This is a genomic window from Paracidovorax oryzae ATCC 19882, assembly GCF_000687165.1.
Classification (GTDB): Bacteria; Pseudomonadota; Gammaproteobacteria; order Burkholderiales; family Burkholderiaceae_C; genus Paracidovorax; species Paracidovorax oryzae.
This window is the reverse complement of record NZ_JMKU01000002.1, coordinates 283,678-399,020: the sequence shown is the minus strand read 5'-3', so window position 1 is coordinate 399,020 and position 115,343 is coordinate 283,678. Positions and strand designations below refer to the sequence as shown.

The 115,343-nt window shown below is 66.8% G+C and carries 98 protein-coding genes (2 of these 98 only partly in view); 30 read left to right on the top strand and 68 right to left on the bottom strand.

All coding sequences use genetic code 11. The annotated features are described in order from the left end of the window. The 6 genes from T336_RS0103510 to T336_RS0103485 form a co-directional block, all read right to left on the bottom strand. Window positions 1-922, bottom strand: the 5' portion of a protein-coding gene (locus T336_RS0103510; RefSeq protein WP_051647038.1) for a peptidoglycan-binding protein. 149 nt of this gene lie to the left of the window's left edge; the window shows 922 of its 1,071 coding nt (coding positions 1-922); the start codon lies at window positions 920-922; the stop codon falls past the left edge of the window. 139 nt (window positions 923-1,061) lie between these two features. Further along, on the bottom strand, window positions 1,062-2,324 hold the full coding sequence (locus T336_RS0103505) for a Zn-dependent hydrolase (RefSeq protein ID WP_019702586.1): 1,263 nt from the start codon (window positions 2,322-2,324) through the stop codon (window positions 1,062-1,064). 19 nt (window positions 2,325-2,343) lie between these two features. After that, a complete protein-coding gene (hydA, locus tag T336_RS0103500; protein WP_026431510.1) occupies window positions 2,344-3,807 on the bottom strand; it encodes a dihydropyrimidinase in 1,464 nt (487 codons plus the stop codon). Between the two features lie 35 nt (window positions 3,808-3,842). Then, complete coding sequence (locus T336_RS0103495; protein ID WP_035225243.1) at window positions 3,843-5,345, bottom strand: NCS1 family nucleobase:cation symporter-1; 1,503 nt, start codon at window positions 5,343-5,345, stop codon at window positions 3,843-3,845. Window positions 5,346-5,362: 17 nt separating this feature from the next. Continuing rightward, window positions 5,363-6,712 carry an NAD-dependent dihydropyrimidine dehydrogenase subunit PreA gene (gene preA, locus T336_RS0103490; RefSeq protein WP_026431508.1) on the bottom strand — a complete coding sequence of 450 codons (1,350 nt, stop codon included), beginning with the start codon at window positions 6,710-6,712 and terminating at the stop codon, window positions 5,363-5,365. Between the two features lie 48 nt (window positions 6,713-6,760). Continuing rightward, window positions 6,761-8,116: an NAD(P)-dependent oxidoreductase gene (locus T336_RS0103485; protein ID WP_026431507.1), complete on the bottom strand. Its 1,356-nt coding sequence runs from the start codon at window positions 8,114-8,116 to the stop codon at window positions 6,761-6,763. 360 nt (window positions 8,117-8,476) lie between these two features. Here T336_RS0103485 and T336_RS0103480 point away from each other — a divergent pair, with 360 nt between their 5' ends. The 3 genes from T336_RS0103480 to T336_RS0103470 all read left to right on the top strand — a co-directional run bounded on the left by T336_RS0103480 (window position 8,477) and on the right by T336_RS0103470 (window position 13,150). Next, window positions 8,477-9,181 (top strand): TetR/AcrR family transcriptional regulator, encoded by a 705-nt coding sequence (locus T336_RS0103480; RefSeq protein ID WP_050858896.1) that lies wholly within the window; start codon window positions 8,477-8,479, stop codon window positions 9,179-9,181. 77 nt (window positions 9,182-9,258) lie between these two features. Further along, window positions 9,259-11,262 (top strand): tetratricopeptide repeat protein, encoded by a 2,004-nt coding sequence (locus T336_RS0103475; protein WP_026431506.1) that lies wholly within the window; start codon window positions 9,259-9,261, stop codon window positions 11,260-11,262. A gap of 34 nt (window positions 11,263-11,296) precedes the next feature. After that, entirely contained in the window at window positions 11,297-13,150 is a 1,854-nt protein-coding gene (locus T336_RS0103470; protein ID WP_035225219.1) for a glycosyltransferase, read from the top strand. A 43-nt stretch (window positions 13,151-13,193) separates the two neighbouring features. On the opposite strand, the gene T336_RS0103465 is transcribed toward T336_RS0103470, so the two are convergent. The 17 genes from T336_RS0103465 to T336_RS0103395 form a co-directional block, all read right to left on the bottom strand. Then, window positions 13,194-14,318: a glycosyltransferase gene (locus tag T336_RS0103465; protein WP_026431504.1), complete on the bottom strand. Its 1,125-nt coding sequence runs from the start codon at window positions 14,316-14,318 to the stop codon at window positions 13,194-13,196. Further along, on the bottom strand, window positions 14,315-15,454 hold the full coding sequence (locus tag T336_RS0103460) for a glycosyltransferase family protein (protein ID WP_026431503.1): 1,140 nt from the start codon (window positions 15,452-15,454) through the stop codon (window positions 14,315-14,317). Before T336_RS0103460 ends, T336_RS0103465 begins: the two co-directional genes overlap by 4 nt. Window positions 15,455-15,634: 180 nt before the next feature. Continuing rightward, window positions 15,635-17,521, bottom strand: coding sequence for an asparagine synthase (glutamine-hydrolyzing) (gene asnB / locus T336_RS0103455; RefSeq protein WP_026431502.1), 1,887 nt, complete (start codon window positions 17,519-17,521; stop codon window positions 15,635-15,637). Between the two features lie 41 nt (window positions 17,522-17,562). After that, entirely contained in the window at window positions 17,563-18,858 is a 1,296-nt protein-coding gene (locus T336_RS0103450; RefSeq protein ID WP_084151361.1) for a glycosyltransferase, read from the bottom strand. Then, complete coding sequence (gene asnB, locus T336_RS0103445; protein ID WP_026431500.1) at window positions 18,839-20,746, bottom strand: asparagine synthase (glutamine-hydrolyzing); 1,908 nt, start codon at window positions 20,744-20,746, stop codon at window positions 18,839-18,841. Before asnB (T336_RS0103445) ends, T336_RS0103450 begins: the two co-directional genes overlap by 20 nt. 16 nt (window positions 20,747-20,762) lie before the next feature. Continuing rightward, entirely contained in the window at window positions 20,763-21,956 is a 1,194-nt protein-coding gene (locus tag T336_RS25905; protein ID WP_167333634.1) for a glycosyltransferase, read from the bottom strand. Between the two features lie 55 nt (window positions 21,957-22,011). Beyond that, window positions 22,012-23,277: a glycosyltransferase gene (locus T336_RS25900; protein ID WP_156957782.1), complete on the bottom strand. Its 1,266-nt coding sequence runs from the start codon at window positions 23,275-23,277 to the stop codon at window positions 22,012-22,014. Further along, on the bottom strand, window positions 23,228-24,700 hold the full coding sequence (locus tag T336_RS25895) for a class I SAM-dependent methyltransferase (protein ID WP_156957781.1): 1,473 nt from the start codon (window positions 24,698-24,700) through the stop codon (window positions 23,228-23,230). The genes T336_RS25900 and T336_RS25895 overlap by 50 nt, the downstream gene beginning before the upstream one ends. An 8-nt stretch (window positions 24,701-24,708) precedes the next feature. Beyond that, on the bottom strand, window positions 24,709-26,454 hold the full coding sequence (locus tag T336_RS25890; protein ID WP_209435936.1) for an ABC transporter ATP-binding protein: 1,746 nt from the start codon (window positions 26,452-26,454) through the stop codon (window positions 24,709-24,711). A gap of 31 nt (window positions 26,455-26,485) precedes the next feature. Next, window positions 26,486-27,268, bottom strand: coding sequence for an ABC transporter permease (locus tag T336_RS0103430; protein WP_026431497.1), 783 nt, complete (start codon window positions 27,266-27,268; stop codon window positions 26,486-26,488). Beyond that, entirely contained in the window at window positions 27,268-28,347 is a 1,080-nt protein-coding gene (wecB, locus tag T336_RS0103425; RefSeq protein WP_026431496.1) for a non-hydrolyzing UDP-N-acetylglucosamine 2-epimerase, read from the bottom strand. Before wecB ends, T336_RS0103430 begins: the two co-directional genes overlap by 1 nt. Then, complete coding sequence (locus T336_RS0103420; protein ID WP_026431495.1) at window positions 28,344-29,444, bottom strand: DegT/DnrJ/EryC1/StrS family aminotransferase; 1,101 nt, start codon at window positions 29,442-29,444, stop codon at window positions 28,344-28,346. Before T336_RS0103420 ends, wecB begins: the two co-directional genes overlap by 4 nt. 21 nt (window positions 29,445-29,465) lie before the next feature. Next, window positions 29,466-30,035: an acyltransferase gene (locus tag T336_RS0103415; protein ID WP_011794107.1), complete on the bottom strand. Its 570-nt coding sequence runs from the start codon at window positions 30,033-30,035 to the stop codon at window positions 29,466-29,468. 84 nt (window positions 30,036-30,119) lie between these two features. Then, a complete protein-coding gene (locus tag T336_RS0103410) occupies window positions 30,120-31,058 on the bottom strand; it encodes a Gfo/Idh/MocA family oxidoreductase (RefSeq protein WP_026431494.1) in 939 nt (312 codons plus the stop codon). Between the two features lie 22 nt (window positions 31,059-31,080). Continuing rightward, a complete protein-coding gene (locus T336_RS0103405) occupies window positions 31,081-32,376 on the bottom strand; it encodes a nucleotide sugar dehydrogenase (RefSeq protein WP_026431493.1) in 1,296 nt (431 codons plus the stop codon). 39 nt (window positions 32,377-32,415) lie between these two features. Further along, entirely contained in the window at window positions 32,416-33,930 is a 1,515-nt protein-coding gene (locus T336_RS0103400) for a mannose-1-phosphate guanylyltransferase/mannose-6-phosphate isomerase (RefSeq protein WP_026431492.1), read from the bottom strand. Next, window positions 33,927-34,298 carry a DUF2304 domain-containing protein gene (locus T336_RS0103395; RefSeq protein WP_026431491.1) on the bottom strand — a complete coding sequence of 124 codons (372 nt, stop codon included), beginning with the start codon at window positions 34,296-34,298 and terminating at the stop codon, window positions 33,927-33,929. The genes T336_RS0103400 and T336_RS0103395 overlap by 4 nt, the downstream gene beginning before the upstream one ends. A gap of 698 nt (window positions 34,299-34,996) precedes the next feature. Between T336_RS0103395 and T336_RS0103390 the strand changes: the two genes are divergently transcribed. Together T336_RS0103390 and groL are read left to right on the top strand one after the other, a co-directional pair. After that, window positions 34,997-35,287, top strand: coding sequence for a co-chaperone GroES (locus T336_RS0103390; RefSeq protein WP_013593381.1), 291 nt, complete (start codon window positions 34,997-34,999; stop codon window positions 35,285-35,287). A gap of 58 nt (window positions 35,288-35,345) precedes the next feature. Further along, window positions 35,346-36,983, top strand: a complete 1,638-nt coding sequence (groL, locus tag T336_RS0103385; protein WP_013593380.1) for a chaperonin GroEL — start codon at window positions 35,346-35,348, stop codon at window positions 36,981-36,983. A 114-nt stretch (window positions 36,984-37,097) separates the two neighbouring features. On the opposite strand, the gene xylB is transcribed toward groL, so the two are convergent. From xylB to tal, 13 genes are all read right to left on the bottom strand, one after another. Then, window positions 37,098-38,555 carry a xylulokinase gene (gene xylB, locus T336_RS0103380; protein ID WP_026431490.1) on the bottom strand — a complete coding sequence of 486 codons (1,458 nt, stop codon included), beginning with the start codon at window positions 38,553-38,555 and terminating at the stop codon, window positions 37,098-37,100. A gap of 27 nt (window positions 38,556-38,582) precedes the next feature. Further along, window positions 38,583-39,536: an AraC family transcriptional regulator gene (locus tag T336_RS0103375; protein ID WP_026431489.1), complete on the bottom strand. Its 954-nt coding sequence runs from the start codon at window positions 39,534-39,536 to the stop codon at window positions 38,583-38,585. Continuing rightward, entirely contained in the window at window positions 39,533-40,531 is a 999-nt protein-coding gene (locus tag T336_RS0103370; protein ID WP_026431488.1) for a carbohydrate kinase family protein, read from the bottom strand. The genes T336_RS0103375 and T336_RS0103370 overlap by 4 nt, the downstream gene beginning before the upstream one ends. Before the next feature lie 37 nt (window positions 40,532-40,568). Beyond that, window positions 40,569-41,252 carry a transaldolase family protein gene (locus T336_RS0103365; protein WP_019702564.1) on the bottom strand — a complete coding sequence of 228 codons (684 nt, stop codon included), beginning with the start codon at window positions 41,250-41,252 and terminating at the stop codon, window positions 40,569-40,571. A 5-nt stretch (window positions 41,253-41,257) separates the two neighbouring features. Then, window positions 41,258-42,052 (bottom strand): L-iditol 2-dehydrogenase, encoded by a 795-nt coding sequence (locus T336_RS0103360; RefSeq protein WP_026431487.1) that lies wholly within the window; start codon window positions 42,050-42,052, stop codon window positions 41,258-41,260. Window positions 42,053-42,058: 6 nt separating this feature from the next. Then, on the bottom strand, window positions 42,059-43,453 hold the full coding sequence (dalD, locus tag T336_RS0103355; protein WP_026431486.1) for a D-arabinitol 4-dehydrogenase: 1,395 nt from the start codon (window positions 43,451-43,453) through the stop codon (window positions 42,059-42,061). A 102-nt stretch (window positions 43,454-43,555) separates the two neighbouring features. Further along, on the bottom strand, window positions 43,556-44,593 hold the full coding sequence (locus T336_RS0103350; RefSeq protein ID WP_026431485.1) for an ABC transporter ATP-binding protein: 1,038 nt from the start codon (window positions 44,591-44,593) through the stop codon (window positions 43,556-43,558). Between the two features lie 51 nt (window positions 44,594-44,644). Then, window positions 44,645-45,481 carry a carbohydrate ABC transporter permease gene (locus tag T336_RS0103345; protein ID WP_051647037.1) on the bottom strand — a complete coding sequence of 279 codons (837 nt, stop codon included), beginning with the start codon at window positions 45,479-45,481 and terminating at the stop codon, window positions 44,645-44,647. 18 nt (window positions 45,482-45,499) lie between these two features. Then, the gene (locus T336_RS0103340) at window positions 45,500-46,357 is read right to left on the bottom strand and encodes a carbohydrate ABC transporter permease (RefSeq protein ID WP_026431483.1); all 858 of its coding nucleotides are present in this window, start codon (window positions 46,355-46,357) and stop codon (window positions 45,500-45,502) included. A 69-nt stretch (window positions 46,358-46,426) separates the two neighbouring features. Then, a complete protein-coding gene (locus T336_RS0103335) occupies window positions 46,427-47,737 on the bottom strand; it encodes an ABC transporter substrate-binding protein (RefSeq protein ID WP_026431482.1) in 1,311 nt (436 codons plus the stop codon). 237 nt (window positions 47,738-47,974) lie between these two features. Further along, window positions 47,975-49,885, bottom strand: coding sequence for a methyl-accepting chemotaxis protein (locus T336_RS0103330; protein ID WP_026431481.1), 1,911 nt, complete (start codon window positions 49,883-49,885; stop codon window positions 47,975-47,977). A 279-nt stretch (window positions 49,886-50,164) separates the two neighbouring features. Then, the gene (gene pgi, locus T336_RS0103325; protein WP_026431480.1) at window positions 50,165-51,751 is read right to left on the bottom strand and encodes a glucose-6-phosphate isomerase; all 1,587 of its coding nucleotides are present in this window, start codon (window positions 51,749-51,751) and stop codon (window positions 50,165-50,167) included. Between the two features lie 13 nt (window positions 51,752-51,764). Next, the gene (tal, locus tag T336_RS0103320) at window positions 51,765-52,712 is read right to left on the bottom strand and encodes a transaldolase (RefSeq protein ID WP_019702555.1); all 948 of its coding nucleotides are present in this window, start codon (window positions 52,710-52,712) and stop codon (window positions 51,765-51,767) included. A 201-nt stretch (window positions 52,713-52,913) separates the two neighbouring features. Here tal and zwf point away from each other — a divergent pair, with 201 nt between their 5' ends. From zwf to T336_RS0103300, 4 genes are all read left to right on the top strand, one after another. After that, window positions 52,914-54,380 (top strand): glucose-6-phosphate dehydrogenase, encoded by a 1,467-nt coding sequence (gene zwf, locus T336_RS0103315; protein ID WP_019702554.1) that lies wholly within the window; start codon window positions 52,914-52,916, stop codon window positions 54,378-54,380. 324 nt (window positions 54,381-54,704) lie between these two features. Next, complete coding sequence (locus T336_RS0103310) at window positions 54,705-55,550, top strand: MurR/RpiR family transcriptional regulator (RefSeq protein WP_026431479.1); 846 nt, start codon at window positions 54,705-54,707, stop codon at window positions 55,548-55,550. Window positions 55,551-55,779: 229 nt separating this feature from the next. Then, a complete protein-coding gene (locus tag T336_RS0103305; protein ID WP_026431478.1) occupies window positions 55,780-57,435 on the top strand; it encodes a methyl-accepting chemotaxis protein in 1,656 nt (551 codons plus the stop codon). Between the two features lie 229 nt (window positions 57,436-57,664). Continuing rightward, on the top strand, window positions 57,665-58,111 hold the full coding sequence (locus T336_RS0103300) for a DoxX family protein (RefSeq protein ID WP_209435938.1): 447 nt from the start codon (window positions 57,665-57,667) through the stop codon (window positions 58,109-58,111). Between the two features lie 39 nt (window positions 58,112-58,150). Here T336_RS0103300 and T336_RS0103295 read toward each other — a convergent pair whose 3' ends face one another. From T336_RS0103295 to T336_RS0103260, 8 genes are all read right to left on the bottom strand, one after another. Then, complete coding sequence (locus T336_RS0103295) at window positions 58,151-59,206, bottom strand: ABC transporter ATP-binding protein (RefSeq protein ID WP_026431476.1); 1,056 nt, start codon at window positions 59,204-59,206, stop codon at window positions 58,151-58,153. Further along, the gene (locus T336_RS0103290) at window positions 59,203-60,201 is read right to left on the bottom strand and encodes an ABC transporter ATP-binding protein (RefSeq protein ID WP_026431475.1); all 999 of its coding nucleotides are present in this window, start codon (window positions 60,199-60,201) and stop codon (window positions 59,203-59,205) included. The genes T336_RS0103295 and T336_RS0103290 overlap by 4 nt, the downstream gene beginning before the upstream one ends. Before the next feature lie 66 nt (window positions 60,202-60,267). Then, window positions 60,268-61,179, bottom strand: coding sequence for an ABC transporter permease (locus tag T336_RS0103285; protein WP_026431474.1), 912 nt, complete (start codon window positions 61,177-61,179; stop codon window positions 60,268-60,270). Window positions 61,180-61,243: 64 nt separating this feature from the next. After that, on the bottom strand, window positions 61,244-62,824 hold the full coding sequence (locus T336_RS0103280) for an ABC transporter substrate-binding protein (RefSeq protein WP_026431473.1): 1,581 nt from the start codon (window positions 62,822-62,824) through the stop codon (window positions 61,244-61,246). Window positions 62,825-62,835: 11 nt separating this feature from the next. Continuing rightward, window positions 62,836-64,083, bottom strand: coding sequence for a M20 aminoacylase family protein (locus T336_RS0103275; RefSeq protein WP_026431472.1), 1,248 nt, complete (start codon window positions 64,081-64,083; stop codon window positions 62,836-62,838). 1 nt (window position 64,084) lies between these two features. Further along, window positions 64,085-65,065, bottom strand: coding sequence for an ABC transporter permease (locus T336_RS0103270; protein WP_013593353.1), 981 nt, complete (start codon window positions 65,063-65,065; stop codon window positions 64,085-64,087). Window positions 65,066-65,386: 321 nt separating this feature from the next. Continuing rightward, the gene (locus T336_RS0103265) at window positions 65,387-66,511 is read right to left on the bottom strand and encodes a porin (protein ID WP_026431471.1); all 1,125 of its coding nucleotides are present in this window, start codon (window positions 66,509-66,511) and stop codon (window positions 65,387-65,389) included. Window positions 66,512-66,704: 193 nt separating this feature from the next. Next, the gene (locus T336_RS0103260) at window positions 66,705-67,778 is read right to left on the bottom strand and encodes a porin (protein WP_019702540.1); all 1,074 of its coding nucleotides are present in this window, start codon (window positions 67,776-67,778) and stop codon (window positions 66,705-66,707) included. A gap of 294 nt (window positions 67,779-68,072) precedes the next feature. On the opposite strand from T336_RS0103260, the gene coq7 reads away from it, so the two are divergent. Beyond that, window positions 68,073-68,690 (top strand): 2-polyprenyl-3-methyl-6-methoxy-1,4-benzoquinone monooxygenase, encoded by a 618-nt coding sequence (coq7, locus tag T336_RS0103255; RefSeq protein WP_026431470.1) that lies wholly within the window; start codon window positions 68,073-68,075, stop codon window positions 68,688-68,690. Window positions 68,691-68,706: 16 nt separating this feature from the next. Here coq7 and T336_RS0103250 read toward each other — a convergent pair whose 3' ends face one another. After that, the gene (locus tag T336_RS0103250) at window positions 68,707-69,156 is read right to left on the bottom strand and encodes an OsmC family protein (RefSeq protein ID WP_026431469.1); all 450 of its coding nucleotides are present in this window, start codon (window positions 69,154-69,156) and stop codon (window positions 68,707-68,709) included. A gap of 289 nt (window positions 69,157-69,445) precedes the next feature. On the opposite strand from T336_RS0103250, the gene ilvA reads away from it, so the two are divergent. Genes ilvA through T336_RS0103235 form a run of 3 tightly spaced genes read left to right on the top strand, consistent with a single transcriptional unit; the run spans window position 69,446 to window position 72,458 of the window. Next, window positions 69,446-71,029, top strand: a complete 1,584-nt coding sequence (gene ilvA / locus T336_RS0103245) for a threonine ammonia-lyase, biosynthetic (protein ID WP_026431468.1) — start codon at window positions 69,446-69,448, stop codon at window positions 71,027-71,029. A 35-nt stretch (window positions 71,030-71,064) separates the two neighbouring features. After that, a complete protein-coding gene (locus T336_RS0103240) occupies window positions 71,065-71,877 on the top strand; it encodes an adenosylcobinamide-GDP ribazoletransferase (RefSeq protein ID WP_026431467.1) in 813 nt (270 codons plus the stop codon). Continuing rightward, the gene (locus tag T336_RS0103235) at window positions 71,874-72,458 is read left to right on the top strand and encodes a histidine phosphatase family protein (protein WP_026431466.1); all 585 of its coding nucleotides are present in this window, start codon (window positions 71,874-71,876) and stop codon (window positions 72,456-72,458) included. Before T336_RS0103240 ends, T336_RS0103235 begins: the two co-directional genes overlap by 4 nt. A 25-nt stretch (window positions 72,459-72,483) precedes the next feature. Here T336_RS0103235 and T336_RS0103230 read toward each other — a convergent pair whose 3' ends face one another. After that, complete coding sequence (locus tag T336_RS0103230) at window positions 72,484-72,960, bottom strand: hypothetical protein (protein WP_019702534.1); 477 nt, start codon at window positions 72,958-72,960, stop codon at window positions 72,484-72,486. A 23-nt stretch (window positions 72,961-72,983) separates the two neighbouring features. Between T336_RS0103230 and gspG the strand changes: the two genes are divergently transcribed. The 10 genes from gspG to T336_RS0103180 all read left to right on the top strand — a co-directional run bounded on the left by gspG (window position 72,984) and on the right by T336_RS0103180 (window position 82,922). Next, a complete protein-coding gene (gene gspG / locus T336_RS0103225; RefSeq protein ID WP_011794081.1) occupies window positions 72,984-73,472 on the top strand; it encodes a type II secretion system major pseudopilin GspG in 489 nt (162 codons plus the stop codon). Further along, the gene (locus tag T336_RS0103220; RefSeq protein WP_026431465.1) at window positions 73,447-73,947 is read left to right on the top strand and encodes a pilus assembly FimT family protein; all 501 of its coding nucleotides are present in this window, start codon (window positions 73,447-73,449) and stop codon (window positions 73,945-73,947) included. Before gspG ends, T336_RS0103220 begins: the two co-directional genes overlap by 26 nt. Then, window positions 73,944-74,339, top strand: a complete 396-nt coding sequence (gene gspI, locus T336_RS0103215) for a type II secretion system minor pseudopilin GspI (RefSeq protein WP_019702532.1) — start codon at window positions 73,944-73,946, stop codon at window positions 74,337-74,339. Before T336_RS0103220 ends, gspI begins: the two co-directional genes overlap by 4 nt. Before the next feature lie 191 nt (window positions 74,340-74,530). Next, window positions 74,531-75,187 (top strand): PulJ/GspJ family protein, encoded by a 657-nt coding sequence (locus tag T336_RS0103210; RefSeq protein WP_026431464.1) that lies wholly within the window; start codon window positions 74,531-74,533, stop codon window positions 75,185-75,187. Between the two features lie 29 nt (window positions 75,188-75,216). Continuing rightward, a complete protein-coding gene (gene gspK / locus T336_RS0103205) occupies window positions 75,217-76,251 on the top strand; it encodes a type II secretion system minor pseudopilin GspK (RefSeq protein ID WP_035225241.1) in 1,035 nt (344 codons plus the stop codon). Window positions 76,252-76,313: 62 nt separating this feature from the next. After that, on the top strand, window positions 76,314-77,564 hold the full coding sequence (gene gspL / locus T336_RS0103200) for a type II secretion system protein GspL (protein ID WP_026431462.1): 1,251 nt from the start codon (window positions 76,314-76,316) through the stop codon (window positions 77,562-77,564). Further along, window positions 77,561-78,217, top strand: a complete 657-nt coding sequence (locus T336_RS0103195) for a type II secretion system protein M (protein ID WP_026431461.1) — start codon at window positions 77,561-77,563, stop codon at window positions 78,215-78,217. The genes gspL and T336_RS0103195 overlap by 4 nt, the downstream gene beginning before the upstream one ends. A gap of 65 nt (window positions 78,218-78,282) precedes the next feature. Next, window positions 78,283-79,095: a type II secretion system protein N gene (gene gspN, locus T336_RS0103190; protein WP_244883862.1), complete on the top strand. Its 813-nt coding sequence runs from the start codon at window positions 78,283-78,285 to the stop codon at window positions 79,093-79,095. 5 nt (window positions 79,096-79,100) lie between these two features. Then, the gene (gspD, locus tag T336_RS0103185; protein WP_026431459.1) at window positions 79,101-81,527 is read left to right on the top strand and encodes a type II secretion system secretin GspD; all 2,427 of its coding nucleotides are present in this window, start codon (window positions 79,101-79,103) and stop codon (window positions 81,525-81,527) included. A 33-nt stretch (window positions 81,528-81,560) separates the two neighbouring features. Continuing rightward, a complete protein-coding gene (locus tag T336_RS0103180) occupies window positions 81,561-82,922 on the top strand; it encodes a GspE/PulE family protein (protein ID WP_026431458.1) in 1,362 nt (453 codons plus the stop codon). Window positions 82,923-82,952: 30 nt separating this feature from the next. Here T336_RS0103180 and arsC read toward each other — a convergent pair whose 3' ends face one another. Both arsC and T336_RS0103170 read right to left on the bottom strand, forming a co-directional pair. Beyond that, window positions 82,953-83,333 carry an arsenate reductase (glutaredoxin) gene (gene arsC / locus T336_RS0103175; protein ID WP_026431457.1) on the bottom strand — a complete coding sequence of 127 codons (381 nt, stop codon included), beginning with the start codon at window positions 83,331-83,333 and terminating at the stop codon, window positions 82,953-82,955. Window positions 83,334-83,373: 40 nt separating this feature from the next. After that, window positions 83,374-85,005, bottom strand: coding sequence for an ABC transporter permease (locus T336_RS0103170; RefSeq protein WP_026431456.1), 1,632 nt, complete (start codon window positions 85,003-85,005; stop codon window positions 83,374-83,376). Between the two features lie 142 nt (window positions 85,006-85,147). Between T336_RS0103170 and T336_RS0103165 the strand changes: the two genes are divergently transcribed. Continuing rightward, on the top strand, window positions 85,148-86,212 hold the full coding sequence (locus tag T336_RS0103165) for an ABC transporter ATP-binding protein (protein ID WP_026431455.1): 1,065 nt from the start codon (window positions 85,148-85,150) through the stop codon (window positions 86,210-86,212). Between the two features lie 28 nt (window positions 86,213-86,240). Here the strand turns inward: T336_RS0103165 and T336_RS0103160 are convergent, their stop codons facing one another. After that, window positions 86,241-87,155 (bottom strand): LysO family transporter, encoded by a 915-nt coding sequence (locus tag T336_RS0103160; protein WP_019702520.1) that lies wholly within the window; start codon window positions 87,153-87,155, stop codon window positions 86,241-86,243. Window positions 87,156-87,158: 3 nt separating this feature from the next. Then, window positions 87,159-88,022 carry a 2OG-Fe dioxygenase family protein gene (locus T336_RS0103155; protein ID WP_244883861.1) on the bottom strand — a complete coding sequence of 288 codons (864 nt, stop codon included), beginning with the start codon at window positions 88,020-88,022 and terminating at the stop codon, window positions 87,159-87,161. A 157-nt stretch (window positions 88,023-88,179) separates the two neighbouring features. On the opposite strand from T336_RS0103155, the gene T336_RS0103145 reads away from it, so the two are divergent. Beyond that, window positions 88,180-88,653, top strand: coding sequence for an Lrp/AsnC family transcriptional regulator (locus T336_RS0103145; protein ID WP_019702518.1), 474 nt, complete (start codon window positions 88,180-88,182; stop codon window positions 88,651-88,653). An 18-nt stretch (window positions 88,654-88,671) separates the two neighbouring features. On the opposite strand, the gene T336_RS0103140 is transcribed toward T336_RS0103145, so the two are convergent. The 6 genes from T336_RS0103140 to T336_RS0103115 are packed head-to-tail and all read right to left on the bottom strand — an operon-like array spanning window position 88,672 to window position 93,292. After that, window positions 88,672-89,409 (bottom strand): lysophospholipid acyltransferase family protein, encoded by a 738-nt coding sequence (locus T336_RS0103140; protein WP_026431454.1) that lies wholly within the window; start codon window positions 89,407-89,409, stop codon window positions 88,672-88,674. After that, window positions 89,409-90,704 carry a dihydroorotase gene (locus T336_RS0103135; protein ID WP_026431453.1) on the bottom strand — a complete coding sequence of 432 codons (1,296 nt, stop codon included), beginning with the start codon at window positions 90,702-90,704 and terminating at the stop codon, window positions 89,409-89,411. Before T336_RS0103135 ends, T336_RS0103140 begins: the two co-directional genes overlap by 1 nt. 3 nt (window positions 90,705-90,707) lie before the next feature. Next, window positions 90,708-91,670 carry an aspartate carbamoyltransferase catalytic subunit gene (locus tag T336_RS0103130; protein WP_026431452.1) on the bottom strand — a complete coding sequence of 321 codons (963 nt, stop codon included), beginning with the start codon at window positions 91,668-91,670 and terminating at the stop codon, window positions 90,708-90,710. A gap of 4 nt (window positions 91,671-91,674) precedes the next feature. After that, the gene (pyrR, locus tag T336_RS0103125; RefSeq protein WP_013593326.1) at window positions 91,675-92,199 is read right to left on the bottom strand and encodes a bifunctional pyr operon transcriptional regulator/uracil phosphoribosyltransferase PyrR; all 525 of its coding nucleotides are present in this window, start codon (window positions 92,197-92,199) and stop codon (window positions 91,675-91,677) included. Beyond that, window positions 92,196-92,648: a Holliday junction resolvase RuvX gene (ruvX, locus tag T336_RS0103120; protein ID WP_026431451.1), complete on the bottom strand. Its 453-nt coding sequence runs from the start codon at window positions 92,646-92,648 to the stop codon at window positions 92,196-92,198. The genes pyrR and ruvX overlap by 4 nt, the downstream gene beginning before the upstream one ends. Beyond that, window positions 92,645-93,292, bottom strand: a complete 648-nt coding sequence (locus T336_RS0103115; RefSeq protein ID WP_026431450.1) for a YqgE/AlgH family protein — start codon at window positions 93,290-93,292, stop codon at window positions 92,645-92,647. The genes ruvX and T336_RS0103115 overlap by 4 nt, the downstream gene beginning before the upstream one ends. Window positions 93,293-93,313: 21 nt before the next feature. On the opposite strand from T336_RS0103115, the gene T336_RS0103110 reads away from it, so the two are divergent. After that, window positions 93,314-94,795: a cryptochrome/photolyase family protein gene (locus T336_RS0103110; protein ID WP_035225239.1), complete on the top strand. Its 1,482-nt coding sequence runs from the start codon at window positions 93,314-93,316 to the stop codon at window positions 94,793-94,795. A gap of 33 nt (window positions 94,796-94,828) precedes the next feature. On the opposite strand, the gene T336_RS0103105 is transcribed toward T336_RS0103110, so the two are convergent. From T336_RS0103105 to T336_RS25885, 6 genes are read right to left on the bottom strand one after another with little or no spacing between them, the layout of a single operon-like run. After that, window positions 94,829-101,362: a hybrid sensor histidine kinase/response regulator gene (locus tag T336_RS0103105; protein WP_026431448.1), complete on the bottom strand. Its 6,534-nt coding sequence runs from the start codon at window positions 101,360-101,362 to the stop codon at window positions 94,829-94,831. A gap of 60 nt (window positions 101,363-101,422) precedes the next feature. Further along, on the bottom strand, window positions 101,423-103,660 hold the full coding sequence (locus T336_RS0103100; RefSeq protein WP_026431447.1) for a methyl-accepting chemotaxis protein: 2,238 nt from the start codon (window positions 103,658-103,660) through the stop codon (window positions 101,423-101,425). 30 nt (window positions 103,661-103,690) lie between these two features. Next, on the bottom strand, window positions 103,691-104,218 hold the full coding sequence (locus T336_RS0103095) for a chemotaxis protein CheW (RefSeq protein ID WP_026431446.1): 528 nt from the start codon (window positions 104,216-104,218) through the stop codon (window positions 103,691-103,693). A gap of 16 nt (window positions 104,219-104,234) precedes the next feature. Continuing rightward, window positions 104,235-104,600 (bottom strand): response regulator, encoded by a 366-nt coding sequence (locus tag T336_RS0103090; protein WP_011794058.1) that lies wholly within the window; start codon window positions 104,598-104,600, stop codon window positions 104,235-104,237. Next, window positions 104,600-105,010: a response regulator gene (locus T336_RS0103085; protein ID WP_011794057.1), complete on the bottom strand. Its 411-nt coding sequence runs from the start codon at window positions 105,008-105,010 to the stop codon at window positions 104,600-104,602. Before T336_RS0103085 ends, T336_RS0103090 begins: the two co-directional genes overlap by 1 nt. A gap of 43 nt (window positions 105,011-105,053) precedes the next feature. Continuing rightward, on the bottom strand, window positions 105,054-105,227 hold the full coding sequence (locus tag T336_RS25885) for a rubredoxin (protein WP_011794056.1): 174 nt from the start codon (window positions 105,225-105,227) through the stop codon (window positions 105,054-105,056). 94 nt (window positions 105,228-105,321) lie between these two features. Between T336_RS25885 and thiD the strand changes: the two genes are divergently transcribed. The 3 genes from thiD (at window position 105,322) to T336_RS0103070 (ending at window position 108,763) form a co-directional block, all read left to right on the top strand. After that, complete coding sequence (thiD, locus tag T336_RS0103080; RefSeq protein WP_026431445.1) at window positions 105,322-106,275, top strand: bifunctional hydroxymethylpyrimidine kinase/phosphomethylpyrimidine kinase; 954 nt, start codon at window positions 105,322-105,324, stop codon at window positions 106,273-106,275. Then, complete coding sequence (gene hemL, locus T336_RS0103075) at window positions 106,259-107,572, top strand: glutamate-1-semialdehyde 2,1-aminomutase (RefSeq protein ID WP_019703113.1); 1,314 nt, start codon at window positions 106,259-106,261, stop codon at window positions 107,570-107,572. Before thiD ends, hemL begins: the two co-directional genes overlap by 17 nt. A 159-nt stretch (window positions 107,573-107,731) precedes the next feature. Continuing rightward, on the top strand, window positions 107,732-108,763 hold the full coding sequence (locus T336_RS0103070) for a pectate lyase (RefSeq protein WP_035225214.1): 1,032 nt from the start codon (window positions 107,732-107,734) through the stop codon (window positions 108,761-108,763). A 34-nt stretch (window positions 108,764-108,797) separates the two neighbouring features. Here T336_RS0103070 and purH read toward each other — a convergent pair whose 3' ends face one another. The 4 genes from purH to T336_RS0103050 form a co-directional block, all read right to left on the bottom strand. Then, complete coding sequence (purH, locus tag T336_RS0103065) at window positions 108,798-110,399, bottom strand: bifunctional phosphoribosylaminoimidazolecarboxamide formyltransferase/IMP cyclohydrolase (protein WP_026431443.1); 1,602 nt, start codon at window positions 110,397-110,399, stop codon at window positions 108,798-108,800. Window positions 110,400-110,428: 29 nt separating this feature from the next. Beyond that, window positions 110,429-110,662 carry a Fis family transcriptional regulator gene (locus tag T336_RS0103060; protein ID WP_011794051.1) on the bottom strand — a complete coding sequence of 78 codons (234 nt, stop codon included), beginning with the start codon at window positions 110,660-110,662 and terminating at the stop codon, window positions 110,429-110,431. Beyond that, a complete protein-coding gene (gene dusB, locus T336_RS0103055; protein WP_019699914.1) occupies window positions 110,659-111,720 on the bottom strand; it encodes a tRNA dihydrouridine synthase DusB in 1,062 nt (353 codons plus the stop codon). The genes T336_RS0103060 and dusB overlap by 4 nt, the downstream gene beginning before the upstream one ends. Window positions 111,721-111,835: 115 nt before the next feature. Continuing rightward, window positions 111,836-113,110 carry a GGDEF domain-containing protein gene (locus T336_RS0103050; RefSeq protein WP_019699913.1) on the bottom strand — a complete coding sequence of 425 codons (1,275 nt, stop codon included), beginning with the start codon at window positions 113,108-113,110 and terminating at the stop codon, window positions 111,836-111,838. Between the two features lie 281 nt (window positions 113,111-113,391). On the opposite strand from T336_RS0103050, the gene T336_RS0103045 reads away from it, so the two are divergent. Continuing rightward, on the top strand, window positions 113,392-113,874 hold the full coding sequence (locus T336_RS0103045) for a YqaA family protein (protein ID WP_013593313.1): 483 nt from the start codon (window positions 113,392-113,394) through the stop codon (window positions 113,872-113,874). A gap of 26 nt (window positions 113,875-113,900) precedes the next feature. Here T336_RS0103045 and rarD read toward each other — a convergent pair whose 3' ends face one another. Both rarD and T336_RS0103035 read right to left on the bottom strand, forming a co-directional pair. Further along, window positions 113,901-114,779, bottom strand: a complete 879-nt coding sequence (gene rarD, locus T336_RS0103040; protein WP_026431442.1) for an EamA family transporter RarD — start codon at window positions 114,777-114,779, stop codon at window positions 113,901-113,903. Window positions 114,780-114,788: 9 nt separating this feature from the next. Next, a protein-coding gene (locus tag T336_RS0103035) for an HPP family protein (RefSeq protein WP_026431441.1) crosses the window boundary here: on the bottom strand, window positions 114,789-115,343 show its end. It continues 597 nt past the right edge of the window; the window shows 555 of its 1,152 coding nt (coding positions 598-1,152); its start codon lies off the right edge, out of view; the stop codon is at window positions 114,789-114,791.

Below are 115,343 nucleotides of genomic sequence, written 5' to 3'. Positions count from 1 at the left end.
GTGCCTGTGCCTCGCGCACCGACATCGATGCGCCCGCCTTCGTCTGCGACGGCGCAGCGCCGCCGTCCACGCCCAGCCGGCCGCCGCCGCCCAGGCCCTGGCCCTGGACCTTCTGCGCCTTGTAGTTGCGCAGCGCCATGACCATCTGGTTGTATGCGTCCATGAACGCAGCCGTCAGCACCTTGCCCTGCGAGGTGTTCTGGTAGCCGCCCAGCCGCCCGCCTGCGGAACTGCCGAACAGGCTGCCGAAGCCTGCGAAGTCGCTCTTGGAGGCGCTGCCCTCCGATACCGACACCTGCACGCCCGAGCGGTTGTCCACCAGCGTCAGCATCGCGCTGGCCTCGCGCGTCTTCAGCGATCCGCCCAGCTGGCCCAGCACCTGTCCGCCCCCGCCGCCGATGAGCGCACCCAGCGCACCGCCGATGCCGCCCGCGTCGCTGTTGGAGAACACGATCTCCGGCGACATGCCGTAATCCGACGCCACCATCTGGCCCTGCCCGAAGCTGCTGCCGCCGCGCATCTCGCCCGACTGCATGATCGCGCGCTCACGGTTCATCGCGCCCATGCCGGTCACGCTGCGCTCGACCACCACGAAACAGTTCGATTGCTGGATCAGCAGGCGCAGCAGGTTGGACGTCGGCGGCAGGCGGTATTCGTTGCGCAGGATGGTGTACCAGCCCGCGTCCTGGTTCTCCACCAGCGACACCGTGCCCAGGGGCGAAGAGCAATGCTCCAGCTGGGTGTTCGCGTTCGCCGACGACTCCCCGGCGGCCGCGCCCGTGGCTACCGTCTTGGATTCCGCGCTGCCCATGCGCATGCCCGTGGTTTCGCAGCCGGCCAGCAGGGCGGCGGACAGGGTGGCGGCCAGCAGGGTGCCGGCGCGCAGGAAAGAGAAGGACGACGGGGTCGAGGACGGATTCATGATGGACAAGGAAAAAGGAGATGGCAAAGGGTCGGACGTTATGGGAGCCCGCGCCCCTCGCCAACCCGACCACCGAAGGAAATATGCAACAAAGTGCATATTCCACGGACCACCCGGCACGGCGGTTCCGCGCGAGACGCTAGGTGCCGGCTCTCTCCAGCATCGCGTGCAGCAGCACATTGCAGCCAGCGGTGATGTGCTCGGGCTGGGCATCCTCGATCTCGTTGTGGCTGATGCCGTCCTTGCAGGGAATGAAGACCATGCCCGCCGGCGCCAGGCGCGCCATGTACACGGCGTCGTGGCCCGCGCCGGACACGGCGGGCATGTGGGAATAGCCCAGTTGCTCCGCCGCGCGGCCCACGGCTTCCACGCACTCGGCATGGAACGGCTGGGCCGGGTAATTGGAGACCAGATCGATCTGGATGGGCAGCCCCGTTTCCTGCGAGAGCCGGGCGGCCACGGCACGGATGTCCTGGTCCATGCTGTCGCACTCGGCGTCGGTCGCGTTGCGCAGGTCGATGCTGAACTTCACCTGCCCCGGGATCACGTTGCGGCTGTTGGGATGCACGTGCACCATGCCCACCGTGCCGCGGCCGTGCGGCGGATGGCGGTGCGCGCAGGCCACCACCTCCTGCATCAATCGCGTGGCCACCTGCAGGGCATCGCGGCGCAGGGCCATGGGCGTCGGGCCGGCATGCGCCTCCATGCCCGTCACGGTGCAGTCGTACCAGCGGATGCCCAGCACGCCCGTCACCACGCCGATGGTCTTGCCGTGGTCTTCCAGCACCGGGCCCTGCTCGATGTGGGTCTCGAAATAAGCGCCTATGGGATGGTCGCCGGGTTCCTGGTCGCCGATGTAGCCGATGCGTTCCAGCTCGCCCTTCACGGTCTTGCCCTCGGTGTCGGTGGCGGCGTAGGCATGCTCCAGCGTGAAGGCCTTGGCGAACACACCCGAGCCCATCATCACGGGCACGAAGCGGCTGCCCTCCTCGTTGGTCCAGAAGGCGACCTCGATGGGTGCTTCGGTTTCGATGCCATGGTCGTTGAGCGTGCGCACCACCTCGATGCCGGCCAGCACGCCGTAGTTGCCGTCGAACTTGCCGCCCGTGGGCTGGGTGTCGATGTGGCTGCCGGTCATGATGGGCGGCAGGCTGTCGTCGCGGCCCGCGCGGCGCATGAAGACGTTGCCGATCTTGTCGATCGTGACGGACATGCCCGCCTCGCGCGCCCATCGGGTGACGAGGTCGCGGCCCTGCTTGTCCAGGTCGGTGAGCGTGAGGCGGCAGACGCCGCCCTTGGGCGTGGCGCCGATCTGCGCCAGTTCCATGAGCGAATCCCAGAGGCGCTCGCCGTTCACGCGCAACTGGCGGATGTCGGTCTTCTCGGTGGTCGTCGTGTCCATGGGTTGTCCTTGTCCGTTCTCAGGCGCGCGCGACGGCGCTGGGGGCCAGGTCCTGCGCACGCTTGTGCACAGCCTGGAAGTTGGCACCGAAGGCCGGGCGGTGCATGTAGCGGCCCGCGCCCTGCTCGGCGCGCAGGTCGCCCTGCGCGAACACCACGCGGCCCTGGCTGATGGTGTGGCTGGGAATGCCGCGCACGGTGCGGCCCTCGAAGATGTTGAAGTCGCCCTTGCTGTGCTGCGTTTTTGCCGAGAAGGTCTTGGTGCCCTCCGGGTCCCACAGCACCAGGTCGGCGTCCGCGCCCGGGCCCACGAAGCCCTTGCGCGGATAGATGTTGAACAGCTTCGCGGCATTGGCGGAGGTGATCGCCACGAACTCGCTCGGCGTGAGGCGGCCGGTGTTCACGCCGCCGTCCCAGATCGCGGCCATGCGCTCTTCCACGCCGCCCGTTCCGTTGGGGATCTTGGCGAAGTTGTCGCGCCCCATGGCCTTCTGCGCAGCGCAGAAGGTGCAATGGTCGGTGGCCGTGGTGTGCAGCTGGCCCGACTGCAGGCCGCGCCACAGAGCCTCCTGGTGGCCGCCCGAGCGCGGCCGGAAGGGCGGGCTCATCACGTGGGCCGCGGCCGTGGCGAAGTCCGGATCGCGGTACACGCTGTCATCCACCAGCAGGTGGCCGGCCAGCACCTCGCCGAACACGCGCTGGCCGCGCGCGCGGGCCCGGGCGATCGCCTCGGCCGCCTCGGCACAGCTCACGTGCACCACGTAGATCGGCACGCCCAGCACGTCGGCGATGGCGATGGCGCGGTTGGCGGCCTCGGCCTCCACCATGGGCGGACGGGCCAGCGGATGGCCCTCGGGGCCGGTGATGCCCATCTTGGCCACCTCCTGCTGCAGCAGGTAGACCAGTTCGCCGTTCTCCGCATGCACGGTGGGCATGGCGCCAAGTTCCAGCGCGCGCTTGAAGCTGTTCACCAGCGTCTCGTCGTCGCACATGATCGCGTTCTTGTAGGCCATGAAGTGCTTGAAGCTGTTCACGCCCTCCTCGCGCACCAGGGTGCCCATGTCCGCATGCACCTGCTCGCTCCACCAGGTCACGGCGACGTGGAAGGAATAGTCCGCGGCGGACTTCTCGGCCCAGCCGCGCCATTTGCGGTAGGCGTCCATCAGCGGCTCCTTCGGATCGGGGATCACGAAGTCGATGATGGTGGTCGTGCCGCCAGCCAGCCCCGCGGCCGTGCCGGTGTAGAAGTCATCCATCGTCACGGTGCCCATGAAGGGCAGCTGCATGTGCGTGTGCGGATCGATGCCGCCCGGCAGCACATACTGGCCGCTGGCGTCCAGGGTCTGGGTGCCCGCCGGCGCCTGGCCGGCGGCATCGCCGCCCACTGCCGTGATGCGGCCGTCCACGCAGAGCACGTCGGCGCGCTCCTCGCGGTCGGCGTTCACCACGGTGCCGCCGCGGATCAGAAGGGGTGCACTGCTCATCGTCGGTCTCCTTGCAAGATGGGTTGTGGCCGGGCTCAGGCGCGGCGCAGCGGCGCAGCGGCCGACGCGGCGGCGGCATGGCCGGACATGCCGATGCGGTACACCACCGCGGCAATGGCCAGGCCGATGAACCACGCATAGTCGTAGATGTGCCGGAACACCGCGCCCACGTCCGGGAAGCTCGTGGGAAAGGCGGCATGCAGGAAGCCGGGGATGTTGGGCGCCACGCCGAGCGCGAAGGCCGCCACGGCCACCCAGTTCCAGCCCCGGGTATAGGCATAGGGGCCGGTGTCGGCATAGAGCGCCGGTACGTCCAGCCGCGTGCGCCGCACCAGGTAGTAATCCACCATCAGGATGCCCGCCACCGGTCCGAGCAACGCGGAGTAGCCGATGAGCCAGGTGAAGATGTAGCCCTGGGTGGACTCGAGGATCTTCCACGGCATCATCGCGATGGCGATGCCCACGGTGATGTAGCCGCCCACGCGGTAGCTGATGCGCGCGGGGTTCAGCGCCGAGAAGTCGTAGGCCGGCCCGACCAGGTTCGCGGCCAGGTTCACGCTCACGGTGTCGATCAGCAGGATGATGAGCGCGATCAGCACGGCCGCGCCGGTCATGCGGCTCGCCAGGTCCACCGGGTCCCACAATGCCTTGCCATAGATCACCACCGTGGCGGACGTGACGAACACCGCCAGCGCCGCCAGCAGGCCCATGGGCACCGGCAGGCCGATGGCCTGGCCCACCACCTGGTCGCGCTGCGATTTCGCGAAGCGCGTGAAGTCGGGGATATTGAGCGCCAGCGTGGCCCAGAAACCCACCATGGCCGTGAGCGACGGCCAGAACACGGCATGGAACTGCCCGGCCTTCGGCCCGCCCGGCGCGAACTGCGAAGGCTGGTGCAGGATCGGTCCGAAGCCGCCGGCCTTCTCGTAGGCCCACCAGAGCAGCACGAAGCAGATCACGATCTTGATGGGCGCGGTCCAGGTTTCCAGCTTGCGGATCGATTCGATGCCGTGCACCACGAAGTAGAACTGGATCGCCCAGAAAACCAGGAAGCACACCAGCTGGCCGAGGTTGATCCCCAGGCCCGCGATCTTCTCGCCCTCCAGCGGATGGCCGATGAGCACGCCGGCCAGCGTGTAGATCATCATGCCGCCGAACCAGGTCTGGATGCCATACCAGCCGCAGGCCACCAGGGCCCGCAGCAGCGCAGGCAGCTTGGCGCCGCGCGTGCCGAACGAGGCCCGCGCCAGCACGGCGTAGGGAATGCCGTATTTCGCGCCCGCATGCCCGATGAGCAGCATGGGCACCAGCACGATCAGGTTGCCGAGGAACACCGTGCCCACCGCCTGGCTCCACGACATGCCGCCTTCGATCAGGCTCGCCGCCAGCGTATAGGCGGGAATGCACATCACCATCCCGATCCACAGGGCGGCGAAGTGGTGCCAGCGCCAGGTGCGCTGGTGCGCCTGCGTGGGCGCGAGGTCGTCGTTCCAGAGGTCCTGTGCGGCCCCGGAGGCGGGAGAGGATGATGGCGTCATGGCGGCCTCCCCTGCGGTCATGCGGTGACAGCCGCGCCGGCGGGCGCCTGCGCCGTGGCCGAGGGAGCCACCCGGTTCGGATTGTTCGGGTGCGTGGTCCAGTTGGCATATTCGCCGGTCACCGTGCGGCCCGTGCGCGCGTCCACTTCGCCGGGTGCGAGGCTGCGCAGGGTGATGCACTCGGGCACCGGGCAGATCGAGACGCACAGGTTGCAGCCCACGCACTCGGATTCATCCACCTCGAACCTGCGCGCCCCACCCTCCTGGGTGAAGGTGATCGCCTGGTGGGAAGTGTCCTCGCACACCACGTGGCAGCGGCCGCACTGGATGCACGCATCCTGGTTGATCACGGCCTTGTCCACGTGGTTGAGGTCCAGTTCCTTCCAGTCCTTCACTGTGGGCACGGCGCCGCCGCGGAAGTCCTCGATCGTCCTGTAGCCATGCGCATCCATGAAGTTGGACAGCCCGTCGCACATGTCCTGCACGATCTTGAAGCCATAGACCATCGCCGCCGTGCAGACCTGCACGGTGCCGCAGCCCAGGGCGATGAACTCGGCCGCGTCGCGCCAGGTGCTCACGCCGCCGATGCCGCTGATGGGCAGGCCCGCCGTCTGCGCATCGCGCGCGATCTCGGCCACCATGTTGAGCGCGATGGGCTTGACCGCCGGCCCGCAGTAGCCGCCGTGCGACCCCTGCCCGCCGGTGTTCGGGCTCATCGCCATGCGCTCCAGGTCCACGCCCATGATGGAGTTGATGGTGTTGATGAGCGACACCGCGTCCGCGCCGCCGGCCCGCGCTGCACGGGCCGGCTGCCGCACGTCGGTGATGTTGGGCGTGAGCTTCACGATCACCGGCAGGTGCGTGTAGTGCTTGCACCATTGCGTGACCATCTGGATGTACTCGGGCACCTGCCCCACGGCCGCGCCCATGCCGCGCTCGCTCATGCCGTGGGGGCAGCCGAAGTTCAGCTCGATGCCGTCCGCGCCCGTGTCCTCCACCAGCGGCAGGATGCGCTTCCAGCTCTCCTCCACGCACGGCACCATGATCGAGACAATCATCGCGCGGTCCGGCCAGGCACGCTTCACGCGACGGATCTCCTCCAGGTTCACGGCCAGGGGCCGGTCGGTGATCAGCTCGATGTTGTTGAGACCGATCACGCGCCGGTCCTGCGACATGAGGGTGGAATAGCGCGGGCCGTTCACGTTGACCACGTGCGGGTCCTCGCCCAGGGTCTTCCAGACCACGCCGCCCCAGCCCGCCTCGAAGGCGCGGGTGACGTTCACTTCCTTGTCCGTCGGGGGCGCGGAGGCCAGCCAGAAGGGGTTCGGGCTGCGGATGCCGAGGAAATCGCTGCGGATGTCTGCCATGTGCTTCTCCGTTGTCTTTCTCTGGGATCGTGGGGGCGGTGGCGGTTTTCAGCCAGCCAGCAGTGCTTCGTGGATGGACACCGCGGCCACCTTGCCGTGCTCCACGGCCTCCACGGTGAGATCGCGCCCGCCGGCACGGCAGTCGCCGCCCGCCCAGACGCGCGGTACGCTGGTGCGGCCCTCGGCATCGGTGGCGATGCGCCCCTGGCTCAGCGCCACCTCGGCGCCCGCGTATTCGGAGAGATAGCTTTGCCCGATGGCCTTGAGCACCATGTCCGCCTCGAGCGTGAAGAGCTCGCCGGTTTCCACCAGGCGCCCGCCCTGCACCGCCGTGGCCGCGAACCGCATGCCGCGCACCGCGCCGCCTTCGCACAGCAGCTCCTTCGGCGCGGCCCAGTACCGCACGGTGACGCCATTCGTCTGCGCCCACTGCTGCTCCACGAGCGAGGCGGACATGCTCTCCTGCCCGCGGCGATAGACCATGGTCACTTCCTCCGCGCCGAGCTTGGCGGCCTGCACCGCGGCATCCACCGCCGTCATGCCGCCGCCCACCACCACCACGCGGCGGCCCACGGGCAGCGCGGAGAGGTCCTGCGCCTGCCGCAGGTCGGCGATGAAGTCCACCGCGTTGCGCAGCCCTTCCGCCTGCGGCTCGGCGATGCCCAGCGCGTTCACGCCCGCCAGGCCCAGGCCCAGGAACACCGCGTCATAGGCCTGCAGCAGCCCCGCGAGCGTGATGTCGCGTCCCAGCACCTGCCCGCAGCGCGGTTCGATGCCACCGATGGAGAGCAGCCACTCGATCTCCTTCTGCGCGAAGCCGCCCGTGGTCTTGTAGCTCGCGAGGCCGTATTCGTTCAACCCGCCGAGTTTGGGGCGTGCGTCGAACAGCACCACATCGTGGCCCCGCCGCGCCAGTCCGTGCGCGCAGGCCAGGCCCGCAGGGCCGGCGCCCACCACGGCCACGCGCCGGCCCGTGGGTGCGGAGCGCGTGAAAAGCGGCGCGCCCGGCTGCGCGAAATGCGCGTCCGTCGCGTAGCGCTGCAGTGCACCGATCTCCACCGGCTTGTCCTCGTTCACGTTGCGCACGCAGGCCTGCTCGCACAGCACCTCCGTCGGGCAGACCCGGGCGCACATGCCGCCCAACGGGTTGGCCTCCAGGATCGCGCGCGCCGCGCCACGCTCGTTGCCCTGCGCGATGCGGTGGATGAAGGACGGCACGTCGATGCCCGTCGGGCAGGCCGTGGCGCATGGCGCCTCGTAGCAGTAATAGCAGCGCTCGGCCTCGATCAGCGCCTGGGCGCGCGTGAGCGGCGGGTGGGCATCGCCGAAATTCCTGGCGTACTGGGCCAGCTCGAGGCGTGCACCATGCACGCCGCAGCCGGTGCCGGCGGTCGTCGTTTCCATCGGAGGCTCCTGTGGTGTATGAATCCCTGGGAATCGGGATCAGGAAGGCAGGGAGAAGGCAGCCACGCGCACAGGCAGCGCGCGGGGGTCCAGGGCACCCGGACGGAATCCGGGCCGCGATGCCGGTGCGGCGGCGCACCCGGCGCTCCGGGTCGGCAGGAAAGGCGAAGGGGTCATCGTGGTCCTCGCTCGTGGTGGCGGATGCATGTCGCGCCGTTGTGGCTTGCAATTTACCAACCGGTAAAAACTTACCTATTGGTAAAATCCCGGACAGCAAACGCCATGCCAGAAGCGCCCCCTTGGGGAAAGACCGTTTCCGGCCCCCTGCTTCGGCCCACAATGGTGCATATGAGCTCCCGCATGCCGCCGTCCCGCCCAGCCCCCGTGCGTCCACGCACCACCAGCGCACCGTCCGCCGCGCGCCTGCGCAAGGAGCAGGCCATCCTGGTGGAGGCGGAAAGCCAGTTCGCCCAGTTCGGCTTCGAAGGAGCATCGCTGGAGGGCATCGCGGCCTCGGCCGGCATCAGCCGGCACAACCTGCTCTACTATTTCCCGAACAAGGAAGCGCTCTACCGCCGGGTACTGGACGACGTGCTCACCCAGTGGCTGGACGGCATGGAGGAGATGTCGCACGGCGAAGACCCCTCCGAAGCCCTGCGCCGCTATATCCGGGCCAAGCTCCGGTCGTCGCTGGAGCGCCCGAATGCCGCCAAGGTGTTCGCCAAGGAGGTCATCGCCGGCGCGCCGCGGTACGGCGACGTGATCGCAGAACGCGTGGGCCCGGTGCTGCGCAACGACGTGCGCACCTTCGAGCGCTGGGCGCGGGAAGGCCGCATCGCCCGCGTGAACTTCACGCACCTGATGTTCATCATCTGGTCGGTCACCCAGGCCTATGCCGACCAGCAGGCGCAGTTCGCCCTGCTGCTGGACAAGCCGGCCCTGACCGAGCGGGACTACGCGCATGCCGAGGCGCTGATCTGCCACATGGTGCTCGCGGGCCTTGCGCCGGACAGCGCCCCGCCAGGCGGAGCGCCCCACGGCAGCGCTCCCTGCCCCATCGCTTAGACTTCCGCGTCCCGCGGTCGCACGGTGCGCCCGCACGCCCTGCGCCGCCCGCCCGCCGCCGTCACGCACTCACCGCCATGGCCACCAAACCATCCGTCTCCCTCATCGTCTTCGGTATCGCCGTCGTGGCGGCCGTCCTGGCCATCTACCTGCCCGGCTGGGACCACGCGCTGCTGTTCGACGACCTGGCCCTGACCGACGGCACCATCTTCGGCAGCTACGGGAACCTGCTCGCCTTCAAGCAGCGCCTGCTGTCCTACGGCAGCTTCGTCTGGGTGGATGGACTGGCCGGCGCCGGATGGTGGAAGCAGCGCCTCGTGAACATCGCCCTGCACCTGGGCACCGTGGCGGCGCTCTATGCCCTCGTGCGCGACCTGCTCACGCACACACGCTTCCCCGAGGAATTCGAGGCCCAGACGCATTTCGATGCATCCCGGCTCGCCGCAGTGCGCGTGGGCGTGGCGCTCTTCGCCGTCAACCCCATGGCGGTCTATGCGGTGGCCTACCTCGTGCAGCGCTCCATCGTCATGGCCACGTTCTTCGCGGTGCTGGCATGCTGGTGCTTCGTGCGCGGCCTGTCGGGCCGCGGCGCCGCCTGGTATGCAGGCGCCGTGGTGGCCTATGCGGCTGCGGTGCTGTCGAAGGAGCATGCGGTGATGGTGGCAGCCATGGCGGTGCCGCTGTACATCCACGTCAGGCGCCCGGCCTGGCGCACCGTGGCTGCCGTCGCAGGTGTTTCCACCTTGCTGGTCGCGGTGGCGGCGGCTGTTCTGTTCAGCTTTTACGGCGATCTCGTCGGCAAGGTGTTCGACCAGCGCTCGATCGATCTCACGCAGCAGCTGGAGCTGCTCAGCCCCGGCATCACCCAGCGCATGTACCCGCTCAGCATCCTGAACGAGGCCGCCCTGTTCTTCGCCTACGGCCTGCTGTGGCTCTTGCCCAACGTGACGTGGATGTCGGTGGACCTGCACCCCGCCTTCCCTCTCTCGTTCACCGCATTCCCGCAGGTGCTGGGCCTGCTGGGCTATGTGGCCCTCTGGGTCGCGGCGGTATGGGCCGTGCTGCGCCGCCGCGGCGCGCTCAGCCTCGCGGGCGTTGCCCTGCTGTTTCCCCTGCTGCTGTACTTCACCGAATTCGCCACGGTCTGGGTGCAGGATCCGTTCGTTCTCTACCGGAGCTACCTCTGGGCTGTCGCAATCCCCATCCTGATCGCCATCGTGCTCACCGGCTTCAAGCCCCGCGCCATCTACATGCTGGGTGCCATCGTGGGCCTGCTGTTCGCCCTGCTGGCCTTCGAGCGCTCCGCCTCTCTGCGTGACGATTACACCGCCTGGAGCGATGCTGCCGAGAAAACCGACCTCAAGGCTCCCGCAAGCGCGGTAGGCCGCTGGCGCCCCTTCCTCAACCTGGGGTCCTACCACCTGGAACGCGGCTCCATGGCCGAAGCGCAGAGGGCATTCGCCACAGCCGAGGCGCTGGGTGCCCTGCGCGGTACCGCGCGCTTCAACCTGGGCGCGGCACTGCAGCGCCAGAACAAGCATGCAGAAGCCATCGCGGCATTCGATGAGGCGGAAAAACAGGGCTACAAGGACGCCCAGCTCTACTACCAGCGTGGCGAATCCCAGTTCGCGCTGGGGCAGTTCGCTGCAGCGTATGACAGTTTCACCACCGGCATGGCCCAGGCAGGCGAAGGCATGAGCGGCAAGGACGTGGACCGCCTCCGCGAGGCGATGCTGCTGCGCCGGGCCGAATCCGCCATCGGGGCGAACCGGTTCGACGATGCGCTACGCGATTTCTCGACCCTGCAGAAGATGAGCCCGCAAAGCCAGCGCATCGCGCTGGGCACGGGCATGGCGCAGGTCGGCAAGGGAGACGTCCAGGCAGCCATCGCCACCTTCAACCAGATCCTGGCACGGACACCGAATGCCGCAGTGGCCTACTACGGCCGCGCCATGGCCTACCGCGCCGCCGGCAAGCTGGACGACAGCCTGAAAGACCTGGACCGGGCCATTGCGCTGGACCCGCGCAATCCGCAGTACCCGCAGGTGCGCGCGCAGATCGCCGCAGCCCGCAAGAAGTAGGCTGCCACGGGCAATCTGGCAAGAAGACCCCTGCATGGCTCTGCGTGTACTGCACATCGGCAAGTTCTTTCCACCGCACCTCGGCGGTATGGAAACTTTCCTTGCCGAACTGATCGACGCGCAACGGGCCCAGGGGATCGACGCCTTCGCACTGGTGCACGGCACTCCCCTGCCCGGCGATCCCCCGTGGCTCGTGCGGGTTCCGGTGCAGTTCAACCTCGTGTACGCACCGATCGCCCTCGGCTTCCGCAAGGCGCTGGCACGAGCCATCCGCGAGTTCCGCCCTGACATACTCCACTTGCACCTGCCGAACAATTCGGCCCTCTGGGCGCTTACCCTGCCTGCCGCCCGGAAGGTGCCTTACGTCGTGCACTGGCATTCCGACGTGGTGGTATCGGACATCAAGCTCTCCGTGGCCCTTGCCTACATGCTCTACAAGCCGTTCGAGCATGCCGTTCTGGACCGCGCGCACCTCATCTTTGCCACTTCACCTCCCTATCTTGAAGCGTCGTCGGCCCTGCGGCCCTGGCGTGGCAAGTGCTCCATCATCCCGCTGGGCACGAAGCTCCAGCATGCACCGCCGGCGAACGAACTTGCGCCGGCAATGCGCTGGAAAGATGGCACGTCACTACGCCTGCTCTCCATCGGGAGGCTGACCTACTACAAGGGCTTCGAGACACTGGTCCAGGCGGTGCAGGCCCTGCCGGACGTCGAATTGCTGATCGTGGGTGACGGGGAACTGCGCGTGCCCCTGGAAACATTGATACGCGACACGACACCTGAGGGACAGGAGTCCCGGGTAAGGTTGCTGGGGGCCGTACAGGAGTCGGAAAAGCACGCACTGCTGCGCGACTGCGATGTCTTCTGCCTTGCCTCCAGGGAGCGGACCGAAGCGTTCGGCATCGTGCTGCTGGAGGCCATGATGCATCGCAAGCCTTGCATCGTGACCGACCTCCCCGGTTCGGGCATGCCCTGGGTGGTGTCTTACGCGCATGCGGGTCTGCACGTGCCCATCGAGGATGTGGGCAGTTGGCGCAGCACCATTGCACGGCTGCACCATGACCTCCGCCTCAGGCGCCAGTTGGGAGAAGCGGGCCATCAGGCGCTGCTCCAGTCGTTCGACATACGCCGGTGCGAAAGGGCCCTGGCCAGGCAGTACCGGCACGTGGCACCAGAGGAAGCCCGCACGTCGGTCCAAGGCCATCCGCTGGTGGTGATTTCCACACGCAACCACGCGTCCACCATCGGCGCGCTGGTTGCACGGATCCGCTCCCTGGTCTCTGCCGACGTACTCGTGGTGGACAACCGCAGCACCGACGGAACCTGCCACCTGGCCGAGAAGGCCGGCGCCCAGGTACTGCGACCGCTGCTCGCCATGACCACCTGGGGCAGCCTGCAGACCGGGTTGCGCTGCGGGCTGGCGCGCGGATACGAGACGGTTATCACCATCGATGCGGAGGGCCGCTACGAGGTAGAGGAAATTCCGGCATTGCTGGCGCACCGTGTTGCGGCGGATGTCGTCGTCAGCTATTTCCCGGCCCGCAACAGCTGGGTGCGCAACCTGGCCTGGCAGTGGTTCCGCAGGCTCACCGGTTTTGGCTTGAGGGATTTCGTATCCGGCTTCAGGCTCTACAACCGAGCAGCGCTGCAGGTGGCGACTTCCACCGAAGCCACATTGCTGGACTACCAGGACATCGGTACCCTGCTGCTGCTGAGGCGCCGCGGCATGCAAGTGTCCGAGCTGGCGCTGTCGCTGCGTGCCGCGCAGACGGACCGGTCGAACATCTTCCAGTCCTGGCGCAACGCGCTGCGGTACATGGCGGTGTCCACCCTCCTGTGCATCGCGCATGCGCGGTCGGGTGGCAAGGCGCCGGATCGAGCAGCCTGATCGCCGCGGCGGAGCGCCAGCGCTTGCAGCACGCAGTGCCCTGCTATTGCACGCCCGAAGTCCCTATTATTTGCCGCATGCGTTCGATGAACCGCGCCTCGGTGAAACCCTGCGCGCGGGCCATGCATGCCGCCTGCAGACGCGTCCCCTGCGTTGCGCACAAGGCCTCCGTCGCGGTGACAGCTTGCACGAGAGCCCGGGAGTCAGGGGGGCTGTCGATCAACACGCCCGTTTCGCCAGACACCACCGTTTCCAGCAGGCCGCCTTCCGCCACGCCGATGACCGGCTTGCCGGCCGCCATGGCCTCCACCGGTGACATGCCGAAGTCCTCGTCCACGGGCAGATAGATCACGGCACGCGCTCCACCGACCCAGCGGCGCAACGCTTCATCCGATTGCCAGCCCGTGAAGACGATGTGGGGCGCGCCAGCCGCCATGGCCTGCAACCGGTCCGCCTCGGGCCCGCCGGAAAGCACGACAAGCCGGCGCTCGGGCATGGCCATGAATGCCTGCACGATGACGTCCACCCGCTTGTTCGCCACCAGCCGCGCAGTGGAGAGATAGTAGCCAGCGTCCTCCAGCGCATGGAAATGCTGCGTGGCAACGGGCGGATACACCACTTCTGCGTCTCGTCCCGTGTAGCGCTGCAGACGCTGGCGCACATTCTCGGAATTCACGAGGATGAGGTCCATCCGCCCGATGGCCGCTTCGTATTGCCGCCGGAACCAGCGCACGAACAACGCATAGAGGGGACGCAGCGGCAACGGGAACCCTTCCAGCGTGCTGTCGTACAAATCGTAGGCAAAGCGGGGAATGGTGTGGCAATAGTAGATGCGCCGGCCCCGCTGCTGGTGATGCACGGCCAGCGGTGCATAGAAGCCGCTATAGATGACCGTCTCGGCATCGTGCAGGCATCGGGCACGCACGCGGAAACACCACATGCTCTCCAGGATCCGCGGTAGCCAGGCCGACCAGCCCCCGCGCAGTTCGTGCACCTGGGCGGACGATGCCTGCAGTACAGGAGCGGCCTGGGGATAGCAACGGCTCACGACCGTACGAAACTCCGGGAACGCTTCGGCCAGGGTCAGCGTCACGCGTTCTGCGCCACCGGCCACCTGCATGAAGTCATAGAGCAGGTAATGCCGGGAAATTGCACCGCCATCCATCATCGGGCCAAAAGCGCCGAGAGGCGCTCCTGCATGTCACGGGCGCGTGCATCCCAGCTGTTTTCAGCGATGAACGTCTTCTGGAACCCAGCCGGCCGTACGGATGCCTGAAAACGGGCCTGCTCAATGGCTTGCACGAAACCATCCACGCCGTTTCCGTAGCACGCCAGGTCCCCCATGCCCTGGCGCAACGCGCCGAGATCCGTGCTCGCTACACCCAGGCCCGCGGCAATGTATTCATAGAACTTCATGGGACGCTCCACGTATCGCATTCGTCCGTCGGCATCCTGAAAAGGAATGAGTCCGACCTCATACTGCGCGAGGGTGTCCGCCAGCAGGTCCCGGCTCAGGCTGCCCCGCCATTGCAGGTTGGGAGGATCTTCTGGTCCAGGAGCGCCTCCCGGGCCATAGACATCGAATGTCCACCCAGGCATCCGCCTCGCCACCGCCGCAAGAAGCCCTCTGTCGAACCAGGCGGCTATCGCACCCACGTACACGGCACTCCGCGGCCTCATAGCGCCGCCCCTGGAGCCACCTCGGTCAGGCAGCAATCCGGGCTCGACACCATTCGGCATGAGGACGACCTGGGCAGGCGAATGCAGCGACTGGGCATAACCCAACAGTGGCTGCGATACAGCCCAGACTTCCGAGAACCTGCCACTGCCTAGCGTGGCTTCGATCTGGCGCGGGACTATCGGATGCAGGTCCGTGGCAAATCCCCAGGGCCAGTCATTCAGCCGGCAGATGTTCACGCGCGACCGGACGTGCGGCAACAGCAGGAGGTTCGGGGCCACGTCGGTCAGGCACAGGTCATAGCTCGTCTCCCGCAGCCGTTGCGGCAACCACTTGCCATAGGCTGTCAATTGCCATCCATACCGCAGAAACCAGCGATGGGCGGGAAAAGGAGCACGTACGCTCCACTCGACCAGTCCCGGGGCCAGCCGGCTGGCATGCCTCCACCTCCATGCGCGGCCCAGCCGGGCGTGGCGCTGCCGCCCAATGAGGTCCAAAGGCGATGACAACGTCGGCACGTAGTCCACTTGCCAGCCGTTTGCGGCAAGTGCATGCGCCAAGTACTGCGAGCCGACCTTGGTGCCGCCATCAATGAATGATTGGGTGCTGAGAATGAGCGCGCGCATGTCAGTAAGCCCTATCCATAGGCAACATTCCGCAGTGCCAGGCGAGGCACCTTCCCGCACCGCAGCGATAGTGCGTCGCACCGAGGCCTGTACAGGCGCGGAAGCCCAGGACAGCGGCACGGCCGGCCGATGCTGCAGCAGGGCAGGAAGCCACATGGGGAAAAGCGCTCCACGGGACCACTACGAAGGGAAGTGCTTCGCGTGCCATCGCGCGAAATTGATCCAGCGCCATACCTGCCAGCTGTATGGGCGCCGCCCGGCAACCACGGAATCAAACGCCTCCAGCAACGCTTGCTGGCGTAGAAATGGCACTCCCAGCGGCGCGCGCAACCATTCACGGATTTGTGGGGCCATGTTCAGCAGCCAGGCATGCTCGGGAGTGGCAAATCCAATCTTGTCCCGCCGTTCCAATATCGCCTGCGGAACCAGCCCGCGCATGGCCTTCCGCAACAAATGCTTGGTTTCCCCGTCATTTGCGACCAGGTACTCCTCAGGCAACGCCAGAAGGAAGTCCGCCAGCTTGACGGTCAGGAAAGGGACCCGGCTTTCTATGGAGAAACGCATCGAGTTGCGATCACCATGGCGCAGCAGCCCTTGCAGCCCCAGCCCATGCAGGGATCGGGCAAGCTCCGCGGGAAGCCTTCGGCCTCGCTCCGTCACGTGCGGCATCTGGCGCGGAAAGCGCAATGCGATACCCGCATCGGAAAGAACGTTTCCATCCAGCCATTCAGGACACGCATTGCCCCCATTCATGCGCCGTGCTGCCTGGTACGCAGCCTCGCCCATGTATTCGGCCGCGGCAGCTTTCCATCCATCGATTTCCACACGGTCCGGCCACCGGCCCCAGCTGCGCAGGAACTGGGCGGCACCAAGCCACCGGCCCTGATCCAACAAGCTCCTCGTGCGTGGACCGGGATAACCGGCGTACCCCGCGCACAACTCGTCGGCCCCCTGCCCATCCAATGTCACGGTCATGCCATGTTCGCGGGCCGACTGAAATACCCGGTATTGGGCATAAATGCTGGTGCTTCCGAACGGTTCGCCCTGTGTCGCGATCAAATCTTCAAGATCCCGGGCCAGTTCCCCGGGCTCGACGCCCACCTTGTGGTGCAAGGCTCCGACATGGTCGTTCATCAGATCGACCCACCGCTCTTCCGACATACTGCTGCCGGGCGCGATGAAACTGAACGTATGGATGGGAGCGTCCGGCTCCAGGTGCCGCATGCAGCCGACGATGGCGGAAGAGTCCAGCCCTCCCGACAGCGCCGCGCCCAGCGGGACGTCGCTGCGAAGATGCAATCGCACGCTGTCCAGAAGACACGTGCGTAACTCATCTGCTGCATCATCAACAGACCTGGACGCTCCTTGCGCGATCGTTGGCTTCCACCATGGCCAAGCCTTCCATTGGAATGTGCTCAGTTCATAGCGAAAGCAGTAGGCCGCTGGCAATGCCAGGATGCCCTGAAAAAAGGTTCGCTCTCCTGAATCGTAATTGCCGTGAACCAGGTAGTCGTACGCGGTTTGCCAATCCATCGTGGAGCCAGGCATTCCCATGGAACAAAGCACAGAACTCTCGGAGGCGAAACTGAAGTCCCTATCCCCGCAGCGGTAGTACAGGGGTTTGATGCCGAATGCATCGCGCGCGCCATGCAAGGTGGCCATCTCCCTGTCGTATATGACGAAGGCGAACATGCCGACGAGACGAGGAAGGACATCCGCCCCCCAGGCGAGCCAGGCGTGCAGCAGCACTTCGGAATCCGAATCGGTACGGAAATGCACACCCTTGGTGCGAAGCTCCTGCCGCAATTCGCGATAGTTGTAGATTTCCCCGTTGAACAGAAGCGCGTGCCGCCCATCCGGGCTCCACATGGGCTGGCCTGCGGTATCGGAGAGATCGATGACCTTGAGGCGCGTATGACCCAGCCATCCGCGCCCCATCCCGTGTTGCACACGAACGTAGGCCTGCTGATCGGGCCCCCGGTGCTGCAGGAGCTTGAGAAAACGCTCCGGCCGCCCGACCGAGCCAGGATCATCTCCGACGGAAAACGCGCCGACAATACCGCACATAAGCGATTTTCATTTCATGCATAGTAAAAGCCGTGACTCATTCATGAAGCACGCCTTGCCGTCTTGCTGCTCCTCATTCTCATGTCACTGACTGCCGAACCGAAGATCTCCAGCCATCGAACCCCTTCGCGTTGCCAGGACAACTCCTGCCCCGCCACTCTGACATTCACCTTCCATGCGTCCAGCACGCTCGGCTCTGAAAAAATGGCATCCATCGCGGCGCCGATCCTTTCAGGTTGTGCCATATCGACGACACACCCGCATTCATACGCATCCAGAATTCTACGTACCTCGACAAGATCGGTCCCGAGAACAGGAATTCCGAAAGCCATGAATTCATACAGCTTGTTGGGAGTGCACAACCTGTTGTTCAGGCAGTTGGCGACATACGGAATGATCCCTATATCAGCATCAGATGTATAAAAAGGAAGAGAACCCTGATCGACTCGAGGATGAAAAATGACCCTCTGATCCAACCGTTCGGCTTGGACAAGATCTTTCAAATCATCGAACTCCTCGCCATCCCCGAGAAAGACCAAGCGAATCGATTCATTCCTTACACTCTTCATGGCTAGCACGATCGCTCGCAGATTTCGCCCAGCGGACAGGCCACCTTGATAAAGGACAATTCTTTCCTTCTGCCCCATCCCAAGGGAGGCCCGCAACATCTTCTCGGATGAAAAAAGGCCGGGTGGCGCATCCACCACATTCTGCACGACGTGTACCGGGGCCACTCCATATTGACGGCCGATCACTTCAGCAATGGATGCATTGACCGTGATGATGGCGTCGGCCTGCCCAATGTACTTCTTCTCCAGATTCTTCCATGCGCGCGACTCCCACCAAGGCATGATCTGGCCAGGGAAGAATTCATGGCTATCGTAGATCAGCGCGCAGGAAAAGTGCTCTGCAAGCCTGGCGCCCATGGGGAGCATGGGCAAGTCGTGCGCGATGACTACCTGCGGCCGAGGTGCCTGCTTCAACTCCTGCAGCGGAAGCGAATGAAATCGATCAAGAAACCGTGAGGAACCTGAAAGGACTCTCCATACGCAGCGCTTGATCACCGCGGCCACACCTCGATCACCCAAGATTCCGCGGAAGATTCGATAAGTGAATTTGAATAGATTGTTTCCCGCCTCCAGAGGCGATGGCCGAGAGTTGACAGCCTGCCCATCGGCAGGCCACACCACACTGGATCCCAGCGGTGAATACAAATTGACCTGCCAGCCAGCACTTTCCAACAGGGAAATTTGCTGCAATATTCTGCGATCTACTTCGTGATCGGCAGTAAGCACCAAAACCTTACCGGGATTGCGATCACCGGAAAGCATCACCATCCTTGAAGCTGCGGTGCCACTGCTCCAGGCATATCATTCCCCAAAGCGCCCGACCATATTCGCCCTGCTTGGCCTGGCCTGTTGCGATCTGGCCGACATCGAATATTCCGCGCTCCTTGGTTCTTCTAGAAAAAATCAAGTCATCGACATATTCCTTGGCGACACCCTGCGTCCAATTATTCAATGGTGTCGGGAATCCCATCTTATCCTTGCGCTGCATGATGCGCTGGGGAACGATGCTTCTCGTGGCCGACTTGAAAAGATGCTTCAGCCGGCCTCCAGCGAATTTCTTGTTAGGCGGTATCTTTGCCATGAATTCGACAATTCTGTGATCGAGCAAGGGAACCCGCGATTCGATCGAAGCAGACATGCTCGTCCTGTCCTCGACATGCAGCAAAGCTGGCAAGGATGCCTTGAGATCAAAATAGGTCATCTTGTTGATGAGCGAATCGACACCAGGCCGGTTGAAAATGGCATCGAACTCGGTGAAAGCTGAGTAGGGGCCACCAAGGACATCCGCGGAGTAAAACGCCACGGACTCTTCCGCACGGTCGATCAACTGGAAATAACGCTCCGCAGCCGGCCCGAAAAGACCTTGCGACCAATTCTTTCTCAGCATGGGCTTGTAAGCCTTCAATACCGGCAGGTTGGGAACGATGGATTCCAGGGTGACAGCATACGGACCGTCACGAAAGCTTTCATCGATTGCCCCTTGCAAGCAGGCCTCCAAATAAGCCACCAGATACCGGGCATATCCGATGAAGAGTTCATCTCCACCTTGTCCGCCCAGCACGACTTTCACCTGCTCGGAAGCCAGCTTCGAAACATGGTACTGCGGAATGAGCCCCGGCCCAGCGGCGGGCTCATCCATGAAGTACATCAATTTGGGGAACAGAGTGGAAAAATCCGCTCCCTGGATGGATATTTCATGGTAATTCGTGCCCGCAAAAGCAGAAACGGCCTTGGCATGCTCTGTCTCGTCATACTGTGGCCCATCGGGAAACGTACCGGTGAAAGTGTGAAGGCCCTCACCCTGCAACATCTTCGCGACCAGACAGACCACTGTGCTCGAGTCCAAACCACCGGAAAGATGTGCTCCCAAAGGCACATCGGAGCGAATATGCATCCGCGTGGAATCCTCAATCAAGGCGGCAAGTTGATCGACGAACCACGACTCGTCGTGGTCCCGGTCTATATCGTAATTGACATCCCAATACTGCCTCTTGACCACCTCCCGGCGCCCGTTCAAGTTGCTGATCTTCAGGCAGAATCCAGGCTCGAGCTTCTTCACGCCCGAAAAAAGTGTCTTTTCGCCAAGGCAGAACTGAAAAGCAAGATAATCCTTCAGAGCGGACTGGTTCAAAGAAACATCCAGCAATCCCGCTCCGACAAACGCCTTGATCTCCGAAGAGAAAGAGAAGAATTCAGCGCTATCGATATAGTAGAACGGCTTTATACCTACGCGATCCCGGGCACAGAACACCTCTCGGCGAGAAAAGTCCCAGATGGCGAAAGCAAACATTCCTTGAAAACGGTCGACGCACTGTTCACCCCATTCCCTGTAGGCGGCCAGCAGCACTTCGGTATCAGAGTAAGAGACAATGGAATGCCCCTTTGCCACCAGTTCTCGGCGGAGTTCCAGGTAATTGTATATTGCCCCGTTGAAAACGACCGTGAATCTACCATCCGACGTGGTCATCGGCTGTTTCCCGTTGGCCGGATCGATAATTGCAAGCCGTCGGTGCCCAAAAACGATCCCATCCTCTTCCTGGACGTAAAGTCCGTCTCCATCAGGTCCGCGATGGACCATGGTATCCATGGCACGGGAGACACGCTCCACAGCCTCGCTTCGATTGGGCCAACCAATCAGGCCAAAAATTCCGCACATATTAAACCCTCACGCCTTATAAGGAAGCGTATATACCCATCAGCTTCCGGCCTTCCACATCCCAGTTCAACTCCGCTCCTGCCAATTCGGCACCCTCCTTCAGCCGGGAGAATTTTTCCGGATCAGCGAATACCTGGTTGATGGATTGGGCAGCAGCTTGCGGACTTCGGAGGTCAGAAATCACACCATTGCCAAACTTCTTGACAATATCCCCCAAAAAAGGCAAATCATTGCAAACAAAAGGAATATTTGCCACCGCGAATTCGAAGAGCTTGTTGGGACTGCAGAAAAAGTTGTTCTCATCAACGCCGTGATAGGGAATGATACCCAAGTCTGCCCCGCACGTCAGGGGATGGAGCTCGTCGGAAGGAACCCCACCATAGAAAAAAACCCGAGATGATAGATCATGATCCTCTACCAGTTTCCTGAGAGTGGCCTCATAATCTCCATAGCCTATGACGATCAAAACAATATTTTCAGAAAAATACTTCGCGGATTCAACAATGCAATCTATTCCTCGATTATCAGAGATCCACCCCTGATACACGACAATACGTGTGGAAGAAGGCAAATTGAATCTCATCCGCAGCAGGTCGCCATGCGATACCTCCCTGGGAGGTGCCGCATTCATGATCACCCACGGCGTTTTTACGGAATAGCGCTTTGCTATGATATCTGCGATGTAGGGGTTGACCGTAATTGCTGCATCAACGTGCCTCATCAGGCGCGACTCGTTTTTCTTGTATTTTTTTTGTATGTTTGCCGGCAACTGGGTTTGCGCATAATACAACTCGTGAGCATCGTATATGATCTTCACGCCACGCATCTTGGCAAGGGCTACACCAGCAGCCAACATTGGGTAGTCATGGACATGCACTATGTCCACCTGGTACTCACTCATCCGGTCGAGAATATACTGGTCGAAGCTATTCAAGCTTGACATCCGATATGACCAGGTTCTGAAAATCCTCCAGGCTGCGTTATGCAGAAAACTACCTGGACGCAGCTTCAATTTCCTGGCAATACGGAGAAAGCGAGAATCCGACCAGTCGTAGACGAATCGTTCGACCCTGATGCCTTCGAGGATGTAAGACTCTCTTTTTTGGCACTCAAAACCTGCCAGCAAGGTCACATGATGTCCATGTGCAATGAGGGTTTTCGCCTCCTGAATTATCCTGCGATCAATCATCAAGTGATCGGCTGTGGTCATCAAAATATTCATCAGGTTCCTAACGCAGCTCGAGCAATTTTTGAAGTTTAATTTCTTATTGCAGCTTCTTATAAATTTCCAACATCCTGTCAGCAACCACGGAAGCGGAGAAATTTTCTTCCGCATATTTCCTTATGTAATGGGCATCAAAATTTTCGGACCGCTTCGCCATACTCAACAGCCCATCACGCAGGTCATCCAGCCCCATACCAACGATAGATCCGAGGCCGGAGTTAACGATCATGTCCGCCGGCCCGCCGCAATCCGTGCTCAGAACAGGAACACCACAACTCATTGCTTCAATAGCGACCACGCCAAAGGTTTCGGATTCACTTGAAATAACAAGAAAATCCGAACCTCCGTAATAACCGGGCAATTGCTTTCTGTCCGCAGCGCCTGCAAAGTTGACATACTCCGCTATTTGAAGTTCATTGACCAGCGCCTTGAGCTCCGCCTCCAAAGGGCCTGTTCCCACCAAAGTTAGCTTCAGTCTGGGCTCATGGGCGACAGCCTCGCAAAAAGCCTTGACCAACAAGCCGACGCGCTTTACTGGAACAAAATGTCCCACCCAAATTACATTGATACGGCTCCCTTCTGCCTTCCTTTTCTTCTGGGGGAAACTTTGAACGTCCACTACATTGGGAAGCACGATTGCTCTATCAGGATGCTTCAGCCGCACCTGTCTATTGATATCCTCGAACAGGGATTTGCTCACAGCTATAAGACATCCGGCGGAATTTATTGCTGCCTGGGTTTTTTTTCGCAGGAATGAAGTACGCGTCAGCACTTTGAAGGGGCCGGTATGCTCCGTGATGACAAGCGGCACCCTATATTTTCGCGAGATGGCAACCCCGGCATTTCCATCAGTAAAAGAGGTGTGAGCGTGGATGATCTGAAAGGAAAAATCTCTTTTCATTTTTCCAAGACATCGCAGTGCGCCAAAACGATAGGTGAAGAAATGCGCCTGGAATGGCAAAAATCGGGAACTGACGATATATGGGAATTTTATGACTGGCACATCATTATGCAACTCCCACTCATACCCCCCCATCCTCCACCAAGCCCTCAAGGCGGAGATGACCTTGAATGGATGAAAAGTATTTATCCAGAAAGGTTCGCCCGTGATGACCCGGGCATCCACCCCCGCATCCCGCAAAGCCTTGACCTGCTCGTGGACAAATATTCCCCCTGCAGGATGGTAGTCCCGTGGATACATGTGCGAGACGATCAACACTGAATTTATTTTCATATTTCCCCCGGGGTATCGGCCTTTAATCAGGCTCTCGCTGACCTGCCCGTATTTTCGCCTGCTCTTCTTCACGAGCAATTCGATAACTGTCCCTCTCAGCCAGAAGCTCGTTCAATCGAACACGTTCACTTTCGAGACTATTTGCCAATGCATTGACCTTTTCAAATCTCTCCTGTAGCTCTTCATAGTTTTTGTCCCTGATCTGCAATTTATTTTCCAATTCACTGCGGGTGGATTCCAGCCTCTCCATGATGGAGTTCAAGTGCTGGATGCGCGCATTCTCATGAGCAGAAGCACCGGGCAAAGCCTGAAAGCACAGGTGTAATATTTCATCCCTGGATGTATAGTTGCGGTATTCCAGATCGACCACGAGATCATCTGAGGCGCCGAGAAAACGGATAAGGAAGCCTCTCATATTGAAGGGAATTTCCGCGATCATGAAACTCCCATCCTCCAAAATCTCGGACTGGTGGTAGGCCTCATTGACCGGGCAGTAGCTGTCCACACCCGATAAATATCCCTTCAGGATTTTCAATTTTTCGGGGGACCTCTTCAAAAACAACAGGCGCTCCGAACCCTCAGGCTCCAATTCATATACGGACACTGGATAACCAACCGGATCCTTCAGTCGAGGAATACTATTGAGCTCGACTATCCCCGACCCATCTTCATAAGGTTCTTCTGAATTTATAGCAATGGGTTGGGGGGATCGAGCAGCTTTCGTGTAGAGCGCTATGATCTCGCTCCGAGGCGGTACTGGCTCGAATCCATATGCAACCGACATTGCCTGGTATGCTTCGATTCTTCTTCTAAAGCTTTCGGCGCCCCTGCCAAAGGCCTTGCCCCCCCTCCTGGTGCCGCAATATGGGCAGATGGCGTTCTCGAAGGGATAATCCAAACCAGCAACAGAATAGCTGGCATCGGGCAAGGAGGAGGCGCCATACTTCCAATGCTCACCGGAAAGCAGCATTTTCTCGATCTGGAACCGGGTTCCCATCAGGCCATGCAGGCTGGCTTCTTCATAAACCCGTTGATGCAAATGCGCATGGTACCGCTGGCCGCAGGATGGGCAGGAGACATAGGCCGCCTCCAGGACCTCGCGATACGGAACGGCAATGAGTACATATTTGGCAGCCACCCTGGAAATTTCCATGAGCGCCTGCTTATATATTTCATCGGGAAGATGCTCGATCACATCGCTGGCCAAAACCAGATCGAAACTGTCATCAGCAAAGGGGAGGTTGCACAAATCCGCAACCACTGCCGGTGCCGCCACATTTTTCAATGCCGTCTCGCTGATGTCGCAACCCACCACGCTCCAGGATTTGGCAATATCGTTGGTCACGGCTCCATTGCCACACCCTGCGTCCAGAATGGTATGCACATCATCAGGAATGAGCCGGACAAGATCCCTCGCAACCATCACCTGTTCGTGTACCGGCTGCCCCCAGAGCTTGGCCTGGGAAAAATATTGCACATCGACTCTGTCAGGCATGATGATCCTCAAATAGTCCATTCCACAGGATGAACGACCACACCGCGTTCCATCTTGATGCTCTCAGGGCTCAAAATCTTCAAGCGATATTTTCTATCCTGCACGCAAAGAGGTTTTCCAGGGATCACCGACCCCTCATCCAAATCCTCGAAAAGGCCGACAGACACTACATATTCTCCCGCTCCGATCATCACCGGAGAAAATACTGCGGAGAGCACTCCTGCGGTTTTTCCAGCATCTGTGGAGAACTGCGGGGAAAAAACTTGGCTGATGCAACGACCATCCATGCCATATATGCAGATGACGCATGCAATACGCTGTACGGCCCGCGAGGACCGCCAATGCATGGACACGTGGAGCGCTTCGCCAAATTCATAGGTCAGCCTCGATGCCTGGGCAGCATCATGGAAATCTACGGCCTCGATGCTTAAGCCACCGTCGCCGTATGAAAAGTCTTCCTGCGCAGGTTCTGCTGCCAGGACCTGCGCCGCAGCATCCGGCAGAGCTTCCACAGCGGACCCGCCTTCCTCATCCTTTTCTGCTTGCCTCAAGGAAATTCTTTGAATTCCGGCTTGTGGAGTCAACCGGTCCAGAGTCACATACTCATGACCATTGAATATCTGCAGCAGTATTTCCTCGTTACCACTTCCTGAATGTGATATCTCGAGATGGAAATCACCCTCGATCCCTTGTGGCAAACCTACGCTCAACGGAGCATGTAAATATTTTCCCTGCATATCGACAAACTGGCGATAGGGAGTTCCATCGGGCATGCGCAAAGGTTCGCTCCAGTTCATGAATCCTTTGGCCGTCAACAGATGTATCTGCTGGTTCCTGTCATCATCCGCAGATGCACCTATTTTCACGCCCTCTATCAGTTCACCTCCATGATAGAGGTTCACAAAGTAGAAGCTCACCGGCTGATGCTTTGGTGCACTGCCGCTGGCCGAGATGAAACGCAACGTGCATGTACGATCGGATTGCTCTCTCGCTTCGAGGGTCTTCGTATCTCCCTTCCCCAACTTGAGATTAACCGCCCGCAGTCGCATTTCTTCCTGCTTCCGGATGGAGGAGGCATATTTCTTGCCGACCTCGATAGGATGCCCGTCTGCAATGATCTGTCCACGCTCGACCCATACGGCCCGGTCGCAGATCATCTGGACTGCAGACATGTCGTGCGAAACGAACAACACGGTGGCGCCATCCACGGTCAGTTCCCGCATTCTTCTCGCAGACTTACCCGCAAAATATGCATCGCCAGCACCGAGGATTTCGTCGATGATCAAGATTTCCGGGCTTACCGCGGTGGCCGCCGCAAATGCCAGTCGCGAATACATGCCCGCGGAGTAGGTTTTTATTGGCTTGTCGATGAAATCTTCGAGTTCCGAGAAATCCAGCACATCGTCCAGGAGCGCTCTGGCGCGCCGGCCGGTTATACCTTGGTATGCAAGTGCGGAAATAACGTTTTCGCGCCCGGTGAACTCCGGATGAAACCCTGTCCCCAGTTCCATCAATGCCTGAATTTTTCCCTTGACTGCGACAGTTCCCTCGGTGGGTTGTACCAGATTGGCAATCAACTTGAGAATGGTGCTCTTGCCAGCTCCATTTCTCCCGATCAACCCGACACGCTCACCTTTCCGGATTTGCAGCGAAATATCCCGCAGAGGCCAGAACTCGTCGTAAGCGGACTTCGCGACAGGAATACCCAACGCCTCCAGCATCCTGTATTTCGGATTCCGGTAGAGTTTGTACATCTTGGACACACGATCCAAGTACACAGCAAGATCAGACATGGTCAGCAAAAAGCGGCTTCAGTCGGGAAAATACATGCCCCCCTACCAGGAACATGATCAAGCTGATGGCTGAAAATATCAAAAGCATATCGATCCGTATCGAACCAAAGTAGAGGGCATCCCGATAAAGCATGATCAGATAATATAAGGGATTGGGATACATGAAAGGCATCAATTCCTTGGGTATCATTTCATGCGTATATGCAATCGGCGAAACGAGCATCAGGAACATGATGAAGATGGCAACGATTTGTCCTATGTCCTGGATAAAAACATTGACAGCAGCCAGAAGCCAGATCAATCCTATCGAAAACATGAGTTGCAGTAGCAGTATCAGTGGTACTGCAAGCTGGGTCACATGCCAAACGCCTGATATCCACAAGGCAGATATCAGGAGCAGTAGGCCGACGCCCATGGTGACGCTGCTCGAGAGAACCGCCTTTACTGGAACCAATTCGATGGGAAAAAGCGTGTTCTTAATGAGTCCCTTGTTCGCAATGATGGAGCCCACGCCATTCCCGAGCGCTTCGGAAAAGCCCAGGAAAGGTACGAGTCCGCAGAACACCAGAAGCACATACTCTTCCGTACCGTATCCAGCAGCACGCACGTGAAATATCATGATGTAGATCACGGCATATATGCCGAGAAACAAAATGGGATAGATCACCGTCCAGAGAATACCGATGACCGTGCCTCTGAACCTCGACTTCACGTCGACGACAGTGGTTGCAGCGATGATCCAGCGGTGCGCCCAGATGAGATGGATCAGATTCATCAGTCAGCACCCATGATTTCCAGAATACGGTCTGCCGCGTCACCCTTGCCGTAAGCTTCGGGTTTAGAGGCAGCAGGGCGGCCCGCATCCATGGCCTCCAATATCTTGCGGGCATCGGCGCCGGCGATCGTGTTCCATCCGGAATCGACGGTCTCGATCCATTCCGTTTCGTCCCGCACGGTGACGCAAGGAACACCGTAGAAGAAAGCCTCTTTCTGTACTCCGCCCGAGTCGGTAACGATGGTGCGGGCGCATTGCTCCAACGCCACGATGTCGAGGAATGGCAACGGGTCTGTGACCACGATCTTATTCAGCTGGTTGCCCAGTCCATAGCCCTGGATGGCATTTCTTGTTCTGGGGTGCAGAGGCAGCACTACCGGGCGGATCTCCGCGATCCTGCCCAAGGCTTCCAATATCTGGGACATCCGCCCTGCATCATCCGTATTTTCCGCACGATGGCAAGTGGCAAGGACGTATTCACCAGCCTTGACGCCAAGGCGATTCAATACTCCGCTGCGCTGCAGCGCAATATCCCTGTAGAACAGTGCAACGTCATACATCACATCGCCGACGTTATGGACGCCTTTCTCCAGCCCTTCTTTCCTCAGGTTCTCCACTGCTGCTGCAGTAGGACAGAAAAGCAGGCTGGAAACCCTGTCCGAGAGGATGCGGTTGATTTCCTCAGGCATCCGCATGTTGAAAGACCTGAGCCCGGCCTCGACGTGCGCGATAGGAATGTGCAACTTGGCGGCTGCGAGTGCGCCAGCGAGGGTGGAGTTGGTATCTCCGTAGATGAGCAGCCAATCAGGACGCTCTTCCTGGATGATCTTCTCGACTCCCTCCATCATGCGTCCGGTCATGGCACCATGCCCTCCGCCTGACACTTCCATATTGTATTTGGGAGCCGGAATCTGCAGTTCGTCGAAAAACACCTGCGACATGTTCGCATCGTAGTGTTGCCCCGTATGGACCAGGACTTCCACAAAACGGTTGGCATGGCGCTGGGATATGGCCCGCGATATGGCTGCCGCCTTGATGAATTGGGGGCGGGCACCCACTACAGTAAGAATTTTTTTCATTTTTCCAATGCCATTGCCAGTGCAGCAACGACGTCTCGCTGGTCCTGCTCAGTAATGTCGGCACTCATGGGCAGACTCATGATGCGATTCGCCGCCTCACTGCTCTTCGGCGTGTGATATCCCTTGCAGATGTCCTTGTAAGCTGGCTGATGATTCAAGGGCACCGGGTAGTGGACTGCCGTTGGAATGCCGCGCGCCTTGAGGAACGCAATGACCCTTTCGCGGTCTTCGACCTGAACGCTGTATTGCGCATAGACACTGGTACCGTTTTCGCTGATGTGTGGCCGAACGACTTCGGGACAATGGACTTTGAGCAGATCGGTATAGATGTCCGCGGCCTTCTGCCTCTGGCCGATCTCCCATGGGAAGCGCCCCAACTTGGCCAGCAGGATGGCTGCCTGCAGCGTATCGAGCCGGCCGTTGATGCCGAGCCTCGGGTGGTGGTAGCGGCGATCCTGGCCGTGTACCCGGATCTCGCGCATTGCCTTGGCCAGTGCGTCGTCGTCGGTGAACAGGGCCCCTCCGTCGCCATAGCAGCCCAGGGGTTTGCTGGGAAAGAAGCTGGTGGAACCGATGGTCGACAAGCCACAGGATCTGCGGCCTTTGTAGGTCGCGCCGAACGACTGCGCGGCGTCCTCGATCACTGCAAGCCCGTGCCGTGCTGCGATTTCGTTGATGGCGTCCATGTCCGCGCACTGGCCATACAGGCTCACGGGCATGATGGCGCGGGTCTTCGAGGTGATGGCATCTTCGACGAGCTGCGGATCGATGTTGTACGTTTCCGGATCGATGTCCACGAAAACCGGCACAGCACCGAGCAGGGCGATCATTTCCCCCGTGGCAACGAAAGTGAACGGGGTGGTGATGACTTCATCTCCAGGCCCGATGCCCAACGCCATCATGGCCACCATGAGCGTGTCCGTACCGTTGCTGGCAGTGATGCAGTGCTTCGTCCCCACGAAGTCCGCCAGGCGCTCCTCCAGTTCGGCGACTTCCGGCCCCATGATGTACTGCCCATGGTCCAGCACCCTGCGGATGCCCTCGTCGATTTCCGGCTTGAGCGCTCGGTATTGCGCTTTCAGATCTGTGAATTCCATGACATCCCTGTCGAATACGGTTCAAATACGTTGGACCCGGCCATCCAGCAGCTGGTAGCGGCCACCCGTGGCAGGACATGTGGCTTCGCCATTTCCAGTCATGGGTAAATCGAGGCGCTCGCCCATCTCGCTCATCCATCCGATCTGGCGGGCCGGGACGCCAGCCATCAGTGCGTAGGGATGAACGTCACGGTTCACGACGGCACCGGCAGCTATGAAGGCATATTCCCCTATGGTGGCGCCGCATACGATCGTCGCGTTGGCCCCCAGGGTTGCGCCACGGCGGACGACGGTCCGGCGGTACGCATCCTTGCGGGGGACCGCGCTGCGCGGGTTGTATACGTTGGTGAATACGGCACTGGGACCGCAGAACACGTCGTCTTCCAGTGTCACCGCATCGTAAACGCTGACGTTGTTCTGGACTTTGACGTTGTTGCCAATCTGGACATCGTTGCCCACGAAAACGTTCTGGCCAAAAGAGCAGCGCTCGCCGATGCGAGCGCCACTGCATATATGTACCCAGTGCCAGATCCGCGTTCCGGCGCCTATCTGCGCTCCGGGATCCACGATGGCCGTGGGATGTATCGTCAATTCAGCTTCGGCTGTCACGGTGTAATTCCAGGCTTTCAGGCGAGTCGGGGAAAGCCGCCGGGAATGGCGGCCACGTCGCGGCCGTCAACGAACGAAGGGATGCCGAAGAGCATCTCCATCACGCATCACAGGAGCCGTTCTGATCGAGTTCACGGTCTCGATGCAATGCCTGGCGTCCTCCAGGCCATATCCCCGCCCTGCCAGGATCTCCTGGTAGCTGGTGGTGTGCAGATCAGTAAAGCCTTCCGAAAACTCCAGCTTTTCACCGCTCACGTCGATGTTGCGGTAGGTGGGCTTCTTGCCCTTGACGTCGTCGGGCAGATCGTTGGCATCGATGGAGAGGAACCAGCGTACCCGCGCCCGCTCGTACTCGAGGTATCCGGCGGCCTTGGTTTCCTCGCTCAGGTGAAGGCGGTTGTCCTGCAGCCTGCCGAAGATGAAATGCAGCATGTCGAAGAAGTGCACACCGATGTTGGTCGCAACGCCGAAGGACTTGCGGGGGTCGCCCTTCCAGCTCTCCAGATACCACTTGCCGCGCGAGGTGATGTAAGTGAGCTCCACGTCGAACTTCGCATCCTTCGGAGCGGCAGCGACCTTTTCCTTCAAACGAAGAATGGCCTCGTGATGCCGCAATTGCAGGATGTTGAATACGCGCTGGCCAGTCTCTTTCTCGATGCGCGCAAGTTCGTCGATCTGGGCCGGCGTGGGCACCAGTGGCTTTTCGCAGATCACATCGCAGCCCAGGCGCAGACCTGCGGCGATATGCGCCTGGTGTAGGTAATTGGGAGAGCAGATGGACACGTAGTGGAGCGCCGTGGCCGGCTCGCGCCTGAGCCGGTAGGCATGTTCCAGAAAGCGCTCGAATTCGGTGAAGAAATCGCTCTGCGGGGAGATGCTGTCGATGATGCCCACCGAGTCGTTGATATCGTAGGCCACAGAAAGTTGGTGGCCTGTGTCCTTGATGGCGCGCATATGCCGGGGGGCGATGTAGCCGGCAGCGCCGATGAGGGCAAAATTTTTCATGGGCGATCAGAAGTCGGGGAAGTCACAGACGGAACACGGTGAAGCCGGATGCCACGGCCTGGTGGCGGTCATGGAGGCTCTTGACGTCAGCCAGCACGGGGCGGTCGCCGCGACAGAAGGCGCGCAGTTCGGAAAGGCTGGCTTCGCGGAACTGGTGGTGACCCACCGCAACGACCAGCGCATCGACGGGTTCCTGCGCGGACACGCTTCCCAGGGAGATGCCATATTCGTGCTGCACGTCCTGCGCATTGGCCCATGGATCACAGACGACCACATTGGCGCCCCAGGATTCGAACTCCCGCACCATGTCCACAACCTTGCTGTTGCGGATGTCAGGGCAGTTCTCCTTGAACGTGATGCCCAGGACACCGATGCGGCATCGGGGAACGTCCATGCCGTTGCGCAGCATCAGCCGGATGGTGTTTCGCGCCACGTAGCGTGCCATGTTGTCGTTGATGCGCCGTCCGGCCAGGATGACCTGTGGGTGGTAGCCCACTTCCTCGGCCTTGTGGGTCAGGTAGTACGGGTCCACCCCAATGCAGTGGCCACCCACGAGCCCCGGCCGGAAAGGCAGGAAATTCCACTTGCTGCCGGCAGCCTCCAGCACGTCGAGCGTATCGATTCCCAATCGATCGAAGATGACCGACAGTTCGTTCACCAAGGCGATATTGAGGTCGCGCTGAGTGTTTTCGATAACCTTCGCGGCTTCGGCCACCTTCAGGCTGCTCGCCTTGTGAGTGCCTGCAGTGATGATCTCGGCGTAGAGAGCGTCCACGGCATCCGCCACTTCAGGGGTGCTGCCACTGGTGATCTTCCGGATCTTGGTCAGGGTGTTGATCTTGTCGCCCGGATTGATGCGCTCGGGGCTGTAGCCGCAGAAGAAACCGGAGTTGAACGTCTTGCCGCTGCAGCGCTCCAGAACCGGAACACATACCTCTTCCGTCGCACCGGGATACACGGTGGACTCATAGATCACCACGGCCCCCTGGGGCATGGCACGGCCCACCGTCTCACTGGCCTTGACCAGCGGGGTCATGTCGGGCCGATTGGCAGTGTCCACCGGCGTCGGCACGGTCACGATGAAAATTCCGCAATCCTTGAGGGCTTCCGGGTCTGCGCTGTAGCGAAGATGGGTTGCAGCACGCAGGTCCTCGGGCGTCACTTCGAGAGTGCCATCTTTGCCGCCCTGCAGTTCCGCGATGCGCGCCGCGTTGATGTCAAACCCCAGCACGGGGCGCCGCTTTCCGAATTCAACAGCCAGTGGCAAGCCCACGTAGCCCAGGCCGATCACGGCAATGTTTGCTTTTTCCAGGTTCATCATCTACTTCAGCAAGAATTCAACAGGCTGCGCCAGCGTTCAATTGCCGGCTCCAGAGGACGAGCGACCATACATGTCATCGAATCGCACGATGTCATCCTCGCCGAGATAATCTCCCGACTGGACCTCGATGATTTCGAGCGGAGCGTCCCCCGGGTTGGCAAGCCGGTGCGGCCTGCCCACGGGAATGTAAGTGGATTGGTTGGGGCCGAGCACATAGGTATCGTCTCCATTGGTGATCTCCGCCGTGCCGCTGACCACCACCCAGTGTTCCGCACGGTGCCGGTGCATTTGCAGGCTGAGGCACGCGCCTGGATTGACGACGATACGCTTGACCTGGAACCGGGCTCCGCTGTCAATGGCGTCATACCATCCCCAGGGCCGATGCACCTTCCGGTGGCGCTGGGCCAGGCCGTTCCCTGCATGTGCCAACAGGCCCACCACATGCTTCACTTCCTGCGTACGGCCTTTGTCGGCCACCAGCACCGCATCGGGTGTCTCCACCACGACGACATGGTCCAAACCGACCCCGGCGACCAGCCGGCTCGATCCGTAGAGCAATGTGTCGCGGCAGCCATGCTGCACCACGTGGCCCACGGCGGCGTTGCCGTCAGGATCGCGCTCGAGTGCCTTCCACAGCGCATCCCATGCCCCCAGGTCGGACCAGTCCGCGTCCAGAGGCACGACATAAGCGGGCATGTCCAGCTGCGGCGTGGACGGCAGGCGTTCCATCACGGCGTAATCGATGGAATCCGAGGGACACGCTTGGAAGGCCGGCTCAGCAGGCCGGATGAAATCCAGATCACGCACAGCACCGCGCATGGCATCGGAGCACGCCTGCAGGATGTCGGGCCGGCATGCGCGCACAGCCGCAAGCCACTGGCATGCACGCACCATGAAAAGGCCGCCATTCCACAAATACTGGCCGCTGGCAAAATACGCGGACGCCGTCTCTTCGTCCGGCTTCTCGACAAACTCGGCAACACGGTGCACCTGGGCAGCCATGTCCGCGCCTGAAGCTCCCCCATGCGCCAGCGGTATGCAACGGATGTAGCCATACCCTGTTTCAGGATGATCAGGCACGATGCCGAAGGTGACAATGCCGCCATCCGCCGCGAACGGAAAGGCTCGCTGGACGGCGAGCCGGAAGGCTTTTCCATTCGCAATCACATGGTCCGCGGGCATGGCCAGCAGCACGGGGTCGTCGAACCGGTCGTTTTCGATAGCCTGCAGAGCGGCGATGGTCAAGGCCGGTGCGGTATTGCGGCCTACAGGCTCCAGTAGGATCTGCGCACCGCCCATGCCTATCGCCTTCAGCTGCTCGGCAGCGATGAAACGGTGTTCGCTGTTGCAGACCAGCATCGGAGCATCGGCCACACGCATGCCGGGCAACGGCCCCTGCAACCGCAGCACGGTTTCCTGGAGCATGGACCGCTCACCGGACAACGCGAGGAACTGCTTGGGATAGGTTTCACGCGAGAGCGGCCACAGACGCGAGCCCACGCCTCCACAAAGCACCACTGGCAGCAATCGGGGTACAGCAGGCATGGTCATGCGTCGGGCACGTCGGTACGGAGGCGATCACGAAAGCCCTCCGCATCGGCCTCAAGCAGCGCGAGGCGCTGGTTCAGGCGGCGGACATCCCGCTCGATGCGGGTGTTGACCATGTCCGAATGCAGCGCCTTGATGACCAGAACGATGTTCGCGAGCAGCAGCAAAAGCGCGGGCGGATAGCTGATCCCGAGAAGACGCGCCAACCGGTCGATCAGGCCGGGCCATGCCCCCAGCACTGCTGCGGCGAAGGCCACTGCGACCCAGAACAGGCCATGCATCAGGTAGAGATGATCGCGGCGGATGAGGTAGAGGATCAGCACTGCCAATCCGATGCCCATCAGTGCGGTGGTTGCTTGCAAAGATGCCATCGATCTGCTGCCTCTGGTGACTGTCTTTTTTGCGTTAAGGGAATGGGTTACGCAGGGCCTCGCGCCTTGCGCAAGAATTCCGGGCGTTACCGGAAAGCAGCTGGCGGCCTCCTTCAAGCAGTGACTCCCGCAAAGCCGCGGTGCACATGCAAACCTCGCATTGTAGGCTGCCGAGCTGACGCGAAATCCTGACCATAGACAGGACCAATCAACCAGGCCCGCCGAATTCATTTCATTCACCACCGCGGCACATCTGCCGCCGCCTTGGCGACGATGACCGACCGGCCAAACGAACTGGTCACCCTCTTCTTTGTCCTGCGCCACCCCGCAGGAGTCCAGCAGCATCGAGCAAGGCCCATACACCGACGACAGCGTGCGCAGCCCTCCGATACGCGCTCAAGGGGCACCACCAGGTGGCGCAAGATGTTTTGATCATGCTGGTCAGAATATTCATGGAGGCAAATGCCCCTCTCGGAGGCAGCCAGAGGGGGAGACCCCGATACAGGTGCGCATCGATCACTGGCGACGCCTTCCCACCCCCCGCCCCCTTGAAACGCCAGCAAATGCCCGTATCATTAGCACTCGAAGCGGACGAGTGCTAACAGCCATGTGGGACACGGCCGCTGAAGATCCCGACGCCCGCCTTCCGCGGGCGTCCTGTCGATGTCGCAATCCTTATTGAACCAGGAGAGATGCAAATGAACCTTCGCCCCCTGCACGATCGCGTGATCGTCAAGCGCATTGAAAGCGAAACCACGACCGCCTCCGGCATCGTGATCCCCGACAACGCTGCCGAGAAGCCCGATCAAGGCGAAGTCCTGGCCGTGGGCCCTGGCAAGAAGAACGACAAGGGCGAACTCAGCGTGCTGAGCGTCAAGGTCGGCGACCGCGTCCTGTTCGGCAAGTACTCGGGCCAGACCGTCAAGGTCAACGGCGACGAACTGCTGGTCATGAAGGAAGACGACCTGTTCGCAGTCGTCGAGAAGTGATCGCTTCGCGGATCACATCCTCTTCCAACTTCCTGTTGACTGAATCCGGAGAAACAAAATGGCAGCAAAAGACGTAGTTTTCGGCGGCGAAGCCCGCGCTCGCATGGTCGAAGGCGTGAACATCCTCGCCAACGCCGTCAAGGTGACCCTGGGCCCCAAGGGCCGCAACGTGGTGCTCGAGCGCTCCTTCGGCGCCCCCACCGTGACCAAGGACGGCGTGTCCGTGGCCAAGGAAATCGAACTGAAGGACAAGCTGCAGAACATGGGCGCCCAGCTCGTGAAGGAAGTGGCTTCCAAGACCAGCGACAACGCCGGTGACGGTACGACCACCGCCACCGTGCTGGCCCAGGCCATCGTCCGCGAAGGCTCCAAGTACGTGGCCGCCGGCCTGAACCCGATGGACCTCAAGCGCGGCATCGACAAGGCCGTGACGGCCCTGGTCGCCGAGCTGAAGAAGGCTTCCAAGGCCACGACGACCTCCAAGGAAATCGCCCAGGTGGGTTCGATCTCCGCCAACTCCGACGAATCCATCGGCAAGATCATCGCCGACGCCATGGACAAGGTCGGCAAGGAAGGCGTGATCACCGTGGAAGACGGCAAGAGCCTGGACAACGAGCTGGATGTCGTGGAAGGCATGCAGTTCGACCGCGGCTACCTGTCGCCCTACTTCATCAACAACCCTGAAAAGCAGGCCGCCCTGCTGGACAACCCCTTCGTGCTGCTGTTCGACAAGAAGATCAGCAACATCCGTGACCTGCTGCCCACGCTGGAGCAGGTCGCCAAGGCCGGCCGTCCGCTGCTGATCATCGCCGAGGAAGTCGAGGGCGAAGCCCTGGCGACCCTGGTGGTGAACACCATCCGCGGCATCCTGAAGGTCGTGGCCGTGAAGGCGCCTGGCTTCGGCGACCGCCGCAAGGCCATGCTGGAAGACATCGCCATCCTGACGGGCGGCAAGGTAATCGCCGAGGAAGTGGGCCTGACGCTCGAGAAGGTGACCCTGGCCGACCTGGGCCAGGCCAAGCGCATCGAAGTGGGCAAGGAAAACACCACCATCATCGACGGCGCAGGCGCTGCAGCTGACATCGAAGCCCGCGTGAAGCAGATCCGCATCCAGATCGAGGAAGCCACGAGCGACTACGACCGCGAGAAGCTGCAGGAACGCGTGGCCAAGCTGGCCGGCGGCGTGGCCGTGATCAAGGTCGGCGCTGCCACCGAAGTCGAGATGAAGGAAAAGAAGGCACGCGTGGAAGACGCACTGCACGCCACCCGCGCTGCCGTGGAAGAAGGCATCGTGGCCGGCGGCGGCGTGGCCCTGCTGCGCGCCAAGCAGGCTGCTGGCGAGATCAAGGGTGACAACCCCGATCAGGACGCCGGCATCAAGCTGATCCTGAAGGCGATCGAAGCGCCCCTGCGCGAGATCGTGGCCAACGCCGGTGGCGAGCCGTCCGTGGTGGTCAATGCCGTGCTGCACGGCAAGGGCAACTATGGCTTCAACGCCGCCAACGACACGTACGGCGACATGCTCGAAATGGGTATTCTGGACCCGACGAAGGTGACCCGCACGGCCCTGCAGAACGCCGCTTCCGTGGCTTCTCTGCTGCTGACGACCGAAGCCATGGTGGCCGAGGCTCCGAAGGACGAAGCGGCTGCTCCCGCGATGCCCGACATGGGCGGCATGGGCGGCATGGGCATGTAATGCCCGGCTGAGCCTCGCTCACCTGACGAAAGGGCCGCGCAAGCGGCCCTTTTTTCATGGCCCTGCTTCGTGGCACCGGCACGGCACGGCACGGCATGGCGCCGGAGCCCTCGGTCAGAACTGATCGCGCAGCACCCGGTAGAGGGACTGGAAGCGCGCATGGCGTGCTGCATGCCCTGCCGCATCCGCTGCAGCGGGATCGAAGCGCTGGCGGGGCTGCGGCAGTGTGCAAACCTCGGCCACGCGGCCACCATCGGCCAGCCAGGCCAGCCGTGCAGCGCCCAGGGCGCCGCCGGTTTCGCTGCCTTCGTAGAGGGTGAGCGGCACCTGCAGGATGTCGGCCAGCAACTGCCCCCACCAGGCGCTGCGCGCGCCGCCGCCGACCAGCGCCATCTCGCGCGGCGGCATGCCTTCGGGCAGGCGCAAGGTGTCCAGGCCGTCCCGCAGTCCGAAACCCACCCCTTCGACGACCGCATAGGCGATCTCGGCGGGGCCATGCGCATGTGTGAGTCCGAACAGCACGCCCTGCGCCCCGGCATGGTTGTGCGGCGAGCGCTCGCCAGAGAGATAGGGCAGGAACAGCGGGCAGTGGTCGCGCTGCGCCACGGTGGCCGCGGCCTGGAGCAGCGCGGCCTCGTTCGCGAAGCCGAAAGTCCTGGTAGCCCATTGCACGGCACTCGCGGCAGACAGCATCACCGACATCTGGTGCCAGCGGCCGGGCAGCGCATGGCAGAACGCGTGCATGGCCTGTGCGGGATTGGGCAGGAAGCGGTCGGTGGAAACGAACACCACGCCCGAAGTGCCCAGCGAGACGAAGCCCTGCCCCGGCTCGACCAGCCCCATGCCGACGGCGCTGGCCGCGTTGTCCCCTGCCCCGCCGGCGATCACGACGTTGCCGCCCAGGCCCCAGCGCGCGGCCAGTTCGGGCAGGAGCCGTGCCGACGGGTCACTGCCTTCGACCAGGCGCGGCATGTGGGTGCGGGTGAGCCCGGTCGCTGCCAGCAGTTCATCGGACCAGTCACGCGCGCCCACGTCGAGCCACAGCGTGCCGGCTGCGTCCGACATGTCGCCCACCGCCTCGCCGCTCAGCATGAAGCGCAGCCAGTCCTTGGGCAACAGCACGCGGGCAGTGCGGTCGAAGACATCGGGCTCGTGCTCGCGCACCCAGAGGAGCTTGGGTGCGGTGAAGCCGGGCATGGCCAGGTTGCCGCTGATCTCGCCCAGATGGGGCACGGCACGCGTGAGCGCCTCGCACTGCGCGGTGCTGCGGCCGTCGTTCCACAGGATGGCCGGGCGCAGTACCTTGCCGGCCGCGTCCAGCAGTGTGGCACCATGCATCTGTCCCGACAGGCCCAGCGCGCGCACCGCCGCCAGTTCGGCCGGGTGGACGCTGCGCAGCGCCTGCATCACGGACTCCAGCGCGTCCCACCACTGCTGCGGCGATTGCTCGGACCACAGCGGCTGCGGCCGCTGCACGGTGAGCTGCGCGCGCGCCACGCCCACGATGCGGTGGTCCGGGGCCAGCAGCAGCGCCTTGAGTTCGGAGGTTCCGAGATCGATGCCCAGGTACACGAAAGGCTTCCTTGTGCGGGGTGTATGTCAGCTCTGCAGCGCGCCGCCGAATCGGGTGTCGGCCTGCCGGCGGAATTCGGTGGGCGTCATGCCCTTGATCTCCAGGAAGCGCCGGTTGAAATTGGCCACGTTGTTGAAGCCGACCTGGTGGCAGATGTCGGTCACGTAGTGGTCGGTCTGCATCAGCAGGTGGCAGGCGCTGTTGATGCGCACGCGGTTCACGAAGTCGGTGAAGCTGTTGCCGGTGGCACGCCGGAAGAATCGGCTGAAGCGGCTTTCGCTCATGCCCAGCTCGATGGCCACCTCCTGCAGGGAGATGGGCTCGGCGATGTTGCGGGTGATCCGATCCACGATGCCGTTGATCTGGTCCACCTGGGCGTCGCCGTCGGCTCCGTGCTGGCCCTGCATCTGCACGCTGGACAGTAGCCGGTAGTCGGTGCAATCCGCCAGGTCGGCGAGGAATTCGCAGAACCGGCCCAGCCGCCGCAGGCCGCGCGCGGCCTTGACGGTGTCCCAGTGCGCCAGCGCCTTCTGCGACATGCCGAAGAATTCGATGCCGTGGCGCGCACGCTCCAGCAGGGGCATGACCTCGCGCAGCTCCGGGATGCCGGCGGCGGCGCGCTCGATGGGCTCGTGGCAGAACTGGATCACCCGGTCCCGGCCGGGTGCCCCGCCCTCGGCGACGTCCAGCGAGATCCAGTTGTGCGGCAGGCGCGGACCGCACAGCACGAGATGGCCGGGCTGGAACGGCCCGATCCAGTCGCCGATGAAAGCCTTGCCCGAGGTCTCGGTGATCAGGTGGAGCTCGTAGTCTTCATGGAAATGCCAGCGCACCAGCGGGCTCGGAAACCCATGTGCCAGGCAGCGCACCAGGCCGGCCTCCTCGGGCGTCTCGTAGCCCAGCGAAGGCGAGCGCGCGATGTCGCGCTCCAGCACCGGCTGGCGTTGCCTTGGAGCGGGGCGCTTGCGGGGTGTCGTCATGGCGTGCGTGGGCTCGAGGCACTGACCGGGAGGGTTTCACGGACATTGTCCGCGCGAGCGAGCAGCCCCTGGACGGCGGCGAGCGAGGGAGGATCGGCACCTTCGCGCATGCAGTTGAGCGCCGCGGCGGTGGCGGCGAAACGCATGGCCGTGCGCCAGCCGTCGTCGCCCAGTGCAGCCAGTTGCGCGGGCCGTTCGACGCCCTGCGCCAGCAACGCCACCGAGAGCCCCGCGGTGAAGGTGTCTCCCGCACCGATGGTGTCCGCCACCTGCACGCGGGGCGCGCCCACGGCCAGGGGGGCATGGCCCGCGCGCCAGAGCGTGGCGCCGGCCGCCCCCTGGGTGACGACCACGGCGTGGGCGCCGGCGGCCAGGTAATCCGCCGCCAATGCGCCCGGCGGCAGGCCAGGCGCGAGCAATTCCGCATCCTCGTCGCTGAGCTTGACTACATCGCAGAGGCCTGCCCACTGCATCACCTGCGCGCGGTAGTGCGCCATGTCGCCGATCAGGCTGGGCCGTACGTTGGGGTCGAGCACCACCACGCGGCGGCCGGCCGAGGCGCGCACCATGTCCAGGATGCGTGCGGAGGCAGGCTGCTGCAGCATGGCGATGGAGCCGAAATGCAGGAAGGCGCATTCGGGCGGCAATTCAGGCAGCGGATCGGGAGCCCAGGTCGCATCGGCGCTGCCCGCGGCATAGAAGGCGTAGCGGTTGGTCTGCGGCGTGCGCTCGACAAAGGCCAGGGTGGACGGCGCCGCGCTGCGCGGCACGAAGCGCGTATCGACCCCGTTGCGCTGCAGGTAGCCCAGGATGCGCTCGCCGAAGAGGTCGGTGGACAGCTGCGTGAGCAGGCCGGTGGGCTGGCCCAGCCGCGCGCTGGCGATGGCCGCGTTGAGCGGGGAGCCACCCACATGGCCCTCGAAGCGCAGGGCGCCGTCGCCGCCGGCCTGGGATGTGAAGTCGATCAGGGCCTCGCCCATGAAGGCTATGCGCATCGGCGTCGCTCCTCGGTGTCGTTCATCGTGCGTCCGTTCAGCAGGCCGCCGCGTCGGCCAGGAAGCCGCGCTCGGCCTCCAGCGTGGCGGGGTGGTCCATCAGTTCGGCGAAGAGCTGCGGCGGGATGGTGATGGCGCCCACGCCCAGCTCCAGCAGCGACAGATAGGCATCGCGCGAACGCACGCTGGCCACCAGCAGGCGCGTGCGCGTGCGTGCGGCCGGAGCCGGGGCCTGCGCCACCAGGGCCTGCATCTGCGCGATGCGCGCCAGGCCGTCCACGCCGGAATCGTTGAGGCGGCCCAGGTAGGGCGCCGCATAGGCCGCGCCCAGCTGCGCCGCGAAGTGCGCCTGCTCCAGCGCATAGACGGCCGTCCAGGTGACGGGCACGCCCTGCGCGATGAGGTGTGCGCCGGCCTGCAGGCCCTGGCGCGTGGCGGGGATCTTCACCACCAGTTGCCCGTTGTCGAAGTGGCGCAGCAACTCCAGCGCGTCCTCGAGCATACCGTCGGCGTCGGCGGAATAGACCTGCGCCTGCACCTGCCGGGCGCCCCGCTCGATGCAGCGCGCCAGCAGCCCGGGCACACCGGCGCGTGCCACGCCGGCACGCCGCAGCAGCGTGGGGTTGGTGGTCACGCCGTGGATGACCGGGTGCGGCAGGCAGGCTTCGATCTGCGCGATGTCGGCGCTGTCGATGTAGAGATGGAAGTCGGTGGCGTTCATGCTTGTCAGCTCATGACGTTGCCGCCATCGACGTTGAGCGTCTGGGCGGTGATGTAGCGGGCCTCGTCGCTGGCGAGGAACACGGCGGCGCCGGCCACGTCGCGCGGGTCGCCCATGCGGCCCAGCGGCACGGCCAGGCCCACCTGGCGCTTCTTCTCGCCGATGGGCAGCCCCTCGGCCCTGGCGAAGAGGCTATCCACGTGCGCCCACATGGGCGTGTCGATCACGCCGGGTGCAATGCCGTTGACGCGGATGCCGTGCGGCGCCATGGCGAGCGCCGCGCTCTGCGTGTAGCTGATGACCGCAGCCTTGGTGGCGCAGTAGTGCGACACCAGCGCCTCGCCGCGCCGGCCGGCCTGCGAGGCCATGTTGATGACCGACGCACCCTGCGTGCCGGCCTCCACCATGTGGCGCAGCACGGCCTGCATCACGAAGAACATGCCCTTGACGTTGACGGCGAACAGCCTGTCGAACGAGGCCTCGTCGCTGTCCAGCAACGGCGCCAGGTCGAACACCGCGGCGTTGTTGAACAGCGTGTGGACGGGGCCGGAGGCGGCGATGGCCTCGGCCAGCAGGCGGGCGATGGCGCCGGGCTCGGTGATGTCGGCCGCGATATAGGCCAGGCGCCCGGGGTGGCGCTGCTGCAGCGCGGCCACGTCGGCGGGCACGGCGGCGCCGCGATCGACGACGCTGCACCGGGCGCCTTCGGCCAGGCAGGCCTCTGCCACGGCCAGGCCGATGCCGCCGCCGGCTCCGGTCAGCAGCACGTGGCGGTCTTGCAGGCGGGGGGTGGTCGTCATGGTGGTTCAGCTCCTGGATTGAATGAATCGTGCAACGCGCTCGCTGGCACGCCGCATCGCGTCGATGAGGCGCGGATCGCCTGCGGTGTCGCCCCACAGGCCCACGTCGGCGCACATCGCTGCGATCGGGTCGGCCGCCTCGCAGATGGCGTGTGCCACGGCCTCGTCCATGCCCTGGTCCTGATAGGCGTAGGGCAGGCGGCCCTGGTGCCAGCGCTGCAGGAAGGCGAGGAAGAGCGCGGGCAGCATGGCCACGCTGTCGATAGGCTGCCCGGCCGCCAGGCGCTCGCGCACGGTGGGCGCGATGAAGCCGGGAATCTTGGAGAAACCGTCCATGGCCACGCGCTGGTTGGTGTCGCGGATGGCGGGGTTGCCGAAGCGATCGAGCACCACGTCCCGGTAGGCAGGCAGATCGACCGGGCTGGGCTGGCCGGGGCGGCCCAGGCAGGGGATGGCGTCGTCGGTCACGTAGTCGTAGGCCATCTGGCGGATGGCAGCGTCGTGCGTGCCTTCGTGGATGAAGCTGTAGCCCACCAGCGTGCCGGCCCAGGCGATGCAGCTGTGGGTGGCGTTGAGCAGGCGGATCTTGGCCTCTTCGTAAGGCTGCACGTCACCGACCATCTCCACGCCCACGCGCTCCCACTCGGGCCGGCCGGCCACGAAGCGGTCTTCGATCACCCACTGGATGAAGCGCTCGGCGGTGATGGCGGCGGCGTCATCGCGGCCGGTGGCGGCCTGCACGCGGGCGCGCAGCTCGGCCGGCGCGCGCGGCGTGATGCGGTCCACCATGGCGTTGGGGCAGGCGGTATGAACCTGCACCCAGGCCAGCAGGTCGGCATCGCCCGCACGATCGATGAATTCGAGCAGGCCGGCGCGGAAGCGGTCGCCGTTGTGGCGCAGGTTGTCGCAGTTGAGCAGCGTGAGCGGGCCCGCGCCGGCCGCGCGGCGCGCGCGCAGGATGGCGGCCACGGCGCCGTAGAGCGTGCCGTTCTCGCCGCTCACCTCGCCGCGCCGGGCGCGCTCGATGTCGGCCGTGAGGTCGGCGAAGCCCAGGTCCAGCCGGCCCTGGGCATCGAGGTAGTAGCCCGCCTCGGTCACGGTGAAGGAGACGATGCGCGTGGAGGGCGCAGCGCCACGCGCGACCACGGCGGAGAGCGTGGGGCTCCAGGGCAGCACCTCACGGATGGCTGCGATCTCCTCGTAGAAGGTTTCGCCGGCAGGCGACACCGTCTCCAGCGTGTAGCGGCCGCCTTGCGCCTGCAGCGCGGCGATGACGTCGGGCATGTCGGGCCGGATGTTGGCGCCCGAGAGCGACCAGCGCGCGTCGCCCGACTCGATGAGGCGCTGCAGATAGACGGCCTGGTGCGCCCGGTGGAACGAGCCCAGGCCCAGGTGAAGCATGGTGAACTCCGTGGGAGCCGGAGGAAGGTGCGCAGGGGTCACGGCGATGGTCCGCTGAAGGAATGGGTGATGGGACGAACGGGAGCAAAAAGGAGGAGGTGATCAGGCGCGCAGCGCGCGGCCTTCGCGGTCGAAACAGTGCAGCACGGCAGGATCCAGCTCCACGGCCACGCCGTCGCCGGGCTGCAGCGATGTGCGCTCGTTCTGGCGCGCCACCAGCGGCACGCCGGCCACATCGACGTGGATCAGCGTGTCGGCGCCCAGGGCCTCGACCAGCTCGACGCGGCCCGGCACTCCCCGGTCTTCATGCGCACCTCGGTGCACGCGCAGCCCTTCGGGCCGCACGCCCAGGAAGCCGTCGGCGGGCAGCACGCCGCCCGTGGCCGCCGCGAAGGGCGCGATGGCGCGGGCCGCCACCATGTTCATCGACGGCATGCCGATGAACTGCGCGACGAAGCGGTTGGCCGGGCGGTCGTACAGCTCCAGCGGTGTGCCGACCTGCTCGATGAGCCCGTCCTTGAAGACGACGACGCGGTCGGCCAGGGTCATGGCCTCGACCTGGTCGTGCGTCACGTAGATGGTGGTGGCGCCCAGGGCGCGGTGCAGCTTGTGGATCTCCACGCGGGTGTTGCCGCGCAGGGCCGCATCGAGGTTGGAGAGCGGCTCGTCGAACAGGAACACCTTGGGCTCGCGCACGATGGCGCGGCCGATGGCTACGCGCTGGCGCTGGCCGCCCGAGAGTTCCTTGGGCGTGCGCTCCAGGTACTGCGTGAGGTTGAGCGTGCGGGCCGCATGCTCCACCTTGGTCCTGATCTCGTCCATGGCCACGCCCGCGAGCTTGAGCGCGAAGGACATGTTGTCGTACACGCTCATGTGCGGGTAGAGCGCGTAGCTCTGGAAGACCATCGCCAGGTCGCGCTTGCCCGAAGGCGTGTGCGTGATGTCGCGCCCGTCCAGCATCAGGCTGCCGCTGGTGATGGGCTCCAGCCCGGCGATGAGCCGCAGCAGCGTGGACTTGCCGCAGCCCGAGGGGCCGACGAAGACGATGAATTCGCCCTGCTGGATCTGCAGGTCCACGCCCTTGATGATTTCGGCATCGCCGAAGCGCTTGCGGATGCCCTGGAGTTCGAGGTAGGCCATGGGTTTGTCTGCCTTTCTTGTGTCTCTTTTTTCTTTGCCGGTGCGCGTGCGCTACTTCACCGCGCCGAAGGTCAGGCCCTGCACCAGCTGCTTCTGGCTGAACCAGCCGAACACCACGATGGGCGCGATGGCCAGCAGCGAGGCGGCCGAGAGCTTGGCCCAGAACAGCCCTTCGGGGCTGGAGTAGGACGCGATGAGCGTGGCCAGCGTGCCGGCCTTGGCGGAGGTGAGGTTGAGCGCCCAGAAGGCCTCGTTCCAGCTCAGCACCAGGCACAGCAGGCCGGTGGAAGCCATGCCGCCCACCGAAAGTGGCAGCACGACGTGGCGGAACTCGGCCCACAGGCCCGCGCCATCCATGCGCGCGGCCTCCAGGATCTCGTGCGGAATGTCCTTGTAGGCGCTGTAGAGCATCCACACCATGATCGGCAGGTTCGACAGCGTGAACACGATGGTGAGCGCCGTGAGCGAATCCAGCATGCCGGCGGTCTGCGCGATCACGTAGATGGGCACGAGCGCGCCCACGGCCGGCATCATCTTGGTGGAGAGCATCCACATCAGGATGTCCCTCGTCCTGCGCGTGCGGAAGAAGGCCATCGAGTAGGCCGCCGGCGCCGCGATCAGCAGGCCCAGCACGGTCGATCCCAGGCTGGTGATGAGCGAGTTGCGCGCATACAGCAGGTAGTCGCTGCGCCGCTGCACCTCGCTGAAATTCTCCAGCGTGGGCTCGAAGACGAAGAGCGGCGGCACGTGGATGGCCTGCAGTTCGGTCTTGAACGCCGTGAGGAACAGCCAGGCGATGGGGAAGAACAGCAGCAGCGCGGCGCCCCAGGCGGCCACGGTGCGAATGGCGAGCGCGAGCCGGCCGCCGGCGGAAGGATGGGCTTGCATGGTGGTTCAGCGCCTTGTTCAGTCCAGGTTCCTGCCGACGATGCGGATCAGGAAGACGGCCACGATGTTGGCCAGCACCACCGCGAACAGCGCTCCCGCCGAGGCCACGCCCACGTCGAAGTTCATGAGCGCCTGCTTGAAGATCAGGTAGGTCATGTTGGTGCTGGCGTTGCCCGGGCCGCCGCTGGTGGTGATCGCGATCTCCGCGAACACGCTCAGCAGGAAGATCATCTCGATCATGATGACCACCGCCATCGGGCGGCCCAGGTGCGGGATGACCAGGTAGAAGAAACGCTGCACGGCGGTTGCGCCGTCCATGCGCGCGGCCTCCATCTGCTCGCGGTCCAGCGACTGCAGCGAGGTGATGAAGATCAGGCAGGCGAAGGGCAGCCACTGCCAGGCCACCATGATGATGACCGACAGCAGCGGATAGTCGGTCATCCAGTCGATGGGCGTGGCGCCGAAGAACCGCCACAGGTCGGCCAGAATGCCGTAGATCGGGTTCATCATCATGTGCTTCCACAGCAGCGCGTTGACCGCGGGCATGACGAAGAAGGGCGAGATCAGCAGCACCCGGACGATGCCGCGCCCCGGGAAGGGCTCGTTCACCAGCAGCGCCAGCAGCACGCCCAGCACCACGGTGATGGCGATGGCGCTGCCGATGAGCACCAGCGTGTTCCATACCGCCGGCCAGAAGTCCGGGTCGGTGACGAAATACTGGAAATTGTCCAGGCCTGCGAACGGATGCTCTCCCGGCTGCATCAGGTTGTAGCTGACGACCGAGAAATACACCGTCATGGCGAGCGGCACGATCATCCACGCCAGCAGCGTGAGCACCGCGGGCGCCATCAGGGCGCGGGGCAGGAGTCTTTTCATGGCAGCGTGTCCGTTGCGGTGGGCTGGCACGCGGCCGCGCGGCATGCCGCGGGCCGCCGGGGCGGAGGCTTACTTGTAGTAGCCGGCCTTCTTCATCTCGCGCTCCGCGATGGTCTGCGAGGTCTTGAGCGCCTGTTCCACGGTCGCCTTGCCCGAGAGCGCCGCGCTCATCTGCTGGCCCACCGCGATGCCGATGGCCTGGAACTCGGGGATCGCCACGTACTGCACGCCGGTATAGGGCGACTTGGGCAGGGTGCTGTCAGAGAGGTTGGCCGAGTCGATGGCCTTCTTCTCGGCGGCGGCGAATTTCGCGACCTTCTGGAACTCGGGGTTCGCATAGGTGGACTTGCGCGTGCCCGTGGGCACCGCCGCCCAGCCGGCTTCCTTGGCCACCAGCGCGATGTAGTCCTTGGACGTGGCCCAGCGGATGAACTTCTGCGCCGCGTCGTCCTTGGACGAACCCGCGGGAATGGCCAGGTTCCATGACCACAGCCAGTTCGCGCCCTTGGGCGTGACGGCGGTGGGCGCCTGCGCGAACGCCACCTTGTCGGCCACCTTCGATTGCTTCGGGTCGCTGACGAACGAGGCCGCGATGGTGGCGTCCACCCAGGCCGCGCACTTGCCTTCGCTGAACAGCGCCAGGTTCTCGTTGAAGCTGTTGGCCGAGGCGCCCGGGGGGCCGTCCTTCTTCATCAGATCGACGTAGAAGCCGATGGCGTCCTTCCAGGGCTGGGAGTCGATCTGCGGCTTCCAGGCCATGTCGAACCACTGGCCGCCGTAGGTGTTGACCAGCGTGGAAAGGAAGGCCATGTTGTCGCCCCAGCCCGGCTTGCCGCGCAGGCACATGCCATACACGCCCGCCTTGGGGTCGTTGGCCTTGTCGGCGAAGGCCTTCACCTCGGCCCACGTGGGCTGGTCGGAGAACTTCACGCCCAGCCTGTCGGCCAGGTCCTTGCGGTACATGAGCATGGAGCTCTCGCCGTAGAAGGGGGCCGCGTAGAGCTTGCCATCATGGGACAGGCCGTCCCGGATGGCAGGCAGCAGGTCGTCCACATCGTAGGCCGCGTCGGTGGCGATGGGCTTGAGCCAGCCTTTCTTCGACCAGATCGGTGCTTCGTAGAGGCCGATGGTCATCACGTCGAACTGACCGCCCTTGGTGGCGATGTCCGTGGTCACGCGCTGGCGCAGCGTGCCCTCCTCCAGCGTGACCCACTTGAGCTTGATGTCGGGGTAGGCCTTCTCGAAGAAGGGGGTGAGCTTCTGCATCTCGATCATGTGGCCGTTGTTGACGGTCGCGATCACGAGTTCGGTGGCGGCCTGGGACATGCCGGCTGCGCCGGCCACGGCCAGGGCGAGGCCCGCTTTCAGAAAACGCTTCATGTTGTCTCCTTGGGTGAGCGACGCCCGCCTTCATGTCGAACAGGTCGCCGTGGAGTGGAATTCTGGCCAAGCCTCGCCCTCCACGCTGGTACTCGCTTCACCGGGGCTGGTACTTTTTTGCGCCTACTGCCTGGGATATTCCCTAATCCATGCAATACAGCATGGAAATTGGCCTGCGATGACTCCAAAGCAGACAGCCCGCATGGAGCGGGCTGTCATGCCGGATGCGGGGGCGCTTCAGACCTTGAACGCGCCCACCACCTGGATCAGCATGCTGGTCTGCTCCTGCATCGAGCGCGCGGCGGCCGAGACCTCTTCGACCAGCGCGGCGTTCTGTTGCGTGGTGGTGTCCAGTTGCGCGATCGCCTGGTTCACGCGTTCGATGCCTTTGCTCTGCTCCACGCTGGCCGCCATGATCTCGCCCATGATCGCGGCCATGTTGGTGTTGGTGGCGATGATCTCCTGCATGGTCGTGCCGGCCTGCACCACGAGTGCGCTGCCGGATTCGACCTTGGCGACCGAGTCGGCGATCAGGTGCTTGATGTCCTTGGCCGCCTCCGCACTGCGCTGCGCCAGGCTGCGCACTTCGCTGGCCACCACGGCGAAGCCCCGGCCCTGTTCGCCCGCACGGGCGGCCTCCACCGCCGCATTGAGCGCCAGGATGTTGGTCTGGAACGCGATGCCGTCGATCACGCCGATGATGTCCACCACCTTCTTCGACGAGGCGCTGATCGAGTCCATGGTCTCGACCACGTTGCCGATCACCTGGCCGCCGCGCGTCGCCACCTGGAAGGCGTCCGTTGCCAGCTGGTTGGCTTGGTTGGCACTGTCGGCGTTCTGCCTGACGGTGTTGGTGATCTGGTCCATCGAACCGGCCGTCTCCTGCAGGAACGTGGCCTGCTCTTCGGTGCGCACGGACAGGTCCTGGTTACCGGAGGAGATCTCGCCGGACGCGGCCTCGATCGACGAGGCACCGTTCACCACCTGGCCCACCACGCCCTGCAGCCGCGCGATGAAGGCATTGAAGCTCTGCGCGACTTCGCTGAATTCGGTGCCGCCCGTCTCGGGCAGCCGGCGTGTCAGGTCGGCTTCGCCGGCGGACAGTGCGTCGATGTTGGTCTTCAGCACGCTCAGGCGCCGCATGAAGAGGCGGATGCCCAGCACCATCAGCGCCAGCAGCACGATCGCCATCGGCACCTGCACGGCCGCCAGCTTGGTCAGGATGCGCTGGCTGTTCACCGCCAGCAGCGAGGCCGGAATGCTGGTGGCGATCAGCCACGGGCTGCCGGGGATCGGCTTCAGGAACAGCATCTGCGCGCCGCCGTCCCCCTGGTAGGCCTGTTCCACCATGGCGCCGCCCTGTACCTGGGGCAGCAGGCGCAGGATCTCTGCCGCCATGGGCGAGGTGGATGCGATCTCGGACAGGTTCTTCAGCACGATGTTGCCCTGGATGCGGCTGCTGTTGCTGACGATCTTGCCGTCGGCCTCCACGATCAGGATCTGGCCCTGGACCTTGGCTTCCATGTCGGCCACCAGCCGGTTGAAGAAGCCCAGCGTCACGTCGATGGTGGACACGCCCCAGAGCGTGTCGCCCTTGTAGATGGGCATGGCGCAGTTGGTGCGCGGCTGCGGGCTGGCGGCGTCCTGGTAGGCCTTGGCCCACTTGCACTGGCCCTTGGGCGCCGTCTTGCCGTTCTCGTACCACGGCTGCTCCCAGTACTTCAGCGACTCGGGCGAGTTCCAGTGGGTGTTCACGACCAGCTTGTTGCTGCCGTCGCGCGCGAAGAAGGTACTGAACTTGTCGCGCCCCTGTTCACGCTGGTTGGGCAGCGGCCAGATGCCGCCGCCGAACACGTTCGGGTCGCCGTACTGGTCCACCAGCCCGGGCTGCAGCACGTCGATCTGGTCGCTGGACAGCAGGGCCACCGTCTGGGTGATGCTGCGCGACTGGGCCTCCACCTGCCGCAACTGCTCGCTGATGCGCACCGAAATCTGGTCCACGTTGGCGGCGGCGACCTTGCCCTCCAGTGCTGACAGGTCGGGCTTCACCGACAGCTGGATCACGGCAAACGTGCCGAGCAACAGCAGAAAGAAGAACACGCAAATGAGAACAGTAAACCGTCGCTGGGTGGAGGCTGTGCGGAACATGGGCGGCCTGGTTGAGTGAAACGAGTGGCGAGCCGGAGCTCAACCGTTGTTATCAACCAAGACTAAATGTTTCCAAAGGTGAAAAACCCGGACGCCACCGGTTTTTACCGTGCAGCCCGTGTAAAGACGAAGTTCTGTCTACTACTCGCCACGCTATTGGCTGCGGCGCACCCATGCCCGGTACCTTCGCCAGGCGTTGCACCTGGCGAAGTCGCAACGGGGAGCGAACGGCCGCGCGCCGCTGCCCCCTTTCGTTGCCCCTTTTTTGTACCTTGCGGGCTATCGCAGGCGCGCCAGCAATCCGGCCGTCGAGCCGTCCAGCCCCTCGCCGTCGCCCGATGCCAGCCGCGGCTCCAGTTCTTTCGCGAGCACCTTGCCCAGCTCCACGCCCCACTGGTCGAAGCTGTTGATGCCCCACAGCGCGCCGCTCACGAAGACGCGGTGCTCGTAGAGCGCGATCAGCGCTCCCAGCGACGGGGGATCGAGCCGGTCCAGTACCAGGAAGGTGCTGGGGCGGTTGCCCGTGAAGCGGCGGTGGCCGTCGTCGCTGGCCTTGCCCTGCATCAGCGCCTTGGCCTGCGCCAGGGCATTGGCCACGAGGCGGGGGTGCTGCTCCGGCAGGTCGCGGCCCGGTTCGCGCAGCACGATGAACTCCACCGGCAGGATGTCCGGCCCCTGGTGGATCATCTGGAAGAAGGCATGCTGGCCGTTCGTGCCGGGCTCGCCCCAGACCACGGGCGAGGTAGCGAAGGGCAGCGTCTCGCCTTCGGCATCCACGCCCTTGCCGTTGCTCTCCATCTCCAGCTGCTGCAGGTAGGCCGGCAGCCGGCGCAGCGCATGGCTGTAGGGCGCCACGCTGCGCGTCGAGAAGCCGTGGAAGTTGCGGTACCAGACATCCAGCAGGCCGAGGCGCACCGGCAGGTTGCGCTCCAGCGGCGCGGTGCGGAAGTGCCCGTCCATCGCGTGCGCGCCCGCCAGCAGGCCACGGAAGCCGTCGGCCCCCACCGCGATCGCGATGGGCAGCCCGATGGCGGACCAGAGCGAATAGCGCCCGCCCACCCAGTCCCAGAACCCAAACGTGGTCTGGATGCCGAAGGCGGCCGCGGCCTCCACGTTCGTGGTCAGCGCGGCGAAGTGGCGCTGCAATCCCTCTTCGCTGCCGCCCCGGGCCAGGAACCAGGCCCGCGCGGCATGCGCGTTGGTCATCGTCTCGGCGGTGGTGAAGGTCTTGGAGGCGATCAGGAACAGCGTGCTTTGCGGGCGCAGCGTGCGCAGCACGCCGCCCAGCTCGGCACCGTCCACGTTGGAGACGAAATGCAGGCGCTTGCCCGGATGGCACAGGTCGTCCAGCGCCTTGGTGACCATCGACGGGCCCAGGTCGGAGCCGCCGATGCCGATGTTCACGATGTCGGTGATGGCATCGTCGGCCCGCACACGCTCGGCGAAATCCAGCATGGCCTGCAGGGTGGCATGCACGTCGCGCCGGCCGGCGGCCACCAGACCGGATGCCTCGGGCACGGCGGGCTGCGCGGCCGGGGCCGGCTCGCGCAGCAGCCAGTGCATCACCGCGCGCTGTTCCGTGTGGTTGATCGCCTCGCCCGCGAACATCGCGTCGCGCCAGCCTTCCAGGCCGCATTCGCGGGCCAGTTGCAGCAGCAGGGATTCGGTGTCGGCACCGATGCGGTTCTTGGACAGGTCGGCGAAGACGTGCGGCGCTTCCTGGCTGAAGCGCCCGAAGCGCTGCGGGTCCGCCGCGAAGGCGTCGCGGACGTCGAAGCCACGGCCTGCGGCATCGTAGTGGGCCTGCAGCGCGGCCCAGGCGGCGGTGCGGTCGCAGCGCACGCGTCCGGCAGCTTGGAGGGTCATCGCGCGTCCCTCCTCATGCGGCAAGGACCATCTGCTCAAGCTTGGCGGCGTCGGCGGCGAAGGCGCGGATGCCCTCGGCCAGCTTCTCGGTCGCCATGGCGTCGGCATTGAGCGCGTAGCGGAAGCCGGGCTCGTCGTACTGCACCGGCTGCAGCTCCAGGCTGCGTGCGGCATCCGGGTCGAGCGCACGGGTGAGCGGCGCATCCGACGCGGCCAGCTGCGCCAGCAGTTCCGGCGCGATGGTCAGCAGGTCGCAGCCTGCCAGCGCGGTGATCTGCCCCACGTTGCGGAAGCTCGCGCCCATGACCTCGGTGCGGATGCCGAAATGCTTGTAGTACTGGTAGATCTGGCGCACCGACTGCACGCCGGGGTCGTTGGGGCCGGACATCGCCGCCTCGTCCCACTGCGCGCCTGCCTGCTTCTTGTACCAGTCGTAGATGCGGCCCACGAAGGGCGAGATGAGCTGCACCCTGGCCGCGCCGCAGGCCACGGCCTGCACGGGCGAGAAGAGCAGCGTGAGGTTGGTGTGGATGCCGCGCTGCTCCAGGATGCGGGCGGCCTCGATGCCTTCCCAGGTGGCGGCGATCTTGATCAGCACGCGGGCGGTGTCCACGCCCTCGGCCCGGTAGAGGTCGATGATGCGCTCGCCGCGCGTCACCGTGGCCATCGTGTCGAAGGAGAGGCGGGCGTCCACTTCGGTGGAGACGCGCCCGGGAATCAGCGACAGGATCTCGCAGCCGAAGCGCACGATCAGCCGGTCCATGATCTCGTCGAGCGGCCGTCCGCGCCAGCGCTCGACGGATTCCTGGAGCAAGGGAGCGTACTCGGCCTTCTGAACCGCCTTGAGGATCAGCGAGGGATTGGTGGTCGCATCCTGCGGCTGGTAGGCGCCGAGCTGTCGGAAATCGCCCGTATCGGCCACCACCGTGGTGACCTGCTTGAGGGCGTCGAGTTGGTTCATGCAATCCTCCGGGGTTGGGTGGGGGGCGGGGGTGCGATGTCCCCGCTGCGCCACCCGCGAGTGTAGGCGGGTTGTAACCGGAGTTCCTGTCAGCCGGCACCTCAAGATGAAACTCGGTAACATCGCGCCATGGACCGCGGCGTTGCCCGCCGTCCAGGTTTCGTCACTCCAACCACCTCAGACATCGGGAGCGCAGCAGCAATGAGTTTCGATCTGGTCCTGTTCGGCGGCACGGGCGACCTGGCATGGCGCAAGCTGCTGCCGGCCCTCTTCCAGGCGTTCCGGCACGGATCTCTGCCGGAGGAAGGCCGCATCATCGGCGTGGCACGGGACGACCTGAGCGATGCGGCCTACCGCGAACTCATCGCCAGCCGGTTCGCTGCGGTGGAGGGCGACAAGCGTCCCAACGCCGAGGAGTTCGAGCGCTTCGCCGCCCTGCTCCACTACCAGCGCATGGACCTGTCCAGGCCTGCCGACTACGCCGCGCTCGGGGCGCGCCTCGCCGAGCGGCAGGCCGACACCGTGGTGATGTACCTCGCGACCGCCCCGGGCCTGTTCACCACGGCCTGCGAGCAACTGGGCGCCGCGGGCCTCGCCACGCCGCACACGCGGGTGGTGCTGGAAAAGCCCCTGGGCCACGACCTGGCCTCCAACCGCGCCATCAACGCCGCCGTGCGCCGCGTGTTCGACGAAGAGCAGATCTTCCGCATCGACCACTACCTGGGCAAGCCGTCGGTGCAGAACCTGCTGGCACTGCGCTTCGGCAACGCCTTGTTCGAGCCGCTCTGGCGCCGCGAGACCGTGGCCAGCATCGAGATCACCATGGCCGAGAAGCTCGGCGTGGAAAAGCGCGGCGCGTTCTACGACGGCACGGGCGCGCTGCGCGACATGGTGCAGAACCACGCACTGCAGCTGCTCTGCGCCATCGGCATGGAGCCGCCCATCAACGCCCATGCCGACGCCATCCGCGACGAAAAGCTCAAGGTGCTGCGCTCGCTGGTGCCCTGGACCCCGGCCACGCTGTCGCGGGACGTGGTGCGCGGCCAGTACACCGCCGGCTCGCTGGGCGGCGAGCGCGTGCGCGGCTATGCCGAGGAAGACGGCGTGCCCGCGGACAGCCGCACGGAGACCTTCGTGGCGCTGCGCACCGAAATCGCCAACTGGCGCTGGGCGGGCGTGCCGTTCTACGTCCGCACGGGCAAGCGGCTGGCCTCGCACGAAGCGCACATCGCCATCAACTTCCGGCCCACGCCGCACGCGATCTATCGCACGCCGCTGGGCAGCGCCAACCGCCTCGTGATCCACCTGCAGCCGCGCGACGGCGTGGCGCTGCACCTCTTCGCCGCCGGCCAGGAAAAGCGCGGCATGCGCATCTCGGAAGTGCAGGCCCTGGCGCCCGTCCACCTGGACCTGGACTTCGAGCAGCGCTTCGGCACCGAGCGGGTGGGCGCCTACGAGCGACTGCTGCTCGACGTGATCGCCGGGCGGCTGAACCTCTTCGTGCGCGCCGACGAGCAGGAAGCGGCATGGCGCTGGGTCGAGCCCATCATGCAATCCTGGCGCGATTCGGAAGACGGCCCACGGCCCTACGCCGCGGGCAGCTGGGGGCCCAGTGCCGCGAGCGCCATGGTGGCGCGCGAAGGGCATAGCTGGATGGAGGAGTCTTGAAACACCCCCCTGAGCGGCTGCGCCGCTTCCCCCCGCTCTCGCCATGCTGCGCATGGCGGGCAGGGGGACGACGCTGGTGGCCGGGCGAAGCCCGTTCCACAGCGTCTGCTGGCGTGGCCTGCTCCGCGGCCATCGGATGGGTGAGGCCGTGCCAGGTTCATAGGCCGCATGTAGTGGCATCCATCGTGAAAATCTGGTGCTGTGGATGGCATTGGGACGGGCGGCGCCAGCAAACGGACGAAGCTTGTTCCAAGGCCATCGAAACGGTGCAGATGTTGAGGTCGCGTGCTTCGGATCTCACTGCTTTGACATTGGACCGCTGACATGCTCGAACGCATCACTGCCTCCCTGCCTTCGCTGGCGCCCGCCGAGCAGCGGGTGGGCCAACTGGTGCTGCAGGATGCGCGTGCGTTTGCGCGGCTGCCGGTGCGGGAGCTGGCGGCGCGGGCGGGGGTGAGCAAGCCCACCGTGGTGCGCTTTTGCCGCAGCATGGGGTACGACGGGCTGGCCGATTTCAAGCTCAAGCTTGCGGGCAGCGTGAGCGAGGGCGTGCCGTTCATCCACCGCAGCGTGGACGCGGACGACAAGACCAGCGATGTGCTCGTGAAGGTCGTGGACAACGCCGTCGCCGCCTTTCTGCAGTACCGCAACGCGGCGAGCACCAAGGCCATCGAGCAGGCCGCGCAGGCCATCGCCGCCACCTGGCAGACGGGCCGGCGGATCGAGTTCTACGGCGCCGGCAACTCGGGCATCGTGGCGCAGGACGCGCAGCACAAGTTCTTCCGGCTGGGCGTGACCAGCCTCTCGACCAGCGACGGCCACATGCAGGTCATGAGCGCCACCCTGCTGGGGCCGGGCGACTGCGTGGTGATCGTCTCCAACTCCGGCCGCACGCGCGACCTCATGGACGCGGCCGACATCGCCCGCAGGAACGGCGCCACCACCATCGCCATCACCGCCAGCGGCTCGCCCCTGGCGAGTGCCTGCCAGATCCACCTGGCGGCGGACCATCCGGAGGGCTATGACCGGTACAGCCCGATGGTTTCGCGGCTACTGCACCTGCTGGTGATCGACGTGCTCGCCACCTGCGTGGCCTTGCGCATCGGCGAGCCGCTGCAGCCGCGCCTGCAGCAGATGAAGGACAACCTGCGCGCCAAACGCTACACCTGAAGCGCGCACTGCAGACGCCGGACGGCGGATGCCTGCGCAAGCGCACGCCGCAAGTGATCCATGTGATAAATGACCGCACCCACTGCGGCGGCTTACCTCGGACTGACTCAACCATAAGCCGTTGATTTCATACGATTCCAACGTAAGGAAAAGTTAACAGGCTCCGATAAGCGCCTCTTAAGTTTGATAAATATGATCTTCTTCATATCAAACACACGGGAGTCTGTCCATGCAACTACTTCGGCAAGTCAAGATCGGCACCCGGCTGGCGCTGGGCTTCGGTGCATTGCTGGCCCTGCTCTTCGCGCTGGGACTCTTCGGCATCGTCCAGATCCGCAACATCAACCACCATGCCGGCGAACTCGGCAATAACTGGCTGCCCAGCATCAAGGTGATCGGGGAAATCCGCGCCGAGCTGAACAGCGGCCGCCGCGCCAGCATGCGCCGTATTCTGGAGACCACGCCGGAGGGCCGCCAGCGCCAGCTCGACATCCAGAAGGAGGTCATGGACGGGCAATTGCCGCGCACCCTGGCCAGTTACGAACGCCTGATCTCCTCGCCTGAAGAGCGCAGGCTCTACGATGTGTTCCACGGGCAGCTCGACACCTACCGCGCCATGGAGCGCCGCATCGTCATGACGCTCGACGAAGCCGGCGGCTCGGCAACCGCTGCCGGGGGGCTGGCCACCGGGGAATCCGCGAAGGCATTCGCGGAATTGATGGAAACGCTGGGCCTGCTCGTGAAACTGAACGAGGACGGCGGAACCGCCGCGGCCACGGCAGCGAACGAAGGCTACCAACGCGCGATTTTCGTGTTCGGCGCGATGATCGCCCTGGCGGTCGTCTGCGGGCTGGTGCTGGCCGTCGCGGTGACGCGCTCCATCACGCTCCCCCTGGCCACCGGCGTGTCGATCGCGTCGGCCGTGGCGCGGGGCGATCTGACCATGTCGTTTCACGTGGAGGGCAGGGACGAACCCGCGGCACTGCTGCAGGCCCTGCAGCACATGAACGGCCAGTTGGTATCCATGGTCGGCCAGGTGCGCGACAGCAGCGAGAGCATCGCCACCGGCGCGGCCGAGATCGCGATGGGCAATGCGGACCTGAGCCAGCGCACCGAGCAGCAGGCCAGCAGCCTGGAGGAAACCGCGGCATCGATGGAGGAACTGAGCAGCACCGTGAAGACCAACTCCGACACCGCACGGGAGGCCAACCAACTCGCCGCCCGCGCGACCCAGGCGGCGGAACAGGGAGGCACCATCGTCGGGAGCGTGGTGGAGACCATGCAGGCCATCGCGGCTTCCTCGAACAGGATCGCGGACATCACCAGCGTCATCGATTCCATCGCCTTCCAGACCAATATCCTGGCGCTGAATGCGGCCGTGGAGGCCGCGCGGGCCGGCGAGCAGGGCCGGGGCTTCGCCGTGGTGGCGAGCGAAGTGCGCACGCTGGCGCAGCGCTCCTCCCAGGCCGCCAAGGAAATCAAGGACCTCATCACGGACAGCGTGGCGAAGGTGGGCAACGGCAGCCAGCTGGTCGGCGAAGCGGGCCGCAGCATGGACGACATCGTCGCGCAGGTCCGCCAGGTCGGCACCCTGATCAGCGAGATCGCCAACGCCTCGGCCGAGCAGAGCAGCGGCATCGGGCAGGTGGGCGAAGCAGTGAACCACCTGGACCAGGTGACGCAGCAGAACGCCGCGCTGGTGGAGCAAAGCGCCGCCGCGGCCGCCAGCCTGCGGTCGCAATCCGAACAGCTCAACACGCTGGTGGCGGTCTTCAAGCTCCAGGCCCAGGCAGCCCCTGCGGCAACGGAACGGCGCTCCTACGGTCCGGCCAGGGCGGCTGCGGCTCTGCCGCACGCGTACCGCCCGGCGCTGGCATCCGCCTGAGGGACCGGCACTGCGGCAAGGGTCGGTCAGCGGAGGGGGTCAACGCTGTCGTTCACTGCCGGGCCAGTGGCGCGGCGTGCTCCGACACGCTCCGGGAGACATCGCGGGGACAGTGTGAGAAAACGCACCGACACCCCCCGGCGGCGGCGCGCACACTGCGGGCATCGATGACTCACCCCCTATTGCCAGGAGCACTGCCATGACCCTCTCGACCGCATCCACCCGAACCATGTCCCCCCAGCGCCCCGGTTCCGCAGCCACCCCGGCCGCGGCCCCGGCCCTGGACGACGCAGGCAAGCTCGTGCTGCGCCTCGCGCTGGGCGTGTTGATCCTGCTGCACGGCATCTTCAAGCTGCAGAACGGCGCCGGCTTCATCACGGGCATGCTGGAAAAAGCCGGCCTGCCGGGCGCCCTCGGCTACCTTGTGTACGTCGGTGAAATCCTGGCGCCCCTGATGGTCATCGCCGGCATCGCCACCCGCGCGGGCGCAGCCATCATCTTCGTCAACATGGTGGTGGCCATCGCCCTCGTACACATGGGCCAGCTGTTCACGATGACGCAGCAGGGCGGCTGGGCCCTGGAGCTGCAGGGCATGTACCTGTTCGGCGCCCTCGCCGTGATGCTGCTCGGGGCCGGCCGCTACGGCCTGGGCGGGGCGCACGGCCGCTTCAACTGACTGCCTGTCCCACTCAGGGACATTTTGCTCGCGTGGCCCTCAGGCGGCCTGCACAGCCACCGCCCGCGGAATCCGCCCCTCCTCGATGCCGTGGCAGGCCACGCGCACGCCGCCGTCGTCGATGAGCTGCGGCCGCTCGGTGCGGCAGCGGTCGTTGGCATGGGGGCAGCGCGGATTGAAGGCGCAGCCGGACGGCGGATTGAGCGGATTCGGCACTTCCCCCTGCACGGGCGTGCGCGCGCGGCCCGTGTCGTGCATCTTCGGGATGGCGTCCAGCAGCATGCGGGTGTAGGGATGGCGCGGCGCGGCGAAGAGCTCGCGCTTGTCGGCCAGCTCCACGAGGCGCCCCAGGTACATCACGCCCACCTGGTCGCTCACGTGGCGCACCACGGCGAGGTTGTGGCTGATGAACAGGTAGGTCAGGTGCCGCTCGCGCTGCAGGTCCTTCATGATGTTGAGCACCTGCGCCTGCACGGACACGTCCAGCGCCGACGTGGGCTCGTCGCATACCAGGAACTCCGGCTCGGTCGCCAGCGCCCGCGCGATCGATATGCGCTGCCGCTGCCCGCCCGAGAACTGGTGCGGGTACTTGGCCATGTCCAGCGGCGACAGCCCCACGGACTGCAGCAGTTCGCCCACGCGCTGCCGCAGCTGGGCCTTGTCGGTGATGAGGCCGTGCTCGCGCAGCGGCTCGCCGATGATGTCCTCCACGATCCAGCGCGGGTTCAGGCTCGCGTACGGATCCTGGAAGATCATCTGGATGCGCTGGCGCATGGTGCGCGCATCGCGGCCCTTGAACGCGGCGTGCGCATCCTGGCCGTCGAAGGTGAGGCCGCCGCGCGTGGGTTCGTACAGGCCCACGAGCAGCCGTGCCACGGTGCTCTTGCCGCAGCCGGACTCGCCGACCAGCGCAAGGGTCTTGCCCTTCTCGATGGTGAAGCTCACGCCGTCCACCGCATGCAGCAGCGTGCGAGGCTTGCGCTCCAGCACGCGGTTGAGCCACGGCGCGGAGACATCGAAGGTCTTGGCCAGGTCATGCGCCTGCACCAGCGGAGCGCCGGCGTTATTCTTCGGGGTGGGCATCGCGTTGCTCATGACACGGCTTCCTGGATGGCGGCGGAGGCGTTCGGCGTGGCGGCATGCAGCCAGCACGCGGCGCGCGTGGGTCCGGCAGGCAGCAGTTCCGGCCGCTCCACGCGGCAGCGTTCGAAGGCATGGGGACAGCGCGGATTGAAGGCGCAGCCCGCTGGAATGGCATTGAGCCGCGGCATCGCGCCGTCGATCTGGTTCAGGCGCTCGCGGTCCTGCGCCATGTCGGGAATCGACGCCATCAGCCCCGCCGTGTAGGGATGGGCGGGATGGTTGATCACCTCGTGCACCGGCCCGATCTCCGCCACGCGGCCGGCATAGAGCACGGCCACGCGGTCGCAGGTCTCGGCGATCACCCCCATGTCGTGGGTGATGAGCATCACGGCCGCGCCGCGCGACTTGCAGATGTTCTTGAGCAACTGGATGATCTGCGCCTGGATCGACACGTCCAGCGCGGTGGTGGGCTCGTCGGCCACGATGAGCTGGGGCTCGGCCGCCAGCGCCAGCGCGATCACCACCCGCTGCCGCATGCCACCCGAGAACTGGTGGGGATAGTGGTCCACGCGCTGCTCCGCCGCGGGAATGCCCGTGTCCTTGAGCAGCTGGATCGCCCTGCGCCGCGCCTCCGCGGCATTCACCGGCAGGTGCGCCTGGATCGTCTCCACCAGTTGCCGGCCGACCGTGTAGAGCGGGTTCAGCGAGGTCAGCGGGTCCTGGAAGATGGCACCGATGCGCCGCCCGCGCACATGGCGCATCTTCTGCGGCGGCAGGTTGTCGATGCGCTCGCCCTGCAGCAGGAGCCGCCCGCCCGCCACGCGGCCCGGCGGCTCCAGCAGCCCGATGATGGCCGCGCCGGTCAGCGACTTGCCAGCACCGGACTCGCCCACCACGCCCAGGATCTCTCCGGGCGCGATCGAAAAGGAAATATCGTCCAGCGCCCGCAGCGTGCCGCGGCGGCCCGGAAATTCGACGACGAGGTTCTCGACTTCAAGAAGGGACATGGCAGGCCATCCATCCGTTATCCGTTGCATTCCGCGCGCAGCCGCTCAGGGGGTTGCGCTCCATCCCTAGCGAAGGCGCGGATTCAGCGCATCGCGCAGCCAGTCGCCCAGCAGATTCACGGAGAGCGCGATCAACACCAGCATCACGCCCGGGAACACCGTGATCCACCATTCGCCCGAGAAGAGGTAGTCGTTGCCGATGCGGATCAGCGTGCCGAGCGAGGGCGACGTGGGCGGCGCCCCCACGCCCAGGAAGGACAGGGTCGCTTCGGTGATGATCGCCGTGGCCACCTGGATGGTGGCCAGCACCATCACCGGCCCGAGCACGTTGGGCAGCACGTGGCGCCGCATGATGCGCGAGGGCGACACGCCCGTCACCCGGGCGGCCTGCACGTATTCCTTGTTGCGCTCCACCAGGGTGGAGCCACGCACCGTGCGCGCATACTGCACCCAGCCCGTGAGGGAGATGGAAATGATCAGCACGCCGAAGGCCAGCGACTCGTGCGCGTTGGGGAACACCGCACGGCCCACCCCGGCGATCAGCAGGGCCACGAGGATCGCGGGAAAGGACAGCATCACGTCGCACAGGCGCATGAGCACCGCATCGATCCAGCCGCCCTTGAAGCCCGCCAGCAGCCCGAGCGCCACCCCCACCACCACCGACAGCGCGACGGATGCCAGGCCGACGACGAGGGAAATGCGTGCCCCGTAGATCAGCGCCGAAAGGATGTCGCGCCCCTGGTCGTCGGTGCCGAACGGGTACTTCCAGGAGCCGCCGTCGCTCCACGCCGGCGGCAGCCGGGCGTCGCTCAGCTCGAGCGTCGTGAGGTCGAACGGGTTGTGCGGCGCCACCCAGCCCGCGAACAGAGAGCAGAACAAGCACACCACCGCGATCGCCGCGGCGCCGATGGCGACGGGCGAGGTGCGGAAGCTGTAGCCGACATCGCTGTCGAGCCATCGGGAGAGCGTTTTTTTCATCGTGGAATTCTGGAAAGGCGTGGAGCGGAGCGGCATCTCCACGCGGGCGGAACGGATCAGCGCGTCATTTCGCGAGGCTCATCCACTTGAACGGCATGAAGTTGTCGGCCATCTGCACCAGCGCCACCTTGCGCGACACGCCCCAGGCCAGGGCCTGCTGGTGCAGCGGGATGTGGCCCACGTCGGCCGCATGGATCTCGAAGGCTTCGCGGATCATCGCGTCGCGCCGGGCCTTGTCGGTCTCCGATTGCACCTGCTGCGTGAGCTGATCCACCTTGGGGTTGCAGTAGCCGCCCAGGTTGAACTGGCCGGCGCCCTTGTCGTCCACGCAGGCCATCAGCGCATTCATGGCGTTGTGCGCGTCGTAGGTGGAAGGCATCCAGCCCAGCATGTAGAAACTGGTATCCCGCCGCAGCACCTTGGGGAAATAGGTGCCCTTGGTCTCCGCCTGCAGGTTCACCTTCACGCCGATGCGCGCCAGGTTGGCGGCGACGGCCTGGCAGATGCGCGCATCGTTCACGTAGCGGTCGTTCGGGCAGTTCATGCCCACCTCGAAGCCGTTTGGATAGCCGGCCTCGGCCAGCAGCTTGCGCGCCGCGTCGGCATCGTAGGGCAGCCGCTTGATGTCGGGCTGGAAGCCATTGACGCCCGGGCCGACCAACAGTGCCGAAGGATTGGATGCGCCGCGCATCACCGTCTTGCGGATGCCGTCGATGTCGATGGCTTGGTAGAAAGCCTGGCGCACGCGCTTGTCCTTGAACGGATTCTTGCCCTTCACGCTGGAATACAGCAGTTCGTCGCGCTTCTGGTCCATGCCCAGGAAGATGGTGCGCAGCTCGGGCCCGGTCACGGCGCGCGTGAGCGGGCTCGTGTTCACGCGCTCGATGTCCTGCACCGGCACGGGCTCCATCACGTCCACCTGGCCCGACAGCAGCGCCGCGACGCGCGTGGCGTCATTGCCGATGGGCGTGAACACCACCTCGGCCACGTTGCCCTCGATCGCCCCCCAGTACTGCGGGTTGCGCGTGAACACCGTGCGCACGCCGGGCTGGCGCTCGCGCAGGCGGAACGGCCCCGTGCCGTTGGCCCGGAACGACGCCGCGTTCTCCACGCCCTTGCGCCGGTCCACCGGCTCGACGGCATGGTTCGCCTCGCACCACTTGCGGGACATCATGTACACGAGCGCGAGCACATCGGGAAGGATCGGATACGGGGACTTGGTCTCGATCTCGACCGTGTAGTCGTCCACCTTGCGCACTTCCTTGAAGTCGTTGGTGTACGTCTTCATGTCCGAGCTCCCGGCCTGCGTGCGCGCCAGCGAGAACAGCACGTCGTCGGCGGTGAACGGGCTGCCGTCGTGGAAGCGGACGCCCCGCCGCAGCTCGAACCGCCACACCGTGGGCGAGGTCTGCGTCCATCGGGTTGCCAGAGCCGGCGCCAGGCTCAGGTCCTTGTTGCGGCCCACGAGCGGTTCATAGACATTGCCGGTCACGCTGAGCTGCAGGCTCTCGTTCAGGGAATGCGGATCCATCGACAGCGCATCGCCCTGGTTGGCGACACGGATGGTCTGCGCGCCCGCCATGCAGGCTGCGGCGACCAGGGACGCGCCGATGGCGGCGCGCAATGCCGTGCGTGGGAAATTCATCGTCATGCCCCTCAAACCGCTGCCAGCGGCATCGCCTGCTCGACCAGACCCGCATGCAGCGCGGCGCCCAGCGGCAGGATTTCGTCATTGAAGTCGTACCGGCTGTTGTGCAGCGCGCTGTGGCCGGGCCCGGTGCCCTGCCCGATGCGCAGGTAGGCACCCGGCTTGCTCTGCAGCATGAAGGAAAAATCCTCCGCCCCCATGCTGGGCTCGAGGTCGCGCACCACGTTCTCCGCGCCGACGATCGACACCGCCACGTCCCCCGCGAACTGCGCGTCGCTCTCGGTATTGATGGTCGCGGGATAGATGCGCTCGTAGCGCACGGTGGCCGCGGCACCGAAGCCCAGAGCCACCGCGCTGCACAGGTCCTTGAGGCGCTGCTCGATCATTTCCTGCACCGCGGGCGAGAACGTGCGCACGGTGCCCACCAGCGTGGCCGTGCCGGGCAGCACGCTGAAGGCGCCCAGGTCGCCCGCCTGCATCGCGCACAGGCTGATCACCGCGCTGTCGAGCGGGCGCACGTTGCGCGAAACGATGCCCTGCACCGCGGTGATGATGTGGGCGGCCACCAGCACCACGTCCACCGTCTGGTAGGGATGCGCGCCGTGGCCTCCGCGGCCGGTGATCTCGATGGTGATGCGGTCGGCCGATGCCATCATCGCCCCGGAATTGAGTCCTATGGTGCCCGGCCGCATCGCCGGCCAGTTGTGCATGGCATAGACCGACTGCACGGGAAAGCGTTCGAACAGGCCGTCCTCGATCATCACGCGCGCACCGCCGAAGCCCTCCTCGCCGGGCTGGAAGATAAGCACGGCCGTGCCGTCGAAATGGCGCGTGGCAGCGAGGTAGCGCGCGGCCCCCACCAGCATGGCCGTATGGCCGTCGTGGCCGCAGCCATGCATGAGCCCGGGCTTGCAGGACTTCCAGGTGAACTCGTTCTGCTCCGACATCGGCAGGGCGTCCATGTCGGCCCGCAGGCCGAGCATGCTGCCGCTGGAACGGCTGCGGCCATGGATCACCGCCACGATGCCGGTGCGGCCGATGCCGTCGTGGATCTCGTCCACCCCGCACACCTTGAGCGCCTCTTTCACGCGCGAGCCCGTGTACACCTCCTCGAAACCCAGTTCGGGATGGGCGTGCAGGTCGCGCCGGAACGTCGTCAGCTCCGGATGGAACTGCGCGATGTGGGCGAAGGCGCGGCCGCCGGCCCGCAGGCGGGGCGGTGCGGACGGTGCCGGCTTGGATGCTGCGAACGCCATGTCAGTGCCCTCCTGCCTTGCCCACCCGCAGTCGCGGATCGACCGCGAAATACAGCAGGTCCACGACCAGGTTGATCACCACGAAGATCAGGGCGATCAGGCAGAGGTAGGCCGCCATCACGGGAATGTCCGCGAACGTCACGGCCTGGATGAAGAGCAGCCCCATGCCGGGCCACTGGAACACCGTCTCGGTGATGATGGCGAAGGCGATGAGGCCGCCCAACTGCAGGCCGGTGATCGTCATCACCGGCACCAGCGTGTTCTTCAGCGCGTGCCCGAAATGGATGGCCCGGTCAGACAGGCCGCGGGCGCGGGCGAACTTGATGTAGTCGGTGCGCAGCACCTCCAGCATTTCGGCGCGCACGAGGCGCATGATGAGCGTGAGCTGGAAGATGGCCAGCGTCACCGCCGGCAGCGTGATGTGGTGCCAGCCCTTGGCATTGAGCAGGCCCGTGCTCCACCAGCCGACCTGCGTGACCGGACCGCGCCCGAAGCTCGGGAACCAGCCCAGGTGCACGGCGAACACGAGGATCAGCAGGATGCCGATGAGGAATGTGGGCAACGACACCCCCAGCAGGGACAGCGTCATGAACAGCTGGCTGGTGAAGGTGCCGCGGCGCAGCGCCGCATACACGCCCATGGGCACCCCGACCACCAGGGCCAGGACGGCGGCGACCAGCGCCAGTTCCAGCGTGGCCGGGAATCGCTCGGCGATGAGGCTGGACACCTTGGCGCCCTGCCGGAGGCTCAGCCCGAACTCCCCCTGCGCCGCGTTCACGAGGAAGTGCCAGAACTGCACGATGAAGGGCTGGTCCAGCCCGAGTGCCGCCCGCATGTCCCGGATCTGGTCCGGCGTGGCGTCCTGCCCGAGCAGGAAGGTGACGGGATCACCCACGTACTGGAACAGCATGAAGGAGATGAAGGCCACCGCGACCATGACGATCACGGCCTGGATGAGGCGTCTCAGAATGAAGGCAAGCATCGTAGGAGCGGCAGAGAAGCAGGCATGCTAGCAGGGCATGCGGCCACTGCATGCAATACCCGCGCCATCGCGGATGATTGTCGGCGCCGGCCCGGTCCCGGCAAGGCCGGCTTCATGGACATCGGGCATGCGCCTTGCCGGTGAGCGGCGGACATGGGGGGCTGCCAACGGCAACGGGCGGGCCAGATGGACGCATGCCCTCCGGCCCATGAGGGGCAGGAGGGCATGCAGGCCTGCTCCACTAACGCGCAGCAGGATTTCGCACCAAGCGGCCGGCGTGCCGGCAGCATCGCACCGCCAGCCCGCCGCCCCACCGGCGGATCAGAAGCGATGCCGCAGGCCGATGGTGTAGCCGGTGCGCGACTTGGCACCGTTGGGCTGGCCGGCGGCGTTGTTCAGGCTGACCTGATCGCCCTTGAGCTTGGTGTGGTCCACCTCGATGTAGGCATCCGTCCGCTTGGAGAATGCGTAATCGAGGGCCATGGTGAAGAAATCGGCCTTGGCCTTGGCGAGATCGGTGTTGCCCTTCTGCTCTGCACGGAAGTAATGCGCGCCCAGGTTGATCTGCGGCGTGATCTGGTAGCCCGCGCCGATCTTGTAGATCGTCCGCTTGTTGGCCGCCAGGAAGGCCGGGCCGCCGAAGCCGCCATTGATGCCGCCCTGCCACATCGCCGCGAGCACGGCACGGTCCACGGCCGTGAGGCCGTCGTCCACCTTGTTCTGGCCATAGCCGCCGTTGAAGTACCAGTTGCCCATGCGGTAGGAACCCCCCAGCGTCCAGGCATCGATCTTCTTGCCGGAAGCGAATTCGTAGTTCTGGTAGCCCAGGCCGGCTGCCAGGCCGCCCGATGCATAGCGGATGTAGCCGCCGGCCGTCTTGCCGCCCGTGGCGCTCTTTTCGTCGAATGAATACTGTAGTCCGCCACGCCACGGGCCGACCTCGGCCATGTACTTGATCATGTTGTCGGCACGCGCACCCAGCGCGAAACCGATCTCGGGCTTGTAGACGTCCATGTACGGCGAGTACGGGTAGGACGCATACGTGCTGGTCACCAGATCGAAAAGGATGTTGTATTGGCGGCCCAGCGTCACGCGGCCAAAGCCGCCTTGCAGGCCCACCCAGGATTGCTGGAAGTACGGCGTGGCCGGCGTGCCGGTGTCGGCGCCGAAGCGGTTTTCCAGGTTGACCAGGGCCTTCAGTCCCCCGCCCATGTCTTCGGTCACGTTGATGCCCCAACGGCTCTGGGACATGCCCCCGCCGACCATCTGGTCCAGCGAACCGCCCGGGCTGCCGGCGGGTCCCTCGTTGTTGGTGTGGCGATATGCCATGTCCACGATGCCGTACAACTGGACGCTGCTCGTGCCGGCCTGCTGCGCGAACGTGAAGGGAGCCGCTACTGCCAGGGTGGTCAATGCCACCGTTTTTTTCACAGACGAAATACGCATGTGTTGTCTCTTTCTGCGGGAGGGTGAAGGAACTTTTATTCTAGAAATCAATGACTTGCATCGGAACATGCGTTAGCGGCATACCCACAGTCGTTTTCCCTTAGTTGCTGTTACCGAAGTGACAAAAAAAAACCGCTGCCCGAGGGCAGCGGTTTTTGACTTGCTGAGTCAAGCTGGCTGAGCCAGCCATCCATCAGAAAGCGTGACGGATACCGACTTGCACGCCGGTCTGGTTGTTGCCGATGCCAGGGCCGGCAACGGTCAGGCCCTTGGTGGCCAGGCCGAGGTTGGAGTTGTCCTTGTTCTTCAGGTAAGCCACGGTGCCGTACAGAGCGGTGCGCTTGGACAGGTTGTGAACATAGCCCAGGGACAGCTGGTGTGCCTTGGAGTCGATGGCCTTCTGGTCGTACAGGGCGTATTGCAGCTTGAATTCGCCAGCGCCGACGGGCATGGAAGCACCCAGGGCGTAGTTGTTGAACTTGGCGTCGCCGGAGAAGCCGTCAGCTTCGTACTTCGATTGTTGAGCGATGGCGATCAGCTTGGCAACGTTCAGGTCGTAGGAAGCGCCCACGGTCAGGATGTTGTGCTTGCCGGTAGCGGAAACGCCAGCCAGCGTGAAGCCGGTGTTGCGTTGGTCATAGGACACGGTCACGCTCAGGGGGCCGTTGTCGTATGCAGCGTAGCCACCGAAGTAACGGCCAGCCTTGCCCACGGTTTGCTCGTCGAAGCCATAGCCCACGCCGCCGGTGAAGCCACCGAAGTTGGGGGTGTAGTAGCTGACCATGTTGCTCGAACGGATGTTGTTCGTGTCAGCGGTCACGCTGGTAGCGCCGTTCAGGCCGAGCCACTCGTTCCAGCCTTGGAACTGGCCGATGCCGGTCTGGCCGAACAGGTCATAGCTGCTGGCCTTGTTGTACGAAGGGGTCAGTTCGCGGCCCAGGCGCACTTCACCGAAGTTGCCAGCCAGGCTCAGCGTGGAGCGGCGTTGGAAGTTGAAGCCGTTGGCGTTGCCGTTGTCGCCGAAGATCTCGCCTTCGAGCCAGAAGCCAGCCTTCAGGCCACCGCCCAGGTCTTCCGTACCACGGAAGCCCAGACGGCTCGTGGCGTTGCCGCTGGTGGTCAGGCCGTACACGTTCTGACCAGCAGAGTTGGCGTTGTTGATGTAGGCAACACCCGTATCGACGATACCGAACATCGTGACGGAAGATTGAGCCATTGCAGCGCCGGAAGCAGCCAGCACGGCCAGGGCAATCAGGGATTTTTTCATTGCGAGTTACTCCAAGGTTAAACGAGGGCGCCGGTTCGGGGGGCTGGTACGCACTACAGGCGCAGTCCGCCAACCCCGGGCCAACCTCCTGGTGGGGAAGTTGCCCTTATTGCAACAGAGGCCGTTCCGTTTCGCAAAGGAATTCCCGCACAATCGCCCCGAAAGCCCCATTTCGTTGCAGCATCGCAACACACAAAAAGGTTCCCTGGAATTGAGATAGGACGCGATGGAACCGGGGCCTTCCGCTACTCTTTTTGCAGCATCCCAACCCTTCTGCCATCGACATTCATCGCCATGGACAAGCTCCTGATAGCCGCGGACAACGCCTTGCGCACGCTCTTTGCACGACCCCGCGCCGCGCAGCCGTCGCCAGCCAGGGGCCTGCCGGAAGGCGACCTGTCGCCCACCCAGCGGCGCGAGGCCGGGGCGCTCATGCGGGTGAACCACGTGGGCGAAGTATGCGCGCAGGCGCTCTACATGGGACAGGCCGCTGTCACGCGCGACCCGGCGCTGCGTGCCCGGCTGCTGGAGGCTGCCCGCGAGGAAACCGATCACCTGGCCTGGACGGCCGAACGCCTCGACGCGCTGGGCAGCCGGCCCAGCATGTTGAATCCGCTGTGGTTCGCGGGCGCATTCGCGATCGGCTGGACGGCAGCCCAGGTCAGCGATGCCGCGAGCCTGGGGTTCGTCGTGGAGACGGAAAACCAGGTGGCGCGCCATCTGCAGGGGCACCTGGACCGCATGCCGGCGCAGGACGCCCCCTCCCTGGCGGTGATCGCGCGCATGCAGGCCGACGAGCAACGCCATGCGGACGACGCACGCGCCGCCGGCGCGACGGACCTGCCCGCGCCGGCGCGGGTGCTCATGGCCGCCGCGGCCCGGGTGATGACGGCCACGGCACACCATATATAGGGGACGGGCTCCGGACTCAGGCCTCCACGATGTCGAAGCCGGTGGTGATCTCTGCCGTCTTGCCGAGCATGATGCTCGCGGAGCAGTATTTCTCGTGGCTCATGGCGATGGCACGCTCGACCGCGGCGGGCGGCAAGGCCTTGCCGGTGACGGTGAATTGCATGTGGATGCGGGTGAACACCTTCGGATCCGTGTCCGCGCGCTCCGAGCTGAGCTTCACGCTGCAACCGCGCACATCGTGGCGGCCCCGCCGGAGGATGAGCACCACGTCATAGGCCGTGCAGCCGCCGGTGCCGGCAAGGACGGTCTCCATCGGCCGGGGCGCGAAATTCTGACCGCCGTTGGCGGGGTTGGCAGCATCGGGGGCACCGTCCATGGCCAGGATGTGGCCGCTGCCGGTTTCCGCGATGAACCCCATGCCCGAGCGCGTGCCCGAGGCGCCGGTCCAGGTGACTGTGCATTCCATGTTGTTTTTTCCCATCAAATTGGCAGCCTGGCAACTTTTGTGGCTGCGCCGCCGCAATTTTGCTGCATCGCAGCATCGATTGCGCTACACTCGCCCCATGCGTTGCCCGAAAGGGTTGGCGGGTCTGAAAGACCTACCCGACGCGCCTATTGTCTCCTCCATCTCCTCAAAGGATGGATTCGGCCCCGGATCTCACGATCCGGGGCCGTTTTTTTTGCCCCGCCGGGCCGTGGCGGCCGGCGGAGAGCAAAGGCCTATGATGTCGGCCCCTGCTGCAGTCCACGCATCCATGACAAAGTCTCCCTCCCCCGCCCTGACGCCCGCCGACTACCTCAAGAAGATCCTGACGGCGCGCGTGTACGACGTGGCCGTCGAGTCGGCACTGGAGCCCGCGCGCGCGCTGGGCCGCCGGCTGCACAACACGGTGCTGCTCAAGCGCGAGGACCAGCAGCCCGTGTTCAGCTTCAAGCTGCGTGGGGCCTACAACAAGATGGCGCACCTGTCCGCGGAGCAGTTGCAGCGGGGCGTGATCTGCGCCTCGGCCGGAAACCATGCGCAGGGCGTGGCCATGAGCGCCAGGCGCCTGGGCACGCGTGCGGTGGTGGTGATGCCCACGACCACGCCGCAACTCAAGGTGGATGCCGTGAAGACGCTGGGCGGCGAGGTCGTGCTGCACGGGGACAGCTACTCCGACGCCTACGAGCACGCCGCGCGCCTGCAGCAGGAGCAAGGCCTGACCTTCGTGCATCCTTTCGACGATCCGGACGTGATCGCCGGCCAGGGCACCATCGCCATGGAAATCCTGCGCCAGCTGCAGAGCCTGGGCAGCAATCGGCTGGACGCGGTGTTCGTGGCGATCGGCGGCGGCGGCCTGGTGAGCGGAGTGGCCAACTACATCAAGGCCGTGCGGCCGGACATCCGTGTCGTCGGGGTGCAGATGAACGATTCCGACGCCATGGTGCGCTCGGTCGCTGCCGGCAACCGGGTGGCGCTTCCCGACGTGGGGCTGTTCTCGGACGGCACGGCCGTGAAGCTGGTGGGCGAGGAGACCTTCCGCGTCGCGAGCGGGCTGGTGGACGAATTCATCACGGTGGATACCGACGCCGTCTGCGCGGCGATCAAGGACATCTTCGTGGACACGCGCAGCATCGTGGAGCCCGCCGGGGCGCTGGCGGTGGCGGCCATCAAGCAGTACGTTGCAGAGCGCAAGACCCGTGGAGAAACATACGCAGCCATCCTGTGCGGCGCCAACATGAATTTCGACCGCTTGCGCTTCGTCGCGGAGCGTGCCGAAGTGGGCGAAGAACGCGAGGCGCTGCTCGCGGTGACGATCCCGGAGGAGCGCGGGAGCTTCCGTCGTTTCTGCGAGGTGGTCGGCCAGCTGCCCGGCGGCCCGCGCAACGTGACGGAGTTCAACTACCGCATCAGCGATGCGGCGCAGGCCCACGTCTTCGTCGGGCTGACCACGCATGGCAAGGGCGAGTCGGAGAAGATCGCGCGCAATTTCCAGCGCCACGGGTTCGAGGCACTGGACCTCACGCACGACGAACTGGCCAAGGAACACCTGCGGCACCTCGTGGGCGGCCGCTCCGGGCTCGCCCAGGACGAGCGGTTGCTGCGCATCATCTTCCCGGAGCGCCCGGGCGCGCTCTTCAAGTTCCTGAGCATGATGCAGCCCAGCTGGAACATCAGCCTCTTCCACTACCGCAACCAGGGCGCCGACTACGGCCGCATCCTCGTGGGCATGCAGGTGCCGGCGGGCGACGCGCAGGCCTTCGACGCCTTCCTGCAGACGCTGGGCTACCCCTACGTGGAAGAAACGCAGAACCCCGCGTACCGGCTGTTCCTGCAGGCGTCCGCGGGCCGGGGCTGACGTTCCACCCACGACAGGCGCCCCCCCCCCCCGCCATGCAGGCATTCCGCCACTTCCTGCTGGCCGTGCAGTTCTTCACGCGCATCCCCGTGACCGGGCGGTGCGCCGACTGGGTGGGTTTCAGCCCGGCCATGCTGCAGGCGAGTGCCGCGCATTTCCCGGGCGTGGGCTGGGTCGTGGCGGCCGTGGCGGCCCTGGTGTACGGCACGCTGCATCTGCTGTTCGGCCCGCAGCCCTATGCCGCCCTGGCCTGTGCCGCACTCAGCACGGCGGCCACCGTCGTGCTCACCGGGGGCTTCCACGAGGATGGGCTGGCGGACGTGGCGGACGGCCTGGGCGGCAGCGCGGACCGCGGGCGGGCCCTGGACATCATGAAGGATTCGCGCATCGGCGCATTCGGGGCCATGGCCCTGTGCCTGGCCCTGGCCAGCAAGCTGGCGCTGCTGGCGATGCTGGGGCACCGCGGACTGGCCGTGGCATTGGCGGCCCTGGCAGGCGCGCATGTGGTGTCCCGTTTCTGGCCGCTGCTGCTGGTGCGCACACTGCCGCACGTGGGCAATGAGGCCACCTCCAAGAGCAAGCCGCTGGCGGACCGGATCACGCTGGGCGCGCTGCTGGCGGCCGGCTGCTGGGCCGCACCTGCGCTGGTGCTGGCGGCCTGGCTGCTGGGCCCGGCCCCTGCCCTGGCGGCGCTGGGCGCCAGCGGCGTGGCGGCCTGGGTGCTGCGTGCATGGTTCGCCCGGCGCCTGCAGGGCTTCACGGGCGACTGCCTGGGGGCCGTGCAGCAGGTGGCCGAGATCGCGTTCTACCTGGGATGCGCCGCGGCGGCCGGCATGCCGGCCGCATGAGCCCCCGGTCCATGCGGCTCTGGCTGGTGCGGCACGCCGCGCCGTGCGTGGACGGAGGCATCTGCTATGGCTCGCTGGATGTGGCGGCGGACGCGCAGGCCACCGCCGACGCCGCCAGCCGCCTGGCATCCGCCCTGCCCGCCACCGCGCTGCCCATCTGGCATTCGCCGCTCGCGCGCTGCGCGGAGCTGGCCCGTTCGCTGCAGGCCCTGCGCTCCGACCTCTCCCCGCAGCCGGACGCGCGACTGGTGGAAATGGACTTCGGGGTCTGGGAGGGGCGGTCCTGGGACGCCGTCGGCCGCGCGGCCATCGATGCATGGATGGCCGACTTCGCAGGGCACGCGCCAGGGGATGGTGAAAGCCTGGAACAGATGCTGGCGCGCGTGCGGGCCGCCCTGCGGGAAGCACGCGATACGGGCGCTGCCGACATTGTGTGGATCACGCATGCCGGCGTCGCGCGCTGCGTGCATTGGCTGCTGGAGCAGCCGTTCCGTGCGCCGCGTGCCGACGAATGGCCATTGGAGGCACCTGGCTACGGCGCCTGGAAATGCTGCGAGATCGGCGGCGCGGATCCCGTGTGAACCTGCGAAAAAAGGCGGTGGCAGCCTAGGGCGCGACGGTTGTTACACCCGTTGCCTCGCCTCCTTTTTCAGGCACTTCGAGGGTGACCGTGGCCTCGCCGCCCCGGGACGGACCGAGGCGCACCTGCCTGCGGCCCAGGGATTGCACCACCAGGCCTTCGGCCACGGTGGCACCGAGACGGAACGGACGCGCGGGCTGGTTGTCTATGGCGATGAGTGCCGCGCCACCGCCGCTGGCCGTGCCGGCGAGCACCCCCTGCAGGGCGAAGCGGCTGGGCTCGCGTGCAGCCGGCGCGCTGGGCGCGGCCGGGCCTGCGCCCAGCAGCCGCGCGAGCGCCTGGGCATCCGGCGCTGCCGGTGCGGGTGCCGCCACGGGGGCGGCGATGGGGGCCGGACGGACGGCCAGCCGGAGTCCCCAGAAAACCACGCTGGCGCCTGCGAGCACCCACAGGGCGAGCGTGCCGAGCCTAACGCCCCAGGGGCCGGATGTGTTTGTCACCATGTCACGATTATCATTGACCGGATATGTCTCCCACTTTTCAGAAGACCGTGATCTCCCGCAACGCAGGCGCCATCGCACGGCGCGCCAGGAACGCCCGCAGCCGGATCGCGCGCGGCTTCACGCTGATCGAGTTGATGGTCGTGCTGGTCATCATCGGGGTGCTGGCCGCCCTGATCGTGCCCAACGTGATCGACCGTGCAGACGATGCGCGGGTGACCGCGGCGCGCACCGACATCACCAACATCGTGCAGGCGCTGAAGCTCTACCGCCTGGACAACCAGCGCTATCCCACCGCCGAACAGGGGCTGCAGGCCCTGATCGCCCGGCCCACGAACGGCCCGGTCCCGGGCAACTGGCGCCCCTATCTCGAGAAGCTGCCCAACGACCCCTGGGGCAGGCCCTACCAGTACCTGAATCCCGGCATCAAGGGCGAAGTGGACGTGATGTCCTTCGGCGCCGACGGGCAGTCGGGCGGCGAGGGCAAGAATGCCGACATCGGCAGCTGGCAGTAAGCGCCGGCACCGCGGCCCGTGCCATGGCACGGGCCCTGCCCCCGGCAACGCATGCCGCGACGCCCGGGGCTTCACCCTGCTGGAACTGCTGGTGGTGATCTCGCTGATCGCCATCGCCACTGCCGGGGTGGGCTTCGCCCTGCGGGACGACGGCCAGACGGCCCTGCAGCGCGAAGGCGAGCGCCTCGCCGCGCTGCTGGAGGCGGGCCGGGCCCAGTCCCGCGCGTCCGGTGCGCCGGTGCGCTGGCGTGCCGTCGGCGGAAGCTTCCGGTTCGAGGGCCTGCCCGGCAACCCGGCCCCGGGCGCATGGCTCGATCCATCGACCTACGTGGTCGGCCCCGCGCTGCTGCAGCTGGGCCCCGAACCGCTGATCCCACCGCAGCAGGTGGTGCTCGCGAGCCAGGCCCATCCCGGGCGCTCGGTGCGCGTGGCGACCGACGGCCTGCGCCCCTTCACGGCGGAGACGGTGCAATGACCCGGCGGGCGGCCCCCGCGCGCCGGTGCCGTGGCCAGGCATCGGCCGCGGGTTTCACGCTGGTCGAAGTCCTGGTGGCCCTGGCCATCGTGGCGATCGCGCTGACGGCCGGCACGCAGGCCACTTCGGCGCTGGCCCGCAATGCCGCGCGGCAGGCCGACGTGATGCTCGCGCACATTTGCGCGGAGAACGAACTCGTGAAGGTGCGGCTCGCGCGCCAGATGCCCTCCATCGGTGACAGCACCGTGCCCTGCGAGCAGGCTGGATTGCGCTACGACGTGGCGGTGGCCGTGCGGCCGACGCCCAATCCGCAATTCCGCCGGGTCGATGCGCAGGTTTTCGATGCCACGGGGCCGGTGCTGCGGCTGTCCACCATCGTGGGGAGGTACTGATGCCCCCCCTGAGTCGCCTTCGGCGCCTTCCCCCCGGGGGGGACGCCGCCAGTGGCCGGGCGAAGCCCGATCCACGGCGTCTGCTGGCATGGCCTGCTCCGCGGCCTTCGGACAGGGAAGGCCGTGCAGGTAGCGTACCCCGTCGGCATGGCTTTGCCCTCTGCGCTCCGCGCCATGCCGCCGGCTTCACGCTGGTGGAGCTGCTGGTCGCGATCGTGATCATGTCGCTGCTGGCGCTCATGAGCTGGCGCGGCCTGGACGGGATGGCGCGGGCACAGGAGCAGACGCGGGCGCGCGGGGACGAGTTGCTGGTGGTGGAGGCCGCGCTGGCGCAGTGGACCGCGGACCTGGATGCGCTGCAGGCCATGGACCAGACCACGCCCATCGACTGGGACGGGCAGGTGCTGCGCCTGACGCGGCGGGGCAGTGGCACGCCGGACGAAGGGGCCTACGTGGTGGCCTGGGCCCGGCGCGCGGTGAACGGCACGGACCAGTGGCTGCGCTGGCAATCGTCTCCGCTGCGCACGCTGGGCGAATGGAACACGGCCTGGCAGCGCGCGGCGCTGTGGGCGCGCTCGGGCGGAGCGGGCAACGCCGGGGCCGAGCGCGGGGAAACCGTGCTGATGCCGCTGCAGGACTGGCGACTTTTCTACTACCGCGACGGGGCCTGGTACAACGGGCTGTCCAGCAGCGCCACGGCGCCCACCCCGCAGACCATGGGGCCGACGGCCCCGACGAACATTCCCGACGGAGTGCGCCTGCAGATCGTGCTGCCGCCGGGGCGCGCGCTCGCCGGCACGATCACCCGGGACTGGGTCAATCCCACCAATGGCGGAGGCAAGTCGTGACGCGGCGCGGCGGCGGCAGGACGGGCGCCATGCGCCAGCATGGGGCGGCGCTCCTCGCGGCGATGCTCACCGTGGCGCTGGTGGCCACTTTCGCGGCAGCGGCGATGTGGCAGCAATGGCGCGCCGTCGAGGTGGAATCCGCCGAGCGGGCGCGCGTGCAGTCGGCCTGGCTGCTGGTCGGCGCGCTTGACTGGTCGCGGCTGATCCTGCGCGAAGACCTGTTAGCACGGGGCGGGGACGGCACGGACCACCTCGCGGAACCCTGGGCCGTTCCGCTGGAAGAGGCGCGGCTGTCCACCTTCCTCGCGGCCGGGCCCGAAGGCGCGGCGGCCGAGCCGGATGCCAGCACGGACACCGCCAACGCCTTCCTGTCGGGGCAGATCACGGACCTGCAGTCGCGGCTCAACGCGTACAACCTGGTCGAGGGCGGCGCCGTGTCCGCGCCCGCCCTGCGCCAGTTCAGCCGACTGTTCGATGCGCTGGGGCTGCCGCAGCAGGAACTGCAGCAGCTCGCGGAAGGGCTGCGCAAGGCGATGGCGCAAAGCAATGCCGCGGGGGCCGGCAACACCGGCGCGGGCACCGCCACGGGCACGGCGGCGCCCGCGGCCGCCGCACCGGCCGACCTCGCATCCGTTCCGCTCATGCCCCGCAGCTTCACGCAGCTCACGTGGCTGGGCCTGTCGGCGTCCACGGTCGCGGCGCTGGAGCCGTATGCGACCCTGCTGCCGCGGCGCACGCCGGTCAACCTCAATACCGCGAGCGCGCAGGTGCTGCAGGCCAGCATCGAAGGGCTGGACATGGCGGGCGCGCAGCGGCTGGTGCAGGCGCGGGAATCGCAGCATTTCAAGACCACCGCGGACGCCACCCGGCAGTTGGGCGGCAGCCTGCAGATCCCGCCCGAGACCCACTCGACCATGTCCTCGTACTACGAAGTGCGTGGGCGCCTGCGCCTGGGCGACACCGTCGTGGAGGAGCGCTCGCTGGTGTACAAGGCCGGCTCCACGGCGCGCACGCTGTGGCGCGAGCGCGGCGCGTTCGTGAGGAGCCCCGCCGCCGCACGATGACCTGCGCAGGCGCCGGACCTGCCGTCATGCAGCGCCCCTAAAATGGCCCGCGAATTCCACCCATGAGCACCCTCGTCCTTTTCCTGCCCCAGGGCAGCGCCCCCGGGCCGGCCACCGAATACGGCTACACGCTGACCACGGACGGCCACGCCGCCACCCGCCACGACAGCGCCCGCGCGTCCCTGCTTCCCGACCCGGGGCGGGCGGGCGAGGTGGTCGCCGTGGTGCCGATCCAGGCCCTGTCATGGCAGCGCGTCACGCTGCCCCAGGGCGCGCAGGCGCCGCGGCTGCGCGCGGTGCTCGAAGGACTGCTCGAAGAACGGCTCCTGGACGATCCCGCACAACTGCATTTCGCGCTGGAGCCGGGTGCGCGGCCGGGCGTGCCGGCCTGGGTGGCCGTATGCGACCGGAACTGGCTGCGCGCGGCCCTGCAGGCCCTGGAGGCCGCGGGCCGGCCGGTGCAGCGGGTGGTGCCCGAGTTCGCGCCGGGCACCGGGGAGGCGCCTGCGCATTACGTGATCGGTACGCCCGAGGAGCCACTGCTGGTGGCCACCGGGCAGGGCCCGGAAGCCGTACCGTCCGTGTTGCCGCTGTCGCCTGCAGCCCTCCAGCTCACGGGCGCCTCGCGCGCTGCCGATGCAGCCGGCGCGGACGGCGGCGAGGCACCGCCTCCCCTGCAGGCGGAGCCGGCAGTGGCCCGGCTCGCCGAGCAGATGACCGGCCGCCCCGCGGTACTGCACACGGCAAGCCAGCGTGCGCTGGCGGCAGCGCGCGGCACATGGGACCTGGCGCAGTTCGAGTTCGCCAGCAACCGCCGCACGCGCACGCTGCGCAAGACGGCGACGGCCTTCGGCGCCTTCGCACGGGCGCCGCAATGGCGGGCTGCGCGCTGGGCCCTGGGCGTGTGCGTGGCGGCGCAGGTGGTCGGGCTGAACGCCTGGGCCTGGCAGGAGCGCCAGGCGCTCGCCGGCAAGCAGGCGGGGGTGCGCAACGCGCTGACCCAGACCTTTCCGCAGGTGCAGGTGGTGGTCGATGCGCCGGTCCAGATGGAACGCGAAGTGGCCCGGCTGCGGCAGCAGGCGGGCGGGGTCTCCGCACGCGACCTGGAGCCGATGCTCGCGTCCGCGGGTGCCGCGCTGCCCGCGGGGCGCCTGCCCACCGCGATCGACTACGCCCCCGGGGAATTGCGGCTGCGCGGCATCGAGCTGCAGCCCGAGGAACTGGCCACGACCAATGAACGCCTGGCTGCCGCTGGCTACCAGGCCAGCCTGCAGGACGGCGCGGTGCTGCTGCGCGAAGGGGCACACCCATGAAACCGGCACGGTCTCCCTCCCCTTCCGCGGCTTCCGCATCCCGCGCCGAAGCGCTGCGCGCGCGCTGGAAGACACTGGCTCCGCGCGAACAGTCGCTGGTGCTCGCGGCCGGCACGGTCGTGGCGGTGGCGCTGCTCTGGTGGGTGGCGCTGGCGCCGGCGCTGCGCACGCTGCGCGAGGCACCGGCGCAGCATGCCGCACTGGACGCCCAGTTGCAGCGCATGCAGGCCCTGCAGTCGGAAGCCCTGCAGTTGCAGGCCGCTCCCGCCGCACCGGCCGGCGACGCATCGCAGGCGCTGCGCACGTCGCTGGCGCAGCGCCTGGGCACGCAGGCACAGATCAACATCCTGGGCGACCGCGCGACGGTCACGCTGAAGGCCGCGCCTGCGGACCACGTGGCCGAATGGCTGTCGCAGGCGCGCAGCAACGCCCGCACCGTGCCCGTCGAGGCGCGGCTGGCCCGCAGCACGGCGGCGGCACCGCAGCCCGTCGGGCCGGCGGTGCTCGGCCCGACCTCGCCGCAGCGCGCAGCCACCCTGGCCGCGCCGGGCACGGCGGCCGCCCGAGCTGGCCAGCCGGCGGCTGCGGCAGCGCCAGAGGGCGCCATGCCCCGCTGGGACGGCACGCTGGTGCTGGCCCTGCCCGCACGGTAGGCCGGCCGTCCCGACATCCCGGATTTCCATTGCAACGGCCTCTTTCCCGATACTTCCCGACCACCGTGCTCCGCACCACCCGCCCCATCCGCCCCGGCGTGCAGCGCCCTCCCCGGTCCCCACGCCTCTGGGCCGTGGCCGGCTGCCTGCTGGGCGCCCTCCCCACCCTGCTGCTTTTCGCGCCGGCAGCGTGGCTGGCCTCGGGCGTGGAGCGTGCCAGCGGTGGGCAGGTCCTGCTCGCCCAGGCGCGCGGCACGGTCTGGACCGGCTCGGCGCAGCTGGTGCTGACCGGAGGCCAGGGCAGTGCCGACCGCGCGGCGCTGCCCGGGCAGTTGCACTGGACGCTGCGGCCCACCTGGACGGGGCTGCGCGCGCAAGTGCGTGCGGACTGCTGCACGGCCTCTCCGGTCTCGGCCCGCGTCGCGCTGCGCTGGGGCGGCGTGCACGTGGCCGTGGCCGACGGGCAGAGCCAGTGGCCGGCGGCCGTGCTGTCGGGACTGGGCACCCCCTTCAACACCTTGCAGCCCCAGGGCCGCCTGGCGCTGCGCACGCAAGGCCTGGCGATGGACAGCGCCGCGGGGCGCGTCGTGATCGCGGGCCAGGCGCAGCTGGATGCGCTGGGCATGTCCTCGCGCCTGTCCACGCTGCGCCCGATGGGCAGCTACCGGCTCACGCTGCAGGGCGGCGAGGTGACCACGCTGTCGCTCGCGACGCTGGACGGCGCGCTGCGCCTCACCGGCAGCGGCCGCTGGATCGGCCAGCGCCTGCGCTTCGAGGGCGAGGCCACGGCCGCGCCGGAGCGCGAAGCCGTGCTCTCGAACCTTCTCAACATCATCGGACGGCGCACGGGCGCCCGTTCACTCATCACCGTGGGTTGACCCCTATGACTTCCATGAATTCGCAGCGCCTGCGGTTTGCCCTCCACGCCATCGCCGCCGGTGCCATGCTCGCCGCTGCCGGCGGCCCGCTGAATGCCCAGACCGCCACCGGCGCGGCGCCTTCCAGCGTGCGCCCCGGCGAACCCGTGACGCTGAACTTCGCCGGTGCCGACATCGAGGCGGTGGCCCGCACCATGGCCACGATCACCGGGCGCAATGTGGTGGTGGACCCGCGCGTGAAGGGCCAGCTCACCCTGGTCACGGAAAGGGCGGTGCCGCCGGCCGCCGCCTTCCAGCAGTTCCTGGCCGCCCTGCGCCTGCAGGGCTTCACGGTGGTCGAGTCCGCGGGCCTCTACAAGGTCGTTCCCGAAGCGGACGCCAAGCTGCAGTCGGGATCGGTGACGGTCACCCAGGGCGGCTCGGGCAGCGCGCCGGGCGGCGGGCAGATCGTCACCCAGATCTTCAAGCTCAATTTCGAGAACGCGGCCAACCTGGTGCCGGTGCTGCGCCCGCTCATCAGCCCGAACAACACGATCAACGTGAACCCGGGCAACAACTCGCTGGTGGTGACCGACTATGCCGACAACCTGCAGCGCATCGCGCGCATCGTCGCGGCGATGGACGTGTCCAACGCCAGCGACGTGGAAGTGATACCGCTGCGCAACGCGGTGGCGAGCGAGCTCGCGCCCCTGGTGTCGCGCCTGGTGGAGGGCACGGGCGGCACGCCCGGCATGGCCGGCACCGCGACGGGCACGGCCGGCGCCGTCCCGGGGCAGAGCGACACGGCCTACCGCACCACGCTGCTGCCCGAGCCGCGCAGCAATTCGCTGATCGTGCGCGCCGCCAATCCCGCCCGCCTCGCGCTGGTGCGCACGCTGGTGGACAAGCTCGACCAGGCGCCGGTCGTCGGGAGTGCGGCAGCGTCGGGCAACATCCACGTGGTGTACCTGAAGAATGCGGACGCCACCAAGCTCGCGACCACGCTGCGCGCGGCGCTGGCAGCCTCCATGGGCAGCAACTCCGGAGGTGCCGTGTCCTCCTCCGGCCCGTCCTCCTCCGGCGGCGGTTCGGGCACCGGTTCCACCGGGCTCTCGGGCTCGGGGCTCATGCAGACCGGCAGCAGCAGCGGGATGGGCGGCGGCATGGGCGGCAGCTCGAGCGCCGGTGGCCTGGGCAGCAGCGCGGGCAGCCTGAACAGCGCGAACAGCAACCAGCCCTCCACGGGCGGGCAGATCCAGGCCGACCCGTCCACCAATTCGCTCATCATCTCCGCGCCCGAGCCGCAGTTCCGGCAGCTGCGCGCGGTGATCGACCAACTCGACGGCCGGCGCGCGCAGGTGCTGGTGGAGAGCCTGATCGTCGAGGTGTCCGCCAACAAGGTGGCCGAATTCGGCATCCAGTGGCAGGGTGTGATGGGCAACTACGGCAACGGCACCATCGGCGTCATCGGCACCAACTCCTCGGCATCCACCACCGGCGGAAACGCCAACATCCTCAACCTTGCGCTGGCTGCTGCCACCGGGAATGCCACGAGCATCGCCAGCAGTGCGTCCGGGCTGGGCAAAGGGCTCAACGTCGCCATTGCGCCGCGCATCAATGGCAACTATTACCTTGGAGCACTCGCGAACTTCCTCGAGAACACGGGGGACGCCAATGTCCTGTCCACCCCCAATTTGATGACGCTGGACAACGAGGAAGCCCAGATCATCATCGGCAACAACGTTCCGTTCGTGACCGGCTCGTATGCCAACACCACGGGCAGCAGCACCGTGAACCCGTTCACGACGGTGGAGCGCAAGGACGTGGGGCTGATGCTGCGTGTGCGCCCGCAGATCAACGAGAACGGAACGGTCAAGCTATCTCTATACCAAGAAGTGTCGCAAGTGAATGACGGCACGGCCAACGCAGTCAATGGCCCGACAACGAGCAAGCGCTCGATCGAATCCACGGTGCTGGTGAACGACGGCAACGTGATCGTACTGGGCGGATTGCTGGAAGACCGTTATTCCATGGGCCAGGACAAGGTGCCGCTGATGGGCGATTTGCCTGTCGTGGGCGGCCTTTTCCGCAACGAGAACCGCAGGCGCCAGAAGACCAACCTGATGGTCTTCCTGCGGCCGGTGGTGATCCGGGACACGGCCACCAGCGATGCCCTGATGATGGACCGCTACGAGGCCATCCGCGCGCTGCAGCAGAACACCCAGCCGGCACCCAGCACGGTCATGCGCGCGGTATCCGGGGCCCCGGTACTGCCGCCGCTCGCGCCGTCACCCGCATCGGCTCCCGCAGCCACGCCGCAGGGCAAGGCGCCCGCCGTGCGCAGCGCCCCGCCCGCGCCGCTGATACCGCTCGTGCCGCCGGCCCCGGCGCCCGCGCAGGCCCCGGCACGCGCACCGGCGCCCGCCGACGCAGGCGCCTACAACCCGCAATAACCGGACATTCCCGTCCCCCGACCCCGCCACGCCATGCGCCACCCGCTTCCCTACGCCTTCGCGCGCAGTTCGCAACTGCTGCTGGAGGACGACGGCCACACCTGCGTGCTCTGGCACGGCCCCGCACCGGATGCCGGGGCACTGTCCGAGGTCATGCGCAAGCATGCCGTGCGGGAGCTGATGCCGCTGGACGCGCATGCCATCGCGCAGCGCATCAGCGCGGCCTATTCGCAGGGGGAATCCAGCGCGGCGACGGTGGTGAGCGAGGTCGAATCCGATGCCGACCTCTCGCGCATGATGCAGGAGCTGCCGGCCGTGGAGGACCTGCTGGAATCTGCGGGCGACGCACCCATCATCCGCATGCTGAACGCCCTGCTCACGCAGGCCGCGCGCGACGGCGCGAGCGACATCCACATCGAGCCCTACGAACGGCACTCGAGCGTGCGCTTCCGCGTGGACGGCACGCTGCGCGAGGTGGTGCAGCCCAACCGCGCGCTGCATGCGGCGCTGATCTCGCGCCTGAAGATCATGGCGGACCTGGACATCTCCGAAAAGCGCCTGCCCCAGGACGGCCGCATCAGCCTGCGCCTGGGCACGCGCGCGATCGACGTGCGCGTCTCGACCCTGCCAAGCGCCCATGGCGAGCGGGCGGTGCTGCGCCTGCTGGACAAGAGCGAGAGCAAGCTGAGCCTGGAGGCCGTGGGCATGCAGGGCGACACGCTGCGCCGCTTCGACGCGCTGATCCACCAGCCGCACGGCATCGTGCTCGTGACGGGGCCGACGGGCTCGGGCAAGACCACCACGCTGTATGCGGCGCTGGGCCGGCTCGACGCCACCAGCAACAACATCATGACGGTGGAGGACCCGATCGAGTACGAACTGCCCGGCGTGGGTCAGACCCAGGTCAACAGCAAGATCGACCTCACCTTCGCCAAGGCGCTGCGCGCGATCCTGCGCCAGGACCCGGACGTGATCATGATCGGCGAGATCCGCGATTTCGAGACCGCGCAGATCGCCATCCAGGCCTCGCTGACGGGCCACCTGGTGCTGGCCACGCTGCACACCAACGATGCGGCCAGCGCCGTCACCCGCCTGACCGACATGGGCGTGGAGCCTTTCCTGCTCTCCAGCTCCCTGCTGGGCGTGCTGGCACAGCGGCTCGTGCGCAAGCTCGACCCCACCGAGCCCAGCGGCTACCGGGGGCGCACGGGCGTGTTCGAGCTGCTGGTGGTGGACGACACGCTGCGCTCGCAGATCCACGGCCAGGCCGCGGAGGCGGACCTGCGCGCCACCGCGATCGCGGGCGGCATGACGCTCATGCGCGAGGACGGCGAGCGGCTGGTGCGCGCCGGCATCACGAGCCCCGAGGAAGTGCTGCGCGTCACGCGGGACTAGGGGCAGCGCCACGTCCGGCGCACCCACCGATCAGCCGGCGGCCGGCAGCAGTTCCAGCACCGTCTCAGGCGGCCGGCACAGGCGCGCGCCGCGCGGCGTGACCACGATGGGCCGGTTCATCAGTTCCGGATGGCGGGCCACGTGCGCGATCAGCGCATCGTCGCCGATGCCTTCGTCGTCCAGGCCCAGCGCCTGCCAGGCAGGCTCCTTGGAGCGCAGCAGCACGCGCACGGAGCCGCCCACGGCCGCGAACAGCGCGCGCAGCGCGGCCTCGTCCAGCGGCTCGGCGAGGTAGTCCACGATGCGCGGCTCGATGCCGTGCTCGCGCAGCAGGGCGAGCGCACCGCGCGAATTGCTGCAGCGGGCGTTGTGGTAGATGGTGACGTCGGGGTGGGATGTGGCTGCGGTCATGCGGCGAGTCTAGACCGGGCCGTGGCGGGCCCCCGGGCTGTCAGCGCGCACCAGACGCGCGAAGCGTGCGGCTCAGCAGGATGACCGGCACCAGCCCCACCGCCACCAGCGCGAGCGACGGCAGGGCCGCCTCGCCCAGGCGCTCGTCGCGCGCGAGCTGGTAGGCGACCACGGCCAGGGTGTCGCTGTTGAAGGGCCGCAGCACCATGGTGGCGGGCAGTTCCTTCATCACGTCCACGAACACCAGCAGCGCCGCGGCCGCAGTGGAGCGGCGCAGCAGCGGCCAGTGCACGCGCGCCAGCAGGCCCGGGCCGCCCGCGCCGAGCATGCGCGCGGAGTCGTCGAGGCTGGCGGGAATGCGCGCATAGCCACTCTGCAACGACTGCAGCGCCACCGCGCAGAAGCGCACGAGGTAGGCCCAGACGATGCCCACCGCCGTGGCCGTGACCAGCGCCGGCACGCGCCATTCCGGCACCGTGGCCTGCAGCCAGCCCACGGGCAGCAGCAGGCCGACGACGATCACCGCGCCCGGCACGGCGTAGCCCACGCTGGCCAGCTGCACCACACCGCGCGTCAGACGGCCCGCGCGACGCCGCACGGCGAAGGCGAGCGCCAGCGCCACGCCCACGGCCAGCACCGCGGTGATGGCGCCGAGCCGCACGCTGTGGCCCGCCCACTCCACGAAGCGGTCCCACGGCAGCACGGACCAGTCCGCGGCCAGCGGGCGCAGCATGAAGGCCACGGGCGCGAAGAAGCCCATGGCCACCGGCAGCCCGCACACCATCCAGGCGACCCCGCAGCGCCAGCCCGCGAGCCGCTGGGGCTGGGCCTCGGTGGAACCCGCACGGCCCACGCCGCTGGTGGCGAAGCGCATGCGCCGCTGCGCGCGCTGCTCCAGCTGCAGCAGCACGACCACCAGCACCAGCAGCAGGGTGGCGAGCTGGGCGGCCGCAAGGCGGTTGTCCATCGACAGCCAGGCCTTGTAGATGCCCGTGGTGAAGGTCTGGATGCCGAAGTAGCTCGCGACCCCGAAATCCGCCAGCGTCTCCATCAACGCCAGCGCCACGCCCGCCGCGACGGCGGGCCGCGCCAGCGGCAGGGCCACGGTGCGCACGCGGCGCGCGAGCGGCGCTCCCAGCAGGCGCGCGGCTTCCATGAGGTGGGCGGCGCGCTCGCCGAGCGCCGTGCGCGCCAGCAGATAGACATATGGGTAGAGCGAGAACACGAACACCCACACCGCCCCGCCCAGGCTGCGCACCTCGGGCAGCAGCCGGCCCTCCAGCCCGTAGGTGGCGCGCAGCCAGACCTGCAGCGGCCCGCTGAACTGCAGGAAATCGGTGTACGCATAGGCCGTGACGTAGGCCGGCATGGCCAGGGGCAGCAGCAGCAGCCATTCCAGCGTGCGCCGGCCGCGGAAGTCGAACAGCGTCACCGCCGCAGCGGTGGCCGTGCCCACCAGGGCGGCACCCGCGCCCACCGCAAGCGCGAGCCAGACGGTGGTGGCGAAGTAGTCCGGCAGCACCGTGGAGGCCATCTCGCGCAGGATGGCCAGGGATTCCTCGCCGCCATGCCCCCATGGCAGCCAGGAGGCGAGCACGGCCAGCACCGGCAGGGTGAGGAAGCTGGCCAGCAGCAGCAGCGGAACGGCGCGCAGGGCGGAGGTGAGACGCAAGGCAGTGCGGAAGAAAAAAGGAAGGCCGAAAGAAAGCCGACAAGACAAGGCCGCGACGGGCAAGGCCTGCCCGGGATGCCCGGTCGGCACCGCCATGGATGCAAATGCGAATTCTACGCATTGCCCCTTCTAGAATCCCCGCATGTTCCTCGAAGTCAATCAACTCGACGTGCGCTACCCCGGCCGCGCGCAGGCGGCCGTGCGCGGCGCCACCCTGGGCCTGGCCGCTGGCGAGATCGGCGTGCTGATCGGACCTTCGGGCTGCGGCAAGACCACGCTGCTGCGGGCCGTGGCCGGGCTGGAGCCCGTCGCAGCCGGCGAGATCCGCCTGGAGCGCGAGAGCGTGGGCTCGGCCGGCCGCAGCGTGCCGCCCGAGCGGCGCCGCATCGGCATGGTGTTCCAGGACTACGCCCTCTTCCCCCACCTGACGGTGGGCCGCAACGTGGCCTTCGGCATCCACCGCCTGCCGAAGGCGGAACAGGCGGCCCGCGTGGACGAGGTGCTGCGCCTCGTGGGGCTCGAAGGCAGCGCGGCGCGCTACCCGCACGAGCTCTCCGGCGGCCAGCAGCAGCGCGTCGCCCTTGCCCGGGCGCTCGCGCCCCGGCCCCGCCTCATGTTGCTGGACGAGCCGTTCTCGAACCTGGACGTGGACCTGCGCGAGCGGCTCGCGCACGAGGTGCGCGGCATCCTCAAGGCGGCCGGCGCCACGGCGCTCTTCGTCACCCACGACCAGCTGGAGGCCTTCGCCATCGGCGACCGCATCGGCGTGATGGAAAGCGGCACGCTGCACCAGTGGGACGATGCCTATGCGCTCTACCACCGGCCGGCCACCCGCTTCGTGGCCGACTTCATCGGCCACGGCGTGTTCGCGCCCGCGACGCTGGAGCAGCGCGGCGACACCGTGGTGGCGCGCACGCCCCTGGGCGACCTGGAGGACCTGGCCGAATGCCCCCTGCCCTCCAGCTATCCGGGGGGTGCCTGCGACGTGCTGCTGCGCGCGGACGACGTGGTGCACGACGACAGCGCACCGGTGCAGGCGCGCATCGTGCGCAAGTCGTTCAGGGGGGCGGAATTCCTCTACACCCTGCAACTGGAGAGCGGGCTTACCGTGATGGCCCACGTGCCGAGCCACCATGACCATGCCGTGGGGGAGTGGATCGGCATCCGGCCGCAGGTGGACCACGTGGTGACGTTTCCGCGCGCGTGAGCCAGCGAGTGCGGCGCCGGAAGCGGCATCACGACAGGAAGAAGGCGATGAACACCGGCGCGAGGATGGTGAGGACGAAGCCGCTGACCAGGGCCATCGGGACGGCGTCCGGATGGCAGGCCTGCTTCACGATGGGCAGCGTGGAATCCAGCGCGGTGGCGCCGGCACTGCCGATGCCCACCGCGGGGTAATAGCGGCCCAGCATGTAGAGGGCGATGATCGCCAGCAGCTCACGGAACAGGTCGATCATGAGGGCCATGGTTCCGTAGGTCTGGCCCAGGTGGTTGCCCACCATGACGCCGGACAGGGTGAACCAGCCGAACCCGCTGGACAGGGCCATGGAGGTTCTCATGGTTTCGCCGGTGAGCAGGGAAGCGGCCATGGCACCGGCGAAAGAGCCCACCACCACCAGCAAGGGCACCATCAGCACCCGCCATGAGAACCACCGGGCACTGAGCTCCACCCGGGCCAGGTCGATCCCGACGAGGGCGATCAGCGCCATCAGGACGGCGGAACTGGAGGGCAACGGGAACGCGCCGTTCATGAAGGAGGCATTCGCGAGAAAGAACAGGCTGCCGAGCACCACCATGGACAGCGCGAGGCAGCATTCCTTCAGCGGGGGCCAGATCGCCTGCAGGTGTGTTCCGCCGCTGCGCCCCTCCCGTGCACCGGCCCCCCGCACCTTCGCGGCGAAGATCAGCGCGGCAGGCAGCAGGGTGGTCAGCACGGCGAAGACCGCGGCGGACCGGATCACCTGCCCGACCGACCGTGCGGAAAGGATGACCTCGCCGAACTCGGCGCCGATCAGGAACAGCAGCAGCCATACGAGCGGCAATATGCACCGGACCAGCACGGAGCCGATTTTCTCCGGCAGGAAACGGCCCGCGGCAAAACCGCCGGCCAGCGCCAGCACGATGGGAAGCAGGGACTGAATGACATCCATGATTTACAGGCTCTGCCTCATTCTGGAAAAGTCGATCAGAATAACACAGCGCTCCCCGTCGCCAGAAAGCCTCTCGTCGCGGCGGATCGGTGTCACATAATGGGAAACACGGGGATCGTGCACCACGAAGCTTTCCAAGAAATGCGAAAGCTCGAAGCTCGCGATTATCTGTTTTTCTTCCACCTTCTCCAGTGGAAGGCCCCTCGCCTCCACGGTGCCGATGTAATTGACACCGCCGGCCGTGCTTTGCGTCCTGCGCACCAGGTGTGCGAATGTGAATGGCTCGCCGTCCTGGTGGAAGCAATCCGGCGAACTGATGCCGAGATCCGACGCCGCGCCGGATCGTATTTTCACGAAGTGCACGCCGAAGTAGATGGGCGACCTGCGGTCGGTCTCCGACCAGAACGTGTGCGAGAAATCGTGCCGCACGAGGTCGCAGAGGAAATCCGTCGATTTCACCCCGTCTCCGAGTGCATGGAAATACCGGATGTCGGGATGTTCTGGGTTGTTGCCCCCCTGGTCGTAGCCGGATCGCGGGGTGCCGGCATCGTCCGCCACGGGCGGAATCCAGTGGATGCCCACCTCTTCCGTCCACGGCAGGATGACACCGTTCCCGTAGCGCCGGAACCGTTTCACTTCGGCAGGAGCGTAGGGATCATGCTCGAGCTGCTCGAATTCCTGGAGGAGGATTCTCAGTTCATGGGAATCGCATTCGATCTCCGGAACGAAATGGCAATAACCCAGTTCTTTCAGTTGACTTTTGATCATTGGATGCATGTGATTTGCAGAGGGGCGAATGGCCGGAATCCACCAGGCACCGGCAGGCATGTCATTCGTTTTGCGCAACGCCCCATTCCGGATGGACATGAAAGCGCTCCGGCAGCCCGTATCGTTTATATTCCGCCGCCTGGAACGGGAGGGATTTTACGGAGGCGGCCGGACCATGCATATGGACGAATAAAGCCCCGATCGTGCGAATCCCTAAATAAATTAGAAATTTTTATTCTTTGCCTAATTTTTTAAAATGGACCATATCGATCGGAATCTGCTCGTGGCACTGCACCAGAATGCCAAGACCACCGTCAAGGCTCTCAGCGAACGGGTGGGGCTGTCGCAGCCCAGTTGCGCGGAGCGGATCAAGCGGCTGGTCGAGCGCGGCGTGATAGAGAAATTCTCGATCCAGCTGTCGCCCAAGGCTGTCGGCTTTCCCATCTCCGCCATCGTGCGGGTGCGCCCCTTTCCCGGAGAAGTCGCGCGGGTCGAGCAGGTGATCCGCGACATCGGCGAGATCGTGCAGTGCGACAAGGTCACGGGAGAAGACGCGTTCTTCTGCCGCCTGCACCTGCGCAGCATCGAGGAACTGGACCACTGCCTCGGCAGGATCGCGCCTTACGCCACCACGAGCACATCCATCGTGCGGTCCATGCCGGTGGCCAACCGCCTGCTGCCCCTCGGCGGGCCCGCCCCCGGCACCTCCAGTCCATCGCCGCGGCCGTGAGGGCACGCACCGGAACAGTCAGGTCCGCCGCAGTGCGTCCACGGCCTGCCGGAGGTCTTCCGACCAAGCGCGCCGGTCGCGGCCCGCTGCATGCTGGGGCGGCCCGTAGTGCACGATGGCCACCAGGCCGTCGGCGCACAGCACGCGCCAGAGCGACTGCACCAGGGTGTCGTCTCCCACGTAGAGGGCGGCCGCGCTGGGCCGGCCCGTGGCACGGTCGATGAAGCGCAGGCCCACGGGCTGCACCGGCGCGTCGGCCATCACCGCCGCCTGCAGGAGATTCGCGTGGAACGGCAGCAGCTCGGCGCCGTCGCCCGTCGTCCCTTCGGGAAACACGCCCAGCACCTCGCGGCGCTCCAGCGCCTCCTGCATGAGGCGCACGATGCGCATGGCATCGCGGCGCGTATTGCGCTCGATGTAGAGGGTGCCCGCGGCCGTCGCGAGCCGGCCGATGACGGGCCAGCGCTCCACGTCCGATTTCGAGATGAAGCGGCAATGCCGCGCGGCATGCATGACGGTGATGTCGAGCCAGGAGAGGTGGTTCGCCACCAGCAGCACCGGCCCCGCGGCGGGCGGGGTGCCCCGTATCTCCAGTTCGATGCCGATGTGCGCGAGCAGCGCGCGCGACCAGGCCTGCACGCGCGCATGCTGCTCGTGCGGCCCCATGCGGGGGAAACGCAGCAGCACCGTGGCCAGCCCGGCCAGGATGTGCGCCAGCAGCCGCAGCAGGCGCGCCAACGCGCGCAGTGGGCGCATCAGGCGCGCTCGAACGCGACGATGCCGCCCACCAGCGTCCAGCGCACGCGGCCCGGCAACTCGTAGCTGGAGAACGGCGTGTGCCGCCCCTGGCTGCGCAGCGCCCCGGGCTCCACGGTCCACGCAGCCTGGGGGTCGAACACGCAGAGGTCGGCCACGCCGCCCTCCACGAGCCGGCCGGCACTGGCGGCGAAGGTGCCGAGCGCGGAACCCAGCACGCGGGCAGGCTCGGACGTCACCCTGGCGAAGGCCTGGTCCAGCGGCACGCCATGGTCGCGGGACCACTTGAGCGCGATGCTCGCCAGCAACTCCAGCCCCGTGGCGCCGGGCTCGGCTTCGGCGAAGGGCAGCGTCTTGGCGTCCTCGTCCACCGGCGTGTGGTCGGACACGAGCGCATCGATGGTGCCGTCGGCCAGCGCGGCCAGCAGGGCGTCGCGGTCGCGCTGCTGGCGCAGCGGCGGCGACAGGCGGGCGCGGCTGTCGAAGTAGCCGATATCGGTGTCGGTGAGCAGCAGCGAGTTGATGCTCACGTCGCAGGTCACCTGCAGGCCCTCGGCCTTCGCCTGCCGCACGAGTTGCACGCCCGCCGCGCTGGAGAGCCGGCAGAGGTGGACGCGCGCGCCGATGGGCTTGAGCAGTTCGAAGATGGTGTGCAGCGCGATGGTCTCGGCCGCCACGGGAACGCCCGAGAGGCCCAGCCGTGTCGCGAGCGGCCCGCTGGCGGCCACGCCCTTGCCCAGGTGCAGCTCCTGCGGGCGCAGCCAGACCGTGTAGCCGTAGGTGGCGGCGTACTGCAGCGCGCGCTGCAGCACCTGGGTGCTGGCGAGCGCCACGTCGGCCTGTCCGAAGCCCACGCAGCCGGATTCGGTGAGTTCCGCCATTTCGGTCAGCACGTCGCCGGCCAGGCCGCGCGTGAGCGCGCCCAGCGGGAAGAGGCGTGCCCGGTGCAGCTTCTCGGCGCGGAACTTGAGCATCTCCACCAGGCCGGGCTCGTCGAGCACCGGATCGGTATCGGGCGGGCACACGAGGCTGGTGATGCCGCCGGCCACGGCCGCGGCCATCTCGGACTCCAGCATGCCCTCGTGCTCGTGCCCGGGCTCGCGCAGGCGGGCGGCGAGGTCCACCAGCCCCGGCAGCACGACGCAGCCCGTGGCGTCGATCGTGCGCGCCGGATGGAAGTCCTGGGGCGCGCGGCCGAGCGCGATCACCCGCCCCGCGGCGATGGCCACATCGACGGTCTTGTCGAACCCGCTCGCCGGATCGATCACCCGGCCGTTCTGGATCAGTATCTTCATCGTTTAAGCCTCATTCCCCGCCACGATGGACATCACGGCCATGCGCACGGCGATGCCGAAGGTGACCTGGGGCAGGATCACGGCCTGCGGACCATCGACCACGGCGGAGTCGATCTCCACCCCGCGGTTGATCGGCCCGGGGTGCATGACGATGGCGTCGGGCTTGGCCAGGCGCAGCTTCTCGGGCGTGAGGCCGAAGCTCTTGAAGTATTCCTGGCTGGAGGGCAGCAGCGCGCCGCTCATGCGCTCGTTCTGCAGGCGCAGCATGATGACCACGTCGGCGTCCCTGATGCCTTCTTCCAGCGTGTGGCACACGCGCACGCCCATGTGGGAGAGGTCTGCGGGCACCAGGGTGCGCGGGCCCACCACGCGCACCTCGGGGCAGCCGAGGGTGGTCAGGCCGTGGATGTCCGAGCGCGCCACGCGCGAGTGCAGCACGTCTCCCACTATCGCCACCGTGAGGTTGGAGAAATCCTTCTTGTAGTGGCGGATGGTGTACATGTCGAGCAGCCCCTGCGTGGGGTGCGCATGCCGTCCATCGCCCGCGTTGATGACGTGGACGTGGGGCGCCACGTGCTGCGCGATCAGGTAAGGCGCGCCCGATTCGCTGTGCCGCACCACGAACAGGTCCGCCGCCATGGCCGAGAGGTTGGCGATGGTGTCCAGCAGCGATTCGCCCTTGCTGGCGGACGAGCGCGCGATGTCGAGGTTGAGCACGTCGGCCGACAGGCGCTTGGCCGCGATCTCGAAGGTCGTGCGGGTGCGCGTGCTGTTCTCGAAGAACAGGTTGAACACGCTCTTGCCGCGCAGCAGCGGCACCTTCTTCACCTCGCGGTCGTTCACCGACACGAAGTTCGCCGCCGTGTCGAGGATGTGCGTGACGATGCTGCGCGGCAGGCCTTCGATCGACAGCAGGTGGATCAACTCGCCGTTGCGGTTGAGCTGGGGATTGCGCTTGGAGAGCACGGCGTCAGGCCTCCTGGACGTGGAAGTGGAAAGCGCCGCCGTCCGCGCGGGCCAGCGCCAGGGACTGGGTGGCGGGCAGCGCCACGCGCGCCGCGGCGAACTCGGCCTGCACGGGCAGCTCCCGGCCGCCGCGGTCCACCAGCACGGCGAGCCGCACGCGCGCCGGGCGCCCGTAGTCGAACAGTTCGTTGAGCACCGCGCGGATGGTGCGGCCGGTGTAGAGCACGTCGTCCAGCAGCAGGATGTCGGCGCCGTTCACCTCGAAGCCCAGGCGGGTCTGGACGCTGGCGGCCATGCCGCGCTGGGAGAAGTCGTCGCGGTGCAGCGCCGAGGACAGCACGCCGGCCTCGCCCGGCAGGCCCAGGTCCTGCTGCAGGCGCTCGGCCAGCCAGGCGCCGCCGGACGCGATGCCGGCCAGGTGCGTCTGCGGCGTGCGCAGCGCGCGCACGCCGGACAGCAGCTCGCGGTAGAGCGCCTCGGCGTCGAGGGTGAGGGCCCCGGCCGGGGCGGAAGTTGGCGTCGGAGTCATGGAAGTTGCCTCAAGAACTGCTCCAGGATGATGCAGGCCGATGCGGCATCGGCATCTTTCGCGCCGCCCGCATGGGCCTCGGTGGTGCTGTAGCGCTCGTCCACCTCGAACACCGGCAGGCCGAAGCGCCCGCGCAGCTGCCGGGCGAATTTCAGCGCGCGCGCGGTGTTCTCGTGCGCGGCGCCGTCGGGGTGGTACGGCACGCCGACGACGAGCGCATCGGGCTGCCATTCGCGCAGCCGTTCGGCCACGGCGGCGAAGCGTGCATCCGCCCCCTCGGCGCGGATCGTGGCCTGCGGGGTGGCGGTGCGCAGCATCCGCGTGCCCACGGCGACCCCGGTGCGCTTGGCACCGAAATCGAAGGCCAGGAAGGATTGGAGATCCGCCGGAACGGCGGGGGGTGCGGCGGCGGGAGCGGCAGGCAGGGGGTCCGGCATGGGACCGCTCATGCGTGGCCCGCCTCGGGCGAGAGCATCCAGGACTGCAGCCCGAGCAGGGCGAGGGCCCGGTCGTAGCGCTGGCCCACGGGCGTGTCGAAGATCACGGACAGGTCGGCACCCACGGTGAGCCAGCTGTTCTCGGCCAGCTCGGACTCGAGCTGGCCTTCGCCCCACGAGGAATAGCCGAGGGTGACCAGCACGCGCCGCGGGCCGGCGCCGGTGGACAGGGCCTCGAGCACGTCCTTGCTCGTGGTCATCTCGAGACCGCCGGGAATGGACATGGTGGAGGCGTAGGCGGACTCTTCCGCAGACTCGCCTTCGGCCTGCGTGCCCTCTTCGCCCGCGGCGGGCCTGTCGCCCCCCGTGGACGGGCCCATGGCCTCGTGCAGCACGAAACCGCGCTCCGTCTGGACCGGGCCGCCACGGAACACCGGCTCGAGCGACAGGTCTTCGCGCCGCAGCGACAGGTCCACCTTGTCGAACAGGCCCTTGAGGCTGAGGTCGGACGGCTTGTTGATGATGAGCCCGAGCGCGCCGCGCTCGCTGTGTTCGCACAGGTACACGACGCTGCGGGCAAACGACTCGTCTTCCAGCCCCGGCATGGCGATCAGGAAGTGGTGCGTCAGGTTCATGGGCGCAGAATCGGCAGGCATCCCGCAATTTTAACGATGATCATGGTGCCCACTTTTTCCAAAGGCCTGGTCTGGTTCCGCCGCGACCTGCGCAGCGACGACCATGCCGCGCTCTACCACGCGCTACGCCAGTGCAGCCAGGTGCATTGCGTCTTCGTTTTCGACACGGACATCCTGGACCCGCTGCCCCGCGCGGACCGGCGCGTGGAGTTCATCCGCGAATCGCTGGTTCAGCTCGACGCCTCCCTGCGCGCCCTCTCGGGCCACCGCCACGGCGGGCTGATCGTGCGCCACGGCGTGGCCGCGGAGGAGGTGCCCGCGCTGGCCGTGCGCCTGGGCGTGCAGGCCCTGTTCGCGAACCACGACGACGAACCGGCTGCCCTGGAGCGCGACGACCGTGTCCGCCACAGGCTGGGCGCAGGCGGTGTCCAAATGCTCACTTACAAGGATCACACCGTCTTCGAGCGTGCGGAGGTGCTGACCCAGGCAGGCACGCCGTACACCGTGTTCACGCCCTACAAGAATGCCTGGCTGCGCAAGGTGGACGCGTTCTACCTGAGCGCCTATCCCGTGGAGCGCCATGCGGGCCGGCTCGCCCCCCGCCCGGAAGAGGAGCGTGGCGGAGTCCCCGCATTGGCCGACATCGGCTTCGAGCCCGCGGGGCTCGGCCGCCTGCCCCTGCCGCCGGGCATGGACGGCGCGCGCACGCTGCTGGACGATTTTCTCCAGCGGATCGACCAGTACGGCGAGGCACGCGACTTTCCGGCCGTGAAGGGGCCGAGCTACCTCAGCGTGCACCTGCGCTTCGGCACGCTGTCTCCGCGGCGGGCGGCGCGCGCCGCGCACGAGCGCATGCGCCAGGGCAGCACCGGCGCCGCCACGTGGCTCAGCGAGCTGATCTGGCGGGATTTCTACTTCCAGGTGCTGGCCCACCATCCGCAGGTGGCCGGCGGCGCCAGCTTCAAGCCGGCCTACGATGCCATCGCCTGGGAGGACGGCGCGAAGGCGCAGGAGCGTTTCGCCGCATGGTGCGAGGGCCGCACCGGCTACCCGCTGGTGGACGCCGCCATGGCGCAGATCAACCAGACGGGCTACATGCACAACCGGCTGCGCATGGTCGTGGCCAGCTTCCTCGTGAAGGACCTGGGCGTGGACTGGCGTTGGGGGGAGCGGTACTTCGCGGAAAAGCTCAACGATTTCGACCTGTCCGCGAACAACGGCGGATGGCAGTGGGCCAGCTCCAGCGGCTGCGATGCGCAACCGTATTTCCGCATCTTCAACCCGGTGAGCCAGAGCCGGAAGTTCGACCCCAAGGGCCGCTTCATCCGCCTCTACCTGCCCCAGCTGGCGGCCCTGCCCGACCGCTGGCTGCATGCCCCCTGGGAGGCCGGCCCGCTGGAACGGGAGGCCGCCGGGGTACGCCTGGGCGACAACTACCCTCACCCGATCGTGGAGCACGACGAGGCACGCCAGGAGACGCTGGCGCGCTATGCCGTGGTGAAGTCGGAGGCCGCGCCGGCCTGACCGGCGGACCGGCGGGCCGGGCGGCTCCCCGCGTCAGCCGGCGGTGGCCTCCGCCGGCACGGCGTCCTCGCCGCCCTGCCCGGCCGCAGCAGCGGCCGCGGCACGGGCGTAGTGGTGCACCAGGCTCAGCAGTTCCTCGTCGGAATACGGCTTGCCCAGGTAGTGGTTGACCCCCAGTTCCGCAGCGTGCTCGCGGTGCTTCTGCGCGATGCGCGAGGTGATCATGATGATCGGCAGCTCGTGCAGTTCGCGGTCGGCGCGGATGTTGCGCGCGAGGTCGAAACCGTCCATGCGCGGCATCTCGATGTCCGAGAGCACCACGGCCGGCCGCTCCTCCTGCAAACGCTCCAGGGCCTGCAGCCCGTCGGCGGCGAGCGCCACGCGGTAGCCCTCGCGCTTGAGCAGGCGCTGCGTGACGCGGCGCACGGTGATGGAGTCGTCCACCACCAGCACCAGCGGTACCTGGGAGACCGGCGCGATCAGTGCGCCACCGCCGCCCGCGGCGCCGGCCGCCGCTGCCGGCGCGGAGCCGGCCTCCAGGGATGCCGCCACGGGCGCGGCCATCTGGCCCCGCACCTGCTCGCCATACACCGTCGCGAGTGCCACGGGGTTGTAGATCAGCACGACGGCCCCGGAGGCCAGCACCGACATGCCGGCCAGGCCGGGCAGGCGCGAGAGCTGCGGGCCGAGGTTCTTGACCACCACTTCCTGGTTGCCCAGCACTTCGTCCACGTGCATGGCGATGCGCTGCGATGCACTGCGCAGGATCACGACGGGCCGGGTGCGGCCCGAGGTTTCCTGGCTGCTGGCCGAGGACTGGAGCAGTGCGCCCGCCCAGAAGAAGGGCAGCGCCTCGACGCCGTCCTCGAAGCTGCCGGTGCGGTAGGCCTCGTCCAGTTCGCCCGCGCCGGTGCGGCGCACGATCTCCACGAGGTTGGCCGGAACGCCCATCGTGAGCGCCCCCGCGCGCAGCATCACCACCTGCGTCACGGCCGTCGTGAGCGGCAGCACCATGCGGAACGAGGTGCCCTGGCCCGCTTCGGTGGTCGTCTCCACGCGTCCGCCCAGGGCGTTCACCTCGGAGCGCACGACGTCCATGCCGATGCCGCGCCCGGACAGGCCGGTGACCTCGGCGGCCGTGGAGAAGCCGGGCATGAAGATCAGCTGGGCTGCTTCCGCGGGGCCGACCACGGCGTCCGGGGCGATCAGGCCCTGGCTGGCCGCCTTCGCGCGGATGCGTTCCAGGTCGAGGCCGGCGCCGTCGTCGCGGAACTCCACGGACACGTCGTTGCCGTCCTGCTTCAGGGCCACGGTGATGGAACCGGTCGCGGGCTTGCCCGCGGCCGTGCGCGCCTCCGGCGCCTCGATGCCGTGCGCCACGCAGTTGCGCAGCAGGTGCTCGAAGGCGGGCGTCATGCGGTCGAGCACGCCACGGTCCATCTCGATGGAGCCGCCCGCGATGTCGAGCTTGATCTGCTTGCCCGTCTCCTTGGAGGCCTGGCGCACGACGGCGTAGAGGCGCTCGGAAATGCCCTCGAACTCCACCATGCGCGTGCGCAGCAGGTCGCGCTGCAGTTCGCGTGCCTGCCGCCCCTGGGCGATCAGGTCGTCTTCCGCGCCTTCCATGGTGCGCTGCAGGTTGCGCTGCACGGTGGCCACGTCGTTCACCGACTCGGCCATCATGCGGGTCAGTTCCTGCACGCGGGTGAAGCGGTCGAACTCCAGCGGGTCGAAGTCGGCCGAGGAATCCTTGGACAGCGCCAGCCGCGACTGCATCTGCGTCTCGGCCTGCACCTCGATGTCGCGCAGCTGCTGGCGCAGGCGCTCCAGGTTGCCCGTCAGATCGGCCAGCGAATCCTTCATCTGCGCCATGCGGGCATCCAGGCGGGACCGGGCGATCATCACCTCGCCCGCCTGGTTGACCAGGCGGTCCAGCAGCTGGGCACGCACGCGCACCGACTGGCTCGACACCGGCCGGGCCGCCGTGAGCTGGGACGCGCCAGGCAGGGCCACGGCGCGGCGCGGCGCGGGTGCCGCAGCGGGCTCCGCCACCGTGCCGGCGGGGGACGCGGCGGCCGGGTCTTCCGGCGCCAGCGGCTCCACCGCCACGGGCTGGGCCAGTCCCTGGGCGCCGATGGAGCGCAGGGCATCGAAGCTCGCCTGCAGGCCGTCGAAAGACACCAGCAGCGGCTCGATCGCCTCGGCGCTCGGCGCTTCGGAGTCCACCTGTTCCACGGCCGATTCCAGCCGGTGGGCCATTTCCCCCAGCCGCATCGCGCCGGCCAGGCGGGAACTGCCCTTGAGCGTATGCAGCGCGCGCAGCGCTTCGTTGCGGGCGCCCAGGTTCTCGGGACGGGCCGCCCACTGGCGCAGTGCGGCGCCCAGGGCAGGCAGCAGTTCGATCGCCTCTTCCTCGAAGATCGGGAACAGGTCGGGATCGATCACGTCCAGCGCGTCGATGTCGTCGTCGATATCGGTGGTCGCCGGTTCCAGCGCGCGGGCGGCACCCGGGACCGGGTCCTGCGCAGGCAGCGGCACCGACAGCGCGGGAGCCACATGGCCGCGCGGGGCGGGCGCTTCCGGTTCAGCCTCGGTCTCGGGCGCAGTTGCCGCCTCGGCCGCGGCATCGTCGTCCGCTGCGGCGTGGGTGGCCGGCGGCACATCCAGCGCCTCGCCGGCAGGCACTTCCCAGGGGGCGGGCACGATCTCGGACTCGAGGATCTCGCGCAGTTCCGCCAGGATCTGGGGATGGGGCTCCTTCAGGAACCCGGCGGCGAACTGGTGCAGCAGGCGGCGGATGTCCTCCGACGCCGCCATGAAGACGCGCGCCTGCTCCGGCGTGCCCTGCGGCTGCAGTTGCACGTGCTGCAGGGCATGCTCCAGCGCACGCGCCATGTCCGACAGCGCCTGGAAGCCCACGGTGGCGGAGCTGCCGGCCAGCGAGTGGGCCAGCGCCACGGCCGTGTCCGGCAGCGGCTCGTGCAACTCCAGCGACCACTCCTGCAGGCAGGTCACGAGGCGGCGCGACCACTCGTCCGCTTCGTTGAGATAGACGTTGTAGAGGGGGATGCCGATGCGCAGGGTCTCGATGACCTTGACGGCCTCCTCCGGCGACTCGGCACCGAGCGCCTGCTCCACGCCGGCTTCCACCGAGGGGGCCTCCTCGGGCCCGGGAACCGCAGCCAGCGCATTCTCGGTCTCGGTCTCGGTCTCGGTCTCGGCTTCCGGCAGCATCGCGGCATCCGCCAGGGCGGACTCCGGCTCCGCCGGTACTTCGGCGGCATCGGACGCGGGCTCTTCCAGCGCGGCAAGGCCTGCATCCGGTGCGCCGTCGGCCACATCGGCCACATCGGCCACTTCGGCCGTCGGCAAGGCCACCTCTTCTGCGGCGGCGCCGTCGTCCCCGACGGCATCCCCTGGCGCAGCGGCGGGCTCGCCCTCCAGCGACAGGTCGGGCCAGGCATCGGCCGGCAGCTCCGCAGGGGCCGCCACGCCCCCGGACGGCATGTCCCCAGACGGCATGCCGTCATCGGGAAGCCGTTCCGCTTCCGCCAGCAGATCGGCCAGCGGCGGCATGCCCGCTGCCTGCAGCGCCGCGTCGGGCGAGGCGGCATCCGGGATCGCGGGCAGCGGTGCGTCGTCGTGTCCGGCGGGCAGTGCGGCGTCCGCCGGCTGGCCTGCGGCACCCTCGGCCAGCGCCTCGGAGAATGCCGAGAAATCGATGTCTTCGGCCAGGTCCGCCGAAGGCACCTCCGCAGGAGCCTCCTCCGGCAGCGCCTCCGCAGCCGCCTCGGGCACCGGCGGCAGGGTCTCGGCGAAATCCAGCGGCGCCTCCAGCGGCACTTCGTGCGCGGCGGTGGCCTCGGAAGGGAAGTCCAGATCCAGGTCCAGATCGAAGGCGGCGTCGGTGGTTGCCTCGGGCGTTACCGGCTCCGCCGCCGCATGGACTGCCGCGTCCTGCTCCTCGATGTCCATGGACAGGTGGACGACCGGCGCGCCAGGTGCCGGATGTCCGTCGATGCCCTCGGCATCCGCCGCAGGGATGACGGAATGCGGCGCTTCTTCCGTCGCCACATCGGCAGGCACCGCCTCCGCAGCCACCCCGGCCGCGGCAGCGGCAGCGCCGGCCAGCGGCAGGTATTCGCCCCGCTCGCGCATGGCCTGCGCGGACTCCGCGAAGCCCCGGGGCTCCCAGCCCCCGGCCTGGCCTGCAGCGATGTCGTCCGCCCAGCGGCCGAAGGCGCGCAATGCCTCGTCCGACAATTGCAGCATCGGCGGCTGGATGGGCTTTTGCTCCGCCAGCCAGGCATTGAGGACCTGCTCCATCGACCAGGCGGCCTCGCCGAATTCGTCCAGGCCCACCATGCGCGAACTGCCCTTGAGCGTGTGGAAGGCACGCCGCAGCGTCGTCTGGGCGCTCAGGTCGGCCGGCGCGGCGCGCAGCCCTTCGACCGCCTCCAGGCCGTTGGCCACCACCTCGCGGGCCTCTTCCAGGAAGATGTCCAGCAGTTCGGCCTCGTCGTCGGCATCTTCGTCGGAGACCGCAGGAGCCACGGCGGCAGGCGCGGGTGCCACGGGCGCCGCAAGGGGCGCCTCGGGTGCGGCAGGTCCGGCGGCCACGGGCGTGTCCAACGGGGCGGCCGGCTTCGCGGGCGCTGCCTCCAGTTCGTCCTCGATCGGCGGCTGCACCCGGTCCGGAATCTGCGGCAGCGGGGCGGGCAGCGGCGCGCGCGCCTCGATGTGGGCGCCCTGCTCTTCGGGCAGGTCGCCGGCGCGGGTGCGCGTGCGTCCCATCAGGATGCGCAACTCGCCCGCATCCTCGTCGTAGATGAACAGCTTGCGCGCCATGGTGCGCTGGTAGCTGAGCATGTCGATGAGGAAGCCCAGCGCTCCCAGGTTGCTGCCCAGCTTCTCGAAGACCGCCTGGCGATCTTCCTCGGGCACGTCGCCCCGCAGCAGCCGTTCGACGGTATCGCGCATGTGGACCACGGCCAGCGAGGCCTGGTCCAGGCCCAGCACGGACAGCACGCCGCGCATCTGCGCGAGGCGGCCGGGCACGCTGCCCAGCACCGGCAGGTCGCCGGGACTGCGGAAATACTGGTCCAGCGACTTCTCGACCTCGCCCAGCGTGGCGCGCAGTTCGTCCACCACGCTGCCCATGGTCTGGTGGTCGCTCACGCGGCGGTAGAGCTCCTCCATCCAGGGCTCCAGCGGCGCGGACTCGCCGCCCGCGGCCACGCTGTCCAGCCGCTCGGCGAGCCGGCTGGCGCGATCGGCCATGTGGTCCTGGGCGTTTTCCAGTTCCTCGAACGAGGCCTGGAGGTACAGCACGGCCGTGGCGACCTCCATCGCCAGCGCGGGCAGCGGCGGCTCGCCGGAGCGGACCGTGGAGTCCACCGCGCGCGACAGCGCACGGGACAGCGGCTCGCTGCCGGGCTGCAGCTTGGCCAGCGAATCGCAGACCAGGCTGAACTGGTCGGCCGCCGGCTTGAGCTTGTTGCGGTCGCCGCCGGCCAGGGCGGACCAGGTCTCGGTGGCCGCGGCGATGCGCTTGCGCGCCTGGGCCAGCAGCGCCGGATCGTAGAGCCCGAAGCGCGGCGTGGAATAGTCCACCGGCCGGAAGCGATCCAGGCTGAACGCCTGGCGCACTGCGTGCAGCACGGACTGGCCGGCCGGCGGCGCGGCGGCATCGTCGGACGCGGGCCGTGCCTGCGCGCAGAAGAAGAGCAGGTCCTGCACCAGGCGGTCGGCGACCGTGGGCTCGCCGCGGGCCAGCGTGGCGTACTGCATGAGCACGCGCGAGGCCACGCGCTTGACATACACGTCGGGCGTGATGCGTCCCTGTGCCAGTGCCTCGAAGAAGCCGGCGCAGATCTTCCAGAAGGCGCGCGCCTGGCGGTCGGACTGCCCGGCCACGAAGCCCAGGCAGATGTCCTGCATCTCGCGCGCGGCGGCGAGGTCGCCGGAGCGCACGATGCGCAGCACGGCGGCGTCCAGCCGGCTGCGCGCCTCGGCACCGTATTCCAGGGGGGCGGCATCGACGACGAAGTCGGGCTCGCGGAACCGGCGCTCCACCGGCCAGAGGTCCGCGGGATGCACGCGCTCGGCACCGGTCAGGGCCTGCGCGTCGCGGTATTGGGGGAACAGCGCCACCGGAGACACCTGCTTGCCCGCCAGCACGCTTTCCAGGTATTCGACCAGCGCGAAGCTCGCGCGCTCGATCACGGCGGCGGCGTCCTGGCTGCACAGCTCGGGCCGCTGCACGAATTTCTGCACGGCCGCTTCCATGGAGCGCAGCACGAGGGCCGGCGGCCCCATGCCCACCATCTCCAGCGCGCCGCTGGCCTGGTGCAGTTGCTGGCGCGCGATGCGCAGGGCCCCGGCGTCCAGCGAGGCGAGATCGGATCCGCGCGCGGCCTCGGCATCGCGCACGAAGCGGCGCATGGCCTTGACGGCGCCGTCGAGCGACTTGCGCAACTCATCCAGCACCCAGGCCAGGGGCCCGAGATCCTGCTCTCCCTGGCTCCAATCCGCGGCCGGTGCGTTTGCGGCGTCAATAGGTGACATGAATTCGTCCCCGGCTCCGCGAGCCGTTTCGTTGATGCTAGCTGGCTGCAGGCCGGCCCGTCAGGCGATCTTGAAACGCGCCACGGACTGGCGGAGCTCCTCGGCCATGTGCGACAGCTCACGCACCTGCTGTGCCGTAGTGCGCGTGCCTTCGCCGGTCTGTTCGGTCACCGCGAAGATGTGCTGGATGTTGTCGGCCACGCCGTTGGCCAGCTCGGCCTCGCGGGAGGCGGAAGAGGAAATCTGCTCGATCAGCTCGGCGAGGCGCCGCGACACGCGGTCGATCTCGGTCAGGGCCGTGCCGGCGGAGTCGGACAGGCGCGCACCTTCCACCACACCCTGCGTGGAGCGCTCCATGGCGGCCACCGCATCCTGCGTGTCGGTCTGAATGGCCTTCACCAGCGCCGAGATCTGGCGCGTGGCGTCGGCGGAGCGTTCGGCCAGCCGCTGCACTTCTTCCGCCACGACGGAGAAGCCGCGGCCCGCTTCGCCGGCCGACGCGGCCTGGATGGCGGCGTTCAGGGCCAGCACGTTCGTCTGCTCGGTAATGTCGGAAATCAGCTCGGTGATTTCACCGATCTCCTGCGACGATTCGCCCAGCCGCTTGATCCGCTTGGAGGTGTCCTGGATCTGGTCGCGGATGGAGTTCATGCCGCCGATGGCGTTCTGCACGGCCTGCAGGCCGGAGTCCGCGGCCTGCAGGGACTGGCGCGCCACCGCGGCCGATTCCTGTGCCTGCGCGGACACCTCGTTGATTCGGGTCGCCATGTCGAGCACCGAGCGGCCGGTTTCGCGGATCTCGCGCAGCTGTTCGGTGGAGGCGGCCAGCAGCTCGGTGGACGTGCTGTCCACCTGCGCCGTCGTCTGGGCCACGCGGGTGGCCGTGTTCTGCACGCTGCCCACCAGCTGGCGGAGTTCTTCCACCGTGTAGTTCACCGAGTCGGCGATGGCGCCCGTGATGTCTTCCGTCACGGTGGCTTCCTGCGTCAGGTCGCCCTCGGCGACGGACTGCAGTTCGTTCATGAGACGCAGAATGGCGGCCTGGTTGGCGTCGTTGACGCGCTTGGCCTCCTGCTCCTGGCGGCGGGCGTCGCGCTGCTGCATTTCGGCAGCGGCCTGGCGGGTACGGCTGTCCATCAGCTGGACGCGGGAAATGCCCACGCCGCACAGCAGCACGAACAGGCCGGCGGCCACGAGGGCGGCCAGTTGCCCGGCGCCCAGGCCGGTCTGCTCGGACAGCTTGGTCTGCAGGCCTTCCAGCTGGCGGCGCAGCGGTTCGCTGTCGGCGATGATGGCGGACTGCGCCTCGCGGGCGGACACCAGGCCCTGCAGGTTGCCGAGGATGGCGCCGGCCTGGGTGCGGGTCTGGTCGTACACCTTGATCAGGCTCTCGAGCTGCTCGCGCGTCTGCGGATCGCGCGTGGCGGACAGGCGCATCTCGCTGCTGCCGTCGAGCATGCCCTGGGCGATCTCGCGGAAGGAGTTCAGGTCCTTGCCCAGCAGGAACACGGCCTCGGGGCTCACGCCCTCGGTGGTCTGGAACTCGTTGGCGGACTTGCCGATGCGCTGGGTCAGCATCACGAGCTGGCCCGCGGCGGAGATGTCGGTGGAGGGGGCGTTCTGCTGCAGCTTGAGCGAGGAGATCGTCTCGGCGATCTCCAGCAGGTCGGACGACTGGCGGTTGATGGTGCGCAGCGCATCGCCCACCTGCGTGAGGATCTTCTGCTGGCCCATCACGACGCCCGCATTGCGCTCCGCGCGCTCCATCAGCGGCGTGATCGCTTCCAGGTCGGGCTTGAACGGTTCGCCCAGGGCCTGCACGCGCAGCTCATCGTCGCCGGACGACAGCGCGCGCACGTTGCGCACCAGCACGCCCGAGCTGTCCACCACGTCGGGGAAGGCCTGCGGGCTGCCGACCAGCGCCTGCGAGACCGACTTCGCCAGCCGCTGGGACTGCATCAGGGCCTGGCCGGTGGCGGCGAGCTGCTGGGCGGAACGGTCCGCCTGCTTCAGCACCCAGCCGGCGATCAGTGCCAGCACCACCACGCCCACGGCCAGCAGCGCCAGCAGCCGGCGCTGGTGCTCCGCCGCCGTCGCGCGGCCCAGCAGGGGCAGCGAGATCAGGTCCTCGTCGGCGACCTCGCTCTCCATCGACGGCGGAAGGGCCGAAGGCTCCCCCTGCACGCTCTGCATGCCGTCCGACTGGTAGGAGGCGGCCGCGAGCGAGTCCTGACCGGCAGAGGCATCTCCCGCGGGCTTGCGATGGAAGAGTTTTGCAAACGGATTCACGACGGACATGATGGTTCGGCCTTCAGAGAGGGGGTGCGCTCAAGCGCTGATGCTGAGGAATGCGGGGTGTTGGGAGAGCGCCTGCAGGTTCAGCTCCTGCCACGGGGTCCCCTCGGCATCCAGGTAGGTGGTGCCGAAGTACGGAGGTGCGTCGGCACCGGGGGGCGAGGAGTCCACGAAGGCATCGGTGCCGCGCAGGCCCGAGAGGCGATCGACCAGCAGCGCCGCGTTCACCTCCAGCGCGGCGTTCAGGACGAGCAGGCTGGCCTCGCCGAGCGCCTGCTCGGTGCGGGTGGCGGACTGCCCGAGCAGGCCGGCCAGGTCCACCACGCCGATCAGCGATCCGCGCAGGTTGGCGACACCGAGGAACCAGCCCTGGGTGTAGGGGACGGGCTGCACGCCCGTCCAGGGAAAGATCTCTCCGGACTGGCCCAGGGGAAGCAGGAAACGGCGGCCGGCCGACTCCACGGCCAGCCAGGAGGACACGGACGAGCCCTCGACCCGGGCGGCCTGCAATCGGGCCGCCAGCCGGGTCTGGAGTTCTCGGAGCGCTTCGCGATTGGCCATGGACGGACGGCCGGGATCAGTTCAGCGCGTCGATCTTGGCCTGCAGCTCCGCGGGATCCACCGGCTTGGTGATGTACCCGCGCGCCCCCTGGCGCATGCCCCACACCCGGTCGGTCTCCTGGTTCTTGCTCGTGCACATGATGATGGGCACGTCGGCGTACTGGGGATCGCGGCTGATGGCGCGTGTGAGCTGGAAGCCGTTCTGGCCGGGCATGACCACGTCCATCAGGATGAGGTCGGGCTTTTCCTCGGCCAGGCGGCGGAAGGCCTCGTCGGCGTTCTCGGCGGTGCGGACCTGCATGCCCTTCTTCTGCAGCAGGTCGGTCAGGAACATCAGCTCGGTCTTCGAGTCGTCAACAACCAGAACTTTCTGGATGGGCATTACATCGCTCCTTGTTGGGCATTACCGAACTGCTGAACGGCTTTCAGCAGCTGGTCTTTGGTAAATGGTTTGGTGAGATATTCCTGGCAGCCCACCATGCGGCCGCGCGCCTTGTCGAATACACCGTCTTTTGACGACAGCATGACAACGGGCGTGTCCGCGAAACGCGCATTGCGCTTGATGATGGCGCAGGTCTGGTAGCCGTCGAGTTTCGGCATCAGGATGTCGCAGAAAATCAACTGGGGTTGATAATCATTGACCTTCGCCAGGGCGTCGAAACCGTCATCCGCCAGCAGGACCTCGTGGCCTCCCTGCTTGAGAAAGATCTCGGCACTCCGGCGGATGGTGTTGCTGTCGTCCACGACAAGCACCTTGAAGGTTGCGCCACTGGTCTGGGTCAATTTCGTCACCGCTGATGATGGTAAAAAACGACGCTTTTTGCCGGAGGCACGCTCAGATCTGGACCATTTCGAAGTCTTCCTTGCGTGCTCCGCATTCAGGACATGTCCAATTCATGGGCACATCCTCCCAGCGGGTCTGGGGCGCTATTCCGTGCTCGGGCGAACCTGCGGCTTCGTCATATATCCAGCCGCAAATCAGGCACATCCAGGTTTTAGGGTCCGTCACAGCTTAAGGGGCCTTCACATAGAATGCAACGATTGTATCTAGACATCACCGCGGGACGCAGCTTCCGTGCCAACCGTTACGCTGGTGCGGCGCAATGACCACAGATTCCCCCTCCAAGCTCCCCTCCCCTCCCTCCTCCGGCACCGACGACGACGGCGGGATCCCCATCTGCGTGATGGCCTTCAACGCCAGCGACCCCAGCGGCGCAGGAGGCCTGACGGGCGACATCGCCACCATCGCCTCCGTGGGCGGGCACGCGGTGGCCGTCGTGACCGGCGCGTACGTGCGCGACACCGCGCAGGTGTTCGACCACTACGCCCTGGACGACGAGGCCGTGGCCGAGCAGGCCCGCAGCGTGCTCGAGGACCTCACGGTGCAGGCGATCAAGGTCGGCTTCGTCGGCAGCCCCGAGAACCTGAGCGCCATCGCCTCCATCGCGTCCGACTACGACGACGTGCCGGTGATCGCCTACATGCCCAACCTGTCGTGGTGGCGCGACGACCTCATCGACCAGTACCTCGACGCCTTCCAGGAACTGCTGCTGCCCCAGACCTCCGTGCTGGTGGGCAACTACAGCACGCTCTCGCGCTGGCTGCTGCCGGACTGGTCCAGCGACCGCAAGCCCTCCGCGCGCGACCTCGCCATGGCTGCCTCCGAACTCGGGGTGCCCTACCTGCTGGTCACCGGCATTCCCGCGCCCGAACAGCACGTCGAGAACGTGCTCACCTCCGCGCAGACCGTGCTCGGCACGACGCGCTTCGAGCTGTTCGACGCCACCTTCACCGGCGCCGGCGACACGCTGTCGGCGGCGCTCGCCGCGCTCGTGGCCAGCGGCAACGACCTCGCCGAAGCGGCCAGCGAAGCGCTCACCTACCTCGACCGCTGCCTGGACGCCGGCTTCCGGCCGGGCATGGGCCACATCCTGCCCGACCGGATGTTCTGGGCCCAGCCGGACGACGATGACGACGAAGATCCCGACGACGAGCCCGGGACCGATCCCACGTCCACCGACGGCTTCGTGATGCCTCCCCATGACACCCAGCACTGACCTCAACCTCCCCCTCTTCGAACGCGCCAAGGCGCTCATCCCCGGCGGCGTCAACTCGCCCGTGCGCGCCTTCCGCGCAGTAGGCGGCACGCCCCGCTTCGTGCAGCGCGCCCAGGGCGCCTACTTCTGGGACGCCAACGGCCAGCGCTTCATCGACTACATCGGCTCCTGGGGCCCCATGATCCTGGGCCACGGCCATCCGGCCGTGCTCGAAGCGGTGCAGAAGGCCGCGCTCGACGGCTTCAGCTTCGGCGCGCCTACCGAGCGCGAGGTCGAGCTGGCCGAGGAGATCATCCGCCACGTGCCCTCCATGGAGATGATCCGCCTGGTCAGTTCCGGCACCGAGGCCGGCATGAGCGCCATCCGCCTCGCGCGCGGCGCCACGGGCCGCAGCCGGATCATCAAGTTCAACGGCTGCTACCACGGCCATGCCGACGCACTGCTGGTCAAGGCCGGCTCGGGCCTGGCCACGTTCGGCCACGCCACCAGCGCCGGCGTGCCGGCCGAGGTGGTGCAGCACACGATGGTGCTCGAATACAACGACATCGCCCAGCTCGAGGAAGCCTTCGCGCTGCACGGCAGCGAGATCGCCGGGCTCATGATCGAGCCCATCGCCGGCAACATGAACTTCGTGCGCGCCAGCGTGCCCTTCATGCGGCGCTGCCGCGAACTCTGCACGCAGCACGGCGCGCTGCTGGTGTTCGACGAGGTGATGACGGGCTTCCGCGTGGCGCTGGGCAGCGCGCAGAGCGTCTATGCCCGCGACATCCCGGGCTTCAGGCCCGACATCACCGTGCTCGGCAAGGTGATCGGCGGCGGCATGCCGCTCGCGGCCTTCGGCGGACCGCGCGCGATCATGGAACAGCTGGCTCCGCTCGGGCCGGTGTACCAGGCCGGCACGCTGTCGGGCAACCCGGTGGCCACCGCCTGCGGCCTCGCCACGCTGCGCGAGATCGCCCGCCCCGGCTTCTACGAAGCGCTGGCCGAGCGCACCCGCGCCCTGACCGGCGGGCTGGCCGACGCGGCGCGCGCCGAAGGCGTGCCCTTCTGCGCGGACAGCGAAGGCGGCATGTTCGGCTTCTTCCTGCTGCCCGAGCTGCCCCGGAACTATCCAACGGTGATGACCACGGACGGCGTGCGGTTCAATGCGCTCTTCCACGGGCTGCTGGACCGCGGCGTGTACATCGCGCCCGCACTTTATGAGGCGGGCTTCGTGAGCAGCGCCCACAGCGCACAGGACATCGACGACACCGTCGCCGCGGCGCGCGAGGTGTTCCGCCTGGTCTCCGCAGGCTGACACGCGCCGAAGCCGGGGCCCATGGGGGCCGCTTCGGCTGCACGGCCGCCGCTTCGCATGGCGTCAGCGGCGTGCCGGTTCGGAAGCACAGAGTGGATGCGACGCCGTGCATCGGGCATGGCGAACCGGCGCTTCGGCCCCGCACTTTCGCGAGCATCCATGAACCCCATCGCCTTTCTCTCGTCCTCCCTGACCGCACGGCATGCCAAGGCATCGGAGCAGGCCGCCTCCGCGGCCCGGCACCACGGCAGCCAGGCGCTGCAGCAATCCCTCGCCACCCTGCTGGAAGGTATCCTGAAGCGCATGCGCGGGGGAGCCAGTCCTTCGTCCCGCAACGGCGGCAGCGCCGCAGGTCATCCTGCCGCGGCGGCACAGCCGGCCTTGCACACCACGCAACGTGCGGTGGCGCACGCCGATGCCGGCCGCACTGGCGCGGCGCACGCAACGCGTGGCGCAGGCACCCCGGCCACCACGGCCCATGCCGCGAAGCCGCCCGCGAACATGCAGGTCGGCGCGCCGACGGGCACGGTGGAGGTGAACAAGCCCATCGTCGTGAAGGCCGGCCAGACCTTCGACGGCCAGGGCCGGCTCTTCAGCGCCGGGCCCGGGCTCAACGGCGGCGGCACGGCAGAGACGCACCTGCCGGTGTTCATCCTGGAGCCGGGCGCGTCCGTGAAGAACCTGCAGTTCAAGGGCGGCGACGGCATCCACCTGCTGGGCGACGCCAGGCTCGACAACGTGCACGGCCTGCAGACGGACGACGACTTCATCACCGTGGATGGCGCGGAGAACCGGGCCGTGGATGCACAGCGCGCCGGCTATTCCGCCAAGAGCATTCCTCCGGGCCCGGCCCGCGTGGAGATCACGAACTCGTCGTTCCAGAACAGCCACGACAAGGCGATCCAGATCAACGGCGACGTGGACCTGAAGCTGCGCGGCATCTATGCGAACCAGATCGGGCAGCTGGCCGTCACGCGCGGCGGCTACCCGATCACCGCGCATGTGGACATCGCCGACTCCACCGCGCAGAACCTGAAATCCTTCCTGTTCCGCTTCGACTCCCGGCAATCCACCGTGCACATCGCCAACACCGACGTGGACGGCGGCCGCACGCCGGTGAACGTGATGGCGGGCAACCCTGCCAACGTGCAGGGCACGCACAGCGTGCGCCAGTCGATCCAGACGGTCTGAGGGTCTGCGCGGCCGGGCGCCGCCGCAGATCGCCTCAGTGGCGGAAGTGGCGCACGCCGCTGAACACCATGGCCACGCCGCGCTCGTCGGCCGCGTCGATCACTTCCTGGTCGCGCATGGAGCCGCCGGGCTGGATCACGCAGGTCGCGCCCGCATCCACCACCACGTCCAGGCCGTCGCGGAACGGGAAGAAGGCGTCGCTCGCCACCACCGTGCCCTGCAGCGACAGCCTGGCGTGCTCGGCCTTGATGCTGGCGATGCGTGCCGAATCCAGGCGACTCATCTGGCCCGCGCCCACGCCCATCGTCATGCCGCCCTTGCAGAACACGATGGCATTGCTCTTGACGTACTTGGCGACCTTCCAGGCGAAGAGCAGGTCTTCCATCTCTTCGAGGGTCGGCTGCTTCTTCGTGACCACCTTGAGGTCCATCAGCGACAGCTCGTGGTTGTCCGCCGTCTGCAGCAGCATGCCGGAGCCGATGCGCTTGGCGTCCATGGCATTGCGGCCGCGGTCCCAGGCGCGGGTGCCCTTGGAGACCGGCAGCGCGATCTTCAACAGGCGCACGTTGGTCTTGGGCTTGAAGATTTCCAGCGCCTCCGGCGTGAACTCGGGCGCCATCAGCACCTCGACGAACTGCTTCACGACCAGTTGCGCAGCGGCGCCGTCCACCGGGCGGTTGAAGGCGATGATGCCGCCGAAGGCGCTGGTGGGATCGGTCTGGAAGGCCTTGCCGTAGGCGTCGGCGGCGTCCAGGCCCACGGCCACGCCGCAGGGGTTGGCGTGCTTGACGATCACGCAGGCGGCAGCATCGAAGCTCTTGACGCACTCCCACGCGGCATCGGCGTCGGCGATGTTGTTGTAGCTGAGTTCCTTGCCCTGCAGCTGCTCGCCCGTGACGATGGAGCCGGGCGCGGGATACAGGTCGCGGTAGAGGGCCGCCTGCTGGTGGCTGTTCTCGCCGTAGCGCAGGTCCTGCACCTTGACGAACTGGCCGTTGCTCTGGCCCGGGAAGGGGTTGCGCTCGGGCACATAGGCCTCGGACAGCTTCCCGGCCTCGAAGCTGACGGAAGAGAGGTAATCGCTGATCGCGCCGTCGTACTGGGCGATACGGTTGAACGCGGCCACCGACAGCCCGAAGCGCAGCTGGTCGGACAGCTTGCCCGCGGCCTTCAGTTCACCCAGCACGGCGTCGTACTGGTCGGCCGAAGTGACCACGCCCACGTCCTTCCAGTTCTTGGCGGCGCTGCGCACCATGGCCGGGCCGCCGATGTCGATGTTCTCGATGGCATCCGCCAGCGTGCAGCCGGCCTTGGCCACGGTGGCCTCGAAGGGGTAGAGGTTCACCACCAGCAGGTCGATGGTGTCGATGCCGTGCTCCTTCAGCGCGGCCATGTGCTCCGGCAGGTCGCGGCGCGCCAGCAGGCCGCCATGCACCTTGGGATGCAGCGTCTTCACGCGGCCGTCGAGCATCTCGGGGAACTGCGTCACCTCGGCCACTTCCGTGACGGGCAGGCCCTGCTCGGCCAGCAGCTTGGCGGTGCCGCCGGTGGACAGCAGGCGGATGCCCAGGGCATGCAGCGCCCGGGCGAATTCGACGATGCCGGTCTTGTCGGAGACGGAGAGAAGTGCGTTCATGGTGGTGGGGAGGTTGTGGATTCGGTCGGTCAGAGCAGCTTGTGCTCCACGAGCTTCTTGCGCAGGGTGTTGCGGTTCAGCCCCAGCCATTCGGCGGCGCGGGACTGGTTGTTGTCGGCGTGGTTCATCACCACCTCCAGCAGCGGTTTCTCGACCAGGCGCACGAGCATGTCGTACATGCCGTCGGGGGTCTCGCCCCCGAGGTCGCGGAAATACCCCTGCAGGCTCTCGCGCACGCAGTCTTCGATGTTCTTGTTGCTCATGCGGGCAGTCCTTGTGGTTCCTGCGTATCGTCGGTATCCGTGCCGGCCCCCTCGGGCGGCGCTGCGGGGAGGCGGTCCATGTGCCGGCCCAGCTCCTCGAAGAACAGCGCGACGGCCTCCCACTGGGCGGCGCAGTCGTCGATGGTGTTGATGTGCTGGCGGAACGCCTCGCCGCCGGGCAGCGCGCGCACGTACCAGGCGATGTGCTTGCGCGCGCTGCGCACGCCCGTGGCCTCGCCGTAGAGCGCGTAGTGGTCGTGCAGGTGGTCCAGCAGCAGGCGCCGCACCTCGGCCACCAGCGGCGGCGCCAGGTGCTCGCCCGTGGCGAGGTAGTGGCCGATCTCGCGGAAGATCCACGGCCGGCCCTGGGCGGCGCGGCCGATCATGATCGCGTCGGCGCCCGTGGCGGCGAGCACCGCCTTCGCCTTCTCGGGCGAGTCGATGTCGCCGTTGGCCACCACCGGCACGCGCACGGCGGCCTTCACGGCGGCGATGGTGTCGTACTCGGCATGGCCCTTGTAGCCCTGCTCGCGCGTGCGGCCGTGCACGGTCAGCATCCGGATGCCCACGTCCTCGAACGCGCGCGCGAGCTGCACCGCGTTCCTGTGCTGCTGGCACCAGCCGGTGCGCATCTTGAGCGTGACGGGCACGTTGCGCGGCGCGCAGGCCTCGACCACGGCCTGCGCGATCTCCACGGCCAGCGCCTCGTTCTGCATCAGGGCGGAGCCCGCCCACTTGTTGCAGACCTTCTTGGCGGGGCAGCCCATGTTGATGTCGATGATCTCGGCGCCGCGGTCGATGTTGTAGAGCGCGGCCTCGGACATCATGGCCGCGTCGGTGCCGGCGATCTGCACGGCGATCGGGCCGGGCTCGCCCTCGTGGTTGGCCCGGCGCGAGGTCTTCAGGCTGTTCCACAGGTCCTTGCGCGAGGTCACCATCTCGCTCACGGCATAGCCCGCGCCCAGGGCCTTGCAGAGCTGGCGGAACGGCCGGTCCGTCACCCCCGCCATGGGGGCGACGAAGAGGCGGTTCGCCAGGGGGATGTGGCCGATCTGCATGGCGCGCGGGAGTGCTGAAAAAACAGGCGGAAGAAAAAAGAGGCGGGATTGTACCTGCTTAAATTTTCAGCAAATGAAAAGCAGGGGACGCGGACCCGGGCATTGCCCGGCGCGCTCAGAAATAGCCGTGCGCCGGCACCTTCAGCTCGCCGCCCTCGGTGGGGGCGAAGGCTCCCACGGGCTCCTGCACCACCACTTGGTTGCGCCCGCCCTGCTTGGCGAGGTACATGGCGGTGTCGGCGCGCGAGAAGAACTCCAGCACGGATTCGCCCAGCACGTACTGCGTGACGCCGACCGAGACCGTGACGCGCCCGCGCAGCGGCTCCTTCCAGTCGTGCGACTCCACCTGCGAGCGGATGCGCTCGCAGGTGTTGAGCGCGGGCAGCAGGGGCGTGGCGGGGAAGATCAGCAGGAACTCCTCGCCGCCGTAGCGGCCGAAGAAATCGTCGCCGCGCACGATCTGCTGGGCCAGTTGCGAGAAGGTGCGCAGCACCTCGTCGCCGCACAGGTGGCCCATTTCATCGTTGATGCGCTTGAAATGGTCCAGGTCCACCACCGCCAGGCACAGCGGGATGCCGCTCTCGTCGGCCAGCTGCTTCTGCTCTTCCAGTGCGGCGAGGATCGAGCGCCGGTTCAGGCAGCCGAGCGCATCCAGGCGCGCGCTCTCCGCGATGGACTTCATCTCGCTGCTGGTCTTCTGCAGCAGCCGGTGCAGCAGCCGCACGCGGCCCATCAGCAGCACATAGGCCGGCAGGGCCAGCGCGAGCGCGACGAAGTGGAGGGCTTCCAGGCGCAGCAGCACGCCGTCGGCGCGCTCTGCATAGTGCAGCCCCATCACCAGGGCATAGCCGGCCAGGATGCCGCCGCACAGCAGCAGGGCCGTGCGGCGCGACAGCGTGAGCAGCCCGTACGCCATGGCGACGAACAGGAACGGCGCCAGCGCGATCTGCGTGACGGGTTCCAGGTAGAAGACGAGCAGCAGGGTGGCGGCGGACGCCACCACGATGGGCAGCCGCAGTTGCCGGTCGCGCATCCGCCCCGGCTCCGGTGCCTCGCCCGGGTGGCCGAAGCGCATGTAGGCCGTGCCCAGCGCGATGCCGCAGGCGATCAGCGCTGCCACCATCAGCACCAGGGGCCCGGACACCATGCCCAGCGCATAGAACGCCAGCGTGCACACCAGGTAGAGCCCGCAGAGGAACACGGGCACCATGCGCCGGTAGGGCCGGCCCAGCCGGCGCTCGAGGATGCGCGCGGCCTGCAGGTCCGATCCGCGGAACTGCGCGGATTCGTCGAACTCGGAAAAGGCCTCGCTCGGAGAGAACGCCTCCGTGTTGGAAAAACGCTCCGGACCACGCGTTTGCAGCGACCCCCACAATTTGGCAAGACCCATAGCGACGGATGCCCTCTCCATGCCGCCAGAAAACCGCCTGGCGTGCTTGAACTGCTTGAAAGACGTTACGGCGGCGCACATCGCCTTACCGAATGTTACATGGTGACGGGCTGTGCAGGTAGAGCAGTTACGCTCCATGTGGGGGCGCAGCTTATCAAATCTTCCAAACGGCCTGCCCGCCCGCGTGCACGCAGGCTATTGCACGCGGCTGCCTGCCACATAGCGACGGCGTGCCGGGCTACATTGCCGGCCCGCAACGGCCCCCTAAACTTGCGCCAGCTATGGAACTCTGGATGCAACACCTCATGGACCTGCTGGCGCTGCCCCAGTACGGTCTCAGCACGGTCTTCGTGGTGTCGTTCATCTCCGCGACGCTGCTGCCCCTGGGCTCGGAGCCGGCGGTGTTCGGCCTCATCCAGCTCAACCCGCAGCTGTTCTGGCCCACCATCCTCGTGGCGACCGCGGGCAACACCCTGGGCGGCGCCGTCAGCTGGTGGATGGGCCTGGGCGCGCACAAGGCGGTGGACAAGGCCCGCGGCGAACACACCAACGTGCGCGCCCTCGCCTGGCTGAAGCGCTTCGGCCCCAAGGCCTGCCTGCTGAGCTGGCTGCCCGTGGTGGGCGACCCGCTCTGCGCCGTGGCGGGCTGGCTGAAACTGCCGTTCTGGCCCTGCGTGGCCTACATGGCCGTGGGCAAGTTCATGCGCTACCTGGCCATGACCGGCGGCCTGCTGTATCTCTGGCCCAAGGTCATGGTGCACTGAGGCCCGGCCAGCGCGACAGGCAGGAGTCAGGACGCCGGCGCCCGCCGGCGCAGCAAGGTGCCTTCCAGGGTGTAGAGCACCAGCGCCGCCCAGATCAGCACGAAGCCCGCCAGCCGGGCCGGCTGCACCTCCTCGCCGAACAGCCACACGCCCAGCGCGAACTGCAGGCTGGGCGAGATGTATTGCAGCACGCCCATCGTCGCCAGCGGAATGCGGCGCGCCCCTGCCGCGAACAGCAGCAGCGGGATGGCGGTGATCGGCCCGGCAGCGACGAGCCAGCCCAGCGTGGCCGCGTCGGCATGCAACCAGGCGGCCTGCCCCGTCCAGCCCAGCCAGGCGAGCCCGCCCACGGCCAGCGGCGCGAGCAGGGCCGTCTCCAGGGCCAGGCCCTCCATGGCGCCCAGCACCGCCGTCTTGCGCAGCAGGCCGTAGAAGCCGAAGGTGAGGGCCAGCACCAGCGCGATCCAGGGCAGGCGGCCGGCCTGCACGGTGAGCCACAGCACGCCGGCCGCGGCCACGGCCAGCGCCACCCACTGCCCGGGGCGCGGGCGCTCGTGCAGGAAGGCGTAGCCCATGGCCACGTTCACCAGCGGCAGGATGAAGTAGCCCAGGCTCGCATCCACCACGTGCTGGTTGTGCACCGCCCAGACATAGATCAGCCAGTTGGCCGACAGCAGCAGCGCCGAGAGCAGGAAAGCCGCCACCACCCGGGGTTGGCGGCGCAGCGCGGCCACCCAGGCGAGCTGCCGCCGCACCGCGAGCAACACGGCCAGCAGCACCATCGACCAGAGCGTGCGGTGCAGCACCACCTCCAGCGCCGGCACCGAGGCCACCTGGTGGAAGTACACGGGAAAGATGCCCCACGCCACATAGGCGAGCGTGGCGTAGAGGATGCCGGTCTGCATGCGTCGATGCTAGCGCACGGCCCGGTGCAGCGCGCGCACCAAGTCTGACTGGGTGATGATGCCGACCAGCCGACGCTCCTCGTCGATCACGGGGATGTGGTGGTGGCCGTCTTCCGTGAACAGCGGCACCAGTTCCAGCGCGGGGCGCTGTTCGCTCACCACGCGCACCTGCCGGGTCATGATCTGGCCCACCACCTCCGGCTTGGTGGAATGCACCGCGCCCACGCGGCGCACCAGCGCGCGCAACTGCTCGCCGATGCCGTGGTGCACGTCGAGGTCGATCTGGCGCATGAAGTCGGCCGTGGTGACGATGCCCACGATGCGGCGCGCGCGGTCCACCACCGGCAGCGCCTTGATGCGGCGGCGGCGCATCAGCGCCCAGGCCTCCTGCAGCCCCGTGCCGAACGCGGCCGTGACCGGCTCGCGCGACATGATGTCGCCGCAGCGCAGCTGCCCGAAATTGCGGCGCCAGGCCTCGGCCTCGGCGTGGTGGAGCAGCGCCTCCAGGTCGTCGCGGCTGACGTCCAGCACCTGGTTGTAGTGGGCCAGCGCGGCATCGAGGTC

Coding starts and splice junctions, on each gene's coding strand:
- T336_RS0103300 (WP_209435938.1), top strand. CDS start 57,665: ATGTCCCCCCAGCGCCCCGGTTCCGCAGCCACCCCGGCCGCGGCCCCG.
- thiD (WP_026431445.1), top strand. CDS start 105,322: ATGACCACAGATTCCCCCTCCAAGCTCCCCTCCCCTCCCTCCTCCGGC.
- T336_RS0103390 (WP_013593381.1), top strand. CDS start 34,997: ATGAACCTTCGCCCCCTGCACGATCGCGTGATCGTCAAGCGCATTGAA.
- T336_RS0103140 (WP_026431454.1), bottom strand. CDS start 89,409: ATGCGCCCACTGCGCGCGTTGGCGCGCCTGCTGCGGCTGCTGGCGCAC.
- coq7 (WP_026431470.1), top strand. CDS start 68,073: ATGGACAAGCTCCTGATAGCCGCGGACAACGCCTTGCGCACGCTCTTT.
- T336_RS0103240 (WP_026431467.1), top strand. CDS start 71,065: ATGCAGGCATTCCGCCACTTCCTGCTGGCCGTGCAGTTCTTCACGCGC.
- T336_RS0103285 (WP_026431474.1), bottom strand. CDS start 61,179: ATGAAAAAAACGCTCTCCCGATGGCTCGACAGCGATGTCGGCTACAGC.
- rarD (WP_026431442.1), bottom strand. CDS start 114,779: ATGCAGACCGGCATCCTCTACGCCACGCTCGCCTATGTGGCGTGGGGC.
- T336_RS0103305 (WP_026431478.1), top strand. CDS start 55,780: ATGCAACTACTTCGGCAAGTCAAGATCGGCACCCGGCTGGCGCTGGGC.
- T336_RS0103290 (WP_026431475.1), bottom strand. CDS start 60,201: ATGTCCCTTCTTGAAGTCGAGAACCTCGTCGTCGAATTTCCGGGCCGC.
- T336_RS0103405 (WP_026431493.1), bottom strand. CDS start 32,376: ATGAACCTGGAAAAAGCAAACATTGCCGTGATCGGCCTGGGCTACGTG.
- T336_RS0103105 (WP_026431448.1), bottom strand. CDS start 101,362: ATGTCACCTATTGACGCCGCAAACGCACCGGCCGCGGATTGGAGCCAG.
- T336_RS0103145 (WP_019702518.1), top strand. CDS start 88,180: ATGGACCATATCGATCGGAATCTGCTCGTGGCACTGCACCAGAATGCC.
- T336_RS0103470 (WP_035225219.1), top strand. CDS start 11,297: ATGGCTCTGCGTGTACTGCACATCGGCAAGTTCTTTCCACCGCACCTC.
- T336_RS0103340 (WP_026431483.1), bottom strand. CDS start 46,357: ATGAAAAGACTCCTGCCCCGCGCCCTGATGGCGCCCGCGGTGCTCACG.
- T336_RS0103260 (WP_019702540.1), bottom strand. CDS start 67,778: ATGAAAAAATCCCTGATTGCCCTGGCCGTGCTGGCTGCTTCCGGCGCT.
- T336_RS0103295 (WP_026431476.1), bottom strand. CDS start 59,206: ATGAGCAACGCGATGCCCACCCCGAAGAATAACGCCGGCGCTCCGCTG.
- T336_RS0103160 (WP_019702520.1), bottom strand. CDS start 87,155: ATGGATGTCATTCAGTCCCTGCTTCCCATCGTGCTGGCGCTGGCCGGC.
- T336_RS0103155 (WP_244883861.1), bottom strand. CDS start 88,022: ATGTCCATCCGGAATGGGGCGTTGCGCAAAACGAATGACATGCCTGCC.
- asnB (WP_026431500.1), bottom strand. CDS start 20,746: ATGTGCGGAATTTTTGGCCTGATTGGTTGGCCCAATCGAAGCGAGGCT.
- gspG (WP_011794081.1), top strand. CDS start 72,984: ATGTCTCCCACTTTTCAGAAGACCGTGATCTCCCGCAACGCAGGCGCC.
- T336_RS0103475 (WP_026431506.1), top strand. CDS start 9,259: ATGGCCACCAAACCATCCGTCTCCCTCATCGTCTTCGGTATCGCCGTC.
- T336_RS0103375 (WP_026431489.1), bottom strand. CDS start 39,536: ATGACGACACCCCGCAAGCGCCCCGCTCCAAGGCAACGCCAGCCGGTG.
- T336_RS0103345 (WP_051647037.1), bottom strand. CDS start 45,481: ATGCAAGCCCATCCTTCCGCCGGCGGCCGGCTCGCGCTCGCCATTCGC.
- gspI (WP_019702532.1), top strand. CDS start 73,944: ATGACCCGGCGGGCGGCCCCCGCGCGCCGGTGCCGTGGCCAGGCATCG.
- T336_RS0103265 (WP_026431471.1), bottom strand. CDS start 66,511: ATGCGTATTTCGTCTGTGAAAAAAACGGTGGCATTGACCACCCTGGCA.
- T336_RS0103275 (WP_026431472.1), bottom strand. CDS start 64,083: ATGGCGTTCGCAGCATCCAAGCCGGCACCGTCCGCACCGCCCCGCCTG.
- T336_RS0103505 (WP_019702586.1), bottom strand. CDS start 2,324: ATGGACACGACGACCACCGAGAAGACCGACATCCGCCAGTTGCGCGTG.
- T336_RS0103090 (WP_011794058.1), bottom strand. CDS start 104,600: ATGCCCATCCAGAAAGTTCTGGTTGTTGACGACTCGAAGACCGAGCTG.
- T336_RS0103350 (WP_026431485.1), bottom strand. CDS start 44,593: ATGGCCTACCTCGAACTCCAGGGCATCCGCAAGCGCTTCGGCGATGCC.
- T336_RS0103395 (WP_026431491.1), bottom strand. CDS start 34,298: ATGGCATCTTTGCAAGCAACCACCGCACTGATGGGCATCGGATTGGCA.
- T336_RS0103410 (WP_026431494.1), bottom strand. CDS start 31,058: ATGAAAAATTTTGCCCTCATCGGCGCTGCCGGCTACATCGCCCCCCGG.
- T336_RS0103365 (WP_019702564.1), bottom strand. CDS start 41,252: ATGAACGCCACCGACTTCCATCTCTACATCGACAGCGCCGACATCGCG.
- T336_RS0103330 (WP_026431481.1), bottom strand. CDS start 49,885: ATGTTCCGCACAGCCTCCACCCAGCGACGGTTTACTGTTCTCATTTGC.
- T336_RS0103110 (WP_035225239.1), top strand. CDS start 93,314: ATGGTGCCCACTTTTTCCAAAGGCCTGGTCTGGTTCCGCCGCGACCTG.
- zwf (WP_019702554.1), top strand. CDS start 52,914: ATGAGTTTCGATCTGGTCCTGTTCGGCGGCACGGGCGACCTGGCATGG.
- T336_RS0103070 (WP_035225214.1), top strand. CDS start 107,732: ATGAACCCCATCGCCTTTCTCTCGTCCTCCCTGACCGCACGGCATGCC.
- T336_RS0103280 (WP_026431473.1), bottom strand. CDS start 62,824: ATGAATTTCCCACGCACGGCATTGCGCGCCGCCATCGGCGCGTCCCTG.
- T336_RS0103335 (WP_026431482.1), bottom strand. CDS start 47,737: ATGAAGCGTTTTCTGAAAGCGGGCCTCGCCCTGGCCGTGGCCGGCGCA.
- dalD (WP_026431486.1), bottom strand. CDS start 43,453: ATGCTTCACCTGGGCCTGGGCTCGTTCCACCGGGCGCACCAGGCCGTC.
- hydA (WP_026431510.1), bottom strand. CDS start 3,807: ATGAGCAGTGCACCCCTTCTGATCCGCGGCGGCACCGTGGTGAACGCC.
- gspL (WP_026431462.1), top strand. CDS start 76,314: ATGAGCACCCTCGTCCTTTTCCTGCCCCAGGGCAGCGCCCCCGGGCCG.
- asnB (WP_026431502.1), bottom strand. CDS start 17,521: ATGTGCGGTATTGTCGGCGCGTTTTCCGTCGGAGATGATCCTGGCTCG.
- T336_RS0103420 (WP_026431495.1), bottom strand. CDS start 29,444: ATGGAATTCACAGATCTGAAAGCGCAATACCGAGCGCTCAAGCCGGAA.
- T336_RS0103235 (WP_026431466.1), top strand. CDS start 71,874: ATGAGCCCCCGGTCCATGCGGCTCTGGCTGGTGCGGCACGCCGCGCCG.
- T336_RS25890 (WP_209435936.1), bottom strand. CDS start 26,454: ATGTACAAACTCTACCGGAATCCGAAATACAGGATGCTGGAGGCGTTG.
- T336_RS0103220 (WP_026431465.1), top strand. CDS start 73,447: ATGCCGACATCGGCAGCTGGCAGTAAGCGCCGGCACCGCGGCCCGTGC.
- groL (WP_013593380.1), top strand. CDS start 35,346: ATGGCAGCAAAAGACGTAGTTTTCGGCGGCGAAGCCCGCGCTCGCATG.
- T336_RS0103050 (WP_019699913.1), bottom strand. CDS start 113,110: ATGGGTCTTGCCAAATTGTGGGGGTCGCTGCAAACGCGTGGTCCGGAG.
- T336_RS0103465 (WP_026431504.1), bottom strand. CDS start 14,318: ATGATGGATGGCGGTGCAATTTCCCGGCATTACCTGCTCTATGACTTC.
- T336_RS25905 (WP_167333634.1), bottom strand. CDS start 21,956: ATGACCACAGCCGATCACTTGATGATTGATCGCAGGATAATTCAGGAG.
- T336_RS0103045 (WP_013593313.1), top strand. CDS start 113,392: ATGGAACTCTGGATGCAACACCTCATGGACCTGCTGGCGCTGCCCCAG.
- T336_RS0103360 (WP_026431487.1), bottom strand. CDS start 42,052: ATGACGACCACCCCCCGCCTGCAAGACCGCCACGTGCTGCTGACCGGA.
- gspK (WP_035225241.1), top strand. CDS start 75,217: ATGCGCCAGCATGGGGCGGCGCTCCTCGCGGCGATGCTCACCGTGGCG.
- T336_RS0103180 (WP_026431458.1), top strand. CDS start 81,561: ATGCGCCACCCGCTTCCCTACGCCTTCGCGCGCAGTTCGCAACTGCTG.
- T336_RS0103100 (WP_026431447.1), bottom strand. CDS start 103,660: ATGTCCGTCGTGAATCCGTTTGCAAAACTCTTCCATCGCAAGCCCGCG.
- T336_RS0103460 (WP_026431503.1), bottom strand. CDS start 15,454: ATGCGCGCGCTCATTCTCAGCACCCAATCATTCATTGATGGCGGCACC.
- T336_RS0103165 (WP_026431455.1), top strand. CDS start 85,148: ATGTTCCTCGAAGTCAATCAACTCGACGTGCGCTACCCCGGCCGCGCG.
- T336_RS0103480 (WP_050858896.1), top strand. CDS start 8,477: ATGCCGCCGTCCCGCCCAGCCCCCGTGCGTCCACGCACCACCAGCGCA.
- pgi (WP_026431480.1), bottom strand. CDS start 51,751: ATGACCCTCCAAGCTGCCGGACGCGTGCGCTGCGACCGCACCGCCGCC.
- dusB (WP_019699914.1), bottom strand. CDS start 111,720: ATGCAGATCGGCCACATCCCCCTGGCGAACCGCCTCTTCGTCGCCCCC.
- hemL (WP_019703113.1), top strand. CDS start 106,259: ATGACACCCAGCACTGACCTCAACCTCCCCCTCTTCGAACGCGCCAAG.
- T336_RS0103370 (WP_026431488.1), bottom strand. CDS start 40,531: ATGCGCATAGCCTTCATGGGCGAGGCCCTGATCGACTTCACATCCCAG.
- T336_RS0103485 (WP_026431507.1), bottom strand. CDS start 8,116: ATGGAAACGACGACCGCCGGCACCGGCTGCGGCGTGCATGGTGCACGC.
- T336_RS0103060 (WP_011794051.1), bottom strand. CDS start 110,662: ATGAGCAACAAGAACATCGAAGACTGCGTGCGCGAGAGCCTGCAGGGG.
- T336_RS0103450 (WP_084151361.1), bottom strand. CDS start 18,858: ATGGTGATGCTTTCCGGTGATCGCAATCCCGGTAAGGTTTTGGTGCTT.
- tal (WP_019702555.1), bottom strand. CDS start 52,712: ATGAACCAACTCGACGCCCTCAAGCAGGTCACCACGGTGGTGGCCGAT.
- T336_RS0103250 (WP_026431469.1), bottom strand. CDS start 69,156: ATGGAATGCACAGTCACCTGGACCGGCGCCTCGGGCACGCGCTCGGGC.
- T336_RS0103230 (WP_019702534.1), bottom strand. CDS start 72,960: ATGGTGACAAACACATCCGGCCCCTGGGGCGTTAGGCTCGGCACGCTC.
- pyrR (WP_013593326.1), bottom strand. CDS start 92,199: ATGACTCCGACGCCAACTTCCGCCCCGGCCGGGGCCCTCACCCTCGAC.
- preA (WP_026431508.1), bottom strand. CDS start 6,712: ATGGCAGACATCCGCAGCGATTTCCTCGGCATCCGCAGCCCGAACCCC.
- T336_RS0103270 (WP_013593353.1), bottom strand. CDS start 65,065: ATGCTTGCCTTCATTCTGAGACGCCTCATCCAGGCCGTGATCGTCATG.
- T336_RS0103095 (WP_026431446.1), bottom strand. CDS start 104,218: ATGGCCAATCGCGAAGCGCTCCGAGAACTCCAGACCCGGCTGGCGGCC.
- arsC (WP_026431457.1), bottom strand. CDS start 83,333: ATGACCGCAGCCACATCCCACCCCGACGTCACCATCTACCACAACGCC.
- T336_RS0103310 (WP_026431479.1), top strand. CDS start 54,705: ATGCTCGAACGCATCACTGCCTCCCTGCCTTCGCTGGCGCCCGCCGAG.
- T336_RS0103195 (WP_026431461.1), top strand. CDS start 77,561: ATGAAACCGGCACGGTCTCCCTCCCCTTCCGCGGCTTCCGCATCCCGC.
- T336_RS0103135 (WP_026431453.1), bottom strand. CDS start 90,704: ATGAAGATACTGATCCAGAACGGCCGGGTGATCGATCCGGCGAGCGGG.
- T336_RS0103400 (WP_026431492.1), bottom strand. CDS start 33,930: ATGACCATGCCTGCTGTACCCCGATTGCTGCCAGTGGTGCTTTGTGGA.
- purH (WP_026431443.1), bottom strand. CDS start 110,399: ATGAACGCACTTCTCTCCGTCTCCGACAAGACCGGCATCGTCGAATTC.
- T336_RS0103115 (WP_026431450.1), bottom strand. CDS start 93,292: ATGCCTGCCGATTCTGCGCCCATGAACCTGACGCACCACTTCCTGATC.
- gspD (WP_026431459.1), top strand. CDS start 79,101: ATGACTTCCATGAATTCGCAGCGCCTGCGGTTTGCCCTCCACGCCATC.
- T336_RS25895 (WP_156957781.1), bottom strand. CDS start 24,700: ATGCCTGACAGAGTCGATGTGCAATATTTTTCCCAGGCCAAGCTCTGG.
- T336_RS0103495 (WP_035225243.1), bottom strand. CDS start 5,345: ATGACGCCATCATCCTCTCCCGCCTCCGGGGCCGCACAGGACCTCTGG.
- ilvA (WP_026431468.1), top strand. CDS start 69,446: ATGACAAAGTCTCCCTCCCCCGCCCTGACGCCCGCCGACTACCTCAAG.
- wecB (WP_026431496.1), bottom strand. CDS start 28,347: ATGAAAAAAATTCTTACTGTAGTGGGTGCCCGCCCCCAATTCATCAAG.
- ruvX (WP_026431451.1), bottom strand. CDS start 92,648: ATGAGCGGTCCCATGCCGGACCCCCTGCCTGCCGCTCCCGCCGCCGCA.
- T336_RS0103430 (WP_026431497.1), bottom strand. CDS start 27,268: ATGAATCTGATCCATCTCATCTGGGCGCACCGCTGGATCATCGCTGCA.